The organism is Paraprevotella clara YIT 11840 (assembly GCF_000233955.1).
GTDB lineage: Bacteria > Bacteroidota > Bacteroidia > Bacteroidales > Bacteroidaceae > Paraprevotella > Paraprevotella clara.
The window spans coordinates 59,948-175,290 of the sequence record NZ_JH376599.1 but is presented as its reverse complement, the minus strand read 5'-3'; the positions used below and the strand labels follow the sequence as shown (position 1 = coordinate 175,290).

Annotated in this window: 79 protein-coding genes, 6 tRNA genes and 1 pseudogene (2 of these 86 running past the window's edge); 27 read left to right on the top strand and 59 right to left on the bottom strand. The window is 46.2% G+C overall.

The genetic code is table 11. The features are described 5' to 3' along the window. The 15 genes and pseudogenes from HMPREF9441_RS09220 to HMPREF9441_RS09155 all read right to left on the bottom strand — a co-directional run. On the bottom strand, positions 1–1,390 hold the 5' portion of the coding sequence (locus HMPREF9441_RS09220) for a glycoside hydrolase family 127 protein (RefSeq protein WP_009392486.1). The gene continues 971 nt to the left of window position 1, outside the view; 1,390 of the gene's 2,361 nt are visible here — the first part of the coding sequence; its start codon is at positions 1,388–1,390; its stop codon lies beyond the left edge, outside the window. Between the two features lie 90 nt (positions 1,391–1,480). Continuing rightward, complete coding sequence (locus HMPREF9441_RS09215; RefSeq protein ID WP_407946624.1) at positions 1,481–4,009, bottom strand: glycoside hydrolase family 2 protein; 2,529 nt, start codon at positions 4,007–4,009, stop codon at positions 1,481–1,483. Positions 4,010–4,305: 296 nt separating this feature from the next. Next, positions 4,306–6,729 (bottom strand): glycoside hydrolase family 95 protein, encoded by a 2,424-nt coding sequence (locus tag HMPREF9441_RS09210; protein WP_008620441.1) that lies wholly within the window; start codon positions 6,727–6,729, stop codon positions 4,306–4,308. Positions 6,730–6,850: 121 nt separating this feature from the next. Continuing rightward, the gene (locus HMPREF9441_RS09205) at positions 6,851–7,678 is read right to left on the bottom strand and encodes a CE1 family esterase (protein WP_253270813.1); all 828 of its coding nucleotides are present in this window, start codon (positions 7,676–7,678) and stop codon (positions 6,851–6,853) included. Positions 7,679–7,712: 34 nt separating this feature from the next. Further along, positions 7,713–8,555: pseudogene (locus tag HMPREF9441_RS09200) on the bottom strand (sialate O-acetylesterase); the annotation flags it as partial. A gap of 115 nt (positions 8,556–8,670) precedes the next feature. Next, positions 8,671–10,299 carry a glycoside hydrolase family 43 protein gene (locus tag HMPREF9441_RS09195; protein ID WP_008620426.1) on the bottom strand — a complete coding sequence of 543 codons (1,629 nt, stop codon included), beginning with the start codon at positions 10,297–10,299 and terminating at the stop codon, positions 8,671–8,673. A 36-nt stretch (positions 10,300–10,335) separates the two neighbouring features. Beyond that, on the bottom strand, positions 10,336–11,646 hold the full coding sequence (locus HMPREF9441_RS09190) for a glycoside hydrolase family 43 protein (protein WP_407946623.1): 1,311 nt from the start codon (positions 11,644–11,646) through the stop codon (positions 10,336–10,338). Positions 11,647–11,708: 62 nt separating this feature from the next. Beyond that, positions 11,709–13,079 (bottom strand): glycoside hydrolase family 43 protein, encoded by a 1,371-nt coding sequence (locus HMPREF9441_RS09185; RefSeq protein WP_008620422.1) that lies wholly within the window; start codon positions 13,077–13,079, stop codon positions 11,709–11,711. 15 nt (positions 13,080–13,094) lie between these two features. Next, positions 13,095–14,147, bottom strand: coding sequence for a glycoside hydrolase family 43 protein (locus HMPREF9441_RS09180; RefSeq protein ID WP_008620420.1), 1,053 nt, complete (start codon positions 14,145–14,147; stop codon positions 13,095–13,097). 104 nt (positions 14,148–14,251) lie between these two features. After that, a complete protein-coding gene (locus HMPREF9441_RS09175; RefSeq protein ID WP_008620418.1) occupies positions 14,252–15,418 on the bottom strand; it encodes an alpha/beta hydrolase-fold protein in 1,167 nt (388 codons plus the stop codon). A gap of 68 nt (positions 15,419–15,486) precedes the next feature. Further along, positions 15,487–18,432 (bottom strand): glycosyl hydrolase 115 family protein, encoded by a 2,946-nt coding sequence (locus HMPREF9441_RS09170; RefSeq protein WP_008620413.1) that lies wholly within the window; start codon positions 18,430–18,432, stop codon positions 15,487–15,489. Between the two features lie 202 nt (positions 18,433–18,634). After that, the gene (locus tag HMPREF9441_RS18625; RefSeq protein WP_008620412.1) at positions 18,635–18,796 is read right to left on the bottom strand and encodes a hypothetical protein; all 162 of its coding nucleotides are present in this window, start codon (positions 18,794–18,796) and stop codon (positions 18,635–18,637) included. A gap of 26 nt (positions 18,797–18,822) precedes the next feature. Continuing rightward, complete coding sequence (locus tag HMPREF9441_RS09165; protein ID WP_244949710.1) at positions 18,823–19,815, bottom strand: hypothetical protein; 993 nt, start codon at positions 19,813–19,815, stop codon at positions 18,823–18,825. Then, the gene (locus HMPREF9441_RS09160) at positions 19,808–20,947 is read right to left on the bottom strand and encodes a hypothetical protein (RefSeq protein ID WP_244949709.1); all 1,140 of its coding nucleotides are present in this window, start codon (positions 20,945–20,947) and stop codon (positions 19,808–19,810) included. The genes HMPREF9441_RS09165 and HMPREF9441_RS09160 overlap by 8 nt, the downstream gene beginning before the upstream one ends. Positions 20,948–21,108: 161 nt before the next feature. Next, positions 21,109–25,197 (bottom strand): hybrid sensor histidine kinase/response regulator transcription factor, encoded by a 4,089-nt coding sequence (locus HMPREF9441_RS09155; protein ID WP_008620397.1) that lies wholly within the window; start codon positions 25,195–25,197, stop codon positions 21,109–21,111. A gap of 885 nt (positions 25,198–26,082) precedes the next feature. Between HMPREF9441_RS09155 and HMPREF9441_RS09145 the strand changes: the two genes are divergently transcribed. Both HMPREF9441_RS09145 and HMPREF9441_RS09140 read left to right on the top strand, forming a co-directional pair. After that, the gene (locus tag HMPREF9441_RS09145) at positions 26,083–26,400 is read left to right on the top strand and encodes a type II toxin-antitoxin system RelE/ParE family toxin (protein ID WP_008620390.1); all 318 of its coding nucleotides are present in this window, start codon (positions 26,083–26,085) and stop codon (positions 26,398–26,400) included. A 5-nt stretch (positions 26,401–26,405) separates the two neighbouring features. Further along, complete coding sequence (locus tag HMPREF9441_RS09140; RefSeq protein ID WP_008620389.1) at positions 26,406–26,741, top strand: HigA family addiction module antitoxin; 336 nt, start codon at positions 26,406–26,408, stop codon at positions 26,739–26,741. 77 nt (positions 26,742–26,818) lie between these two features. On the opposite strand, the gene HMPREF9441_RS09135 is transcribed toward HMPREF9441_RS09140, so the two are convergent. The 18 genes from HMPREF9441_RS09135 to HMPREF9441_RS09050 all read right to left on the bottom strand — a co-directional run bounded on the left by HMPREF9441_RS09135 (position 26,819) and on the right by HMPREF9441_RS09050 (position 62,675). After that, entirely contained in the window at positions 26,819–28,777 is a 1,959-nt protein-coding gene (locus HMPREF9441_RS09135; RefSeq protein ID WP_008620387.1) for a NosD domain-containing protein, read from the bottom strand. A 113-nt stretch (positions 28,778–28,890) separates the two neighbouring features. After that, on the bottom strand, positions 28,891–32,529 hold the full coding sequence (locus HMPREF9441_RS09130) for a hypothetical protein (RefSeq protein WP_008620385.1): 3,639 nt from the start codon (positions 32,527–32,529) through the stop codon (positions 28,891–28,893). Positions 32,530–32,710: 181 nt separating this feature from the next. Beyond that, a complete protein-coding gene (locus HMPREF9441_RS09125; protein ID WP_008620384.1) occupies positions 32,711–34,402 on the bottom strand; it encodes a RagB/SusD family nutrient uptake outer membrane protein in 1,692 nt (563 codons plus the stop codon). 19 nt (positions 34,403–34,421) lie between these two features. Beyond that, positions 34,422–37,658 carry a SusC/RagA family TonB-linked outer membrane protein gene (locus tag HMPREF9441_RS09120; RefSeq protein ID WP_244949708.1) on the bottom strand — a complete coding sequence of 1,079 codons (3,237 nt, stop codon included), beginning with the start codon at positions 37,656–37,658 and terminating at the stop codon, positions 34,422–34,424. A 4-nt stretch (positions 37,659–37,662) separates the two neighbouring features. Beyond that, entirely contained in the window at positions 37,663–39,273 is a 1,611-nt protein-coding gene (locus tag HMPREF9441_RS09115) for a hypothetical protein (RefSeq protein ID WP_008620380.1), read from the bottom strand. A 37-nt stretch (positions 39,274–39,310) separates the two neighbouring features. Further along, a complete protein-coding gene (locus HMPREF9441_RS09110; protein ID WP_008620378.1) occupies positions 39,311–41,239 on the bottom strand; it encodes a fasciclin domain-containing protein in 1,929 nt (642 codons plus the stop codon). A gap of 5 nt (positions 41,240–41,244) precedes the next feature. Further along, positions 41,245–42,960 (bottom strand): RagB/SusD family nutrient uptake outer membrane protein, encoded by a 1,716-nt coding sequence (locus tag HMPREF9441_RS09105; protein ID WP_008620376.1) that lies wholly within the window; start codon positions 42,958–42,960, stop codon positions 41,245–41,247. A gap of 19 nt (positions 42,961–42,979) precedes the next feature. After that, positions 42,980–46,279, bottom strand: coding sequence for a SusC/RagA family TonB-linked outer membrane protein (locus tag HMPREF9441_RS09100; RefSeq protein WP_008620372.1), 3,300 nt, complete (start codon positions 46,277–46,279; stop codon positions 42,980–42,982). A gap of 29 nt (positions 46,280–46,308) precedes the next feature. After that, the gene (locus HMPREF9441_RS09095; protein WP_244949707.1) at positions 46,309–48,867 is read right to left on the bottom strand and encodes a fasciclin domain-containing protein; all 2,559 of its coding nucleotides are present in this window, start codon (positions 48,865–48,867) and stop codon (positions 46,309–46,311) included. Between the two features lie 247 nt (positions 48,868–49,114). Next, positions 49,115–51,169 carry an alpha-glucuronidase gene (locus HMPREF9441_RS09090; protein ID WP_244949706.1) on the bottom strand — a complete coding sequence of 685 codons (2,055 nt, stop codon included), beginning with the start codon at positions 51,167–51,169 and terminating at the stop codon, positions 49,115–49,117. Between the two features lie 13 nt (positions 51,170–51,182). Continuing rightward, on the bottom strand, positions 51,183–52,154 hold the full coding sequence (locus tag HMPREF9441_RS09085) for a glycoside hydrolase family 43 protein (protein ID WP_008620368.1): 972 nt from the start codon (positions 52,152–52,154) through the stop codon (positions 51,183–51,185). Positions 52,155–52,203: 49 nt separating this feature from the next. Then, entirely contained in the window at positions 52,204–53,334 is a 1,131-nt protein-coding gene (locus HMPREF9441_RS09080; protein WP_008620367.1) for an endo-1,4-beta-xylanase, read from the bottom strand. Between the two features lie 16 nt (positions 53,335–53,350). Next, positions 53,351–54,880, bottom strand: coding sequence for an MFS transporter (locus tag HMPREF9441_RS09075; RefSeq protein WP_008620366.1), 1,530 nt, complete (start codon positions 54,878–54,880; stop codon positions 53,351–53,353). A gap of 209 nt (positions 54,881–55,089) precedes the next feature. Beyond that, positions 55,090–56,433 carry a sensor histidine kinase gene (locus HMPREF9441_RS09070; RefSeq protein ID WP_008620365.1) on the bottom strand — a complete coding sequence of 448 codons (1,344 nt, stop codon included), beginning with the start codon at positions 56,431–56,433 and terminating at the stop codon, positions 55,090–55,092. An 18-nt stretch (positions 56,434–56,451) separates the two neighbouring features. Continuing rightward, positions 56,452–57,129, bottom strand: coding sequence for a response regulator transcription factor (locus HMPREF9441_RS09065; RefSeq protein WP_172634933.1), 678 nt, complete (start codon positions 57,127–57,129; stop codon positions 56,452–56,454). A 49-nt stretch (positions 57,130–57,178) separates the two neighbouring features. Beyond that, positions 57,179–60,304 (bottom strand): efflux RND transporter permease subunit, encoded by a 3,126-nt coding sequence (locus HMPREF9441_RS09060; RefSeq protein ID WP_008620362.1) that lies wholly within the window; start codon positions 60,302–60,304, stop codon positions 57,179–57,181. A 15-nt stretch (positions 60,305–60,319) separates the two neighbouring features. Continuing rightward, the gene (locus HMPREF9441_RS09055) at positions 60,320–61,408 is read right to left on the bottom strand and encodes an efflux RND transporter periplasmic adaptor subunit (RefSeq protein ID WP_008620360.1); all 1,089 of its coding nucleotides are present in this window, start codon (positions 61,406–61,408) and stop codon (positions 60,320–60,322) included. A 4-nt stretch (positions 61,409–61,412) separates the two neighbouring features. Further along, entirely contained in the window at positions 61,413–62,675 is a 1,263-nt protein-coding gene (locus HMPREF9441_RS09050) for a TolC family protein (RefSeq protein WP_008620358.1), read from the bottom strand. Positions 62,676–63,048: 373 nt separating this feature from the next. On the opposite strand from HMPREF9441_RS09050, the gene HMPREF9441_RS09045 reads away from it, so the two are divergent. Further along, positions 63,049–64,020: a FimB/Mfa2 family fimbrial subunit gene (locus tag HMPREF9441_RS09045; RefSeq protein ID WP_008620356.1), complete on the top strand. Its 972-nt coding sequence runs from the start codon at positions 63,049–63,051 to the stop codon at positions 64,018–64,020. Positions 64,021–64,334: 314 nt separating this feature from the next. Here the strand turns inward: HMPREF9441_RS09045 and HMPREF9441_RS09035 are convergent, their stop codons facing one another. Further along, positions 64,335–64,850 (bottom strand): hypothetical protein, encoded by a 516-nt coding sequence (locus HMPREF9441_RS09035; protein WP_008620353.1) that lies wholly within the window; start codon positions 64,848–64,850, stop codon positions 64,335–64,337. A gap of 183 nt (positions 64,851–65,033) precedes the next feature. Here HMPREF9441_RS09035 and HMPREF9441_RS09030 point away from each other — a divergent pair, with 183 nt between their 5' ends. Beyond that, on the top strand, positions 65,034–65,354 hold the full coding sequence (locus HMPREF9441_RS09030) for an HU family DNA-binding protein (protein ID WP_008620351.1): 321 nt from the start codon (positions 65,034–65,036) through the stop codon (positions 65,352–65,354). On the opposite strand, the gene HMPREF9441_RS09025 is transcribed toward HMPREF9441_RS09030, so the two are convergent. From HMPREF9441_RS09025 to HMPREF9441_RS09000, 6 genes are all read right to left on the bottom strand, one after another. Continuing rightward, positions 65,349–65,930 carry a hypothetical protein gene (locus HMPREF9441_RS09025; RefSeq protein WP_008620349.1) on the bottom strand — a complete coding sequence of 194 codons (582 nt, stop codon included), beginning with the start codon at positions 65,928–65,930 and terminating at the stop codon, positions 65,349–65,351. The two genes, HMPREF9441_RS09030 and HMPREF9441_RS09025, sit on opposite strands and share 6 nt — an antisense overlap. Then, on the bottom strand, positions 65,927–66,256 hold the full coding sequence (locus HMPREF9441_RS09020) for a hypothetical protein (protein ID WP_008620347.1): 330 nt from the start codon (positions 66,254–66,256) through the stop codon (positions 65,927–65,929). Before HMPREF9441_RS09020 ends, HMPREF9441_RS09025 begins: the two co-directional genes overlap by 4 nt. A gap of 118 nt (positions 66,257–66,374) precedes the next feature. Continuing rightward, positions 66,375–67,232 carry a DnaB-like helicase C-terminal domain-containing protein gene (locus HMPREF9441_RS09015; protein ID WP_008620345.1) on the bottom strand — a complete coding sequence of 286 codons (858 nt, stop codon included), beginning with the start codon at positions 67,230–67,232 and terminating at the stop codon, positions 66,375–66,377. A gap of 132 nt (positions 67,233–67,364) precedes the next feature. Further along, a complete protein-coding gene (locus HMPREF9441_RS09010) occupies positions 67,365–67,772 on the bottom strand; it encodes a pyrophosphohydrolase domain-containing protein (RefSeq protein ID WP_008620343.1) in 408 nt (135 codons plus the stop codon). A gap of 3 nt (positions 67,773–67,775) precedes the next feature. Further along, positions 67,776–69,047 (bottom strand): hypothetical protein, encoded by a 1,272-nt coding sequence (locus HMPREF9441_RS09005; RefSeq protein ID WP_008620341.1) that lies wholly within the window; start codon positions 69,045–69,047, stop codon positions 67,776–67,778. Positions 69,048–69,051: 4 nt separating this feature from the next. Continuing rightward, on the bottom strand, positions 69,052–69,681 hold the full coding sequence (locus tag HMPREF9441_RS09000) for a DUF1643 domain-containing protein (RefSeq protein ID WP_008620339.1): 630 nt from the start codon (positions 69,679–69,681) through the stop codon (positions 69,052–69,054). Between the two features lie 87 nt (positions 69,682–69,768). On the opposite strand from HMPREF9441_RS09000, the gene HMPREF9441_RS08995 reads away from it, so the two are divergent. Continuing rightward, a complete protein-coding gene (locus HMPREF9441_RS08995; protein WP_008620337.1) occupies positions 69,769–70,002 on the top strand; it encodes a helix-turn-helix transcriptional regulator in 234 nt (77 codons plus the stop codon). Between the two features lie 140 nt (positions 70,003–70,142). Here HMPREF9441_RS08995 and HMPREF9441_RS08990 read toward each other — a convergent pair whose 3' ends face one another. From HMPREF9441_RS08990 to recR, 11 genes are all read right to left on the bottom strand, one after another. Beyond that, positions 70,143–71,048 (bottom strand): helix-turn-helix transcriptional regulator, encoded by a 906-nt coding sequence (locus HMPREF9441_RS08990; RefSeq protein WP_008620335.1) that lies wholly within the window; start codon positions 71,046–71,048, stop codon positions 70,143–70,145. 14 nt (positions 71,049–71,062) lie between these two features. Next, on the bottom strand, positions 71,063–72,103 hold the full coding sequence (locus tag HMPREF9441_RS08985; RefSeq protein WP_008620333.1) for a hypothetical protein: 1,041 nt from the start codon (positions 72,101–72,103) through the stop codon (positions 71,063–71,065). Positions 72,104–72,120: 17 nt separating this feature from the next. Beyond that, positions 72,121–73,461, bottom strand: a complete 1,341-nt coding sequence (locus tag HMPREF9441_RS08980) for a tyrosine-type recombinase/integrase (RefSeq protein WP_008620331.1) — start codon at positions 73,459–73,461, stop codon at positions 72,121–72,123. A 203-nt stretch (positions 73,462–73,664) separates the two neighbouring features. Then, positions 73,665–74,720 carry a hypothetical protein gene (locus tag HMPREF9441_RS08975; protein WP_008620329.1) on the bottom strand — a complete coding sequence of 352 codons (1,056 nt, stop codon included), beginning with the start codon at positions 74,718–74,720 and terminating at the stop codon, positions 73,665–73,667. Between the two features lie 165 nt (positions 74,721–74,885). Then, entirely contained in the window at positions 74,886–75,734 is an 849-nt protein-coding gene (locus tag HMPREF9441_RS08970; protein WP_008620327.1) for a DUF6371 domain-containing protein, read from the bottom strand. A gap of 49 nt (positions 75,735–75,783) precedes the next feature. Next, the gene (locus HMPREF9441_RS08965) at positions 75,784–76,071 is read right to left on the bottom strand and encodes a helix-turn-helix domain-containing protein (protein ID WP_008620325.1); all 288 of its coding nucleotides are present in this window, start codon (positions 76,069–76,071) and stop codon (positions 75,784–75,786) included. Positions 76,072–76,852: 781 nt separating this feature from the next. Continuing rightward, positions 76,853–76,926, bottom strand: a tRNA-Asp gene (locus HMPREF9441_RS08960). Positions 76,927–77,064: 138 nt separating this feature from the next. Beyond that, positions 77,065–77,586 carry a GNAT family N-acetyltransferase gene (locus tag HMPREF9441_RS08955; protein WP_008620316.1) on the bottom strand — a complete coding sequence of 174 codons (522 nt, stop codon included), beginning with the start codon at positions 77,584–77,586 and terminating at the stop codon, positions 77,065–77,067. A 13-nt stretch (positions 77,587–77,599) separates the two neighbouring features. Next, on the bottom strand, positions 77,600–78,787 hold the full coding sequence (locus tag HMPREF9441_RS08950) for a glycosyltransferase family 2 protein (protein WP_008620313.1): 1,188 nt from the start codon (positions 78,785–78,787) through the stop codon (positions 77,600–77,602). After that, positions 78,784–79,260 carry a hypothetical protein gene (locus HMPREF9441_RS08945; protein WP_008620310.1) on the bottom strand — a complete coding sequence of 159 codons (477 nt, stop codon included), beginning with the start codon at positions 79,258–79,260 and terminating at the stop codon, positions 78,784–78,786. The genes HMPREF9441_RS08950 and HMPREF9441_RS08945 overlap by 4 nt, the downstream gene beginning before the upstream one ends. 12 nt (positions 79,261–79,272) lie before the next feature. Beyond that, positions 79,273–79,890 (bottom strand): recombination mediator RecR, encoded by a 618-nt coding sequence (gene recR, locus HMPREF9441_RS08940; protein ID WP_008620309.1) that lies wholly within the window; start codon positions 79,888–79,890, stop codon positions 79,273–79,275. A gap of 87 nt (positions 79,891–79,977) precedes the next feature. Between recR and yihA the strand changes: the two genes are divergently transcribed. Next, positions 79,978–80,574, top strand: a complete 597-nt coding sequence (yihA, locus tag HMPREF9441_RS08935) for a ribosome biogenesis GTP-binding protein YihA/YsxC (RefSeq protein WP_021979796.1) — start codon at positions 79,978–79,980, stop codon at positions 80,572–80,574. A 12-nt stretch (positions 80,575–80,586) separates the two neighbouring features. On the opposite strand, the gene HMPREF9441_RS08930 is transcribed toward yihA, so the two are convergent. After that, positions 80,587–81,750: a DUF3078 domain-containing protein gene (locus HMPREF9441_RS08930; protein WP_244949705.1), complete on the bottom strand. Its 1,164-nt coding sequence runs from the start codon at positions 81,748–81,750 to the stop codon at positions 80,587–80,589. A gap of 312 nt (positions 81,751–82,062) precedes the next feature. On the opposite strand from HMPREF9441_RS08930, the gene HMPREF9441_RS08925 reads away from it, so the two are divergent. The 9 genes from HMPREF9441_RS08925 (at position 82,063) to HMPREF9441_RS08880 (ending at position 97,422) form a co-directional block, all read left to right on the top strand. Further along, a complete protein-coding gene (locus tag HMPREF9441_RS08925) occupies positions 82,063–83,694 on the top strand; it encodes a CTP synthase (RefSeq protein WP_008620306.1) in 1,632 nt (543 codons plus the stop codon). 8 nt (positions 83,695–83,702) lie between these two features. Then, positions 83,703–85,592 (top strand): membrane protein insertase YidC, encoded by a 1,890-nt coding sequence (gene yidC, locus HMPREF9441_RS08920; RefSeq protein ID WP_008620305.1) that lies wholly within the window; start codon positions 83,703–83,705, stop codon positions 85,590–85,592. 75 nt (positions 85,593–85,667) lie between these two features. Further along, positions 85,668–87,872 (top strand): S9 family peptidase, encoded by a 2,205-nt coding sequence (locus tag HMPREF9441_RS08915; RefSeq protein WP_008620304.1) that lies wholly within the window; start codon positions 85,668–85,670, stop codon positions 87,870–87,872. Positions 87,873–87,889: 17 nt separating this feature from the next. Further along, positions 87,890–89,260, top strand: a complete 1,371-nt coding sequence (locus HMPREF9441_RS08910; RefSeq protein ID WP_008620301.1) for an MFS transporter — start codon at positions 87,890–87,892, stop codon at positions 89,258–89,260. Positions 89,261–89,761: 501 nt separating this feature from the next. Continuing rightward, positions 89,762–91,105 (top strand): hypothetical protein, encoded by a 1,344-nt coding sequence (locus HMPREF9441_RS08905; RefSeq protein WP_244949704.1) that lies wholly within the window; start codon positions 89,762–89,764, stop codon positions 91,103–91,105. A gap of 96 nt (positions 91,106–91,201) precedes the next feature. Beyond that, positions 91,202–93,229: a TonB-dependent receptor plug domain-containing protein gene (locus HMPREF9441_RS08900; RefSeq protein ID WP_008620296.1), complete on the top strand. Its 2,028-nt coding sequence runs from the start codon at positions 91,202–91,204 to the stop codon at positions 93,227–93,229. Between the two features lie 3 nt (positions 93,230–93,232). Then, complete coding sequence (locus HMPREF9441_RS08895) at positions 93,233–94,081, top strand: DUF4249 domain-containing protein (RefSeq protein WP_087943197.1); 849 nt, start codon at positions 93,233–93,235, stop codon at positions 94,079–94,081. A 125-nt stretch (positions 94,082–94,206) separates the two neighbouring features. Next, on the top strand, positions 94,207–95,805 hold the full coding sequence (locus HMPREF9441_RS08890; RefSeq protein WP_008620294.1) for a leucine-rich repeat domain-containing protein: 1,599 nt from the start codon (positions 94,207–94,209) through the stop codon (positions 95,803–95,805). A gap of 27 nt (positions 95,806–95,832) precedes the next feature. Then, positions 95,833–97,422 (top strand): O-antigen ligase family protein, encoded by a 1,590-nt coding sequence (locus HMPREF9441_RS08880; protein ID WP_336495117.1) that lies wholly within the window; start codon positions 95,833–95,835, stop codon positions 97,420–97,422. Positions 97,423–97,441: 19 nt separating this feature from the next. Here the strand turns inward: HMPREF9441_RS08880 and ybaK are convergent, their stop codons facing one another. The 3 genes from ybaK to HMPREF9441_RS08865 are packed head-to-tail and all read right to left on the bottom strand — an operon-like array spanning position 97,442 to position 101,478. Further along, entirely contained in the window at positions 97,442–97,930 is a 489-nt protein-coding gene (gene ybaK / locus HMPREF9441_RS08875; RefSeq protein WP_008620291.1) for a Cys-tRNA(Pro) deacylase, read from the bottom strand. Beyond that, positions 97,911–100,751, bottom strand: coding sequence for an excinuclease ABC subunit UvrA (gene uvrA, locus HMPREF9441_RS08870; RefSeq protein ID WP_244949712.1), 2,841 nt, complete (start codon positions 100,749–100,751; stop codon positions 97,911–97,913). Before uvrA ends, ybaK begins: the two co-directional genes overlap by 20 nt. Before the next feature lie 7 nt (positions 100,752–100,758). Then, positions 100,759–101,478, bottom strand: coding sequence for a T9SS C-terminal target domain-containing protein (locus tag HMPREF9441_RS08865; RefSeq protein WP_008620289.1), 720 nt, complete (start codon positions 101,476–101,478; stop codon positions 100,759–100,761). Between the two features lie 87 nt (positions 101,479–101,565). On the opposite strand from HMPREF9441_RS08865, the gene HMPREF9441_RS08860 reads away from it, so the two are divergent. Next, complete coding sequence (locus HMPREF9441_RS08860) at positions 101,566–103,317, top strand: LysM peptidoglycan-binding domain-containing protein (protein WP_008620287.1); 1,752 nt, start codon at positions 101,566–101,568, stop codon at positions 103,315–103,317. Next, positions 103,314–104,036, top strand: coding sequence for a porin family protein (locus HMPREF9441_RS08855; protein ID WP_008620285.1), 723 nt, complete (start codon positions 103,314–103,316; stop codon positions 104,034–104,036). Before HMPREF9441_RS08860 ends, HMPREF9441_RS08855 begins: the two co-directional genes overlap by 4 nt. A gap of 73 nt (positions 104,037–104,109) precedes the next feature. Here HMPREF9441_RS08855 and HMPREF9441_RS08850 read toward each other — a convergent pair whose 3' ends face one another. From HMPREF9441_RS08850 to HMPREF9441_RS08840, 3 genes are read right to left on the bottom strand one after another with little or no spacing between them, the layout of a single operon-like run. Next, the gene (locus HMPREF9441_RS08850) at positions 104,110–104,565 is read right to left on the bottom strand and encodes a DUF4293 domain-containing protein (protein WP_008620283.1); all 456 of its coding nucleotides are present in this window, start codon (positions 104,563–104,565) and stop codon (positions 104,110–104,112) included. Between the two features lie 34 nt (positions 104,566–104,599). Beyond that, entirely contained in the window at positions 104,600–104,935 is a 336-nt protein-coding gene (locus HMPREF9441_RS08845) for a DNA-directed RNA polymerase subunit omega (protein ID WP_008620281.1), read from the bottom strand. A gap of 34 nt (positions 104,936–104,969) precedes the next feature. After that, positions 104,970–105,803: an outer membrane protein assembly factor BamD gene (locus tag HMPREF9441_RS08840; protein ID WP_230315392.1), complete on the bottom strand. Its 834-nt coding sequence runs from the start codon at positions 105,801–105,803 to the stop codon at positions 104,970–104,972. A gap of 152 nt (positions 105,804–105,955) precedes the next feature. Here HMPREF9441_RS08840 and uvrB point away from each other — a divergent pair, with 152 nt between their 5' ends. Beyond that, positions 105,956–107,977: an excinuclease ABC subunit UvrB gene (gene uvrB / locus HMPREF9441_RS08835; protein WP_008620277.1), complete on the top strand. Its 2,022-nt coding sequence runs from the start codon at positions 105,956–105,958 to the stop codon at positions 107,975–107,977. 111 nt (positions 107,978–108,088) lie between these two features. Here uvrB and HMPREF9441_RS08830 read toward each other — a convergent pair whose 3' ends face one another. Continuing rightward, positions 108,089–108,826, bottom strand: a complete 738-nt coding sequence (locus tag HMPREF9441_RS08830) for a nucleoside-specific channel-forming Tsx family protein (RefSeq protein WP_008620275.1) — start codon at positions 108,824–108,826, stop codon at positions 108,089–108,091. A gap of 74 nt (positions 108,827–108,900) precedes the next feature. On the opposite strand from HMPREF9441_RS08830, the gene HMPREF9441_RS17800 reads away from it, so the two are divergent. The 9 genes from HMPREF9441_RS17800 to HMPREF9441_RS08790 all read left to right on the top strand — a co-directional run. Further along, a complete protein-coding gene (locus HMPREF9441_RS17800; protein WP_008620273.1) occupies positions 108,901–109,104 on the top strand; it encodes a hypothetical protein in 204 nt (67 codons plus the stop codon). Between the two features lie 21 nt (positions 109,105–109,125). Next, a tRNA-Val gene (locus HMPREF9441_RS08825) sits at positions 109,126–109,203 on the top strand. Positions 109,204–109,211: 8 nt separating this feature from the next. Further along, positions 109,212–109,288: transfer RNA gene (locus HMPREF9441_RS08820), tRNA-Arg, on the top strand. A gap of 5 nt (positions 109,289–109,293) precedes the next feature. Then, positions 109,294–109,376, top strand: a tRNA-Tyr gene (locus tag HMPREF9441_RS08815). A gap of 14 nt (positions 109,377–109,390) precedes the next feature. Then, positions 109,391–109,463, top strand: a tRNA-Gly gene (locus HMPREF9441_RS08810). A 6-nt stretch (positions 109,464–109,469) separates the two neighbouring features. Beyond that, positions 109,470–109,543 (top strand) — tRNA-Asp (locus HMPREF9441_RS08805). Between the two features lie 843 nt (positions 109,544–110,386). After that, positions 110,387–111,469 (top strand): efflux RND transporter periplasmic adaptor subunit, encoded by a 1,083-nt coding sequence (locus HMPREF9441_RS08800; protein WP_008620269.1) that lies wholly within the window; start codon positions 110,387–110,389, stop codon positions 111,467–111,469. Between the two features lie 16 nt (positions 111,470–111,485). After that, positions 111,486–114,527, top strand: a complete 3,042-nt coding sequence (locus HMPREF9441_RS08795) for an efflux RND transporter permease subunit (RefSeq protein ID WP_008620268.1) — start codon at positions 111,486–111,488, stop codon at positions 114,525–114,527. Beyond that, on the top strand, positions 114,517–115,343 hold the 5' portion of the coding sequence (locus HMPREF9441_RS08790) for a TolC family protein (RefSeq protein ID WP_008620266.1). It continues 514 nt past the right edge of the window; only the first 827 of its 1,341 coding nucleotides appear in the window; its start codon is at positions 114,517–114,519; the stop codon falls past the right edge of the window. The genes HMPREF9441_RS08795 and HMPREF9441_RS08790 overlap by 11 nt, the downstream gene beginning before the upstream one ends.

Below are 115,343 nucleotides of genomic sequence, written 5' to 3'. Positions count from 1 at the left end.
TCGCCTTACCGCACGACAGGTGAAGGGTGGTAGCCTCTTCATAAGGGAAACCCGTGAGTTGCTCCACGCGCACCTTCCCCCACTGCAACACCGAAGGAATAAACAGGTTGACATACAGTTCATCCTCGCTGTGGCCGTAAATCATCTCTCCGTATTTGGCATGGTTTTCCATTCCGGAGCCCACACAACACCAGAAACTCGTCTGCGGTTGGGAATATACCCGATAATGCCCCGAACGCATCGGCGTAAAATATACGAAACCTCCCTGCACCGGATCTATGGTAGACAAAATGTGATTGTACAACGCCCGTTCGTAATAGTCCATATAATGTACGTCCGCACTGGTCTGGTACAACATTTTGGTCAGCCGCAGCATATTATACGTATTACAGGTCTCAGGCCCCTGCTCGCTCGTCAGCATACTGGAGAAATCCTCCGAAGGATGGAAATGCTCACGCACACTGTTGCCGCCGATAGAGATGCTGCGCCGCTCCACCACCGTCTCCCAAAAGAAACGTGCCGCATCGTCCCAACCCTCATCGCCTTGCAAGTCCGCTATGCGCTTGTAACCGATGACTTTCGGGATTTGGGTATTGGCATGCTTGCCTGTCAGTCGGTCTTCATGTTCCAACAGCGGGTCGAGAATCTCACGGTGCGAGAAACGGCGAGCCAGTTGCAAATAGTTGTCCTTTCCCGTCAAGTCGGCCACATCGGCAAACACCTCGTTCAATCCCCCGTGTTCGCTGCGCAACATGTCCTGTATCTGTTCGTCGCTCAGGTCTTTCGTCAGATTCATCATCCAATCGGTCAACTTTACCAACATGTCACGCGCCTCCTTACTTCCCGCCAAAAGGTAAGCATCCCGCAAACCGGCATAAGTCTTATGGATATTGTACAACGGTACCCATCCTCCATTCAGTCCGAAAGAGGAAGCTTGGATGTCCCCTTTAGACACAGCTTCCCATATTTTACGTCCGTTCGGTGCGCCACACAAGTAACCGTCACCGGCAGCGTCTTGGGCACGTTTCAATTCGGACAACATGTAGTCCAACCTCTGTTTGATTTCTTCGTCTCCGGTGGCGGCATACATATAGGAAAGCGCCGAAACGTAATGTCCCCCGATATGACCGTCCAGACCCGTATTTTCCCAGTTGGTATAATTATCAGCTTTCGGTTCTAATCCTGCACCTTTCAAATAAGGCGCCAAAAGACGGTCGGGATCCAACCCGAGTAAATAACGGACGTCCAAATCCTCCGCATGTTTGAACGGACTTTGCGTCAATCTAACGTCGTTCAACGGGAAAGTCTCCACTTTCACCGGAATCCGGGCATTCGCCGAGACCCATACAAGCAACAGCGATGCCGAACATAATGATCTTAATACATTCATATATACTTCCTATTAATATTGGATTTTACAGCGTTAATTTATAAGAATATAGCTTTTCACGCACGAATATACGACTTTTTCGGAAATATTTCAAAAAGTCGGTAATATTCCTTGCACTTCCACTTCAGCTAAAGCCGGACATTTTCTTTGCGGACCGTCTGGAAAAGAAAAACGGATAAAACGAGCCTTCACCGGTCTTTTCCAAGCCGATTTCCACCAAGCATCTTCCCATTCCCCGACCGACGGCATGATTTCCCAATTCACTTGATCCGCCGACAACTCCACTTTGAACGTCCCGACATAATGCTCTGCAAAAAGGACGCTCACGCCATACAAATCCAACGTACGCTCTACGTCTAATGTCAAATAGGGAGCCGCATCGCTTTCTTTCGGTTTCCAATAAGTGGAATTATTTCCATCGGTAGCCCTACCCGGAGAATACCCTTCGGCCGAAGTACTGGCAAAAGTAGGACTATTCGGGCCGTAAGTCTGTAGTTCAGGCTTCACACGATGGGTAGCAAAGCGTACATACGGGCGCGAAAGAACCTGGACGGACTTGCCTTCTTCATACTCCGGCGCACCTGTAAATTCCAGTTGCACACGCCCGGATTCCAATCCGGACGAGGATGCCTCCACTACCGTATGTCCGGCATAATAGGCCCGCAAGGCCATGGCTGCCTTACCGTCTGCAATCCGTATGTCGCTATCGGCAGAAAAAGTGATGGAACGCCCCGTCGGGAACTCTCCCGGCCCCGAAAGCACGGAAAGTGTGACATCCGGACTATTACTTAACTCACGCCCGTCTCGGTCCAACACCGTAACCACTAATTGCACATCGTCCGTACCATCGGCCAAAATGTCTGTTGTTTTCGAAGCTTCCAGACGGAGACGCGCGGGTACTCCTTCTTGCGGCCACGCAGGAGGCACCTCATGTCCATATTCATTGCGATACCAATACCACGCACGCTTGGGAAGGCGAAAATAATCCACGATACCCATCCGCGCCATGTTTTCTCCGAAAAGACTACCATGGTCGAACCCGCACCAAATCGCCTGTCCGCTTCTCCATTCACGGCCTTTCCAACCTTCGTCCCGGCCCAAATCGCCCCAACCGGCCATATATTTGCCGGGCCGCCCGGCGGTCGTACTGCCGTACTCCGTCACCACGCTGGGAATGCCGGGCTGTTGGAAGTCTGCGATGTTCGCTCCATCACCATTATATCCGGCCACATCCCCAATCCCGTCTATACGGTCTTTTCCCAACGGCCGTTGGGCCCCTCCCACGGCGGCCTTGCGCGTAGGGTCAAGCCGATGAGCGGTATCTACCATCTTTTTCAAGAGCGACTTAACTCCCGGAATGGTCTTCCCGTCGGTAAAGAAAGGTTCGTTACACATGCTCCATACGAACACAGAAGGGTGATTGCGGTGAATGCGTATCATCTCTTCCAACTGCCTGAGCACATTCCGCTCAAATCCCTCGATGTCTTGTTCCTTCACGGGATAAGCACTGGCCGTCCAGCCGCCATCCACTTTCGGGCCGGCCGTACCCCAAAACGAGACTTCAGACCAAAAGAGCATGCCCTCACGGTCACAAGCGTCCGAAAAAGCCGGAGCATGGGGATAATGGCTACCGCGAATCATGTCAAAACCGACTTCCTTCATCATCCGTACGTCGCGGCGCATAGCTTCCTCAGTGACAGCGTCTCCCCATCCGGCATGATCCTGATGTACATTCGCACCCCGGAAAAAGAAATGCTTCCCGTTCAAAAAGAAACCTTTGTCGGCCGTCCACTCAAACCAACGGAAACCGAACGCCACTTCTTCACTATCCACCAATTTACGCCCTTTGTACAGGCTACACACCACCGAATACAGGTGAGGATGCGACGGATGCCACAAAGCCACGCCCTCTATTTCATCGGTCACTAAGTCGAACTGTACCGAACTTTGTGCTTCCACGCGCCGGACAGCTTTATGTTCGGTCACGATGCGCCGGTTCTCATCCAATACCTGTACTCTCAATTCGTATGCTCCTCCCTCGTCCGCCATATTTCGCACATCGGTCTGTACACGTACCGACGATGAACGTCCCTTATGCGCGGCCAAGGTAGGTGTCGTCACAAACGTGCCATACCAATCCATGTGCACGGAGGGCTTCTTCACCAAACGCACGTTGCGGTAGATGCCTCCACTGAACACATGTTCGCCGCCGCGCGGAGCCACGTCGCCCCGCCACAGATTGTTTACCCTTACGGCAATGTTGTTCTCTCCCTCTTTCACGTAGGGCGTGAGGCGTACGTTGAAACCGGTGTAGCCCCCTTCGTGCGTACCAGCCAAGTGACCATTCATATACACTTCCGCCACTTGGAACACGCCATCGAATTCCAAAAATATTTCCCGTTCCAAATCTTCCTTATCCAACACCACGGTCCTACGATACCAACCGTAACCGGTATAGAAATCTTTCCATAGGAAATAAGGTATGCTGAACGAATGAGGCAATCCGATATGCTCCCATGCCGAATCGTCATAATCAGTCCGTTCCGCCCCCGGATGGTCGCCCCGTTGGTATGTCCATTCACGGTTCAGATTCACCACCTCCCGGCCATCCGTATTCATGGCCTGCACTCCCCAAACGACCCCACAAAGCCAACACCACCCTATCCATATTGCTTTTTTCATCCTTACACTTTATTATATGAATATAAAAGTACATAAAGGTTTCGCCAGATAAAAAACAAAAGCCCTCATAACCAAACACTTGAAAAAGTGCGCCAAACTGCATTTTATTCTCCTGAGATTGATTTTCCATTCGGCTGAGAACGATTTTTCAATCTCAGGCGAATGAAAAATCAATTTCAGGACACTCATCCGGCACAGACAAACCTTTTACAAACAAACATCCATTCCATGCTTTACCCAGCACGGAATTTATAAGTTTTTCCGGGCCGGGTCTGCACATCATATTCATACACTTCGGGCACGGACACTTGCGGACGGTCTTTCAACTCGGAAGAGAACAAGGGTTCTTTGATGTCGGCCGGTGACAACATTTCATTAGGACATGCGCCTGATGCCTTCCGCAAACCCTTACCCTTCAAAGGCACATAGGAACGCAGGCGAAGCGTGCCGCCCACGGTGGAACGTACGGTAGCCTCAGACAGACGGCCATCTGTCCACTCCATATCCACTTCGTAACCTCCACGTGCCCGCAAACCTTTCACGCTGCCTTCTTTCCACACATCGGGCAAGGCCGGTAACAGATGCACCGCCCCGTCGTGGCTTTGCAACAGCATTTCGGCAATGCCGGCAGCCGCTCCGAAGTTTCCGTCGATTTGGAAAGGTGGATGGGCATCGAACATATTGGGATAGGTGCGCCCTTCGGGATATTCATTCGCTACGGCATCACTGGGCAGCAACTGAAGCATGTTGCTTATCAGACGATAGGCATGATTACCGTCCAACATGCGTGCCCAGAAGTTGATTTTCCAACCAATGCTCCACCCGGTAGCCTTGTCTCCACGCTGTTCCAATGTGGTACGGGCTGCCCGAAATAGTTCGGGGTACAAGAACGGAGAAACCTGATTACTGGGATAAAGGCCATAAAGATGGGAAATGTGGCGATGCTCGTCCTTCGGGTCGTCCACATCCTGAAGCCATTCCTGCAACTGGCCGTGCCGCCCGACTTGCATGGGGGGCAGCTTGTCGAGCATCTGCGCCAGAGAATCGCGGAAGGCGGCATCATCGCCCACAATCTCAGAAGCCAGCAAAGTGTTGCGTAGGGCATCGAACACGATTTGATTATCCATGGTGCAACCTGCCGTTACCGGACCGTGCTCGGGCGACACCGAAGGAGCCACCACCCACCACTTGTAGGAAGGATGTTCGACGAGGAAATCCAAAAAGAAACGAGCCGTACCCTTCAATACCGGATAATAGGTTTTCAGGAAATCTTTATCCGCAGTGAACAGGTAGTGTTGCCACAGATGCTGGGCCAACCATGCACCTCCGCTCGGCCACATACCAGCCGCCGCAAAATCCACCACGCCGCAGATACGCCAAAGGTCGGTGTTATGGTGAGCCACCCAGCCCCCGCAACCATACATTTCACGCGCCGTTTTCGCTCCTGTCACGGACAAGTCTTCCAACATGGAGAACAAAGGCTGGTGCATCTCACTCAAGTTAGCCACTTCGGCCAGCCAGTAGTTCATCTCGGTATTGATATTGATGGTATATTTGCTGTCCCAAGGGGCATTCGTACTGCGATTCCAGATGCCTTGCAGATTGGCAGGTTGTCCACCGGGCTGTGAAGAGGAAATCAACAAATAACGGCCATATTGGAACAAAAGGGTAGCCAACGACGGGTCGTTTCCTTGACTGAAGTCCCGGATACGCAACGTCGTCTCTTTCGACGAAGCTGCCGTCACACCCAAGTCCAACTGCACCCGCCCGAACAACTTCCGGTAATAAGCCACATGGTTTTCCAAAGCTTTCTTATAAGGTATCTGAACGGCACGCTGCAAACAACAGTCGGCACGGGCTGCCGCATCTCCGCTCACATCGTGATAGTTCACGTAATTCGTAGCAGCCGACAAGTAAAGCGTGGCTTCCGTGGCACCAGTCACCTTCAAATTTTTTCCCTCGGTGATCGTCTGGCCGTCGCTGACCACTTTCACACGGCACTCGGCACGCAAAGCAGCCTTTACGCCTTCTTGGTCTTTTCCCTCACAAGTGATGGTAAGCAGGTCTCCTTCGGCGCTGACCTCATGCTTTAAAGGAGCATCGTAGCTCACCGTGAAAGCCAAAGCTCCGGCTTTGTCGGCCTGTAGGCGCACCACAATCACGCTGTCCGTGAAAGAGGCAAACACCCTGCGGGTATAAGTCACTCCATCCACTTTGTAACGGGTGGTAGCCGTGGCATCCTCTATGTTCAAATCACGGTAAAATTCCGTAGCCTCCTCATGTCCCGGGAAATCCAAGAAAAGACTTCCCATCGTCAGATAACTCATACCGTCCTTGTGTGCCAAGAAATTGGCATCGACCAATTGTTGGGCTTCGCGTGTCTTTCCCTGAAATATCAGATTCCGCACCACCGGCAAGACGTACAGCGCGTTTGTGTTATTATTGTCGTAAGGGCCACCTGCCCAGAACGTCTCTTCGTTCAACTGCAATTCTTCGCGTCCCGTGCCGCCATACACCATAGCTCCCAATCTGGAATTACCCACGGGCAAAGCCTCCGTCCAATCCTTAGCAGGCTTGCTGTACCAGAGTTTCAGTTCTCCGGCCCATGCCACACTACTACATAAGAGGAGTAGCACCCCTAATAAATTCTTTTTCATCGTACTTGATTTTTCAATATTTCCTAACCTCTTGCAAAGATATATAAATAAGTGTTTTTAGCCCTAAAATACAGAAAAAATTCCCAACCCTTTTTATCTTCTAATGTTACCGTCGCGAGATTTACTTCTCCCCCAACGAATAACGCTTGCAGAAATTCCATATTTCCTCCGTCGTCATGACACTGGCCGGGTCGTTGGAATGCCAATGTCCTTTGCCCTCTATCGAAATGAGCACGACCTCCACACCGTCTTTTCCACCGGTATATCGGGTATAATCGGCCACAGAGTTCGGCTTATCGGAGGGATAAGGCTTAATGACCTCCGGAGTCATGTTACAGCCGTCAAAAGCCGCCCACTTTTTCACGTAATCCGGTATACTTCCGTATCCTCCGTCCGGATGATTGGCATCTCCATTATAATATACCACATTATCGGCTGTACCATGCGTATGGATGACGGGTACGGCACGTCCGCCGGAAGGATTACGGTAGTCTACGGGAATACCGCTCACCGGACCGAAGGCCGCAATCTTATCACTCATCCGTGCCATAGCATGATATGTCATCATACCACCCATGGAAAAGCCGGACAGGTACACCCGGTTACGGTCGATATGATAACGATTGTACATCGTGTCGATAATCGTCTCCAAGAACTTTATATCCGTATCGCCGGATATGTCCCAAGCCTTGTTGACTCCATTGGGATAGACCACCACGAACTTGGCCGTATCAGCCACGGCCTCCCAATTTGCCTGCCCTTTCTGATAGTTGGCATCCTGGTTCAGTCCGTGCAGTGAAATGACTAAAGGCGGATTGTAAGGCAGCCCTTCGGGAGCGTATGTAATCATGTTACGGGTCGTGTCGCCCACCTTGATGCTCTCTTGCGCGTTCGCCAGCTGTCCCCATGCCCAAGCACAGAGCAGGCAAGTTCCTAAAAGTTTGTTCATTTGCATATAGTTCCAATTTTTAACGGCTATTCTTCCCTAAAAGGAATAACATTTTCTCGGCATAACGCCGTCCCAACTCACGGTAGCCGGCCGCATCGAAATGCAACGAATCCGTAGCGCACGTACATCCGGCAGAGGATACCACATCCGCTGTCGGAATCACTTGCGGAAGCGTCCGGATGATATTATTCATCGAAGCGCACACACCGCCTTGGTCGGCATGCACTACTTCCCCCGCCAATAAAGGTACGTCCTTCGCCTTGAGTCCGAGGTCTTTCAACAGACTTTCATAGACCATCTTCACCTTCTCCGGCCATGCCTTATCGCCGGTATTGGATTCGCCCTGATGAACCAAGATGCCTTTTATCACGCCATCCTTTTGAGCCAACCGTGCTATTTCCACAAGGTGCTCATACGGATTATTGGCGTATGCCTTCAACGGCGCTTTCATCCAGTCCGGTGCACGATGAGCCACATAACCGGATATGCTGTCTTTCATAAACGTCTCGATATGGCAACCGCCAATGGCCACGTTGATGACTCCGACACGGACATTTTTCGGCAAAGTGGCCACCAATGTACGCCCGAAATAATCCACCGGAGTAAGTCCCGTATTGGCACGGCAAAGCGGCGGTACGGCCGTATACCAATGTCCCTTCTCGCGTTTCCGTCCGGCATCGTCCACCGCAGCCATCATGCGGAAACGTTCGTCCACTCCGTTCATATCCCGGATTTCGGCACGTGCATTCCCCTCCATGTTCGACTGTCCAAAACAGAGGAAGACATAAAAATCCGGATCGGGTTTTCCGCCATCCTTTTGCGCCCATCCTCCCACGGAAGCGCACATCATACAAATGCCCAATATTATCTTTTTCATCGTTCTGTTTCTTTTTCTGCCATGTTATTCTTCAATCTCACTAACTTTTTGCATAAATCGCTCCCGCTCGGCAGAGGCAAGCAAGCTTTCCTCTGCGCTCGCTTAATCGCGATTTTCACTTTTCGGCTTTTTCATACCGGAAATAGTCTACATCCACGTAACCTCCAGCCGACTTCGTAGCATAATTGAATATCCCGAACTTCGTACCCATAAAAAGCTTCCGGTAATCGAAAAGCATTCTGAAATCCGAACCGATCTTCGTCCAATCCTTGCCGTCCATGCTGTAATAAAACTCTGCTATATCCCGTTTCAAACGGAAATCCGCATCGACACGCAGATACACTTTCTTTGTACGGGGAAGCTTCACTCGGGCGCATTCTTTACGTTCTACCCCAGTGACTTTCTTCTCCTTATCCGTCAACGAAACGACTTCCTCACTCATCACCAAGAACAAATCTTTCCCTTCTTTCTCTACCGTAAGAATACCGGAGTGTCCGTTGAATGCAGCCAAACCGGCACGGTCGCCGTCCTTCATTCCACCGACCTCCAATGCAAGACTTCCACTACATTCCGGCCCTTCCATCCTTTGGGTAAGCGTATTACGGGCCTCATACAGATTAGACACGACCTTATTGGTTTTCAAACGTAGGAATCCTTTGTGTTCTTTCAGTGTCCAAGCCTCATCCACGGGGTTGTGGTTCCACTGCCACTCCATCTTCAGCTTATCCCCGTCGAACTCATCGCCTACGACCAAGGGGATGACCGGTCCTCCTTTCACTGGAACTTCCATCGTTTCGGGTACCCGCCCGTCTTCATCACCCAACATAGGCCAACCGTCTATCCAATGACAGGGAGACAATGTCAGCACACGTCCTACGCCGCCCCGGTCTTGGAAAATCACACCATACCAATTCCCCTTGGCATCGTCCACAATCGTTCCCTGTCCCACATAGGGGAAACCGGCAAAATTATCGCACAGAATGACCTTCTTTTCGTATGGTCCGGTAATCTTATCAGCCCGATAACATAATTGACGGCGTTTACCACCATTGGGCCAAGAAATCATCAGGAGATAATATTTCCCGTCATGTTTGATTACGCGGCTACCTTCCAGCAAACCTTTCTCTTCCTCATCGCGAACCTGCAAGGTCATATCCACCCCACCTTCTTTCACACCGGACAAGTCTGCTTCCAACTCCGTGAGCTGCCCAGTACCATAAAAAACATACACTCGTCCGTCATCGTCGAAAAACAATGAAGCATCATGGAAATGCTTCATGCGACTGTGCAAAGTCCACCCTTTAGCCGGGTCGTCCGTTGTATATACAAAGGAACGGTAAGGTACGTCATTGGGAGAAAACAAAGCATAAAATTTACCGTCATGGTAACGGATGGAAGTGGCCCACTGCCCACGTCCATACACTGTACCTTCCTCCATATCGTACTTCGGTGTTTCATGCAGTTCATCGAAAAGATAGCTTACCGTTTCCCAATTCACCAAATCTCTGGAACGCATCACCGGCGCACCAGGCATCAGGTGCATGGTCGTGCTCACCATATAAAAATAATCACCCACACGAATCACATCGGGGTCGGGCACATCAGCCCAGACCACCGGATTCTTAAACGTTACAGCCTGCACTTCGGCTTGGTTCCTTTCCAAAGACACCGCCTCGCTCCAAGCCGCAGCAGAAAATGCCAAGGCGCATGCCAACGGCCATCTCCATATTTTATTTTGTATCATCGTTCATCCTCCTATATATATTAAGGTATAAAACTATTATTTTGAAAACATCCAATAATCGAAGTACATCAACCTTCCGGGTTGGTTGCCTTTGCAAATGAAATACAAATCATGTACCCCGGTAATTCGCTCTATTTCGGAAGAAACCAATGCCCAACGGTTATCCCCTCCGGTCATAGGCACTTTCAACGTGGCCAACAACCGCCCTTCCCGACTGTCGGCACGCACTTCCATCGTCACACCGCCGTTGTGCGTCGTGCCCACACGGGCCGTGATATGGGAAGCACCCTCTTCGCGGAAATCCACGTCCCTCACCTTAATATAAGCCCCGTCCTTCATGGCATTGACAAACACACCGACTTCCTCGTTCTGGGATGCTTTCATCCATTCGGAAAAAGCGATGGTTTCCGCCTCCGTCTTGCGGAAAGGATTCAGCGTCTCCAAACCCTTCTCTATCCCGGCAGTCATTTTCAGCGGAACAATCGAACCGTCTTTATTGAATTCCGCCTGTTCCACACATACCGAACGGGTAAAACCTCCGCCACCGGGCAAAGCTCCGTTGTGATAGAACAGGTAAGTATTCCCTTTATAGTCCACCATGCCGGGATGGTTGGTAAAGCTCCGCCCCTCGGTAGGCATCAACACACCACCGTACTTCCACGGACCTGTCGGGCTTTTGCTCGTGGAATAACCGAGATGCTCCGATATGGGTCCTCCGGCCCACAGCAAATAATACAAGTCCTTGCGTTTGTAAAGCCATGGCCCTTCTTCATACAACGTAGGACGCTCGGCCACATTGCCCTCACGCTTGCCGAATGCCTCCTCGGTCATCGGGACACGGACGATATCACCACTGTAGGAAATCATGTCTTCATTCAGTTTCACATAATAACAGAACGGATTCCCCCAATACAGATAAGCCTGCCCGTCGTCGTCGATAAAGACCGTTGGGTCGATGTCTCCCCGTTTGCTCTGAGCCAACGGCTTGCCCAACGGATCGTGGAACGGACCATAAGGGCTGTCCGCCACGGCCACACCGATGGCACCGCCACCCGACTTCATCGTCACGGGAACGTAAGCGTAAAACTTTCCGTCACGTTCCACGCATTGCATTGCCCAGGCATCTCCTTTTGCCCATGAGAAAGTCTCATAGGACAACACAGCCCCATGGTCGGTCCAGTTCACCATGTCGGTCGTGGAATACAGTTTCCATTCGTTCATGACAAACCACGTTGACGCGTCTTCGTCGTGACTGGTGTACAAAAACAACTTGCCGTCGTATACCATCGGAGCCGGGTCGGCCGTGTACATGGTTTGCACAATGGGGTTCTGTGCCGCCAACACCATCGGCAACCCAACCAATCCCCCGATACAATGTCTTAACTTACCTATTTTCATATCTTTCTTTTTCATTTAAAACACCAATAATCAAAATTAAACAATTCATGGGGCTTTTTCCCTTTACACACGAAATACAAATCGTGTACTCCCGTTACGCTTTTCACATCCGTAGCAAATTCTCCCCAATTCTCCCATTCTCCGGTATAAGGAATGCGCAACGTACCTATCACTTCTCCATCGCGTCCGTCTATGCGTAATTCCATCTCACCACCGTGATAACGGCTTGAAGCGGCTGCCACAAACCTCTTTGGCCCGGTTTCACCGAAATCCACGTCGCGCACCTTGATGTAATCTCCGTCATGTATCCCGGTGATATATACCCCTCTCTTTGCCGAAACAGCAGAAGTCACCCCTTCCGACCACGCAATAGTCTCGGCTTCCGTACAGCGGTAGGGGCTCAATGTACCCACACCCTGCTTCACCCCCTCACGCGTCATGTACAATTCCGGAATCGTCCCGTCGGAACCGTAAACAAACTCTTCCACACACACCGAACGGCAATAGCTGTGCCCTCCGGGCAAAGCATCATTATGATAGAAAAAGTAAGAATGCCCCTTGAAATCCACGATGCCCGGATGGTTAGTGTTGCTTCCTTTCTCCGTCGGCATGACCACACCTTGTGCCGTCCATTTTCCTCCGGCAGACTTCGCCGTGGAATAATGGATGGATTCGGGAAATCCTGAAGCGTAAACCAAATAATAATGCCCCTGCCTCTTATAAATCCATGGTGCTTCCGTAAAGCCTCCTGAAAAAGACGAAGCGTCCTTCCGGTCGATGGCCTCGATTTCTCCATCCAACGACACCATGTCGTCTTTCAACTTGACTCGGTAACACACGCCATTTCCCCAATATAACCATGCTTGTCCATCCTTATCCACAAACACGGACGGGTCGAGGTCATCCCAACTGTGTTTGGCGTATGTCGTCATGTCGTTCGTCACCAACGCACGTCCCAAAGCATCTCTAAAAGGACCATAGGGAGTATCGCCAATGGCCACGCCAATGGACGAGCCGGGCTTGAACTTGTTCTGCGAAGAAATATACCAATAGAACTTGCCATTCCGCTCGATACACTGTGCCGCACTGGCATCTCCCGCCGACCAATCGAAAGCACTCGTACGGAGCACCGCACCGTGGTCGGTCCAGTTTACCATATCCGTAGTCGTGTACAAGCGATACTCCCGCATCAGGTAGGCATTCCGGGGAGCATCCTTTTCGTCACACCCCACATATAAATATAAGGTGTCCCGGTACACCATCGGTGCCGGGTCGGCCGTATAATGCGTCTGCACTATCGGATTTTGTGCAGACAAAGCCATAGAAAACCAACCCAAAGACAAGGCCAACAATTTTTTTCCAACTTCCATTTTCTTCATCATTTCATCGTATAAAGATTACTTTACCGCACCGTCGGCGTTTACTGCATACTTCTTTACCTCTTTCGGTTCCTCCGGATAAGGATTGACCATCAGAGATACTTCGTCAGCCGTTTTGGGAGGTTGCGTCACTCCGTCCTCCGTCTGTTCCACGTACGCCATGGAACCATCCGGCATATAGTAAAGATAGTCCACACAAACACTCCTGCGACCTGTGGCTCCGGCCTGATTGCCGATCACAAGCGAGGCATTATGGTAGAACAGATACCATTGCCCTTTAAACTCCACGATTCCGGGATGTATCGTGAAACTGTTCTCCGCCATTCCTGTCAAAGCACCACGGTAAGTCCATGTCCCGCCGATAGATTCCGCCGTGGCATAGTGCATCATCTCACGCCCCTTTCCCATCGAAGCATAAGTCAGATAATATAAATCTCCCCGCTTATGCAACCAAGGACCTTCCACGTAATGAGGCAAATCAAGCACCTGTATCTCCCCCTCCAGCTCCGTCATATTAGGTTTAAGTTTGACTAAAAAACACGTGCCGTTTCCCCAACTTAACCAAGGTGTTCCCTCATCATCAATGAAAACCGTAGGGTCAATGTCATTCCACCAACCTCTTTTCCCATTCGGTGTCATGGCATCCGTAATCAACGGCTTACCGATGGCATCCTTAAAAGGTCCGGTCGGAGTATCGCCCACTGCCACACCTATTGCCTTACCGGGATAAGGATCGCCGGCCTGTGCTGTGGTATAATAATAGAACTTACCGTCTTTCTCCACTACTTGCGAAGCCCAAGCCTCGCCCACGGCCCACGAGAAATCTGTAGGCTTCAACACTGTCCCATGGTCGGTCCACGTCTTCATGTCTTTCGTGGAATAGCACAACCATTCCGTGATATTGAACATTTCTCCATCACGCGCCTCGTCGTGTCCCACGTAAAGGTATAGGGTTCCGTCATGGATCAATGGAGCCGGATCGGCCGTAAACTTATCTGTAATGACAGGATTGCCTTTCATCTCAAAAGTTTTTGCAGATTGCCTTTGCCCGTAGCCCCAAAGCGAAAGCATTAGGGCTCCGCCTAAAATCAAACATCTCCTTGTATTCATCTCGTGATCTTCTTATTTTTTCATTCAACCTTCTATAACTTCTTCTATAAATTTCTTCCATCTCCTCACTGCTTGAACAACAAAGGGAGGAACTCATTCAGGCAACGTCTCCACGTCAGCCATTCATGATGTGTACCGGGAGAGGCATAATATACATGGTTTATACCGGCCTCTTTAAGTGATTGGCTCATACGATCGCACCCCATACCCTCTTCCGTACCTTGTCCCAAGAAAAGTGTATGCACCTGCTTATTGAACTTATCAGCATCAGAAAAAACTCCACCATACACATCTGTTATATTTTGTCCCGGTGCCATCAGGATAGCTCCGCTAAAAGCCCCGATATGTGCGAACTGATCCAAATGGGTCAACGTGATTTGGAAAGTCTGGTGCCCGCCCCACGAAAGTCCGGCCATCGCACGATGGTCACGGTCTGTTTTTACACGAAACGTCTTCTCCACAAACGGTATAATGTCTCTCAACAGGATATTACCAAAAGAAGCACCGAACTCATCACGTGTCTCTCCTTTTTTTGTCCCGTGAATGTATCCGCAATCACCGTAATCCATTACCACAATCATAGGTTTGCATTTCCCGCTTGCTATCTGCCCGTCCAGAATATTGGCCATGTGCCCTTGTTCGTGCCACCCGCGTTCATCTTCACCCATACCATGTTGTAAATAAAGTACCGGATATTTACTTTTCGGTGAAGTCTCATATTCCGCCGGGGTATAGACAAAACAACGACGCACTTGCCCTTCCACTTCGGAATAGTACTGGCACTCACGCACCTGCCCATGGGCAATAGATTTGTTAAAAGTATAATATGCCGCCTCTTCTGGGGATTCCGGAACCTCTATTCCACTGGCCATACGTCCGCACCCGTAAAAACAATCGGAAGCCGGATCGGTTACCTGTACCCCATCTACAATGAAAAAGTAATAGTGGAAACCCACCACCAACGGGTCGGTCGTTACCGTCCACATCCCGTTGTTGTCTTTCGTCATAGGGTATTTCTTTCCACAGATATCTGCTTTCACGTCATAAGCCTCAGGAGCATACAAACGAAAGAGTGCCCGTCGTTGCTCGTCCACTTTCGGATATTCTGCCATCGGCACATTATAAATAGAACTTATCGCGGTTTGCGACCACGAGTTTTGCGTCCCACAAACGGTAATGGTTCCCCAAACAAAGGCCCACACTATTCTCGAATTCCATTTTCCTCTTTTCATATCTCGTTCTTATTAGTTCATAACTTTTGATTTCCACATAACATATACGTTTCCCACCTTTTCAAACACTAATGTCTGACCGACGGTGCACCGAAATAACTCGGGTGTGTATTATCCGGGTTGAACACCAACTGTTCCAATACGATTTCCGGATCGACCATATATACCTTGAACGTATGTAATCCCGGCTTTTCCACCTCAAACTCCGCTGTGAGCCAACGCAAATTGTCGAAGATTTCATTGCGGCAGAAACCATCCCCATTGATCAGTTTCAATGTTTTATTACGCGGTGGAAGCGGTTTGAGTTTCGGGGATTTTTTCAAGTTCTTCGGGGTATATTCACTGAATGTGTCTACGAACCCCTGACGGGCATCCAACGTACGGACTATACCCCCATCCAAACCAAAAGCCAATCGCAGCCCCCGTTCGGGCATCACATCCTGCGTGGGAAGGACACCGAGACAAACGGTCTGTGTCCCCGTCTTCGGGAAATACACTTGATATTCCAGACACGGAGCGTCTTCGAAAGAAGTAGCCGACGGTGCCGTGACCGGAGACAATCCCATACATCCCTCTCCACGTCCTAAATCGGGCAGGAAAGTCCACTTTGCATATCGTCCGGGGTGGCAGGCATTGAACTGCCATGCGGGAACGGAAAACTCATTTCCACAAGCATTTCCGAACCAATGTCCTTCCACTGGAACAGGCAGGTCAGCTTTCACGACACGAAGCCTTATCGGCACACGTTCCCTTTCCCTACAAATATAAAGTATACCTTCCGTCTCTCCAGCCTTCAGTTTCGTCCAATCTATACCGACCCAAATACGGGATTCCGTCTCCACCTTCCCTTTTCGGAGACTCACGTCCATCCAAGGTTCGTCTGTCTTGACCTTAAAATCGAATGTCCCCGTTCCCCGATTGAAGATGTCGATGTAATACTTGCGATTCTCGAAATTATCAAAAACGGGGAGTTCCAATTCTCCTTCCGGCGATACCGTTTCGCAACCTTCCACAGCCACACCCATCGTAGGCTTTGACAAAGGCTCCACACGCACCACCTGCGGAACGGAATCTCTTTTAGGCATAGACCATTTGGTATATCCCAAATGAATGTCGCTCATCATCTTTTCCCACTTACCTCCGGCCAACACCTTATTATAATAGGCGGTCATAGCTGTATCAACCGTATACAATTCCTCTACTCGCCGCGCATAATCGTTCGCCGTCACGCGTCCCTGCCGTGCATAAAGCCAGTTTTTTGCTGCGGCCAAATAGATTTCTGCCACTCCGGCCGAAGCTTTGACCGGATAAAGCACCAACTGATAGTAAGCATCCTTATATGCTTGAGGCATGAGTTGTCCCACCGAGTCGGCTTCGTGGGCTAACGTACGCCACAAATCCGTCACACGGTCGGCCTCGCAATGGTTTACCACACTGAATATATTCGTAGACTGCACTTCAGGTTTCCGCCACAGATTATATTTGGAATAACGGGCCACCAACCCTGAAATTGCCTCCGCATGTGCTTCCCCGAAATTTTGCTGCGCCCACTGCCGCAGGTAATCATCTGTCTCATCGGCCTGTATCGCATCAGGATTCCAGGCATAACGCATAATAAAATCAATAGGCAATTCCTTGGGTTTCAGGTCTCCTACATTCACAACCCACAAGTCATCTATTCCCGATTGGTAAGCCAAATTGAACTGTTCGCGCAATTTGGGTATGGTCGTGGTATTAATCCACCGGTCATTCCATGGTCCACCATTCATGTCGATATGGTAATACATGCCCATACCTCCCTTGCGCCGCTGTTCCTGCCAAGGTCCTACCCTACGGATATATCCCCAGTTGTTATCACAGAAAAGCAGCATCACGTCATCAGGCACCTTGAAACCTTTGTCATAATACCGTTGCACCTCCGTAAACACAGCCCAAAGTTGCGGTATTTCGGCCGGGTCTTTTCCATGTACCCGTCCGAGTATTTCACGTTGTCCTTTAATGACATCCGACAATACAGCCATATTCTCCTCATCCGTGCCGCCTCCCATGGCTACATCTCCATCGCCACGCATCCCGATGGTCACGATACTCTCGTACTTACGACTTCGTTCCGCCCCTTCGACGAAGAAAGAATCTATACCCTCCTTATTCGTAGCATAATTCCAAGGACCGACCTCCTTCCGGCGTTTGGTATAATCTTTATGCGGACGCATCATCGGTTCATGATGCGAAGTACCCATCACGATACCCATATCGTCTGCCAACTGCCCGTTCGCCGGGTCGTCCTCATAAAACGAACTGGCCCACATGGCCGGCCACATATAGTTGGCTTTCAACCGGAGCAACAGTTCAAACACGTGCGCATAAAAACGGCTGTTGAACCCACCGAACTTTTTGGAAGCCCATCCCCCAAGGCTCGGCCATTCATCGTTCAAGAAAATACCACGATATTTCACTTTGGGAGAATCTTGCACATAACGTCCCGGTTTCACATACAATGCCGCATGCCGTTGCGCCGGTACGTCGGCAAAATAATGCCACGGCGACACACCGATTTTTTCCGACAGGTCGTATATGCCGAAAATAGTACCACGCTTGTCGCTCCCCGCTATCACGAGATTTCCGTCTACCGTCTGTATCAAATAACTTTCCCATTTTCCTTCAATGGCCGACACGTCAAGCTTCCCTTGCTTTACCCATTCATCGATTTGCCTATTCCTGCCTATCGTTCCGGCTACCACCACTCCCCGTTTCGAGGGTGAAGACATACTGACATCCGCCGCCGTACCGGTCACTCTTCCGATATCCGTACCCAAATTACGGGCTGCAAGCCGTACTCCTTTATAATCCGCTGTATCCACACAGATCGTAGCAACCCGGCCATCGGCCGAAAGACTGAAAGCCCCTACAGACGGCTTAAAAGAAATATAATCCACTTGCATAGCCCGTGCAAACATCATCCCCCCAATCAAGAAGAATGCACTGAAACACATTTTCACGATATTACTTTTCATAACCTAACCCTTTTGTTTCTTTGCAAAATTACGCTAAAAGCCCGTTTCTAAGTTCTTTGTATGTATCACACTTTTGCGATAAAGTAACAAAATCCTCTCATTTCTTCCATTTATGCAAAAAAATGCGCCGGGAATCACTTCCCAGCGCACTCCGCATTCTAAATCTAACTAACATTATATGAAAAGACTTATTCCTTCTTTTTCACCATATATCGTCCCAGATGCTCACATTGGCCTGAGAACCGTATTCGGTATCGCTTGGGCTTTCATTCACTCCGGGTAGCGAGTTCGACGCCATCATGACATGCCTGTCACCATCCAATCCCATGACCTCCACTGCGGGGGCTTGATATGTTTTTTTCATCTTGTTTTGTTTTTATGGGTTATTACTTATTTTACGATTACTTTCTTCACGCTTCCGTCCGACAGTCTCAGCAGGTTGACGCCCTTTATCGGAGTTCCCAACTTGCGGCCTTGCAGGTCGTAAACGGCTTCCACAGTGGCCGGCCCTTCGGCAGCGGCATCGTCCACACGGGTAGTGCCTGCGTTGTCGAAGCTGACAGACAGCGACTTGGCGTTCACAGCGGCAGCGGTAGGCAAGGCGAGGTAGGCCGTGAAGGGGGTTACCCTCTGCTTCCCGCCTTCGGCCACCTTGTAGAAAGCCGTCACGTCATCCTGCGTCTGGAGCACGTAGCTGCCCTCCGGGGCCGTGGTGCCAGCTTCGTACACACCGTTCAGGATGCCGTTCACCAACGATGCGGGGGTAGCTTCCACGGTCACGTCCTCTGCCTCAAACGTGCATTCGCCGTCACCGGCCAGCAATACGGGCTTGTTGGCGGCAACCGTTGCCGTTTCCTCGCCTTTCACTACGTTGTTTTCATCCACGCCCGTCAGGTTGTAAGCCTTGCAGCCATCGGGCACGGCCACTTCAAAAGGAGACACGAATGTGCCGAAGTTGGGGCCTACCGTTTTCTTCACACTGGCAGCCTCTACTGTAAAGCTGTATGGAGTACGGAAAGAGTATCCGCTTTCCAAAGCCAAGTTGGCACAGGCATAAGTGCCGTCTTCTCCCTTGACCAACACGTTCTTCTCGTTGGAGAGCTTGGAAGCATCGGACACGAGGAAGAGGCAGTTCGGGTTGGCGGCTTCCAAAGCAATAGGAGTGAAATTGTTCAATCCGGTAGCATCAACAATCGAAGCACCAGATGCCGACATCTCTTCCTTCATTCCTGTTGGCCACAAGCCAAATCCACCAATGGTATAATCAGCATTGCTCAAAGCCGTTATGTCCGAAATGGTAACATTGGTACCGGCATTAGCTTTCGCGCCCATCAAGTAAGCCTTCCCTGCACATTGAGCCTTGATGCCAGCGATGTCAATCACAGCGTAATCCTTCCCCTCCACAGAAATGCTTGGCAGACATAAACCAGAAACGCAAATTGGAACAGCCATCGCCCGGATAAACGCGGATTTCCTTATAACCGTCCAAATCGGCATAAAAGCCACAAGCCTGCACATTATTACAATTTCCATAAACCTCTGCTGTTTCTTTTCCCACATTCCATAATGGGGTAACAACACTTCCCGTTGCTGCGTCATAGAAAGGCACATCTTTCAGCACCACGTCATTTCCAGACACTGTCAACATACCTTTTTGCAGACAAATGCTACTGATGGTTACTTCCCCTTCTTTACTTTCGTCAAAGCCCAATTCAATGGCAGAGGCGTGGCAAAGCTCCTTGCGATATTTATCTTCGACTGTGGCACCTGCACGCGAATCCCACCAACCTTGAGACCAATCATTACTTCGGAAAGTTGTCGTAGTCCATAGGCCTGTGGTCGTTTCAATACATTCAACCTTAAAACTTGCAACATCCGATAAATCCACGTCATCCAAAAGCAATTTTATATTGGCTGCATCAGTTCCTCTCTTAGTTATCTTGCCTGTTTCCGCGTCTACTGTAAGGCCATTGGCAAAGTCTGCCAAATCCTGAGGGCGAATATACGCCTTGCCGTCCTCATCGAAGTCCAATGACAAAGGCGGCACCAAAGATACGGATTTGACAACCACGGAACCTGAATTACTATTGGTATTCAAACGAAATTCTTTCACTTGTGCCAACTTCTCTTTATCATATGCCGACAGGTCAACGACCAAACGTCCATCGGTTTCCCAAGCGGCCTTATAATTATAGCCAATTAAAGTTTCATTATTCTCCAATAACAAGTCCAGACGAAAACCGGGCTTACTATCATCTTCCGAATTGCCATCGGTCAAGTCTTCCGTTTCCAATACGACCAAGGCATAGCCAGAAAGGTCACCTGTCAAATCAGGAAACGAGATACGACCGTCATAGCTAAAAGTCCAAGTAAAAACATGTGTTTCCGAATCCCACTGGGCGTTTGCGCCGCTTGGTTCGACCAAACTCAAATCAGCGGTTTTCCTACTCGTAGCCCTTGCCGCGCTCCCCAGCCCTAAGACTACTAACATGAATAACAAAAATCTTCGTAACATTTCTCCATACTTTTTAGTTTCACAAAAAGAATTTACTGGAACAAAAATACGCAGGAATAAACCTTTTCTGTTTATTCCTGCGTAACGGATTTTTGCTATTTTGTAACAAATGTGCGAATATTACATTTCACATAGTTTTTTGTTACGTAAGAGACCATAGTTTATGGCAGTCCCTCAGTAACGTCCTCATCCTCTTCTCTTTCCGACTCTGTTTTTGTCTTGGCATTCTTACGGGCATATTCGGTAGGCGTCATGCCGAAGTATCCTTTAAAGCACGTAGAAAATGTAGATACAGACCTGAAGCCCGTAGCGATAGCCACATCGGTAATATCGAAATTCTTCCCGGCCAAAAGTTTAGCCGCCTGCGAAAGACGGATATTCCGTACGAAATCGCGTGGAGTCAATCCTGTGGCATCTTTCAGCCTGCGATGGAAATGAACCCGGCTGATACCTATTTTATCGGCAATGAACTCCACACTCAAATCCGGACTGGAAATATTCTCGTTAATCACCTTCATCACTCGTTCCATCATCTGGTCGTTCGGAGACACCAATTCTATTTTATCCATTTTCTCTTCCTGTAGGGCTACACCGTATTTGCCCTGTAATCTTCGTTTATTTTTCAATAAGTTCTCTGCGGTCTGCCGCAAAATATCGATATTAAAAGGCTTGGACATATAGGCATCAGCTCCTGTGGACAATCCTTCCAGACGGTCGGCATCTTCGCTTTTAGCCGTCAACAGAATCACAGGAATATGGTTCGTATTGAAACTCCCCTTGATTTTGCGGCAAAGCGTAATACCGTCCATGACCGGCATCATGACATCGCTCACGACCAAATCCACTTTCTCCACGTTCTGGATAAGGTAATCCCAAGCTTCCTGCCCGTTACTGCATTCACTGACATGATATTCCCCGGCAAACTCACCATGCAGATAACGCCGTATCGTTGTCTCGTCCTCCACGACCAATATACGTCCGTGCTTACTTCCTCCTTTCTTTTCTTCCGGCAATTCGGCTACCGTCTCTGCCACATGCTCCGCCTCCAAGGGCGCGGAATAAACAGCTTGGGGCATCTTGTCATCCGAAATATCCTCCAGCAGCTCCAACGCCTGAGGCATCTGCACAATGAAACGCGTACCCTGGCCTTCGGGATTGTTTTCCGCCCAAATACGCCCCTCATGCAGCTCTACCAACAATTTCGTCAGATTCAATCCGATACCGGTACCGACATAATCTCCGCCCCATTTGCCTGAATAGAAACGTTCAAACACCCGGCTCTTCTCCTGGTCGGGAATGCCCACACCACTGTCCGTCACCGAAAGCCTGAAATCCCGTTCACCGGGTATGTCACCGCTCACGTCTTTCAACTCGATGGTGACCACACCGCCGTCGGGAGTGAACTTAAACGCATTCGAAAGCAGGTTCATCACCACCTTGTCAAAGTTTTGCGGATCTACACAAACGTCCATTCGTTCCATATCATGTACAAAGGTGAACGTAATGCCGCGATTATGAGCCGTGGTTTCGAACAACTCATAGAGATTATTGACGAAACCTACCATCTCTACTTTATGATACTTCAATCGGAACTGTCCCTTTTCTATCTTACGCGCATCCATTAGTTGGTTGATCAACCGGAGAATACGCTGGGAATTCTGATATATGAGCGAATAACTGCGTTGATGCGTTTCGTCTTTGTCCGACTTCATCAACTTCATGAGCGGACTGAGAATAAGCGTCATCGGGGTACGTATTTCATGACTGATGTTCATAAAAAACTGAATACGCGCTTCATTCAGTTCTTCCACCTGACGATGCTTTTCAAGAATCCGTTTGGCCTTGAAATGTTCCTTGACTTGCAAAAGTACCACATAAAAGATAAAAAGAAGCAGCACGAAATAGACCATAACGGCCAGTGGGGACAAATACCATACGGGATGTACCATCACCGTCAGTTCCTTCACTTCGGACGACTCCCCGTATGCCTCGGCTTTCATACGTATGCGATAGGTTCCCGTTTCCATATTGATAAAGGATATACGGTTCTGCCCGTACTCCAACGCAATCCAATCGCCATTGTTGATACAGTAGTAATACGTCACACGCCGGTTGCTGAAACTCATCGTGGAAAGTTCTATGCTGAACGACTTGTCACGATGGGAAAGGTTCACCTCGTCCACCAGCGGAAGCCAACGGTCTATAATCGTGTAATGTCCCGAACGGTCACCTGCATGCACCGGCTTACCGTTGACATAAAAATCCACCATACGAAGTTCCACTTTCTCCATCCCCGCTTGCTTCCCCACATCCGACGGACGGAACAAAGTCAGTCCGTTGATACCACCGAAATACAGCATCCCGTCTTGAGAATAAGAAGCCTTTACGCTGAACTCATTTCCTTGCAGTCCGTCTTCGATGTGGTAATTGTCAAAGGTTCCTTTCTCCGAATTAAAACAGGTCAGGCCATCGTCCGTGCTCACCCATATTTTCCCGTCGGAAGCGATTTCTACGCTACATGTGGAATTAATAGGCAACCCGTCTTCCACGGTATAAGTCTTCACGCTTTCGTTCGCTATGTCGAAACGCACAAGTCCTAATGTCGTGGCAGCCCAAAGCACTCCGTCGGCATCCACTTTCATGTCGCGCACACTGCTTTTAAGCATAAACCGCCCCCGTAAACGGATGTCTCCTCCCTTAGACAAAGTGAACACCTCCAACCCGTCGGCCGTACCCACATAAAGGAAATCACCATGTACCAACAGCGTCCTCACATAAAGGTTTCTCAGAATCTGATAAGGGTAGACCACCGTATTATCGACCAACATCTTATATTGTGTCAACTCTCCCGTAAGCAGACTGTAGCGGAACAGCCCGCTACCCATCGTCCCTATCCATATATTCTTATAACCGTCTTCCACCATCGTGTAAGCATTCGGTATTTTATTTCCGTCCTTCACCCACGCGCCGAGGTTGACGCACTCTCCAGTATGTTTGTCCATCTTCGCCACACCCGACCACGAAGAACCCAGCCATAACGTCCCTTCCGAATCCTCCAACATGCTCATCACCGTGGAAGGCATCGTCTTCACCACACCCGGTTTGAAATGGACACTGCTGCTGCCATCATGAGCCAGATGATACACCCCGCAGTGGTCGGCCGCCAACCAAAGGTTTCCATGTCCGTCGCCGGTGATAGACGTCACACAATTCGTACCGATCGTGTTCTTCTGAACCGAGCGACGCCCCACGTATTCAAAACTGGTCGCCATGTCGGGCATCACCAATACGCCTTTCCAGTAGACTCCGACCCATGTATTGCCATCGCTGTCCACAATGGCATCCTTCACGTTAGACGTAGCCAGGTTATATTCATACGTACGGATATTGCTCTGCGTAATAAGTCCGGTGGCTTCATCATAGATTTTCAGCCCGTCACCGTCGGTAGATATCAATATCTGTCCTTCCAATCCGGGATTTATGGAAGCCATCACGTAACGGCGGCTTTCCGGAAAAACATCATAAAAACGATTTTCTGTTTCGGAATAACACAATAACCCGTCATGAGCCGTGGCCAGATAAAGATGTCCGGACGAACTCTGACAAAGTTCGATAGCCCCGGGATAGCTTGCCACCCGACGGAGTTTTCCACCCTTCGAACAATGTATCCCTCCGTCCGCATCTACAAACCAGACTCTCTTTTCACGGTCTTCAAATATTTGCAAAAGAGTGACCTTAGCCGGCGGAAAATCTCTCATTTCTTTCAGGAACTTCTTTCCATCCTCATCCTCACACAGGCGATAAAGTCCGTATCCGGCCGTACAGACATAAATAGAATCTCCGCTCAGTTTGGTCATCGAAATTACATGGGCATGGATGGTGTCGCCCCCGACTACGATAATAGGAACATCGGTAAACCGGTCCGTATCATAAGAGTACATCTGCACGCCGGACTCCATTCCGATAAGCACAGAACCGGGTTCTACTTCCAACGCACAACTTACCATGTCATGCCCCAAAGTCCCGGCTTCACCTTTTTTATGCCGATAAACGTTCATCTTCACACCGTCATAACGGTTTAAGCCGCTTTGCGTAGAAATCCACACATTTTTCCGGCTGTCTTCCATGATGGAACGGATACAGGTATTCGACAGTCCCTGATCTGAAGTAAAAGAGACTGGGGTTTGTGCTTTCATAAAGACTCCCAACAGTCCCAAAAGAAAGCTTAAGAGATTTTTTTTCCAGTTCATAGATTTAGATATAAGCTTTAATTAAACAGTATTCTTCATTTGTACTTTCTGCATTGTGTTCCGGCCTTGAAAACGCTCTGCCATCGGTTTATCTCTTAAGAAGAGAGCAACCCGATGATATATACAGTTGATAATAAGGTTTGAAGAAGCCCCAGACGAATTGTTATTTCATAACAAAAAATTCTTTTTTTCAAATGCTGCGAAAAAAAATCTTTTGGAATGGAGTTAAAATCAGTTTTTTTCCTATAACTTTGTGTAATGGTTGCTCTCTTCTTAAGAGATAAACTTCTATCTCCACTGACACTCAACGTCCAAACCTTTTTTCGCACCGTTCGTATCCCTTGCAAAACATCTCCTCCGACAACAACCGCATTTTACTCTGCGATACATGATTTTCCAAACGCATGAAGAGCCTTTCCGGAAACAGGAAATCTGTCTCCCTATACCTCCCCAGGATTTTTGCAAAAAGACCTTTCATCTTTCAGGTTACACCATAATCTCCTCATTACATTGGCATTATAAACTGAAAGATGCTTCAGGCATCCTTCAGCCACGCCTCATTTCGTTCGGCTAAGAATGAAAAATCGTTTGGCTGAAAACGAAAAATCATTCGGCTGAGATTGAAAAAACGTTTGGCTGAGAACTTCTCATCGTTTTCTGCCCTGAAAGAAAACTGAAAGATATCTGAAGCATCTTTCAGTCCGTAATACAGTATATTACAACCGGTTACCCCATAACCTGAAAGATGAAAGGTCTTTTTGCAAAACTCCTGGGGAGGTGTGGGAGATGACGGATTCCCGACAAGTACACAAATTATAAATTTGTTCGACAATTTGCGAATATCAAACAAAATAGGTATCTTTGCCCTCAAACAGGCCAGGCACTATGTTTATAGAATTCGATAAAGACTACCTGCGTGAATTGTTCGAGCAAGGACGCACAAGCGACAAAAAGCACCGCTATCAGCCCGAAGTTATAAAAGGATATCAAAAGGCGGTCGCGTCTCTTAAACGTGCCATCAATGTTGAAATGCTGTACCGCCTCAATTCGCTTAATTACGAAGTGTTGAAAGGAGACAAAAAAGGCATTTCATCGGTACGGATAAACCGACAATACCTACTTGAATTTACCGTTAGGGACGTAGTGAACGAACAAATAATAACCGTGTGCCGATTGTTGGATATTAGCAACCATTACAAGTAATCGATATGGAAACAGCAAAGAGAATCTATGCGCCGCACGAGTTGCAACCTTCCACGCCCATACATCCGGGCGAAATACTGAAAGACGAGTTAGAGGCACGGGGGCTTTCACAGCGGAAATTCGCCCAAACGATAGGCGTTTCATATTCCGTGTTTAACGAGGTTGTAAACGGCAAACGCCCCATAACCACCGAATATGCCTTGAAAATTGAGGCGGCAACGGGTATAAATGCCGAATTTTGGCGGGGGATGCAATCCGACTACGACATGCAGACAGCCCGGCACGATGGCAAGCTGTCCGCAATCTTGGAAAACATCCGCAAGGTTGCGGCGATGCTTTGACAAGCAAGCGAATAAAAGCCCGTCGGAAGGCCGTTTTCCGCTTGCGTGTCCCGTTTTTTTCTTATATCGAACTCACGTTACTTACAAACAGTCTTCGTTGACGTTCTTTTCCGGCTCTTTACATTCACGATGTAAAGTCCCCGGGGCATATGGTTCATATCCCAAACATAGCTCCCATCGGCCGGACCATCGCTATGAACCAAACGGCCATCATGACGGTAAATACCCACTGTAAACTTCTCGTCTGGCCATTCCACCTTCAGTTTTCCGCTTCCACGTTCGAAGAAAATCCGGCAAGCCTCATCATACTGTACATTTCCTTCTACGGATTCCGGTTCCGAATCCATGTTTTTCTTTATCCGTACCACCGTCAGACCGCCACACACACCCACTTCATCCGAATGGGGCACAAGGCGTAAAGCCAGCAACTCATCATACGGCGAGGAACCTACCCCCTCTACCGTAAAACTCTTTGCAGTCTCGCCGGGAAGAAAAACCATTTCGTCTGTCGAAAGGATGAAGTCTTCTCCGGCCCGCGCTTCTCCGGCCACAGGCTGCAAAGCCAAACGTAGTTCTTCCCGATAAGCATGTGAAAGCCGCACTGTGAAAGACATCTCTGCTCCCCTTTCGAGGCATGAAGCATACGCGTCAAAACCGGCTTGTACTGCGAAAGGGTCATCCATCTCTTCCGGCCCCGTCGGAACCGCCCCATACACCGGATATGCCCCCAAATCCACTCCGCCATAACCGTATCCTTTAGCCCGGCTACCCTCTCTCAGCGTGAAATCCTCCTGTCCGTAGGTCATCGAGACAAATCCGGGGGACGTTTCCAGATTGCCTTCTCCACCGAGACGTGTCTGGAACGCACGTAACGACATTTCCCCACCGCATAATTTCAACGATTTCGTCTTTCCTGGTGTATATACCAAATTGTCGAGAAACACATGAGGACCGGAATCGTATGCGGAATCGGAAAGCTCGACGTTATACCCCGAACAATCATACACGATGTTGTTGCGCAACCAGTCGCGCCGGGACTTATGAATGAAGAAACCCGTCTTGCAACGGAATGCCACATTATTCGTCCATTGTGCATCGGCCGTCCACCCCGTTTCGTAACGTGCGGTCTGATAAGCAATCCCTTCCAGATTGGCTCCTATATTTTCCGACACCATGTTTTCCGCACACCGCGACTCATTGAATATAAAATCCCGGCAGGCATGCGCCCTGTTCCGGAGCAAGATGTTGCGGCTTCCGTCGCGATCGAGCCAAATGCAGGTAGGCACCTCCGTAAAATAATTGAAGGCAACAGCATTGTTCCCGTCCGACATATCCTGCACGTCGATGCACCGTGTGAAAAGGCTCTCTCCGCCCCACGAGCGTTTCTTGCCACTGAAACGCGCAAAAGAGTTCCGAGCCACCAGATTGCCGTTACATTGCTGTCCGTTAATGGATACCCCGTCCCCGATGATGTCTTCAAACACATTGTCCACCACCGAATTTCCACGGGCGTTCCCCATCCAAATCACAGAATTGGCATTCCATGAGGCCACCTCCGGATGCCCCAACCGTTCAAATCGGCAACGGGACACTACACATCCCTCGCTCCCGTTCATCGATACGGCACACTTGGCATACTTGAAATCCCGGAACGTGAAGCCACCGAGCCAAACGTACTTCAATCCGGAAAGGTCGAACACCGCACTATAATCCCCTGGCAACACGTCGGGATGCCGCACTACCACCTCGCCCGTTCCCGGCAGAGGGCGAAATACGACAAAACGGCCTTCGCTACCGGAATGCCCGGGTTTCAGGCCTTCTACCACATACAAACCGCCGGTCACATACACGGTATCACCGGCCTCGGCGAGGGTAGCCGCCGCTTGTATGTCCTTAAACGGCCGGACGTGCGTCCCATCACCGCCATCCCCAGCAGCGGCAGAAACGTAATACCCTTTGCCCTGCCCCTCCAACGCATGCAGCATGAAGGCCGAGAAGCATAAAAGGACCGGTTTCATCAGATTCAAACTTTTCATAATTCCTGTCTTATCAATTATTCCCCAACCCAAAGAAAAAGGGAGGCTTCCTCATACCGGCCGCCTCCCTCTTGTCTGAGTGAAAATTAAATATAAAGCTTATCTAATACCTATCATTTCACGATCACTTTCTTCACGTCAGTCGTTCCGTCTGCACGGTGGATCTTCACTAAGTTCACACCCTTCATCGGACGTTCGAGCTTCATACCGTCTACGGTGTAATACTCGTAAGACACGGCCTCCGCCACTTTCACGTCGTCAATGTTATCTGCATACGCCTTGGCATAGTCATAGCCTTCCAACGGAGCCTTGAAGAAGAGACGTGCGTCATCTGCCATGGTCTGGGTTTGCCAATTACCTTGGTCGCCTGCTTCCGGACCGGCATCATACCATTGACCGCTCTCATCCTTGAGGCAGAAATTCTTTCCGGAAACATACTTCTCAGCAATACCGATGGTCAGCACTGTACCTTCCTTTACTGTAACATTAGGAATGAGTGTTGGAGCACCTCCCCAACCTGTTTCATACTTAATATCACAACCCTCAAATAACACACGGATTGTATCATTGGGCGCATCCGAAGTCACCGCCCAGATATACTTATCAGGAACACCAGTCTCATCATTCACGGCATCGAAATAACAAGCACTATTTTTGTACGTGCGAGTGTCGAACAACACATCATATATACCTACCGGCAAATCGGTCAGGGTCTGGCAAATCTTGTACTCCATTTGGTAACCATGCAAACGATTATCGGCTACAGCCTTGTTTTCATTAGCACCCCAAGACCCGTCCACGGTCACAATCGGCTTACCTTCTAAAACATTCCAACCTGGCGTGTTCTCACTATTCACACTGTCATTAGCTACACTAATGTAAGAATAGAAGTTCGGGTTCTTCACGAAACCTGTCAGGTCGACACCGGAAGCCAAAACCTTATAGCCCGTGGCCGTAGTCTCATCCGTTTCCGTCTCGCTGTACAGCGTATCCTTCATCTCGTCTGTAATCTTACCTGTTTCTCCCAATATCTTATAAAGGGTCTGCCTGCTATGGTAAGCCAAGCTGGCTGCCAAATCATCATCGTCGTCCAAAGCATTCTGCGCGTCCGTAATCAGGCTTGCCGGCTCGGCACCCAACTTTTCTGCCATAGTAGCAAACTTCGTAAGACGGTAGGTCAAGGCATCCACACAAGACTGGATGTTGCCCACCTTGGCAGCTATGTCTTCCAATTTCTCTATAGCCTCGGACAAAGCTTCATCTTCCAGATCCAAGGAAGACACGCCGTCATATTCTTTCAACAGGTTTTCACCCTCAATATATTCATCAGCCATCACATATTTGGAAGCCGGGTCTATCTTGGCCATGTTGTCGCGCAAAGTCTGCATGTCTACATCATACGAATCCACATTAGCTTGGCGTGCCAACATCTTACCACACAAGTCATACAACTTCGCATTTATTTCCTCTATGGCAGACGGGCTGTTGAACGTACCGTTCTTGGCGGCCTCCAAAGCCTCAGCCAAGGCGGCCTTGGTCGTACCATTATAGATTTCGTTCTCCACACCCGTAGCCACCACCGTCGCACTGTCTATGGCCGCAGCCAACTGAGCCTTATAATAGGCCGCATCGGAAGGTTTGGAAATCAATTCTACAGCACCCAAAAGGAATTCGTGGAAACCACCCTCACTCAGGCAAGAGAACTTCAACATGTAATAACCCTCCTCTGCCACCGTGAACTCCGTAGTGGAAAGGGCTGTCCCCGTCACTGGAACATTTTGAGCACCCTCCACGCTCGGCTTGGCTTCCACACCGTTGAACCGGGCTACCACCTCACCTTCTGCATCCGGATTGTTCAAATCAATCTTTTCGAGAGAGAAGTCATATTTCGGGAACGTACCATCGGCAAAACCTTTCCATGCCGCCATACGGAACGAGACCTGATATTTACGCGGCGTCAAATGGAGAGCCACACCCGGATCCATTTCCGGATCCAAAGTCCCGTCGGGCATCACATAGTCTTTCACTTGTTCGCCATAAGTAGCCGTACCTACCGTACCGCCAGTAGCACGCCAATAAAGTCCCATACCATTAAAATCACCGGTATAAGGACCCTGCAAACGGCATCCTCCACCACCGATGTTACCACCCCAGTTATAATTCCAGACCTCACCGGTTTCCGTCACACCATACTGGTGGATGGTTCCATTATCATTCGACAACCACCCTTTCGGGAAAGTACCGTTGGCATACGTGGCAAAGTCTTTCGCGGCAGAATAAATCACTTCACTCGTACCTGGGTTCAAATCCGGTCCTACGGAGAAATTTATGGTTTGTGACTGTAAAGCCTCAAAACCACTCACTGCATTAGTCACATTAGACACTACCAACTGGTATTCGCCATTCTCCAATGTCCCTACCGATACGACCAAAGTATTCGGGTCGTCCTCAGACACCACAGTGGAGCTATACAAATCAGCTACTTGCACACCATTCTGCATCAATAAAACGGATGCAATTTCCGTAGAAACGGCACGATCGTAGTTCACCTGCACCTCATTGAACGTGGCCGGATCCAACTCGAAGCTATGGTCTTCAGGTACGGAAGACAAGAAATTCGGACCATCCATCAAATAAGACATTTCTTCGATAGTCTCATCATAGTAAATGGCTTCACTCGTGAACGGGAGCACTTTCATCTCGCTCTCTACGTCCATGCTCGGACGTTGGTCGGTGGTGTAAATGAGCGGGCATTCCGCATCTGGCGTGAAGCTGACCTTCATATCGGCACTTTCATCCTCGTCTATTTCATTCGCCATGAAGATATACATGTAGCCGTCCTGCTTCAACTCAACGCTGGCCACTTCCATCTCCTGATCACCATTCATCACTTTCACATACGAATTGGGCAACAAGTGCACACCGATAGGGTCAGTGCTGGCGGAAGCCAACTGGGCAGCATTCGTGGGATAGCCGAAATCCACCCTGATAGCATCATAATTATACGTACAGCCTGCCATCGTGGCTTCTTCAATCTTAATATCATCCAGAAGATAACGACCAGGATTGTACATGTTGATGGTCAGGAAATACGTATTAGGGAATGACGTATCATCGCCCTTCCACCAAATCGTGTCGTTCTTCGACGGGTCATTCGGATCATTCACGATGATGTCTTTGATGTTATCGTCGAACTGGTCGAAGAACTTGTCCTGCACGGCCTTTCCGGAATTGTAAGCCACGAACGACAAACGGCGCCAATCTCCCGTCATGATACCGTCTTTCCAATCATAATAGTACTGCGTGCCACTCTGCGACATCAATGGTGCCTCAAGATTTTCACGTCCGATAGAAAGGCTGGATTTGATGGCCGTATTGATAGGATCGCCCCCGTCGGCCATCGTAAAGGTTTTGTTGGCCTTCACCCAAAACGACACACGATAGGATTTGCCCTCCTCAATGGGCAAATAGCGCAACTTCAAACCACGGAACCATTGCGACCCCTGTACCGTATTGGAATTGTTAGCCTCCAAGGCATACGTACCAGAATAAGCCTCTTCGCATTTCTCATTCCACACATCCCCCGGCTGGAGATTGATATGGTCACCGTAGAAGTCTGCAAATTGTGCAGAGTCTTTGTGATGGTAGAATTGGTCACCATCCTCAAAACCCAACGTTGCAATAACCTGAGCCTGGACTGTCAAGCCAAGTCCTGCAAGGCCGAGCAACATCAAAAAGTTTTTCTTCCTCATAAACTTCAATTTAAGATTAATACTAAAATTACTATATCTCTTTCTCTTCTATTCTTGTTGGATTTGAGATTCCGGCAGCTAAATTAGCCTTTGCCGGAATCTTTTCCAAAATATTTTGTATCATATACTTTCGTATTTGTAACATCTTTCAATCAGCATTGATTTACAACACATTATAGCATCACTCCAAAGGCAAATACCAATTACTCCGATCTGAAAGGCGACCATAAAGTTCTGTATTGAAACTATCTTTCCCAGCGCGTCCGGCTATCTTCCGTGCCAAAAAGTCCGTGTCATCACGCCGGAGTGCTATACGCTGCAAGTCACCAAACCGCTGCCCCAAAAAACTCTGCTCCAAAGCCATCTCATCGCAAATCTTATCCTCTACAAAGAGTATGGAGTCTTCATGAGTGGCCAATCCTTCAGGAATGACATAAAGCGTATCGGCATAAGATTCACCACAGCCATAAGAATGAATTCCCTCCGTATTTACTGTTGTCGTAGAAGTGGACGACATATCCTGTGTAATGAAATTGTAAGGACTCCACGTCAACAAATTACCTGCGCGCTTTTGTTCATCGGCACTGACATACTTGGACACAGTCCCGTCACTCAAGCCATACTTCAAAATAGCAAAAGCCGATTCGGGCAGCCCCGCACGGTTGTAAGCCTCGGCCATACGAAGATAGATGGACGAAAGCCGGTAAAGAGGGATTTCCGACAAGAAAGACGAGTTGGATGTCACAGGAAAACGGACTACCGTCTGAAAATCTTCCGAATAATCATCGCGACTTGCCGTGTACGTCATCCTGACATTTGAACACAAACGCAAATCCCCCCTTTCCCGACTGTCATTATAAATCGTGTTCTCTCCCGGAGATATCGTATCACGTAAATTTGTAGTCGGATCCGTATACACCATCACGTAACGCTGCGCCTGCGACAGTTCCAACAACGACTGTGAAGAAGTCATCTCAAAATAATAACGGTTGTCCTCCGTAGAATTAAGGACATCTCCCAATCGGCTTACCACTCCATCATATTCACTGGTTTCCATCCGTATCCCAGCCAAATCGGTAGTACTTGAATAACTCGACGAATGGCTCTTGAATTCGTAATTCCCCCAATAGGCTTCCATGTTTCCAGCCGGAGCCAAAGGTTTGTCGGGATGCGTCAGATAGTCATGATAGTATTGTGCAGCCTCTCGGTAACGCCCAGCCCATAGGCAAAGGTCGCCCAACAAGACACGCACGGGAATGAAATAGCGGTCGTTTCCGGCTAAGGGAAAATCAGTTTCCACGTAAGGTTCCAAATCCGGAATGAAGTATTCACAAACCTGCTTCACATCATAAAACGGATAACGTGAAGGATCCGCTTCCACTTCCGTCATCAACGGTTCCGTAAAGAAAGGTACCTTACCATAATAAATGGCCAACTGCAAATAAGTCCATGCACGGAAAGCTTTCACTGCAGCATACTCCCGAATAAACACTTTCTCCCCACGCAAAGAAAGCATCGTATCGGCATGGGCAATATAATAATTACAGTTCTGAATGATGGCATAATAATCTTCCGGCGCATTGTAGCGGTTGTCTGTAGTTGCCGTGAAGTCAGCCAGTTCTTTCAGGTCGGTCGTGGCTGCTTCAGTCGCGGATGAAAGTTCTCCTCTTATTTCACCGAGAATAATTGTGCGATCGGCTATCACCTGCATCTTGTTCATAATTCCCAAAAGAGAATATACCGTATCGTTGGGTGAATTCAGTTGGGGATTGAAGTCCACCAAACTTGAATCCGTATCCACACAGGAGGTAAAGGCTGCACCAGCCCCAAAAGCCAATACCAATGCCATAGAAAATATCTTGTTCTTTTTCATGATTCGTTTTAATTGAATGTTACAAGTTAATCTTTACGCCCAATGAGAAATTACGCCCTTGGGCCAACAAACCGCGATCGATACCTCTGGACAACACGCTGTTGTCTGCACTGAACTCCGGATCTGCTCCCAAATACTTCGTGAACGTAAGCAGATTATTGGCAGCTCCCCATATCGTAATACCCTGCAAATAAGTTGTATGGATGGGAAAGTAATAGCTCAACGTGACATTCTTCAGACGAAGGTAAGAACCATCCTCAATCCAACGGTCGGAGAAGCGGCTATTACCCGGTGCGTCTAAATAATAGATACGGGGAATGTCTGTTTCCTGACCTTCATGTGTCCAACGGGACAACATAGCGGTAGTCTGGTTGTGGAAACGTGATCCGCTCTCTAACAGACGGCGTTGATAATTATACACGTCGTTACCTAAAGAATAGTTAAAGACAACGTCTAATGAAAGGTTCTTCCAACGTACGTTAGTGAAAATATTACCATAAAGGTCGGGATTGGGATCACCGATAACCTGCATGTCTTTTTCATTAATTATATGGTTGCCATCCTCATCAACGAATCTCATGTCCCCTGCACGGAAATAAGTCTTTGCCCCTGTCTCATCTACCTGATATAAAGCTGCAGCATCGGCCTCTTCCGTTGTAGCAAATACCCCGTCTGTCTTGTAGCCATAAAACACTCCGGCAGCCGTACCTACTTGCGAAAGCACTTTACCCCCGTAAAGTTCCGTAATAAAAGAACCATTCGGCAGAGAAGTCAACTCGTTCTTATAATGTCCTGCACTAGCTCCCAAACTCCACTTCCAGTCTTTCAAATCAATAACTCTGGCAGACAGACTTACGTCAAAACCTTGGTTTTTCATCTCGCCACTGTTCTTCCAATTGGCCTTCAAGCCACTGATATAAGACAATGCACTCAAGCTGAGCAAATTGGAAGTTATCCCATGAAAATAATTGAAACTAACACCCAGGCGATTGTCCAAAGCAGACAAATCCAAACCGGCCGTCCAACGTGCCGTAGTCTCCCATTGTAATTGCGTATTACCAATGTTTGCCATAGACAACCCCGTCGATGTATTCCACATCTTCTGCCCCACAAAATACGTACGCGAAGCCTGGCTTTCTAGATCGTCGTTACCCACAAGATCGAACCCTACATTCAGCCGCAAATAATTCAGAGCACGAGTACGGGGCATCCACGACTCATTAGTCAGTACCCACGCTGCCTGTACCGAAGGAAAGAACCCCCAAGCGTAGTTGCCGATCTTCAGTCCGTCGGCAGCATCGACACCAAACTTGGAGCTACCAGCCATACTCAGTGCAGCGGAAACATAGTAACGTTCACGCCAATTGTAATCGGCCGAAAGATAGTAAGTCATGTCCACCACTTCTTCCTCCGTACCGTCCGTGGATTTGTAGAGTAAATTATTTGACATGTTAGGCGTCTTATCGTTTCCGCTATTGTAACCCACCTGAGAATTCAACTGGTAACTCGTACGCTGATAACGCAAACCTCCTCGCAAACCGAGCCAATGCGCCTTGAAACGGCGAGCATAATCGAAATAAGAGTCGCTCATGATAACCGTTTCGCGTGCTGCCAAAGCTGAAGCACGATTCTGCAAAGCTTCACCTACACCTTCTACATCAAAATCCGGAACACCGTTCATCGGTAAGTAGGCATTTTCATCCGTATTCACCAATTGGAATGCAAAATGCTCTGAAATGCTCCAATAACGGTTAATATTCCACTTCGGAGTCACAGCTAATGTAATGAGACGGTTACCGAAATAATTTTTATTGTCACCATCTCCGTTTTCCAAAATAAACAAAGGGTTGGCCAACGAATTCAAATAAGGCTTGGTCGTCAACACATCGGAAAGGTAATCATCAGCATCGGCCAAATAAGAAGAAATATTCCCGTTTGTGTCAAACGCATACGGGCTGAGAAAAGGAGACTTGATCAGGCTCAGGAATCCCGGTGAAGAAATTACACCATCATCCAATGTGGCCGGCGCCCCATCGTCACGCATATCGCGCGTCACATCGCTATAAGCTGCATCGAAACGCACCGTGAGGTTCTTTGCCAATACGATATCAGAATTCAAGCGCAGATTGAAACGCGAAAAAGAATTGTTCTTCAGCGTTGCATCAGATGCAGCATACCCCACGGATAGATTATAGTTGGCCACGTCATCTCCACCCTGCACGTTGATACTATAGTTTTGAGTGAAGGCTTCCTCATACACATGTTTCTGCCAATCCGTATTATTATGATACACATCATAGTAGTAATAATTCGGATTCGTCTGCAAAAACTTGAAACTGTTATTGGTAGTACCTGTCGTCCCTATCAGTTCGGAAGCATAGATGCGGTATTGTTCCCCGTCCATCATATCCATAGATTTTGGCAATAATTCAAAGCTTCCACCGATAGAAACATCTATTTTCGTAGCCATGCTCTTGTTACGTTTGGTTTCGATAAGAATCACCCCATTCGCTCCCTTCGCACCATAAATAGCTGTCCCGTTCTTCAAAACACTGATTTTCTCAATATCCTCCACCATAATATTCGCAAGGAGGTTGTTGAAAAAGCCGTCATGAACAGAAGGAGCCGAAAGCCTCATATCGGTAACGACTCCGTCAATAACAACCAGTGGCTGTGCGTTGGTATTGAGCGAGTTCAAGCCGTTCATGAACATGGCCACACCCATCCCCGGCACACCACTGCGCGTAACGGTATGTATATCAGCACCCAACTTGTTTTGAATCTGCCCGTCAATGCTAACTTCATTCGTATTATAATCCACAGCCACTGTTTTTTCACTCGTAGCAGACCCCGAAGCCGTATAGACCGGATTGAAAGTATCGCTGAAAATATAAGCATCCACCGAGTCTTCTCCCCTACCGACTGGAACTTGAAGGGCATTATAGCCATCACCCCGCATCCAAAGGGAAGTTACATATACCGGGACTTGGATCACGTAATCCCCTTTCTCGTCAGTCATAGCCGCATAGCGTGCGTCATTGAATGCCGAGACACTGATACCCGCAGTCGGTTGCTTAGTAGCATTATCATAGACACGTCCTTTAATTTCGCGCATCGGAACCTCCGACAACATGGACTTTACCATCTTTGCGGAATCCCGTACCGTAGCCTGGGCGGAATCCTGCTCCGCCTCTTGAGCCGCCACCGGAGCTGCCACAGCGGCCATCAGGCAAAATGTTGATAAAATATGTTTCATGGCACTATTTTTCTTCTCTATTGGGTTTGAAATATAAACAATCAAGATACATCTCGCGGTTATACCGCCCAGACTCCGAACGACTGATACTGCATTCCAGTGTCAAGTGGACTTTAGCATCAGGTTGGCCATAACTGCATACCGGAACAGTGAACGTACCAATTTTCACCGTGTCTACCCGATAAGGGTCGTTTTGCACCTCGTCTTCGAAATCATAGGTCTGTTCCACCCCGTCTTCCGTCTCGTAACTGATAGAAGCAGTGAACTTACATGGACGGAAATTACGGTCGCTGGCATTATACACCGTACGAGGCAACACTACCGCACAAACATCATACGTACCGGACAACACATTGGGAACTTGGAACTCCATAGTCCAATTGGATGAATTCGTACGAGGAGAAATCACCAAATAGCCATCGGAAATACTGTCGGCAACCGAGCTGCGTGATGCATAGGTACAATCTTCGTAATCTGTCATCATACTCTCATACTCAGCTTCGGTCTTCACAGGATAAAAATATATATCCTCGGGGTTGAACGGCCATTCGTACAAATTATAAATAGCTCCATTACTACAAGCCATCGTATCTCGCACGAAATCGGAAGAAAAAATTCCACCGGCAGCCAACGGTTTGTAATACACATGGCGTCGTTCCTCGTCATACTTGTTATAGGCAATAGAATACACAGAATCTGCCATGTGGGAACAACCTATATTCCGGTTGTACACCAAATCTCGAATAAGTGCCTGATGGGCATACAAACGCTGTAAAGAGTCTGCCTGATTTACGCTGCCGTAATTAAAATAGGACTGTGCCTCGTCATAAGCCTTATCCCACACCCGAGTTTCAGGAACCAACATGATAAAGCTACTGTCTTCCTCGTTTATGCGGTCAAACCTGCTAAACAATATGTTAGTAGTAACCATCACAGAATCGGAATAGACAATGTTTCCATCCACAATGCCGCTCTGAATACTGGAATTCTCATCCAATTCCAATTTTTCATACCTTTTGAAAAAAGAACCGATTCCGGAATACTCCGACAAAGTAGTCAAAGCCTCATACACATTATATAAATAAGGCAATTCACCAGAAAGCACATGCAAAATTCCGTTCTTTGCCGCTTCATTAGCCCGTCCAGACTCATACGTCACACCTTGGAAAAAACCGGGACTGGCATCAAGATACTTATTATTGAGCATAAGAACCGATTTCATATCCGTACTATTGGTGATGAAATGTGCAATGTGATTCTGCACAAAATGCTGTCCGCACATAGAGTCACCCGACACGGTCAGACATTCCTCCAACAAAGAATCCACATTGAATTGCCCATCTTTGGGAGCCCATACAGTAAAAGTCTGATCGCTAGCCAACAAATCAGCGTACGTCACGTTTGTCGGTTTATTATTGTTAAACACATGCGTGGCACGCAGTACCTTGAGGAAGTCGCCCAAATCCCTTTGCTCCTCCATCACCTGAAGAAGGGACTTGTCGGACACAGGGCGGCCTTCATTACCATAATGCTCGTCCCACGTATCGGTACAAGCCGCGGTTGCTAAGACTGTTGCAGCTACCGCAAACATCTTTATTTTATTATCTGTTTTCATATACCTATTTTTTATATTTACCCTATATCACCTCACATTAATGGGTGTCCTCGGCTTCCACCCCTGCATAGATGCTCTTCGGCACAATCTCGAAATAATTGATAGGTAACTCGGCCTGTGGGTTATCCACTACCAATTTGATTCGTACATAATAATCCTTTTCCGGACTCATATTCTCCGTAGTCAAAATCTTGCGCAATTTCATCGGTTGGTCTCTCAGGATATTTGTCCCGCCTTGCGCCCAAGAATCCATATCTTTCATATAGCCACGGTTGTGCATGGCTTTGTCGATGGCACGGTTTCCTTCCTCGTCCCCTGGAGTATCAGCAACCCAACCAATTAACGGATCGGTAGGCCAAAGCGTAAAGTCGATAGGCAGCCCCATGGGCAACAAACCATCCGGGTCCGTACCGAAATAAACCTGTACCTTTCCACGCATATCTCCCCAGCCATAGCCGAAACGCACCTCGTAAGTTCCTTCTTTAGGTACGGGAAGCAACTTGAATGTCACGTCAAATTGTCCCACCATGTCGATACAATCCGCATATGTTACCATCCATACATCACGCTTACGTAAAGTCATGGTCGGGGTCTTACCATGAAAGTCCCATCCTTCAACGACTTTAAATCCCGTGGCACGTTCTGTATTTCCGCGTGCCCCACAATTCATGAATTCCGGAGAAAGTGTAGCTGCCATGACACGAATACGGTCGTTGAAAACGACATCACGAGTCTCCTGGTTATAATCCAATATCTGGTCGATGTAATGGTAGATACCATTCAAGGCCTGCTGGTCCACGTCACCAATTTCTGACGGAGAAAGCACCTTCGTACCCCGAACCGTATAACGTACCCCCACTCCTTTACGGTTGATGAAAAGACCTTCGGACGGTGTACTCATCTTCATGATAGTACCCTGTAACATTGTGGTGTACCAATCTGTACAATCAATCAAATCCGTCTTGGCACATGTGTTTTTAATGTCCCCCGAAACAGTCCAATCATTATAAGCCCCGTAATATGGCAATAAATGATAAGAAATGAAGCGGTTTAAGGGGTTTTTACGATTGGTCCAATCGTCATCATACAATCCGGCATCCTTTGGATACATCTGGTCATACACTTGCTTGGCATGTGCTTTCAGTCCGTCCAAATCATAAATGCCATTGGCCGCATAGACTTCATCTGTCTCCACAAAAGCTGTGTAACGTTTCATCCGCGTACCCACATAGCGCATAGTGTATGATGACCCTCCCGTAGAAATGACCATATCCTGATTAACCGAATCTTCCCCACAAGAGTAAGTAGGATCGATATACTGTCTCAACGAATCGCATAACCCCGTCAACCTGAGTGCTTCATTGAAAATGGAAATAGTAGAATCTTCCGCTAATAAATCCGGCAACAGGAACGACTGAGGTACAATCACACGGTCAAGCGTGTGCACCACACCATTTTCCACAGAATCGTCCCGTACAATCAACCGCGCACTCTTATTGATGTAATAAATCACATTATTGTTGTTCAATGCATCAGAGTCACAAGAAAACGTCAAATAACGGTCATTCATGTTAGCCGTGGGTATATTCCCATCTATCAAGTCCGTAGTGAAATAGGCCTGATCAATAATATGGTTCCATGACAAAGTATCGCATTGTTCCTTTGTAAGCTGATCTACACTTTGAATCCCCAATTCATGAAGATATTGCTCCACAGCTTTATTATTAGGAGCCAAACAAGTATAGCTCCCGTACGCTGCCATCATACCATACATACCAGAACGCTGAAGAATGGTAATGAAGTCGCTGAACTCTCCAGAACGGTTCTGAAGGTAGTCGGTTACCATCTCTCCTGTAAACGTATAATAATTCTCTGCCAAAGGTTCGTCTGAACAAGACACTGTGAAAGCAGGTATGACCAAAAGTGCCAACACGAACCGCATCAATATTTTATCTATTCTTTTCATATCTCTTATTCAGTTGTGGTTATATTTTCATTCTCATAGGCCGGATTCTGTACCAGATAAGAATTGGCCTTCAACTCATCTTCATGATAGGGAAAATAAAGAGCATCGGGAGTCGAGAGACGGATACGGAGCGCAGCCGTGTTCTCACTGAACTTCTGCATTACCTTATCCAACATGCGGGTGTTGGAGCCCTCACGCCGGCAAAGACGTACCAGGTCAAACCAACGCTTACCTTCAAACATCAATTCGCGCTGACGTTCGTCCAACACAAGATTCTCCATGCTCAAGCGTGATGTGCCATAATCTTCAAAAACCAACGTATCAGTAGTTGCCACACGCTTATTATTGGCTCGTTTCCATACGGCTGACACACAGGAGAAAGCAGTCCGGTAACGAGCCTCCTGCTCCGATGTCAACGATGAACCATCTCCCACATTTCCGGCAAGTTGAACCTCCGCTTCAGCTTTCATCAACATCACATCCGTAAGCCTATATATAATCCAATTGCCCACATTGTTTGAACGAGTATATTCCGTTACCGTTGGAGCTGACCCCGTAGTCGTATTTGTCCTGAACTCAACACCTGCTGTGACATACTTGCGGATGCTCACAGTAGACTCCCCTGACATGTTTTCATATACCCGGCAATCTGTACGCTTGAAATAGGGGTTTGAGCCATCTGCCACTTGGGCATTCAGATACGGGCATGCAGCAAGTTGCCCCACATTCGTACTATTATATGCTCCATAAAATTCTTTCGTCAAAAGATTCTCGCGAGTTTCCGAATCCACAAAATTTAATTCAAAGATACTCTCAAAGGAATTTCCTTCCCCAAATATCTCCGTAAATGCCGTGCCTGCATAAGACGAGCCATAAGGAGCCTCCGAAATCAAAGGAAATTCACCGTAGAGTTCGACATTTTCAATAAAAGAAGAAGATTCCTGAAGCATATCATCATACTGCTCTTTCTTGTAATCAATAATCAAATCACAATAGTCTATGCAACGCTGGTAATCCCCCTGCCACAAATACATGTCTGCCAACATTGCATATATGGCATAACGAGTGATACGGTTCATGTTGTCATCACTATATTCACCATAAGTCCGTATCGCATCGTTCTTCACGGCCTCCAAGTCTGCAATGATATGAGCCAATACCTCATCGAAACCGGAAGCTGGAACCTGATAGTTCTGCGTATCGTCAATGGACGGTTCCGTCACGTAAGGAACGTTACGGAATGTGCGAATCAAATAGAAATAACATAAACTGCGTATAGCTGTAGCTTCTGCAATATTCGCTTTCAATTCAGCCTCCGTATAGTTAGGATCCTTTGCTTGCACCTGAGGCGCATAATGAATCACCGTATTACAGCGGTTGATACACTGGTAGAAGGATTCCCACTTCGCATAACCATTCGTTTCCAACAAATTTTCTTCCGCAATCCGGATAATGTCTTGTGGAGCACCTGCCCCAGTAGTCAAATTATCGGAGCGCATCTCACCCCATACCAGCATCCGCTTCAAACAATCGCCCGACTCCAACTGCGCATAACAAGAATTCACCACACTAGCCACATCGGCCTCTTCTGTCCAATAGTTCTCCAGCACCACGTCATTGAGTGGAATAATATTCAAAAAATCATCGCAGGCTGTCAGCGAAGAAGCGAATAAAGCTACAGAGAACAACCTTGTCACTTGTTTGTTTATATAGAATTTCATAACGTAAACATTTTAAATATTAGAAACCTATCTGCACACGTGCCGTAAACTGCCGCGAACGCGGAGTCTTGGCTCCATCTGTGGCCACATTCATCCCTCCATATGAGACCTCTGGATCTGCTCCAGAGTAATTTGTCAGACAAAATAGATTGCTGGCATTCAAATTGATGCTCAACGAGGTCACCCCAATCCGTCTCAACAGCTTGGGGTTGAGAGAATAGCCCAAAGAGAGATAATTCAGACGCATGAAGGAAGCATCCTCCACGAAACGATCGCTTCCCAAATAATTAAATCCCTTGTTATACAAGGCACGGGGTATCTCCGCAAGCTGCCCTTCCGTACGCCAACGCCAATTGACAGAAGCAGCCTGATTATTGTTATTATACATAGACTCCGCATTCATTCTGGCTTCGTTAATCACTTTGTTCCCCACGCGGAAGTTAAACTGTGCATTGAGCGACCAACGGCCATAAGAAAACTTCAGTCCCCATCCACCGGTAATCTTAGGCAAAGAGGAACCCAGATAAACTATATCCAACTCATTGATATTACCATCATGATTAATATCCTCGTAAATGGCATCTCCACCTTGGAATTCATACAGTTCTGTATTCGTCGTCTTGTCATAACCGAATACCATTGGAATGGTAAAACCGGCCTTATCACGAATCACATTACCATTCTCATCCCGAGCTACCGGAGCGTTCGGGCCACTCACACCTGGAACTTCCACATCCGAATAATCAGAATACTGATATACGCCCTTATAACGGAAACCGTATATAGCTCCAAATGGATTATTGAGCTGGATTCGGGTCAGATAAGAACCATTTTTATTATCGAAGTCTTTATTCAGGCTGGACAAAGCCGTAGGATCCATCTCCACGATTTCGTTTTTGTTATTGGCAAACGTCACGTTGAAACCTAATCTGAATTTACCGACCTTGACCACATCCGTCCCATTGACATTGAATTCCCAACCGTTATTACGCATTTTTCCTACATTAGTCCAAGAAAGCGATGAAAATCCGGATGATGACGGAAGCTTCACATCACGCATCAAAAGTTTAGATGTCATTTGGGTATAGATATTAAAATCTGCCGTAATCATATTATTGAACAACCCAAGATCAAAACCTACATTCCATGTTTCTTTCTCCTCCCACTGCAAATTGCTCAACCGGATATTGCTCGGATAAATGGAGTTGGCTCCATTATAGGAATCCGTGCCTGTATACTTCGAGAAAAAAAGATATTCATCCGTAGGCTGGCTGCCCACACGCCCCCATCCCGGACGAAGCGAGAGCATAGACAACCATTTTTGCGTACCTCTCATCCATGGTTCATCCACCACATTCCAACGGAAAGACAAAGCCGGGAAATTCCCCCAACGCTTATTATCGCCAAACTTGGTCGTACCATCCCGACGAATAGAGAAGTCTGCAATATAACGACTCTTAAATGCATAATGGGCTGAAAACGTCATGTAAACACTCCTCCATTGACCGGCAGACGTAGACATTTCTGATATCAAGCCGTCAGCCGTAGGAGACTGAATACTTCCCGTCGGAAGGTTATACACAGAATTTAACTGCTTCTTGGAGTCACCGTCCGTTAGTTGGAACTGTGCCATCGCCATGAAAGAATGGTCGGTATTCATGATGTGCGGAATAAATGTCAAGCGATGTGTCGTCGTGATAGCCCGCCCCTTATATGCTTCCGATGAAGCTTTGTTGTTATTCTTATCCGTCCACCCGGCTGTTACCAAACTGGAGGGATAGAACTTGTCCGTATACCTATTCTCAATATTGAACAGCACTTTGCCTTCATACTTCAATTGCGTCTTGGTCTCATCCAAGCCCAAGAGATTATAATGCAATTGAAACTCGGGCTGCATTTTATACAATGTCTCATCATTAGTGGCCTCGTATGCTAAAGCTACCGGATTCACCAAACTGTATTGGTCTTTATCCTGGCGGAATGTGGAAGATGCCGTTGGCAACATGTGATAGTAATTCGAAGTGTTATTACCATAAGCATCTTGCTCATAAATAGACATATTCGGCATTTTACGGTAAGCAATATTCAACAGGTCATCATAGTTCTTCTGATTATCTTGATACGTCATATTAAAGTTCGTTACAATCTTAATGCGGTCACTCACAAAATAATCCAAAGCCACACGCGTAGTGAAACGATCGAGTTCCTGAGCTATAACCGTACCCGTCTGGTGATCGTAACCGGCAGAGATACGAAATGCAGCTTTCTCACCACCTCCAGAGAGTGTCACATAATGCTTCTGCAACCAACCCACTTGGGTCACAGCATCCACCCAGTCCGTATTATTATTATAATTCTCATATTCCGCAAAAGACGGATCGTAATTGAATTCCGGTATGTTGGACGACGCATCACTTAATGCAGGATTATAATATGCTTCTTTCATCAACATAGTGTACTGGTCACCATTCAACATACGCATGCCTTTGGGTTGATAAGTCATCGTAGCCGCATAGGAATAAGTCACTCTCGTCTTCCCCCTTACCCCACGCTTTGTCTTAATTTCAATTACACCATTTGCTCCCTGCGAACCATAAATGGCTGTCCCCGCGGCATCTTTCAATACCGTAATACTGGCGATATCGTCCGGATTGACATTCAATAGCTCGGAATACTGTTCCTCTGTAGCCGAAGCAAAATCAAAACCAGACAAGTAATCGCTTTCAAACACATTACCGTCTACTACTACCAACGGTTGGGTATTACCGTTGATAGAACTGACCCCACGCAAACGCATGGTTGTACCGGCTCCTAAGTCACCGGAGTTAAACACGATATCCAAACCTGCCACACGACCTTGCAAAGCTTCATCGATGCTCGTCAGGCTCAATCCTTCAAACTCTTTAGCATCAATAGTTTGATGAGCCACCGAAACTTCACGTTCCGGTATGGCCAAGCCACTGGATTGCATTACGCGCTTCTGTTTCACGACCACCTCCTTTAATTGCAAGTTGCTCTTCAACTTTATATTATAACGTGTCCCTTTAATAGGGATAAGTTGTGTGGCATAACCTACGTACGAAATCTTCAGACGATGTTTTGGATCCACAATACGGAAAGAAAAGTTTCCATTGATGTCCGTTACACCGTGAGCCACGATACGATTAGCCTCGTCTACTTCGACAACATTCACCATCATCAACGGTTCAATATCGTCAGAGACAGTACCACTAATCATCGTCCCGGGTGCTTGCGCAAAACCCATCAAGGGCAAAGCGACAAACGCACCTAACATAATATGTCGATATAGGGTTTTCATTCATTTATAATATTACTTGGTTTGACATTTTATTCCATATTCTCTGCTTCGTCGTCTTTTTCCCACATTAATGGCCCATCAATTTGATGTACCACAGCGTAAGATGTCGTATAAATCTCCGAAGCTGAAGCCACATCTGCAGTATTGTATTGGTATTCACGTGCCATCAGGTTGTAAAGGCCACCATTTTTCAACACATTACGCTTGTTTCCTGCCGCATCCTTTACTGTCAGATGACTGTCATCACCCTCCACTGTCAAACGACAGTATGAGATAGTGTTATCAGTCCCATTGAGTTCATAAGCGGAAGTCTCATATTCAGCCTCGGCAATTTTCCCCTGCCCGATATATAACGAATTATCCTGAATGTGATATTTGAGAAATTTTTCAATCTGCTCTGTCTTCTTCTCTTTTTCATCCTCATCCTGTTCTGCTTCCACCTCATCCCAAGTCGGCAACTTACCTTCATCGTGTAAAGCTTGTATAGACTCGTTAGTCGGCACATACACCGTATAATGGAATGTATTAAATAATGTAATGCTCGGACTTGGACAAGCATAAGATGGTGCATCAGTACCGCTTCCTGTCGAAATAATATTTGACATGATAGAGGAGCCTTCCAACAATTCGTAAAATTTCGAAAACTCATCATGTTCTTTCAGTAAATCGGGAACAGATTTCTGGGCTGTCTGTATAAGCGATCCCTCCAATATATACGCCTTACCATTTTCTTCCTGATAGATTTGTGCAACAGGCAAGTTTTTACCATGTTCCAACTGCCATCCTCCGGCAATTGTCATATTAGACTGCCCGGCATTCTCGACAAGAATCGTACCTCCGTCTTTTGTCCTATAATACTTTTCCCCACTTTCCACATCACCGACCACAATATGTGTTTCCAAAATATCCGTCAAACGGTCACGTATCTGAGTCGTTGAAGCTTCACCTATCGAATCAAGCCTTGTCCCAGACTCCACATCATAGTTAAAAATAAAAGCCCGTACTTTCTCTGCTTCCGTCTGAGCCTTCTCGTCATAGTGGAACTCATAAATCTGAGTCTGATTCTTACCAAAAGAACATGGGTCAACATAAGTCAACAGTCCTTGATTCGTCGGAATGAAGAAGCTATAAGTAGAATTTTGCGAATTTAGATATACATCGTAATCATATTGTTCAATAGCCCAATTGATAATATTCATCGTTTCGTTAACCAAAGCCGGAAACGAAACGGATATATAGGCTACTGGACTAAATACCTTATTCGTCAAGTAAACAGCTCCGTTACAAGCGAAGAATACGCTATCCACATCTTCCTTTTTAATCTTCAGTTCGTCATTCGCATCATTCAATACTGTGCTGAATTTACTGGGAACAGAATTTGAAAAAGAATTAAGCATGTTTACGTTCAATAACTTCGAAAGCACTTTATCCGGAACATTCTCCCAAGCCCCATACCTATCTTTCAATACTTTTCCGGCACCATTCTCCCAATATTCTGTAAGTGCGGCATCAGTCGGCACAAGCATAACAGCCATATCTTGTTGCAAAAGTACATCCGTAGAGACACTGGCATTTAACTCTGAATAATATTCATTCCATCCCGGGTCGAATTTTAGCATCGCTTCTACCGGTTCTTCTTTCTGCGTGAGATTCAAAGGCTGTCCTTTTTGTGAACGTTCAGAAAAATAACGTTTCTGAAAAACGGAATCATAACTAGTACCATACAAACGATTATACTCTCGTGTCAACGATTCATCATAATAAGGTGCTGAAAAACGATCCAACATCTTTGAATACTGTTGTGCACGTGGCATTCCTGCAATGACATTAGCCAAATTAGGAAGCGGGGTCATCACATCCCCCATCTTATGTACAAAACCATTCGAACAACGAATGTTTTGTTCTACCATCATCACTCCATTAACATTGGCATCACCCGGCTTACGTTCCGTTGCATAATTAAATAGGAAATTACAATCATCATTGGATATACGACGGTTCTGCAAATAAGCCTCAATGAAATGAATCATAGGCGCTGTGGTCATATCTTCCAAACACGGGATAGCCTTACCTGAATTTTTGTAATATGTCCAATACTTTGTATCCGGCATATCTTCAGGTTTCAAAATAGGCACTGTATCGTATGCCGATGCTGAAGTCAAGCGGCGCATACAGTCACCTTCTGTCGGCCCGGTAGAACTTGACAAGTAAGCAACCTGGCAGGCGTTGTTGATCATCGAACCATAAAGCAACTGCTTCTTCTGTGCCACGGACAAGTCTTCATAACTTCCTACACCCCATTTCCTATTATTATAGAAACGCGCGTAAGCATCATCATCTGCTACAAATAAGGTCTTACTTCCCGTACGGGCAAGGACTTCGGTATACCCCAAGTCATCAATCATCCTCACCACATTGGTGTAATTCCCATTCGACTTCAAATAGTCGTAAATACTACTACCCAGCCACGCCGGATCTTCATCCATCAAATCGTAGCCATCATTACAGGAGTAGAAACAACCCAAGGCACAGCATGCCAAACCAGTCCAAAACGGAGCGAATCTTCTTCTGTTTTTCCTTGAACTCATATTAGATTATTTTATTAATGTTATTAGTTTCTATATAATAAATCGTCACTCTCATTATCGGGTGCTAAATTACGGGATAAAATGAAAAGTCATTTTCGCCCATGTATCATATTCCTTTTATTTTGTTTCATTCACACAAAAAAAGCGAAAAAGTCTCCTAAGAAAGTCTTTTCCGCTTCAATAACTAAAAGAAGTATTAATGCTCTCATGTTACATTTTCTATTTCCTTTGTAACATTCTTGGTATTTTACGGCAAATTATCCATATCAGCCACAGTATAATTGTCGATATGTAACTTGAACTTCATCAAATCCTCCAGCTTATGTACAGGAGGCAGACAATCGGCCGGAATCGAACGACGGGAATACCGTTGAAAATAAAGTAAACAGGCATCTCGCCACCATTCCGCATCCTTAGCCTGACGTTCAAAACGTTTCAACAGCCTCTCATAACGTTCCGAATCGATATAAGGCCGGGCTTTCTGCCAAAAATCCACAAACTCCCAAGCATCTTCGACTCCGCTGTTATAAATGTAACAGAGATTATCCCATAAAGTCAAACCGTTCCGCATCACATACTCCCAAGGCACATGATGAAACCATAAAAGATATTCTTCCGGACAAGTCTCCAAATTCCCGTAAAGTGTAGCTAACGGTTCATGATACTGCAGTACTGCTTTCGAACCCCGTACCGTACGGTCGAAACCAATCCCTATCGAATCGGCCCGATGGTAGTACTTCGGCAACCAATCCGGACGGGTATTCGGAGGAGCACACCATGGCTCAGGCCCGTAATGATGCCCGAAAGCAAAGATATGATGTAATCCCAACGGCATCATATAGCTGACTGCCGTATCCCATGAACGTAAAAGCAACTGGCGCACCGGTTCGACGAAATGTTCGTCAGTCGAGAATGTCTGCTTCAGAAACTCTTCGGCAATCTGTGCTACCGACAGATCGGTATTCCAACACAAACGACCGAAAGCATACCAATTAGCCTGTGCCATATCGCTTCCGGTCCAGTTGACCACATCCCCGATGTTGGCCACTCCTGCCATGGCCGACCGGGAATGAATACCGACCCGATGCTGTGTGACCTCTGCTACTGTTCCACCTCCATCCCGATAGGTTTCGGCATCTAAGCAAGCTTTCCACATCGTAGGTAAAAAGACCGTATGAATGGACTGCCCCAGATACTCCTGAGTTATCTGAAATTCCGGCATAACCTGCGTGTGTTGCATGGCACCGAACAAGGGACTGAAAGGTTCACGAGGTTGAAAGTCTATCGGACCATTTTTCACCTGTACAATCACGTTTTCATGGAATTGCCCATCGAAAGGCATAAACTCCTCGTATGCCTGACATGCCCGGTCGAGACTTGACGCCTGATAAACAAATGCCCGCCACATTACTACACCTCCGTGAGGAGCGAGTATGCCGGCCAACATATTGGCTCCATCAGCATGCGTCCGCCCGTAATCTTGCGGACCGGGCTCTCCTTCGCTGTTCGCCTTGACCAAAAAACCACCGAAATCGGGAATCAAACAGTAGATTTCCTTAGTCTTCTTTTTCCACCACCGCTGTACATCCGCGTCCAAAGGGTCAGCCGTAGGCAACTCTCCAAGGGCTTTCGGGGAAGCAAAGTTCACCGACAAATAAGTCCTTATGCCATATGGGCGCAGCACATCGGCAATAACCGCTACTTTACGAAGCATTCCAGTAGAAAGCATCTGCGGTTTAGCATTCACATTATTGAGCACTACGGCATTGATACCGACGGAAGCATTGGCACGCGCATATTCCTCGTACAATGGGGAAACCGTTTCGGGCAATTCGTCCCACCTCCATATCGAACGCCCGGCATAACCTCTCTCTACCGTCCCATCGGGATTGTCCCAATGGTTTAGGATACGAATGTCGTAAGAAGGCATTTCTGTCACAACCGCACCATCCGACAGTAAATCTCCGGTCTGCTGCCTGCGTAGCAAATCATAGGCTGCATAAAGCACGCCGCGGTCGGATGCCGAAGAAAGTTCCATGTCCTGTCCTTTCTTACGAATCGTAAAACCATCCCTCGTAGCCCCACCTTTAGATACACAAAGAAGCACACGTCCTTCCCCTTTCCAAAAGTCTTTCAATTCACGAGACGCAATATCCAAAATATCCGTCCGTCTCGTACCTTCCACCAGACGCACGTCAGCCGGTACCGCATTTCGCTCCATGCGGAGCCATAGCCGATGGCCATCCTCTGCATGGAGCGAAAGTACGAAAAACAAGCCTATAATCCACAACCAGTTTTTCATCCTATCATAACCGTTAATCATCCTTTCCTTCTATCGTCTCGATCTTTCCTTCTGCATCATAATGCAATTCACAGACTTTCAGGCTACGTAACCACGTACGTCCTCCCGACGGCACTGAATCGTGATGGAACAAATACCATTTTCCTTTGTACTCCACAATACAGTGATGGGTGGTCCATCCTACCACAGGAGTAAGAATTACTCCTTGGTAAACAAACGGGCCGTATGGGTTATCACCGATGGCATAACACAAAAAATGCGTATCTCCCGTGGAATAAGAGAAATAGTACTTTCCATTGTATTTATGCATCCATGAAGCTTCGAAAAAACGACGGTCATGGTCGCCTGCTGTCAGCGGTTTTCCGTTCTCGTCCAAAATTACCACGGGACGCGGCTCTTCGGCAAACTGTTTCATGTCTTCCGTCAAACGTGCCACGCGAGAAGGTATGGCCGGTTCATCGTCAGCAGGAAATCCCGCACATTCCAAGGCACTATTATCCTTATAACGCTGAAGCTGACCGCCCATCAGTCCCCCGAAATAGACATATACCTGGCCGTCATCGTCCTTAAATACAGCCGGGTCTATGGAATAACTTCCCCTAATAGGATCTGGTTCCGGCACAAACGGACCGTAAGGCGTGTCACTGACAGCCACACCCAGACGGAAGATGTCCGTATGGTCTTTGGCCGGAAAATAAAGATAATATTTCCCGTCCTTTTCACAACAGTCGCAATCCCACATCTGACGCTTTACCCAAGGCACATCTGTCTTGTCAAGAACCATACCATGGTCTGTCACATCTCCTTCCATCACATCTTCCAACGAGAAGACATGATAGTCACGCATATCAAAATGTGCTCCCCAATCATCTTCGGGAATGCCGCTCTCCCAATCGTGAGACGGATAAATATATACTTTACCTTCAAACACATGTACCGACGGGTCTGCCATATAATCTCCCGGAATCAAATATCTCTTCTTCATATTGTGAATAGTTTTTAGTTATATTATATATACACTCTCCTCTTTCAGACTATTTGTCATAACGTCCGGACTTCGCCATTTCTATGACGGTCTTCACAAACGGCTTAGGCTTCAAATCCCGGTCGAAAGCCAACGGATAGTCCGTACGCCCATGTATAGGAAAATTGTTTTTCCAAGAGTCACCGTCGGAGACTCCCCAAAATGTGACGCGGCCGATGTCCTTGCTGTGACGCAGATAAATATCGAATAACTTAATATAAAAATCATTTTGTTCCTTAGCCTTTTCTTCCGGAAGTCCGTCCTTATAGGGATCCATCTCATCCTTATAAGCAAAATTAGTCTCTATTGCGGCTCCGTAATTTCCTTTTGGCCAAGGCAATACGCTAAGTTCCATTTCCGTTACCAATACTTTTACCCCGGCACCGATAAAAGCTTCCATACTTTTTTCATATTCGCCAAGCGACGTATTAAGACCTAAATGTGATTGCATGCCTACCGCATCAATACGGCAACCATGAGCCTTCAAGTCTTTGACCAAACGCACCACAGCCTCACGTTTGCGAGGAGAGTCCATACCGTAATCGTTGTAATAAAGCTCCACATCAGGGTCTGCCTCATGGGCAAACTGAAAAGCCAAACGGATAAAGTCAGGTCCTATGATCTTATAAAAAGGAGATTTCCGGAATTCACCGTTTCCTTCGATTGCTTCGTTGACCACGTCCCAACCCTTGACACGGCCTTTGTAATGCCCCACGACCTTATATATATGGTCCTTCATACGTTGAATCAAAACATCCCGACTTACCGTCTTTCCTTCCTTGTCCTTGAAAAACCATTTAGGTGCCTGAGAATGCCATATCAGGCAATGCCCGGTAACGACTTGACCATTTTTCTCTGCCAAATCGCATAAACGGTCGCCATCTTCGAACTTAAAGACTCCTTCCTTAGGCTGCACCACTTCAGCCTTCATGCAATTCTCTGCCACCACGGCACTGAACTGGTCACGCACCAGTGCCTGCAAGGCTTTGTCTTTACTTTCTACTTGGCGGACATTAAGTGCGGTTCCTATCAGGAACTTATCGGCAAACGCTCCACGTAGAGTATTTTCTGCCTGTGCAAAACCTTCCAAAATGGCAATAGCAGCCATCCCTAAAAACATACTTCTTTTGAATAATCCCATCTTCTATCTTTTTATTTTAATTATTACCAAATTCATCTTCTCTTCTTCGGGCTAACTCCATCTGCATCTTTTCATTCAACGCTTTTGAAATAGGATAGAAGAAAAGAGCTACTACCCCAATACCGAAACATATACCGGGCACAATACTGGAGGCCATCCGGATACCAAACAAAGAAGCCGACGACTGAGCTATCGTCACGTCGTTGACGTAACCGAATACCGATAAGATGCCACCGGCTATCGCCCCGCCAATGCCTAAACCGGCTTTCAAAGCAAAGACCACTCCGGAAAAACACAACCCCGTGGCACGACGGTGGTTCACATATTCCATGTGATCGGCCACATCGGCTATCATAGCCCAAAGCAATGGTACCGTAGGCGCATACGCCAGACTCTTTAAGATACCCAAAGTAAAAATCAAACCCACATCATCCTTAGATGGAAGCATAAAAGCTGCCGTAAACAAAGCTGTGAGACCTAAACAAACCATAAACGTCGATTTCTTCCCATAACGATTCGCCAGAAATTCGGAAAGTGTAATCACTCCTATCAGTTGGACAAGCGCACCGGCCATATTGAACACGGAGAGGCCAATAGAATACGATTCGGCAGGGGAAATGACCCCGTCAGCTCCCCGGGTAGCCAACAAACTGAAAGAATCCAATATTTGCATTCCCGTCCCCAATGCGGCACCTTCTTCCTTCACCAATCCAAGCCGGTCGAGAAAAGCCCCCAACGCCTGCGGGTCTACATAATGTTGGAAATAATAACACATGGCAGACCCCCACATGGCCAAAGTGATGAACACAAACAACGTCAGAATAAACATGGAACGCCATGACACATCGGCAAACAACCCCTTAATGTCATTCTTGACATCCATTTTCTGAGAAACTGGAGGTGCAATACGCTCTTTAGCCGAAAAACCGGCCACAACCAAAAATACAAATCCCACTACCGCAAAAATCGTAATGGTAGAAAGCCATCCCTGCGCATCGTCTGCCCCCGAACCACGCCCGAATTTATGAACCAAAGGAAGCGTAAGCCCTTGTACCACGAACTGAGCCACGGTAGCAGCTACAAAACGAATAGAAGTAATGCTCGTACGCTCCTTCATATCTCCCGTCATCACACCACCCAACGAACTGTAAGGCGTATTATTAAAAGAATAAAGAGACATAAGCAACACGTATGAAATACCGGCATACACTGCGACCAACGCCTTGTTTTCAATCCCCGGATTGTAGAAAGCCAACACATAAAAGACCATGAACGGGAGAGCTGTCCAAATGACCCAAGGCCGGAACTTCCCCCACTTCGTTTGTGTCTTGTCCGACAAGATGCCGGCAGCCGGGTCGACAAAAGCATCCACTATCCGCGCAATCAGAAGTACGGTACCCGCTATCGCCCCTTCAAGTCCGAACACGTCGGTGTAGAATTTCAACTGATAAATCATCATCATCTGAAAAACGAGATTGGCTGCGGCATCTCCCAACGAATAACCAATCTTCTCGCCCATCGGCACTTTCCCTAAAATCTTATCCATAATGTTTCTTTATTATATTGCAAATAGTTTTTCATTATATCACCACGCTGCAAAGTAACAGATTTTACCCGAGATTCATTTTAGGTTATGTAATCTATACTTTTTAAAATGAAACATTATCGAAAAAAAACAGCAAAAAACAGTCTCTTTTTGCGTTTTTGAAAGAAACATTCAAGAAAATAGTGGAGGAAATCCCCCAGATACAAGTTCTACTTCGTTTTTGTCGAAGCCTTAAAAACTACCGTCACTTTCGTATACTGTCCTTGGCACGAATCGATGGAAATCCGGCCACCGCACACCTTCAGAATCCGCATCGACAAGCTCAGTCCGATGCCCTGTCCATGGTATTCACGAACATTACCGGCACGATAAAACGAATTAAAAATATATCTGATGTCGTCTTCCGGAATACCTACACCATGGTCCAGAACTTCCACCTTCACCCCGTCCTCCATACGTACCATCCGGACCTCCACATCCTCCTGGGAATACTTGCAGGCATTATCTATAATGTTCCGGAAAGCCACTCGAAGGAGATGAGAATCGGCCCGCAGTTCGCTCCCGGCTCCAATTCCCGTAACATCAAACCGCACCCGTTCATACTGCCGACACAAATCCTGCAACAAAACGGCCAGTTCAACCGTCTCTGCCCCCCGGCACAGAATATCCTCGTCATGCCGCGAAAGAAACAGCAAATGTTTTATCAGCATACTGATACGTCGGCTCTCATCTGCGATGCGCCGCAACGCCTCTTCGTATTCCTCTGCCGGACGTCGTTTCAGCAAACAGATTTCACACTCCCCCTGAATTGCGGTCAACGGATTGTTCAATTCATGCGAAGCGTTGCTGATAAAAGCCTTCTCGGCCTGAAAAGCCGTGTCCAAGTGGTCCAACATCTCGTTCAACGCACGAATGAGCTCATCCCATTCATCTTTATTCCCGAAGGTCTCTAACCGGACATTCAGATTGTTGACACGTATGCGCTTCAAATCTTTCAGTAAATGTTGCAAAGGAAGGAGAATCCGGTTGGCATACACCTTTCCGATGAGGAAGACCAAGCCGCAACTCACCGCCAACAGGAGAAACGCCAACATCAATATATGTTTCTGTATGTCCTGCCCATAATGGTTGGAAGCCATCACCAGAACGACAAAGTTTCCTTCATTGTCCGGATAATAAAGAGCCGCGCCCCGCAAACGCCCATAAACGAACGTGACCGGTTCATTTTTGAAAAGCCGAGCCTGCTGATGGCGGTCGAGGTACTTCGCTAAGGTGTCTGCCACGGCCGTCACACTGTCGGCATTCAGCAAGATTTCATAAGCCTGGGGCAGGAGTTCGTCATACTTCTGCTGTATTTCCCGGTAACGAGATTCGTCCACCTCATCCTTTTCCCAATACTTTTGAGCCGTCAGATAAGCCTTTTCCGAAAGATACGAATCATACACCTTATTTATATATCTCAATGTAAAGAGATAGAACACCAATACAATCAGCGCGATGGCACCGACGGTTATCACGGTATAAAACAAAGCTATCTTCGACCCGATCTTCATCCGTCCTCCTTCCCGACTTTACTGTACCCCCATGATATACCCCATCCCGACAATCGTGCGGATAAGCTTGACCTCAAAATCACGGTCTATCTTATTCCGGAGATAGTTCACATACACGTCCACCACATTGGTATTCGTATCGAAATTCTTGTCCCACACGTCTTTCAAGAGTACCAGACGGGAAAGCGCCACCCCTTGATGGGTCATGAAGTATTCCAACAGGCGATATTCCTTGACGGTGAGTTCTATCACCGTATCCCCGCGCCGTGCACGGCGGGTGTCGCAATCCAACACGAGGTCGTGGCACCAAAGTTGCCTGTCCGGACGCTCTCTTCCCCGCCTCAACAAAGCCTTGATACGTGCTTCCAGTTCTTGGAAACTGAACGGTTTCACCAGATAGTCGTCTGCCCCGGCATCCAACCCCTTTACAATATCCTCGGTCGTACCCAACGCCGTCAGCATGATGGCCGGCGTATGGTACCCCTCCTTCAAACGGAACTGCCGACAAACCTCAAGCCCGTCCATCTTCGGCATAATGACATCCAACACAAGCAAATCGAACACTCCTTTCTGCAACATAGCCCATGCTGTGCCTCCATCGTGTGCCACTTGTACTTCATGCCCGAACTCCTGCAAGCCCCGCCTGATGAACGAAGCGATGTTCTGTTCGTCTTCCGCCAATAGTATTTTTGCCATAATCTTCGCATCCATGGGATTTCATCTGCAAATATACGGATTTTGCATGTCACAAACTCCTTTGCTTCAGATTTCCGTTCTTATCATACAACATTTTACCATAGACAAACTCTACAATCAAAGGAAATACGAACAAGGCAAAGAAAGTAGCTCCCACCAGACCGCCGATGATGACTATGGCCAACGGGCGTTGCGACTCCGAACCGATGCCATGGCTTACGGCTGCCGGCATCAGTCCGATGGCGGCCATCGCAGCCGTCATGACCACCGGACGGACACGGGAACGCACACTTTCTTTCACGGCACACGACAACGCCAACCGTTCTTTCAGGTTATGCTTGATATCCGAAATCATAATCACACCGTTCTGGATACAGATACCGAACAAGGCGATGAAACCGATACCGGCCGAAATCGAAAAGTTAAACCCAGTAGCCCACAATGCCACAATTCCTCCCGCAGCCGCAAAAGGTACATTCAACAGTACCAGACCGGCATCCCGAGCATTGGAGAACAAAATGAACAAGATGACGAAAATGATGGCGATACTTACCGGGACCACTTGCGACAAACGTTTCGTGGCCCGCTGTTGGTTCTCGAAATCCCCGGTCCATTTCAAACTGTACCCTTCGGGCAAACGGACGGAGGCATTCACTTTCTCCTGCGCTTCGGCCACGGCCGTTCCCATATCCCGGCCACGCACCGAGAACTTCACGGCACAAAAGCGTGCATGATTGTCGCGGAAAATCAACAACGGGCCGGTTATGGTCCTTATTTCCGCCAATTCCTTGATGGGTATCATCGTCCCATCCATTGTCGGCACGAGTATTTTCCCGATTTCTTCCTCGTCCTGCCTGAACTCCGGTTTATAACGTACCATGATGTTGAACTTGCGTTCATCTTCGTACAACAACGAAGCCGACTTTCCACCGATGGCCATTTCGATAATGGCCTGCACATCTTCTTTGGACACCCCGTAACGTGCCAGACGTCCCTCGTCCAATTCTATACGCAACTCCGGTTGCCCGATGTTCCGAATCACTCCCAAGTCCTCAATTCCTTCGACCGTACCGAGAATCTTGTCGATTTCCATGGCAATCTTTTCCGAACGGTACAAATCCTTCCCGAATACCTTCACGGCAATGGAACCTTTCACCCCCGAAGCCGCCTCTTCCACATTATCCGTAATGGGTTGGGAGAAATTGAAGTCTATGCCCGGATACATCGAAAGATCTTCCTGCATCTTCTCGATCAGTTGCATCTTGTCCAATCCGCTCTCCCACTCTTTTTCGGGATAAATGTCCACGTGGAATTCGATATTATAGAATCCCGTCGCATCCGTACCGTCGTTCGGCCGCCCGGTTTGGGAAAGCACCTGTTTCACTTCGGGATAAGCGGCCAGTCTGGCCCGCATCTTGTTGGCTAGTTGTACCGACTCGTTCAGCGAAATGCTCTGTGGCAGAGTGGCACGGATATAAATGGATCCTTCATTCAACTGGGGCAGGAATTCCGTCCCCAACAAAGTAAACATCCACAGACCGCCCACGGCCACGATACCGGCAATGCCGACGGATATTTTCCGATGGGCATGGCATTTGTCGAAAAAGGCCACGGATTTCCCGTTGATGAAACGCACAAAGAAGTTGTTCTTCTCGCGTACGTTCCGTTTCAGCAACATGGACGACATGACCGGAACCAAGGTCAACGTGAACAACAAAGCTCCCAACAAAGCGAATCCCAAAGTGTATGCCAACGGGGAGAACATCTTCCCTTCCACTTTCTGGAAGGAGAAGATAGGTATCAGCGCAGTGATAATAATGAGTTTGGAGAAAAACACGGCACGGGCTTTCTCTTTGGCCGTCTGCCGGATAAGCCCCATTTTCGACATCAGGTTGAAAGTAGGCATCCCCACTTCTTTGGCTTTCCGGTCGAGTGCCACGAATATCCCTTCCACCATGACGACCGCCCCGTCGATAATAATACCAAAGTCTATGGCTCCCATGGAGAGCAGGTTGGCCGACATGCCCATGACCCGCAAACAAATAAAAGCAAACAGTAGGGCCAAAGGTATCACCACAGCCACTACCACCGTCGTACGCCAATCGGCCATGAATATCAACACGATGAATGTCACCAACAAGATGCCTTCGACCAGATTGCGCGACACGGTATGGACGGCCAGATTCACCAGGTTTTCCCGGTCGTAGAACGTCACGATCTGCACGTCTTCCGGCAAGACCTCCTTATTAATATACTCTATCTTGGCTTTCAGCGCATCGATGACTTCGGCCGGATTCTCGCCTTTCCTCATGATAACGATACCCTGCACGACATCGTCTTCGGCCATACGCCCCACTTGTCCCAAACGGGGCAGGCATGCCTCATGCACCTCGGCCAGATGCTTGACCAACACGGGGGTGCCGTGGATATTTTTCACCACGATGTTACGCAGTTCCTCCATGTCGTTAATCAACCCGATACCCCGCACGACATACGCTTGCGAACTTTTCGTAATGACATCGCCGCCCACATTGATATTGCTATTGGCTATCGCCTGATACAGCTCCAAAGACGTAATCCCATAGTTTTTCAGTTGATGGGGATTGACGCTTACTTCGAATGTTTTCACCTCGCCACCGAAGCTCACGATGTCTGCCACACCGGAGACGGCCCGCAAGTTACGCTCTATCACCCAATCCTGCAAAGTCTTCAATTCACGTACGCCCCGCTTCTCGCTGCGCAACGTATAACGGAATATCTCCCCCGTCGGACCGTAAAGCGGTTGTACTTCCGGTGTCACACCGTCCGGCAAGTCTGCATCATTCAGCAGGTTGTACACTTGTTGGCGTGCCACGAAATCGTCCACGTCATCTTCAAACATCACGTGGAGGACCGAAAGCCCGAAAAGCGTGGTGGAACGTATATCCGTTTTGTTTTGTACCGAATTCATGGCGATTTCAATAGGAATCGTGATGAATTTCTCCACCTCCTCTGCACTCCGCCCCGGCCATTGGGTAATCACCGTCACCTTGGTATTGGTCACGTCCGGGAACGCATCGATGGGCGTATGCTTGAATGACACAATCCCCGCTATCACGGCCACGGTAGTACAGAAAAATATGAAGAACTTGTTCTTCAGCGAAAAAGCCACGATGTTATCTATGAACTTGTGCATACTCCTTCCTCCCGACTAACCTGCATTCAATGCATTATAAACCAACAACACGTTACGGTTCAGGACGCGCTCGCCCGCCGTCAACCCGGAGGATAGGTAGCAGACCTCATCCGAGTGCAGGTACACCTCCACTTCTTTCACCGCCAAACGGTCGTCCGATGCCACCGTAACCACATAATAGCGGCCGTTCTCGAAGACCAAGGCATGCGAAGGAACACACAGCCGTTCCTTGTCCGTCCCCCGTCCGCAGACTCGGACCTGGGTAAACATGCCCGGCTTCAGCTTATAATCGCGATTGTCCAACTTCACCCTCACGCTCATGGTCTTGCTCTCCTCGTCCAACATATTATATACCTTGTCTATCTTCCCGGCAATGACATCCTCCGGATAGGCCAATGTGGTGATACGCACCGAATCGCCTTCGCCTACCTTACTGATGTCGCTTTCATACACGTCTGCCATCACCCATACGTTTTCCAATCCGGAAATCGTGAACATTTCTTCACCGTCGTCCGAGCGTAACTGTTCTTCGGGATTGACATGTTTCTCCACCACGAACCCGGAAAGCGGAGCCTTGACCTGATAATTGGCCCCGCCCGACACATGGTAAATCGAAAAGACTTCAGCCAGTCTCTCCGCCTCGGCCTCAGCCTCGCCCACTTCCTTGCGGGCCTGCATGACATCCTTTTCAGAAGCCATTCCGGATGCTGCCATATCCTGCACGGAATGCAGGTTGCGGTGGGCAAGAGCCAACCGGTGTTGCGCTTCTTTGCGTTGTTTCTCATACTCGGCCACTTCGCCGCTACGGATGACGGCCAACACGTCTCCCCGGCGCACGTAATCCCCGATTTCGGCCCGTACTTCCACGACCGTCCCTCCGAATATAGGATAAACCTGCGCCACCTTTTCCGGATTGAAAGCCACCCGGCCGGTCAACGTCAATTCATCCGCCACCGGCCGGTAACGGACCGTATCGACAGACACCACACGTTTCAAACTGTCCGTAAGAAACATTCCCGGCTCTTCCGTACCGGTCACCTGTGCAGAACGGGAACAAGCCCCTGCCAACACTCCTAAACTTATAAGAAAAAATATACGGTTCATGCTTTCAAAATTTAAATATCGTACGTCCTACAACCGTGTTCAAGTTCTCCATTGCCCCGAACACATCCCGCCGCAACGCATAGCATTGCAGGCAAGCTTCTTTATAACTCTGATAATAATCGATAAATTCCAACATATTGATGTTGCGCTCGTAAAAGTTTTCGTTGATGCCCTCCATGAGTTGCTCGAAATCCTGTTCCACCCGGCCGTCGAATGCCCGGTAAAGCTCTACGGCCTTCTGTAATTGATGGCAGGCCGAATAAAGTTCCATTTCCGCCTTATCCACGGCATACTCCTCCTCCTTGCCTTGTTGCAGCAATTCCAGCTTGGCCGATTTGATTTCTCCTTGGTTACGGTTGAAAATCGGCACAGAGCATGTGACACCAATGGCAAAATAGTCGTTGATGAAATTTCCGGCACGGTCGTACATCCCTCTCACCGAAAACTCGGGAGCCGCCATCGCCCGTTGCAGTTTCACATTCGCTTCTGCCGCACGCACTCCGGCACGGGCTGCACGCACGTCCGGACGCGAATCCAACATCGTGCCCAAATCAGCAAACGAAACAGCGGACAGGTCTACCTTTTCCAATATGCTCTCGTCCAATACCAGTTCCCGGTCTTGTCCGGCCGGAGCACCCAGCAACAAATTCAACCGCCCCCTCATCTCCACCAATTGCTGTTCCGCGTCCTGCCGTTCTTTCCGCAAAGACAAAAGAAACAGTTCCAGGCGCGACACTTCCATCTGGGACTTGTTGCCTTTTTCCTCCTGCTCCCTTACCGCTTGCAAGAGCTTGCCTACCGAGGTTATTTCACGATCGTACACCCTGATGGAACGTGACTGGTAATACGTATCCACAAAACTCCGGTACAATTCGCTCCGCAAGGTGCGCAACACTTCTTCAAAACGGTATCCGGCCGCTTCACGGTTGATTTCCTCCAACTTGATACGTTTGTTACGTTGCCTCGCTATCGGAATCTCCTGTTCTATCTCTATCGCAGCTTCTCCCTCCTTGCCCACATCAAAATATTTCCCGTTCAAGCGGTTATATACATTCTGCTCCAACGAAATGACCGGATTGTCGAACAAACGGGCTTGCACCACCTGTGCCTGTGCTCGGTCTACATTATATCTCTGAGCCGTCAACTGCACATTATGTTCCAGAAAGCACTTTTCCGCTTCCCGCAACGAAAGCCCCGGCATGTCTTCCTCGGCATACAAAGCATCACAGACAGTAAAAGCCAGGCCGATAATCAGTAATCTCTTCATGCTTCTTTTCAATTTTTGTGCAAAAATAGAGCCTTCCAACCGGAATAACAGGTGAAAGGCATTATAAAGGACTTAGACGAAATTAGAATATAATTAGAATGCAAGTTTTTCTGTTTGCTCAAGGTATAAAATAGCTTCATTACGTTTTAGAAATATAGATTGGCTGTTTTTAACTTGGATTATACCACTTAAATACCTATCTTTACAAAGTAAGATTAAAGAAATAAGTTTTTTACAACCGATTATTTTTCCATAAGGCCATAATTCGCTTTACCGCTCTATTATTGGTATACTCCTCTTTTATGAAGCGTATTTAAATCTAATCCCCAAATTTCCTCTGTTTCCAATCTTTATTTATTCACTCTAAAAAAACATGGTTATGAAAAATTATGTTATGATGGGAGCATTAAGCCTCCTTGTTCTGGCTGCATCATGTTCATCCGATGACCACAACAAAATTCTCAATGAAACCAGGATGATAACCCCAAGAATCAGTGCCACGGTCGCTGATGAATCCCTTAATCAAAGCCCGCTGACTGGCATCATCGAAATTTATCCCTGTATTTCAGGAACTTCTACCTATTTCGGAAACTATGTCAATGGCAATCTTACACCATTCTATGGCTACTACCATATCATAGACGGGCATATCCTTGAAGGTGAACATAATCGGGAACTCCACTTGCCTATGAATACATACAATATGGTATACTGGGGTACGCCTAAATATGAAGAACCTATTTATGACACTCCGGCTATCCGTACACCAGGATTCAGTATTGGCGTAGACTTATCCTCTCTTTACTTCAGTTTATGGAGCAACAATGACGGGACTTACCGCCCTGTATATGACCTCGTATATGCTGTGAAAGAAGCTAAAGTAGGAGAAGAAGACTTAAAAGCATCGCTTAAACGTGTCATCGCTGGTATGAAAGTCATTGTCAAGAAGAAAAACAATGGTATCTTCAGTTCGAACATTACTAACATGCAGGTGCGTATCGGAAATATCGCAAACCAAATCAACTTCTATACAGCAGAAGCATCCGACATGACAAAGACGATTAAATTTGACCTGAAACGCTCGGAAGACGGAACGGAAATGAGTAATGCCACTGTAATGGTATTCCCATCTTCAGAAACTCCTCCGCTGGAATTACTCATCACGTTGAAAGATGGCAGCGTACACAAGCTGTCACGTAACCTGAATTCAACTTTATCAGCAAACACACGTCTGACCCTTAACATCGTGATAGGAGATATTTTATCTGGGGGTAGTACCGGGGACTTCACAATCGAAAACTGGAACGAAGTTAGTGAAACCATTGAATTTCCAATGGTGGATTGAGGAGTCCCTGACTTCATTCAATGTTCCTGAATGATGCTGGAGAAAGAGACCGGCTCAAAATATACTTTTGAGTCCGGTCTCTTTTATTTTAAGACGGGCTTCCCTATATTATTTCTTCTCTTTCGCGTATTCCTTCCCCAGAGTTTTTCAAAAAATAGCATTCATCCTTCAAAACCCACATTAACAAACTATTATATAGCACTTTACAGGATGAAGGATGTTTCAGGCATCTTTCAGTATTCTGTCATTCGGGAAAGCGGTGAAAAGTTCTCAGCCGAATGATTTTTCGTTCTCAGCCGAACGATTTTCATATCTCAGGCGAATGAAATGAGACTTGGCTGAAATATCCCTGAAACATCCTTCAGTTCATAACGAACAGGTAATGAAACACTTGCCATGCAACCTGAAGGATGAATACCCTTTTTGCAAACTTCCTGGGGAGGAGAGCGCACTTCATGCTTGACTCTGCCCCATTCCCCATAGATAATTTTATCCACGGGCCACACCAATAAGTCCTCTTGCTGCAGGGCAAACGGGTTTAAAGCGTTCGGATTGTAATAATCCACCACCTGCCTTGCAGTAAGTTCCGGATGTTCTTGGATTAATTTCCAATAGATGTCCTTGAACCCGTTCAGGATTTTGTTATTAGATTGGTCTCCCGATTGAGACCCCAAGAAAAAAGCCCTTGAAAGTGATTGACTTTCAAGGGCTTCGGGATGTTGTCGCGGTGCGTACGGGGCAGTAACATATCTACTTACTGACACATAGTGATGCATACAGGTACATTGATTGTCTTGTGATGCAAGAATGTTTGTTGCCTGTTGTTTCATTGGGTATCACAATATGCCACAGAATTGAGACCCAGATTGAGACCCGTGTTTTCAATATGACTACTCGTCATATCAAAGCAGACCCCACGTCATATTCTATCAAATCACTATATGACGGCTCGTCATATTTTTATGCAGAGGAACGATTCTTGAAAAAATCTTGTCGAACAATAGAATTAGAATATGAACAAGAAAGAATTGTGCAATGCTCTTGCAGAGAAAACAGGGCTGACTAAAACAGAAGCTCAAAAAGCCTTTAATGCTGTTATTGAAATCGTAGCCAATGAAATGAAAAAGAATGGCAGAATCACCCTTATCGGTTTCGGTTCGTTCTCCGTCAAACAGAAAGCTGCGAGGAAAGGGATGAATCCGACTTCTTTCGCCCCGATTGATATTCCTGCTAAAAAGGTTGTAAACTTTAAGCCCAGTATCTATCTGAATCACCTCTTAAACGTTAAGAAAAGAGGGAGAAAAAGGAAAGATGAAAATAATATCAGCTTATAACATACTTGCAATTATGCCGTTGAGCATATCTTCGGCTCTCTGGTCATAATCCCGATTAGACAAATGGCTTTCAAGTTCATCAAAGCCGTTTGTCTTTTCGATTATAGACAGCAATGTCCTTAAATCATAAAAATCGGTCTTCTTGCGCTGAATGTTAGCGGTATTAATGTATCTGTCAAACTTAGAGGAAAACAGGTATATAGGAGACATTACACAAATTCCGTTTATAAAAGATGCAAACTTTGTATTGGCGCAATCATAATCTATCAGTATATCAGTCTCAATCTTGACTTTCTCCAGTTCTAAGGAAACCATATATTCGGAACTGTCCTCTACGCCAATCCCGAATTTGCTACCTACTTGTTTGACGAACCTGTCCCTTTCCTTATTGGCAAACGAAGTCCAAAAATCAAGGTCATTATCAGATCTGTTTCTCCAAAACGGAATGGAGTAATACCTACACAGCAAGTCTATTGCCGTTCCACCGATAAGGTATAAACCGCATCGGGTGGCGGTCTTTACAATCTCCGTATCGTATGGAGTGTATTGTTGGAATAGTGGTAGTGTATTGCTCATTGATTGATAAGGTCAGGGTTAATAAGCAGGTAACCGTCCAAGTCTTGGCTCTCGCCCGTATATAGGTAGTCTCCTATAATATCCCATACCAAACCCGAACCTACAACCGATTGGAACAGGCTCGACAAATTATAGACATCTTCCAATGTAAGCCTGCAATCTTCTTTCCCTACAAACAGCAATTTGCATTTCTCGTTAGGTTCTATCTTGATTAGATTTTTCGTGATTGAACGGATAATCTCGTTAGTCAGATTAGTATAATCAAGCGACAGGATACAATTACCCTCCTTGCTTATTATCTTGAATTTGAATATTTTCCTTTGCATGGGATTTTTTGCAACAAAGGTAGGTCAGTGCTTACGACAGAATTAGACGTAGGTACAGAAAAAAGAGCCACTGCTCCGTAATTGGAATAATGGCTCTATGGATATGAGTTACTATGGCTTATTCATCTAAATTATCAAAACTTGAATATCCTCCATTAAATTTTAAAAGTACATCTCCTCTATTTCCATTACGATTTTTAGCAACAATTATTTCTGCCTTACCATGTAAATCATTGCCATTTATATCATTATAAATTCTATAATATTCTGGACGATGGATAAAACAAATCATGTCTGCATCCTGCTCAATGGCATCACAACGTAAATCTCTTAATTGAGGACGTATACCATCTATTTCCTCCCGACTTTCTCTACGATATACTGGACTGAATACTATAATCGGGATATTCAAGTCTTTAGCCAATGCTTTTAATCTACGTATAATATAAGCCATTTCCTCATTTCTATCTGAGAATAGAAGTCCTGAGTTCATTAATTGTAGATAATCAACAATAATCAGTTTTATTTGAAAATCACTAACCAATCGGATTGCTTGTTGGGATAATTCGTGTATGGACAAAGAGGGAGAGTCATCAAGGTAAATAGGAGCAATATCCATTTGCTTTCCAGCATCTTCAAGTCTGCGTTTTTCTTCTTCGTTTAAAGTATCCGTATAACCATTGTCGTAAACCTTTATTTTCGCTCCATCCACTTTGCTTAATACCATACGTAATCTGTTTATAGCTTGATTACTTGACATTTCAAGAGAAAAGAAAGCCGTAGGTATTCTATTCTTTACTGCTATTTCTTTTAATAAAGACATTCCAAAGGCTGACTTTCCCATTGCAGGACGAGCAGCAATAACAATCAAGTCGCCATTGTTCCACCCATTTGTTATTTTATCCAATTCAGGAAATCCCGATTTTATATTCGGTTTTTTAGTTCCCTCTAATCCATTTCTTCCAAAGCATTTCATATTTTCTAATTTTTATGATTAATACATTGCAAAGTTATTACTTGACCTGCGACATTTTTTGACGTAGGTTTTGTTTATTTACAAAAACAACCGCTACAATTTTTCATAATCATAGCGGTTGGTATAGAGAAATTATTTCTTATTTTTCAAGAAACTCAAATCGGGTTCATGGTAACGGCTTGATTTTAGTATCTTACCGTCTTCACGATAAATCGGTTTTCCATTTTCGTCCAATTTGCTCATATTGCTTTCATGCACCGCATCGAAGATACGCTCAAACTCGTCCTGCAATCCGTGAGAGACAACTGTTCCCAACAAGGTGTAAGCTATATCGGCTAATTCTTTGGCTACCGCTTGCAGCCGTTCATCCTCTGTATCTCCTGTGATTGCGTATTCTTCTGCATATTCATCAACTTCTTCTTTCATCACACGCATACGAAGTTCATGCAAATCTTGGGGGATGCGCAAAGTTGGCTGTTCGTTTATATACAAGCCAAAAGCCCGATGAAATTCTTCTAATTGTTTGAGCTGCTTTTTCATACCCTAATTTATTTGTATTATGTTAGTGATAGGATTAGGTGTTGATTCCGTAATTTCCACATTACCGTCTATATCAATCGTTCCGATAACAGATTGGCTTGTGCTATATTGAAAACCTGCAAAATACAATAAATCAGAACCGCCCATTGTGTAAATGGAACGAAAATCAATGCCTTTGCTTGACAAGTCCAATTCCTTGATACTGTAGTCCTCTAATGCTATAATATCCAATTTATCCACAGATTTCCGCGCATATAAAGCATTTGTTGTGACATAAGTGGAACGATCGGTGGCAAAAAATCCATTCAAATTAGCTGAAACTTCTGTCAATGCCTTTGTAGCAAACTGATATTCGTATGTGCGTCCATAAACATTTATCAACATTGTAGCCCTGCGTTCATTCCATTTCACTTGTATATCGTTGGGCTGTGATATTCCCCAGTAATCAAGAAACTCCGTTTCTGCCATAATTTGACTTTGGAGTTCTTTATTCTCATTTAGCTTGCTAACTACAAGTTTGTAAGATTCATGTTCTCCACTAACAGCAGTGAGATATAAATCTTCGTTGTCGTGAGATACAAAAGCATTTCCATACTCTGTTTGGGGGATAAAATTAGAAATGATAAACTGCTGCATACCATATGACGGACGGATGTATCTATAATCGTAGAAGCACATTCCTTTATTATTCACAACAAATTGAGCTTGGGGTACTGAAGCCTGTGCATACATTTCCAATCTCAAATTTGTAACATCTTGTGTATGGATTTTATACAAGGCAAGACCAGAATATTGCGTTGCATAGATATTTTCTTGTTTATCTGTTATAGCGTTCTCTCCATTTAGTCCTATACCTAAATCATATATCGCTTCTGTCTCTTTATTAATGAGGTAAGAGTGTCCTCCACCTATTATTGGATCAAGAAGTATATTCCCATTCTCATCAAATGAGGGTTTATAATTTATAGGTCTTTCTGTGTTTATCATCAGATACGTTTCATTAATATCCCATATTTTAGACAAATCATTTATTCTAACCGTATCACCCTTATCGTCAATCCATGATAATTCCATGTCTCTACCGTCTTTCTTAATCTGTCGATATTGGGCAGCAGAAGAACGGGTGTTAGTTCCACTTGTATAGATATACTTTGCATCTTTGATATTCAACCCTACAATATCACCATGTTGGGGCAGTTGGGGCAGTTCATCATCATTGCTGCAAGATACAAGAAAAAAGGCTGTACAAGCAGCCAATAAATACTTCAATTTCATAATGCTATTTCTTAATGTTATTAATAATTCTATCCGATAATTCTTTCAATCCGATTTCATCCAAACTGCTCAATTCAGCTTTTTCCCCTATCAAAATAGGGTGTTTAGGATTCCCTTTCGTAGTAGCTTCGTATGCCTTGAAGTGATAGTTTGCATTGAACAGGCTGATAATACCGTCAATATCTTTTTCTTTATTTCCAAACAACAAGTCATACAGGTATTTCCTCTTTCCGATAAGATTACCCCAAGCACACCATACATCTGCTTCTTTGATTTCGGATAACAAGTTCTTTATAGCAATCAGATTGTTACGGTGTATTTCCATATTGGGGTCTATATCCATATCATCGGGATTGGTTGCACGTTGCGGATATACATTCAGCATATACCATGCTCCATATTCACCGCTTCTTTTGGCATATTTCTGTACCCTTTTTAGTGTTGGGTCAAGCTGTTCAGGTATTGCCGTACTTGGATTTATACCGATACAGATTAACGCTTTATTACAAGAAGTGTCAAATAGCTCTCCCAACACATATCTTACCCCTGTAACTTCATAGCCGTTTATTATTTGGCTTTCTGCTGTTTCCTCATACTCGTACAGCCATCCTTTTTCAATAATTTTCTTACCCATAACCTTTTGTCTTTTGTGTATGCTTATTATTACTAAGCACAAAGATAAATCTTTTTTTCAACTTTACAGTTTCGAAAACAGGGTTTTATGAAGTCAAAGGTCGATTTATTCGTCATTAATAAGGTTCGGGAGAAACGAAAGGAACTTGGCATATCGCAGCGTGGACTGGCTGCGATATTGGAATGTTCACCCAGTTTCATAGGACAGGTGGAGAGCGATAAATTTGACATAAAGTACAGCGTACACCAAGTTTTCCTTATCGCACAATTTTTCGATTGTTCCCCTGCCGATTTCTTTCCTCCTATCAATTTTGACATATAAGCCTGTTTTTTCCGCAAAGATAAGATTAGGGGTACGTCAGTTTAAGTCGGTGGTCTAATATCTTTCATCACTGACGAGAAAATGGCAAAAAAATACCGTTACATTGCTGCAACGGCTCATGCAAATAATCTGGCAATAATTCATTTATAATTGGATAACATCTTTTGTATTCTGTTCTTTATGCTTTCCCTCAATGACAACGGAGACAACACCTCTATATGTTCTCCATAGCCCATTATCCTGTTCTCCAATTCGGGATTGATTATCAGATGCAGGGTGATAACATCACCCTCTATTACCTGTGAGGAATGGATTGGCAACGAATGGAGATAGGGCAACATGGAAGGAGAGACCTTCAACCTGACTTCTTCTATCGGGGCAGTCGGATTGTTGTCGGGTTCATAGACAAGCCCATACACATCATCAAAGCGTTTGGCAGTTTCTTCCAATGCAGGTTCTCGTTGGAACACATCGTCTGTTGTTATAAGATTGTGTATTCTGTCCAATCCGAATGTACGGAACGATTTCAACTTATCCACAAAGGCAAACAAATACCACATGCCCTCAAACTCTTTCAGCAAGTAGGGACAGACGGTATAGTCTTTGGTTTCTCCCGACTGGTAATTATAATGGGAAAAGCGGACAACCGTCTGATTTTGGATAGCCCTCAACAGCCACCCGATATGTTCCACTCCTTTTGCACGGGGATCGGGGCTGACAGCAAGATATTGCAGCAGCCTGTTTTTATCCCTCATGGTAGAGAGGACAATATCCGAGCTTTCCGCCAATCCTATAAAATACAGTAACTTGTCTAATTCCAATGTACTGTCAGTCTGTGCAAAGTAGCCGTTCTTCTTTTCATCATATATGATTTCAATGTCGAAGTTGCTGCGTATCTCTGCCAAGTCTCTTTGGAAAGTCCTTTCTCCAACTTCCACGTCATATTGCTTCATGTATTCAAGCAGGATATGTTTGCTTGGATAATCATTCCGCAATATTCTGCGGATTATCAGATAATGTCTGCGTATGGTGTTCTTTGTAGGCATACTATTTCTTTTTATTACTTTTGAGCATCCTTTATTTTTTTAATAGCATCTATGAGTTGTATTACGTATCTTTTATTTTCGGATTCTGTTGAGAGCAGATTACACATATTAAGTGCATTTTCCATTTCCTTTTGGAAAGCCTCCTTTTTTTTCATGCCATGATTGTCCTTACTGAAATCTATAAAATATCCTTTAACTGTTCCTTCGCTTGTGCCAATTATGTTTGCAATAAACCGTATAATATTGGCTTGGGAATTTCCAATATCAAGAGTGGTTAAAAGGGATTTCAAGACAAACGCTCTTGTTTTAAGATTGTATTCTGATACTTTTTCGACAGGCATTGCTTTTAATACCTTAAGAGAGCATTCCATTACACGTGTTCTCCAGTCCCTAATAGCCAGTTCGATTAGTGTAGCTTTAGAGATAATCATTTCAGAATATTCCTTGAGCTTCTCAATCAGGCGTGTCAATCGGATTGCATATTCTTCTTCATATTTTTTGCTGTCTTTTATGGCTTTTTCCGCTTCCTCACATAAGGAATCCAAAAAGGATTTTGTTTGTAACAAGGTAAAAAAAGTCCCATTGTCTTTTACACTCAGATAATTGATTTCTGCCAAATCGCTAGTATTAAACTCTTGTTCAAGATACTTATCATACGCCTTAGTTCTTTCAAAACTTTCTGCAATTTTTGGTGGATGTTTTTTGTAGTATTTTTCCGTCTTTCCTTTTTTTAGTTTATAGGTGTTTTCTGTATAAACCTTTATTTCATTGCCGTCTTCATCCAGAATTTTATTATCGAATATTTTGGAAACAGTCTTTGTATCTATATTAATGTAGCCATTGAACATGGAATCGTTTTCGTAATATAATTCCTTTCGATATGTCTCATAGAATTTTTCTATATTCCACTTTATCTTGTCATTAAAGAGAGCAAACACTGATTCGCTGTTTTCTCCCAATTCCACATATTTGCAGATACATTCAGAGGAAAGTTCTGCAATGAATATAAATTCTGCAATGGTTTTTCTGTTCGGTTCAATCTTATTTTCTGTCATAATACATTGATTTCAATTTATAAATGATTAAAGAACGTATGCCTGCTTAACGCAATCGCATTCTCTTCCTTGGATATTCTGATATACTTCATAAAACTGGTTTCCGTGCTGTGTCCCGTTATCTGCATGATAGACAAGCTCGGTATTCCTGCCCTGTAAGCATTGGTAGCGAAACTTCTTCGGGCTGTATGGCTGGTTACCATGTCGCACTTCTCATGGGTAATCTCATGCTTAATTCCACCCGATGTCTCGACCACGGAGACAAAGTTAGTGATTCCTGCCTTACGGCACAATTTTTTTAATATTCTGTTTGTGCTTTGGTTGGACTGCACGGCAGGCGGTTGGTTTCCATACTTGCGGAAAATGGCTTCCACTTTGGGATGCATGGGGATTACCACAAGCGTATTGGTCTTTTGGGTTACAATCGTTAGCAGTTTGTTGTCAAAGTCCAAGTGTTTCTGCTGTAAGCGTGCTATATCGGAATAGCGCAACCCTGTATAACTTGATACAATGAAGCTGTCCCTTACACAAGATTCACCCTCGTTGAGTTCAAGATTGTAGAGGTTATCCAATTCTTTCTCCGTCAGATAGACCGTTTCCACATTTTCCTTATACACTTTGAACTCCTTGCGCTTAAAGTCGTCATTGGCGGTATAGTTGTTCTCGTAGGCATACCGCAACATAGCCTTTATGCTCTTGACGAATTTTCCAATCGCATTCGGCTTGTATTTTCCACGGGAATGGCTGGCTTCATTCATAAATTTCACAAAGTCATTGTAGAAGTTCACGGTTACACCGTCCAATCTCAACTTTATCCGTCTGTTGGCGCAATACTGCTTTACGATTTTCAGAGTTGAAGCATAGCTCTGTATTGTACCTGCTGCCAGTCTTCCCCCTTTGCTGTTCAGTATAGTTCCGTCCTTACAGAGGGAAATGTAATATTCCATGAAACTGATGAAGTCTGCAAACATCCGTTTTTCCTTTGTAGCTTGGTTCAATTCTTCACGCAACTTTGTACGCACGGCATCCACGGTAGGATAGATTTCGTGTAATTTCATTTCCTCCAACACCTTGATTAGGGCATTGGTGGTTTTCTCAATCTCTTTGTTGATATTGCGTAATATCAGTTGCAGCCGTATATTCCCTTTCAAGTCGGGATTCCGTTTGCTGTCCTCTATGGCACACCCCATTTCCTTGTCCCAATGTTTGGGCTGTATCTTGTACTCGACAGGCAGATAGAATGTCAGTCTTTCACCATGCAGATTTACCCGAAGCCTGATTGTGGAAATCGGCTTCGTGGCATTCTTCAAGGAGAATCTGATTACATCTTTACAATAGAAAAAATCTTTCTTACACATATCAATACTTTTTTATTCTATCATTTTTTCTTTCAAGAATCGTTCCTCTCAATATCATGTACATTTACTGTTTTCAAGTGATTTGGTACTGATTGGAATCGCATAATATGACGGCTTGTCATATTTCGTAACAAGGCTTTCATATACATTGTGTTCAATTATTTGGTTAATTACCACACACTCCCAATACCATATCTTTAGCCTTACAAGTTCATACTTTTGCTTTCCAGTTTTTCCCTGATTTCTTCGATAATGCTATTGGCATTCGTGGGCTGTTTATTCCAAGCATGAGCCATTGATTTTACTTTGTTCATTGCCCGTCCCAACGCACATCGTGAATTTGGTCCATACAGTCTCCTGTCTTTTATATCCTGCTCTATTGTCTTTAAGTTGAATTTATGAAAACAGAGTGTACAGAACAAGGTATAGTCGGTAAAACCATTAATAAGTGATGTATCAGCAGCCTTGCTATTGGCAGAGGGAGTGAATATGCAATCAAACTGTTCCAACAGGATATTCGGATTGCCACGCATGACATTGTAGTATGATGTATCGGATATTTTCAGCTTTTTCATAATCATCCTTTTCGTTCCCATTTTCAGTTCAAACCTTGTCTTCTTTTCATAATGCGCCATAATTTCTGTCGGGTTGCTCACCATTTTTAGAAATGGTTTGTTCTTGCCTGTGAGGATTTCCACTTCTTTGTTGTAGATGTTCAGTTCCTCTTGACAATCTTTTGTCTTTACATCTTTCTTGAAACAGATACTTTCTCCCATATAACGCTTCCAGTTATATCTGCGATAGTCGCCTGTGCATAGATTCAGTGTATTCAGTATGGATTCTGTGAGTTCCATATCCACATCTTTTGTAGCATGGAGTTTATTGAAAGAGCAATCCTCAATAATGGCTTCCACATTAAGTTTGCAGATACCCAACCTCTCTATATTCCGTAATGCTTGCGGAAAGGTGTCCTCTGATATAAGTAGGGGATAATCTTCCAACAGCAATTTAGAGGAGAACTCTATGGTCATTCTCTTGGACTGTCTGTTGGCATGGATATAGAGGGAGAAGGGCACAAGGGCACGATTGTTTTGATTGGCTTGTGAGTTAAACTCTATAATTGACAATTCTCCCGTCTCCATATCAAGTGTATGCTTGAAAAGATGCTCTTTACCCTCAATCAATGAAATGTTATCACTACTTGTACAGAATCTTACTGTATCAAACTGCAGTTTATTGCTATTAATTGTTTTTCTCATTTTTTGTTCTGTTTTTAGATTGCAGATAATCAGAACATCATTTGCAATCGGGTTAATATTTTATTGTGCTAATCACGTTATCAAGGTGGATACAAAGAACCGACTTGGTAGGTTTCATAGACACGGGGCAACCACCTTGATATTAATTGCCCCGTGCTCCTGTGCTTAATACGGTAGTATATTCTGTTCGTCAACCAACCGTAGAGCGAGCATTATATCGCTGTAAGAGAACTGCATGTCAATCATTTTTAAGGCAATGGTGGCAATACTCTTACGATGTCCCACAAACTCACAATTCTTAAGATAATCAAGATGTGGATAAACATCGGCTAGTACCCTGTTTTGCAACAAATGGAACTTTATTTGTTCGGCTTCTGCCTCTCCGTCAAATTCAGGATAAAGCGTAACCCGTACACCCGTTTCACGCAAATCCTGTATCACGTTAGGATGATATAATGCAATACCAAACTTACCCTCATGCCCAGTAGCCAGCCACGTACGATGTGGATCTATGATTGACATAACCAACGCATCAACAGGGGATGTTACCACGCCAATATGTTTTGCCCCATTGATTCTCTGCATACCAAAGAGAGTGGGTAGAATTGTTAGGGCGTACCCCTCGCTTAATTCTTTTGCGAGAGAATAATACTTGTCACCATACGGAACAGATTCGTATTCCACATGGGAGTTCTGTTTTTTGGTATGTTGGATAAGTGCATCCCCGTCTCCGTCACGAACAATCATTCCTATGTCGGGGTTAAAAAGTGCCATCCTAACATCACGAATTTTTTCGTTTTTGCTTTTGAATGCCAAGATTGCTGCATAATCACCTTTATAGCAACACCTCGTATCAATTCTGACTTCAAATGAAGCCAAAAGAGAATCAACCACCTTTTCAGGAAAATAAGAATGCAGGAATTTTGCCAACGTACTTTTACCGCACTCGTCTGGAAAGCGACGCATTCGATCTTTGGTTATAAAGTTCATAACCTGTTTTTTGGTTTTTGACATGTGTTTTATTGTTTTTAAATTATAAATTAAAGAGTTTAGTGGTCGGCAATTACCGACCACTATTAATAGGAATCAGAGCATTGTTTATGCTCACTTCAGAGACCAAAACCCTGCGGTATGCTTTATGCGCTTTCAAGTTTCCATTACGGATCATTCTATAAACCGTGCTTCTTGATACATGCAAAATTTCGCATACTTGAGGAATTGTGTAGAACTTAGCTGAAGTCTTTTTGCTAATTTCTGTTTTCAGATTTACAATGTCTGACTTCAACTCATACAATGGTTCAAGCTGTCTTTGCAGCTCCGAACCGTTAATTAGCTTTATTTCCTCTTTCATATCTGAATAGGATTGGGTTGTACAATATTTCAAAGAACTCAATCGCTGACCGAATCATCGCATACATTTTTGCATCGTGAACCAGCTTGGATTGCGGATGCAAAGGTATTTTTTATTTTTGAAATATAAAAATAAGTAGCTGATACACAGGTAATTACGACTATTAAATAATAAGAAAATTACTACCCAAACAGATATAAGTTACTACCAGATTTGATAAACGCAACAGAAAAATCTCTCACGAAATCAGACCTTTTGAAGAAAATGCACTACCAATGAAAAAAAGAGAAAAACACGTGATATTTCCCCGAATAGTTGGTAGCCAAAACAGACCTCAACCGTCTGCCGACTTTTGATGAAAGAAAGAAAAAGTAACAGGCAGAACGTTTCGGGAGACCAATGGGGAGACCAACTTTACTTGCGTGAATGAATAATGGGGTAATAAGAGTTGGTATTCTGCCGACATATTATAATAAGGTATAGAACAAAAACGGTGTAGCCCACAGTATGCGTATTGTATGTGGGCTACACCGTTGGTCTCCCTATCGGTATCAATCAGGGGACTATGAAAAAGTTATTGGGATATTTCGTCAAATCATGAACACAGTGATTTGTGGGAAAAGGCTATTTGCAGACAGGAATATAATAAAAGGGTGGTTTACAGCAAACTGCAATGTATCAGAATGCATCACGGTGTATTATCGGATTGGTCTCTCGATTGAGACCCCAAGAAAAAAGCCCTTGAAAGTGATTGACTTTCAAGGGCTTCGGGATGTTGTTGCGGTGCGTACGGGACTCGAACCCGTGACCCCATGCGTGACAGGCATGTATTCTAACCAACTGAACTAACGCACCTTTAAAAGAGGAATCAGGCGATTTCCTGATTGCGAATGCAAAGGTAAAGACTTTATCTTAAATAGCCAAATTACTTCCGTACTTTTTTCAAAAACCAAACCTGTTTTTTTTGAAACTAAAACTTCTTCCGATACAAAACTACAGTCGGAAACTATAGATATAGGCTGATACGTAATCTTCTTCTTTGTCCCTTAACCAATCCGCCAACAGGGATACACGTTTGAAACCGAACCTCTCAAACAAATGTTGTGCCTTCATATTCTTTTGGGAAACTATAGCATAAAGCTGGTGCATATACAAATGTTCGCGAGCATAAGAAACAAGCATCCCCAATACCTTGGTTGCAACTCCCCGCCCCCTATACTCCGGAAATAACAAGATTCCTATCTCCGCACGTAAATGCCGAGGAGAAAAATCCATCAAATCCACACAGCCTAAAACCAAATGCTCATCCTCCGTCTCTATAACCAAACGCAACTGTCCATCGGCATAAATGTCGTGGCGTGACTCTGCTATATATGTTTTTAAGGAATAACGGGAATAAGGAACATTCGAACTTCCCCATTGCCACAACTCTTCATCATTTTCAACACTATATAACCACTCCAAATCTTCCGGTTCAAGTGCACGCAACCGTATATTATCTGCCGCAAACATCATCGTATTTCGTTTTTCAATATACGTTATTCATCGTTATCAACTTAGATGTCTCCATAGAGTAAGTCGCTATCCGTACCCGGGTATGTTCTGCCCCGAGAGACAACAGGTACAGCATTTTCTCATAACTATATGCCCCGGTATCATATATGACATAATCATAGGCCTTCACCGAAAGAGACGGATCAAGATGGCCGTCCGGCTTATTCGACTCATCCGCTACCACAAAATCTATCTTCAAGTTATTTTCAAGCCCCAATCTGCATAGCGACTCTACAGCTTCCGGACGTCCCAAAAACAAATATGATTTGTCAGCCTCGCGGTCTCGTCCTCTTCCTATCCATCCGAACAAACGCTCTTTCTGGTGCATACACAAATCCAAGACTCCCCGGACAATAACAGCCATTTGGATAAAAGGTGCCAACCAACGATTCGAACGACGGTAATGTTTGTCAAAAAAGATAAGCATGGCCTTATAAAAAACATGCACGTAACGGAAAGAGCTTTTATGCGTACTTTCTCCCTTATAGTGCAGAATCCTTAACGGCTGATAATAATTCTTATAGCCACATTGTAATAAACGATAAGAGAGGTCGATATCTTCTCCATACATGAAAAAATCCTCATCCAAAAGTCCGGTTTTATCAAGTGCAGAGCGGCGCACCATACAAAAAGCCCCCGATATGACATCGATCTGATTGGTCTTGTTCTTATCCAAATATCTCATGTAATAACGTCCCAAACGCCGCGAATGAGGAAACAATGCACACAAACCGGTCATTTTGCAAAAAGACGTAAAAGGAGTAGGCAACCCCCGACGAGATTCCCAAGCAAAACCACCGTCGTCCTTCAACATAGCAACCCCCGTAGCACCGGCCTCCGGATGAGTATCCATAAAATGCAAACATCCGGACAATGTATTTTCTCCCACCACCGTATCCGGATTAAGTAGCAAAATATATTCACCTGTCGCTTGCCTTATCGCCATGTTGTTCGCACGGGAAAAACCTACATTTTCCTGATTTTCTATAAAATGGACATCTGGAAAACGAGAGCGTATATATTCCACCGATCCGTCGGAAGAAGCATTATCCACCACCCAGATTTCAGCATCCAGTCCATAGCACGCCCGTATCACAGAGCACAAGCACTGCTCCAAGTAATACTTCACATTGTAGCTGACGATTACGATTGAAAGTTTCATGCCTTTCTCTGGTTTTCTGTCTTTACACCGTCATGATTCAATTCCAGCCCCGTTTCATTCTCAAACTTTTCACGGGAAGGCCAGCAAAAACATAAAGCCAAAGCTGTAATAAGCGCACAAATAGAACCGGTTGAGTCCAATGTCAGATAATAAAATACGATATTCGTCCACCCCGTAACAGCCAACATCGCCATACGTACCTCACTCCATCTTTTATATTTCAAACCGGACCGTTGCGGAAAGTCTACGGAATAAGAAGATTTCACCACTCTAAACGACATCATTTTCAGAGCCATAGGTACCAATACGATAACCATGATGATTCCCGTCAGATTGATATAGTAATCTGCCAGTTCATTCCCTACAGCCCATCCGGCAGTCCAAACGTCCCACTCAAACAGCCCTATAAGTACGGCCGCCCATATAAAAATAAGACAAAACTCCAACCGGAGTTTCTTTATAACATTCTCCATCTCTCTGTTCTCCTACATTTGTCCCGTAAAGACTACACGGTTCACAATAGAACGTCCCAACGTTACTTCATCCGTATATTGCAGTTCATCATTTTGCGCAACCCCACGTGCAATCACGCTGATACGTGCGGCTGCATTTTCCAACTTTCTGTAAATATAAAAATTGGTCGTATCTCCCTCCATTGTCGGACTAAGAGCCAATATCACCTCTCTCACGCCTCCGTCTTCCACGCGCTCTACAAGAGTTTGTATCTGAAGGTCGGAAGGTCCCACCCCGTCCATCGGAGATATCACTCCACCAAGTACATGATAAACACCCTTGTACTGATGTGTATTCTCTATAGCCATCACATCCTGAATATTTTCCACCACACATATCGTGGAATGGTCGCGTTGCATATCCGAACAGATTTCACAAACGTCCGTATCCGAGATATTATGACATACAGAACAATATTTCACATCATGCTTCAACGTAATCAACGACTGGCCGAAACTCTCAACCGCCTGTACATCCTGCCTCAACAGGTGTAGAACTAACCGCATGGCGGTCTTCGAACCTATCCCCGGCAACTTCGCAAATTCATTTACGGCCTTTTCTAATAATACTGAAGGATATTGTTGATTCATCTACAATCAAAATACATAAATTTGTGCAAAGATAACCAAAAGCCAAATAAAAAGCGTATATTTGCCAACAAAAAAATACAAACTGACATGGAAATCAAATCAGCAGAATTCGTCATCAGCAACTCTTCGGTCGGGAAATGTCCTTCTACCCATGCTCCCGAATATGCTTTTATAGGCCGTTCCAATGTAGGCAAATCCAGTTTGATTAACATGCTGACCAATAATAAAAAATTGGCAAAGACCTCCGCCACACCGGGGAAGACATTGCTTATTAATCATTTTTTAATCAACAATGAGTGGTATCTGGTAGACCTTCCGGGATACGGTTACGCCAAAATAAGCAAAAAAGAACAAGAAAAGTTGCAGCAAATCATCTCTTCTTATATACTGTGCAGGGAACAGATGACCAACTTGTTCGTACTCGTCGATTCGCGACACGAGCCTCAAAAAATAGACATGGAATTCATCGAATGGCTCGGAGAAAACGGAATCCCGTTCAGTATTGTTTTTACGAAAGCCGACAAATCCAAGCCGACTAAGCTCAAGGCTAATATTGACGCTTATCTTAAAGCCCTAAAAGAACAATGGGAAGAACTGCCTCCTTACTTCATAACCTCATCCGAAAACAAAACGGGACGTACGGAACTCTTGAACTATATTGAAAGCATTAATAAGTCGTTATAAGCAAAGCCTCTATTAAAACGAGTAATTGATACCCAAACTGAACCATTCTTTGAACATGAGATAAGAAAACTTTTTATCCTCATTCCGATAATTCTCCGAACTGTCATCTATACGAGGATAGAGAAACAGTTTGGAATTCAAGAACCTGTTTATCGTGAAAGTAAATGTGTTTTCCCATTCGATATCGGTCGTTTCCAAATTGCTGAACCAATATATACGGGCATCCCACTTGATGTTTTTCCATATCTCCCAACTATAATTCACAGTAATATTCGGACCGAAATTATTGTACATACTTCGTCCGGACTCCAATCCAAAATTACCGAATAACGACCTGCGCTCTACCGAACGAAAGTTATAGGCTACGGGAGACAAGTTGGCAGAACCTTTAAAACGTTTCAATTCCAATTTATAATCCATACCTAAAGAAACAACCAAATTGAACGGAGAAAGGAAATCGGAAGAAACCTCGTCGCTATTTGCCTTGAAACTCGGATAAAACTGAGTATATGCCTGAACCTGCAAAGTATAAAACCAATGTTTGGTAGCCTTGTAACCTATTTTAGTGGTCAAACGCAACAAGTCGTCATTAGTCTTGAGTTTATGCTTCTCATCCGTTTTCGAAGTCTGAAATCCCAAACGCATTTCAAGCTTATTGTCCCATTGTATTTTCTGTTTGTTATTGAAGTTCGCCTCCATGGTTGCCAAAGCCAACATCGTATAATTGTTATCACCGCCCTGATACCAATTCTCGGAATAATAATTTTGGGTAAACTGAAACGAATAATCTCCTTTGAATTTCCAAAAATTAGGACGCCGTACCTTTAAACGTATGGTATCTACATCCTGTGTTAAATCAACATTGATCTCATTTTCCACCAAATGGGTCACAGCAGGCAATTCCGGTAAGACTTCTTTCTGCAACCCACCGGCTTTTTCCAAGTCGTCTTCCGTAGTCTGAATCAACCATGGAGTACGGACATAAGCCTGCATCAGCATCCTATTCTCCTCTTCCAACACCAATCGGTCTTTATCTCTATAATCCAACAAAGAAGGGACATTCTTTTCACGTCCCGGAAGTGTGAAATTCCACTTTACACCAAACTCCTGCTTCATGGGGGCATCATAAAGCGTCCCCGGAGCAAACAACCGGAAATAATACGGAGTGAATCTCACGGTTGAATCCGTCTGTAAATTGCTTGTTTCCCAGACAAGTGCATTCAACAGAACTGTATATCTTTGCACTACAGCGTTCATCGACAATGTATCCACGATACACGTACGCCTGTTTCGAGCCCCGATATCAGTACTGAACAAGTATGACAATATAATGATAAAAAAGAACCTTATTCGCATCCACGTTTTCTTTTGTCGACACAAAGATATATCTTTTTTAAAGGAAAAGTCCCACGGAACTCAAAGTTTTTTGTAATTTTGCAACTTAATAGTTGTATTATAATTGAATTCTAATCCAAAAATTATAACATTGTGGGAGAAACAAAGTATATCTTCGTTACTGGCGGAGTAGCCTCATCATTAGGCAAAGGCATTATATCCTCATCTGTGGGTAAATTGTTGCAAGCTCGTGGATACAACATTACCATTCAAAAATTCGACCCCTATATCAACATCGACCCGGGTACGCTCAATCCGTACGAACACGGTGAATGCTATGTTACCGTAGACGGTCAGGAAACGGATTTGGATTTAGGACATTACGAACGTTTCACCGGAATCCAGACTACCCGTGCCAATAATATAACTACCGGCCGGATATACCAAAGCGTTATCGAAAAAGAACGCAGAGGGGACTATTTGGGTAAAACCATTCAGGTCGTACCTCATATCACGGACGAAATCAAACGGAACATCAAATTGATGGGTAAAAAATACAAGTTTGATTTCGTAATTACCGAAATCGGGGGAACGGTAGGTGACATCGAATCCCTGCCCTTCCTGGAGGCCATCCGCCAATTACGTTGGGAATTGGGCAAGGATGCCATCAACCTGCATCTGACCTACGTTCCTTATCTGGCGGCTGCAAAAGAGTTGAAGACCAAGCCGACCCAAACATCGGTCAAGCAATTGCAGAGTTTGGGTATACAACCGGATATTTTGGTACTTCGTACGGAACATGAACTGAATGCGGACATCCGGAAGAAAGTGGCTCATTTCTGTAATGTGGACGAAGAAGCCGTCATTCAAAGCCTGGACATGCCGTCCATCTACGAAGTACCTCTGAGCATGCAAGCCCAGAAGCTCGATGCCATTATTTTACGCAAGATGAATATGCCGGTGGGTGAAACGCCCCAACTCGGTCCATGGCGCTCCTTCCTCGACCGTCGCAACAAAGCTACGGAAATCGTCCACATCGCCCTGGTTGGCAAATATGATTTGCAAGACGCATATAAGAGTATTTTAGAGTCACTCGCACATGCCGGAACCTACAATGACTATAAAGTCAAGACACATTTCGTCAATAGCGAAAAACTGACCCGTGAAAATGTGGAAGAGCAACTGAAAGGTATGGCGGGAGTGGTTATCTGTCCGGGGTTCGGACAACGGGGCACCGAAGGTAAAATCATTGCAGCCGAATACACCCGCACCCACGACATTCCGACGTTCGGTATTTGTCTCGGTATGCAAATGATGGTTATTGAATTTGCACGTAACGTATTAGGATACGTAGATGCCAACAGCCGCGAAATGGATGAAAAGACTCCGCACAATGTCATCGACATCATGGAAGAACAGAAAAATATCACCCAAATGGGAGGTACAATGCGTCTGGGAGCCTACGAATGCGACGTACGCGAAGGCAGCAAGACTTTCGAGGCATACGGGCAAAAGCAGATTTCCGAACGCCACCGTCACCGTTACGAGTTCAACAACCAATATATTAAGGAGTATGAAAAGGCCGGCATGCAATGCGTCGGCATCAACCCCGACAGCAACTTGGTGGAGATCGTGGAAATCCCGACATTGAAATGGTACATCGGTACACAATTCCATCCGGAATACAGCAGTACGGTACTCAAACCGCATCCATTGTTCCTTTCATTCGTAAAGGCAGCCATTGAGAATTCATTGAGCACCAAAAAGCAATCTAAAGACAAATAAATAAGAATATGGACAAAAACACGCTTACAGGATTTATCCTCATTGCGGCAGTACTTATCGGATTCAGTTATTTCAGTCGCCCGAGCGAAGCGGAAATGGAAGCCCAACGCCGACAGGACTCTATCGCTACCGTGGCTCAACAAAAGGCACAGATGGCACAAGAAGCCAAGGAAGAGGCTGAAATAGCGCATCAGGCACAAGTAGCTTTAGACACGACGTCATTGTTTTACGCCCACAGGAGAGGAGAAGCACAAAACGTCGTATTGGAAAACGAGCTGATTAAATTAACGTTCAACACACGTGGGGGAACCGTCCAAAAGGTTGAACTCAAAGAATATAAGAACCAACAGGGCGGCCCGGTGACGCTGTTCGACGAAAAAGACGCACGCATGCAATTCATGTTGGGCGGGAAAACGGAGAACATCAACTCCGGTGACTTTTTCTTCACCCCAATCAACGTCAGCGACACGACCCTCACCATGCGTCTCCAGGCTTCCACAGGAGGCACACTGGATTTCGATTACAAGTTGTTGCCCCATTCCTACATGATCGACTTTACCATCCAAGCCAACGGTTTGGGCAATATCTTCGCTCCGTCTATGAAAACTCTGGACATAGCATGGAATGAAATGGCACGCCAACAAGAAAAAGGCTTCGATTTCGAAAGCCGTTATTCTTCCCTGACGTATAAAATAAAGAATGAGGGAACGGATTATCTGAGCGAAACCAGTGCCGAATCCGAAAAGATCGCAGAACCCTTAGATTGGGTCGCTTTCAAGAACCAGTTTTTCAGTTGTGTATTGATAGCACATCAGGATTTCACAGAAGCCCACCTCAGCAGCACGCCGCAGCAAAAAGCCAGCGGTTACCTGAAAGATTACGAGGCCGACATGAAAACGTTCTTCGATCCCAGCGGAAAGACCCCTACTCAAATGCAGATGCTGTTCGCTCCGAACAATTACCATCTATTGCAACACACGAACAAACTCAGTGCCAGTGACAAAGACTTGGAATTGGAAGACCTTGTTTATCTGGGCTGGCCGCTCTTCAAGTGGATCAACCGTTTCTTCATCATCTACATTTTCGATTGGTTGAGCAGTCTGGGACTGTCAATGGGTATTGTCCTGTTGTTGCTCACGATATTGGTGAAAGTACTGGTCTACCCCACCACACGCAAGTCTTACTTGTCTTCTGCCAAGATGCGTGTGCTGAAACCGAAGATTGACGAGCTTAACGCCAAATATCCGAAACCGGAAGACGCCATGAAGAAGCAGCAGGAAACCATGCAGCTTTACAGCCAGTACGGGGTCAGCCCGATGGGCGGATGCTTGCCGATGCTGTTGCAGATGCCTATCTGGATCGCTTTGTTCAACTTCGTTCCGAACGCCATCGAATTGCGCGGAGAAAGTTTCCTTTGGGCTTCCGACCTTTCGGCATACGATGACGTGATACGATGGGACAAGTCCATCTGGCTCATCGGAGACCATCTCAGCATTTTCTGCTTGTTGTTCTGTCTGACCAATATCGTCAACACTTGGATCAGCATGCGCCAGCAGCAGAATAGCATGACCGGCGAACAAGCACAACAAATGAAGTTCATGCAGTATATGATGTATATCATGCCTGTAGCCTTCTTCTTCATGTTCAACAACTACTCGTCCGGATTGAACTATTACTATTTCCTTTCCGGTCTGACCAGCATCCTTATCATGTGGTTCCTACGCAAGACCACCGATGACAAGAAGCTTTTGGCTAAGCTCGAAGCCAACTACCAAGCCAATAAAGCCAACCCTAACAAAAAGATGTCGGGAATGGCCGCACGGTTGGAAGCACTGCAAAAACAGCAGCAAGCCATCTTGGAAGAACAGAAAAAGAAACAAGCTCAAAACAAAAAATAACAATACATCCAAAAGAATCATTCCGGGCTATCCGCAACCGTCCGGAATGATTCATTTTTTTAGCTCACATCTATTATGAATCTCATTCATGTTATGACCGCAGCCCTTACCTTGGCTTCCGCCAGTCCGGTATCCGGAGCCAACGACGGACAAATCATCGGAAAAAACCAGATTACACTTACCGGAGACCGCCTCACTCCCGAGGCATTATGGGCCATGGGACGGATCGGGACTTTCGCCGTCTCTCCGGACGCCCAAAAGATTGTGTACACCGTCAGCTATTACAGCGTACAGCAGAACAAGAGCCATACCGTCCTTTACCTGATGGATGCCGACGGCGCGAACCCTACCCTGCTTACCACCACGGCCGACAACGAAAGCGAACCGGCTTTCACTCCGGACGGACAAAAAATCACCTTCCTGAGCGGCAAAAGCGGAAGCAGCCAGATATGGGAAATGGCCTTGGACGGCACGTCACGCCGTCAAGTCAGTTTCTGCCATAAGGACGTGGAAGGCTACAAGTTTTCCCCCGACGGGAAAAAAGTCATCATCGTCCATTCCGTAGACACTTATACTTCTATCGAGAAAAAATACGATGACCTGCCATTATCCAGCGGTATGGTCATCACCGACCTCAACTACAAACATTGGGACCATTACGTGACCACTATCCCCCACATCTTCGTGGCGGATGTCCAAGACGGACGGACGGGTGACGGCATCGACCTCCTGAACGGCGAACCGTTTGAATGCCCGATGTTGCCGTTCGGAGGCAGCGAACAATTCAACTGGAGTCCCGACAGCCGTTATATCGTGTACACCAGTCGCAAAAAGACAGGCCGGGACTACGCTATCAGTACGGACAGCGACATCTACCGCTACGATACGGCGACCGGACAAACCGAGAACCTATGCAAACCGTCCGACTACAAAGAGCCTGAAATCGACCCGTCGCGTTCCATGGAGCACCAAGCCATAAACCATCTGGACCGGGATTGTAACGTGGGCTACGACACGAACCCGGCTTATTCTCCCGACGGGAAATATGTGGCGTGGCTCAGCATGGCGCGCAACGGTTACGAAAGCGACCGTACCCGACTATGCGTCCTGGACCTGAAGACGGGTGCAAAAACTTACGTTACGGAAGCTTTCCAGTCCGGAGTAGACGGATTCTGTTGGGCCGCCGACAGCCGCTCGTTCTATTTCACAGGCGTATGGCAGGCACGTAGCATGATACACTCCACCAACCTCAAAGGCGAAGTGAGACCGCTGACCACGGGGGATTTCGACTATGGTGCCGGACTGGCCTTATGCGGTAAAAACCTCATCGTCACCCGCCACAGCATCAGTGCGCCGGATGACATCTACAGCCTTTCCTTTAAAAAGAAGAAAAATGCGGAAGTCAGGCAGCTCACCCGGGAAAACCAATATTTTCAGGAACGCCTGAAGATGGGTGAAGTCAAAGAACGTTGGGTCGCTACCACGGACGGCAAGAAGGAACTCTGTTGGGTGGTTTACCCGCCTCATTTCGACCCGTCCAAAAAATATCCGGTACTCCTGTTCTGCGAAGGAGGCCCGCAAAGCCCCGTCAGTCAGTTCTGGAGCTACCGTTGGAACCTGCAAATCATGGCTGCCAACGACTATATCGTCATCGCTCCCAACCGCCGCGGCCTGCCGGGCTTCGGCATGGAGTGGCTGGAAGAAATCAGCGGCGACTACAGCGGCCAGTGCATGCAAGACTACCTGAGTGCCATCGACGACATTTGCAAAGAACCGTATGCGGACAAAGACCGCTTGGGATGCGTGGGGGCCAGCTTCGGAGGCTACAGCGTGTACTATCTGGCCGGACACCACGACAAACGCTTCAAATGCTTCATCTCGCACGACGGAATCTTCAACACACAACAGCAATATTACGAAACGGAAGAAATGTGGTTTCCCAACTGGGACCTCGGCGCAGGTCCGTGGCGTAAGGGCATCAGTGCCGACCCGGACAACGCGGAAAAGGTGGACGACCAGCAAAAGGTGAATCCCTTCACCACCAGCCCCCACCTCTACGTAGACCGTTGGGACACGCCCATCCTTTGCATCCACGGCGAGAAAGATTACCGCATCCTCAGCTCACAAGGGCAGTCGGCTTTCAGTGCCGCCGTCATGCGCGGTATCCCCGCCGAACTCCTGTTGTATCCCGACGAGAACCACTGGGTATTGAAACCCCAAAACGGCATATTGTGGCAGCGCACTTTCTTCCGCTGGCTAGACCGTTGGTTGAAAAAATAAATTAAACGATAAACGTCATGAACCAAACTTCGAATCAAAAATTAAATGACAAGACGTGGGCACGTTGGTCTGCCCTCTTCGTTGTGGCTTTCACCATGATGGCCGCTTACTACGTAAACGACATCATGGCTCCGCTCAAAAGCATGCTCGAAGGCGAACTGCACTGGACAAGCGGTGAGTTCGGCTTCTTCACGGGAGCCTACAGTTTCCTGAATGTCTTCCTGCTCATGCTCATCTGGGGCGGACTGATTTTGGATAAATTCGGCATCCGCTTCACCGGCATGCTGTCCGCCATCCTGATGGTAGGCGGCACGATATGCGAATACGCTGCCATCACACGTTTCGGCGGAACCGAAGAGATGCTGTTCGGTTACAAACTGGATGTCTTCATGGCCTCGGCCGGATATTCCGTATTCGGTGTCGGCGCCGAAGTGGCCGGCATAACGGTGACAAAAATCATCGCCAAATGGTTTCACGGCAAGGAAATGGCTTTGGCCATGGGCGTACAGGTCGCCTTGGCCCGCGTCGGCTCGCAAGTGGCATATGCAGTAGCCATCCCCGTAGCCAAGAACTGGCATCTCGACACTCCGTTGCTCATCGGTGCCATCCTGCTCGTCGGCGGACTGGTTTCTTTCCTGTGCTTCACTTTCATGGACCGCAAGCTCGACCGCCAGGTCACGATCGACACCTCCTGCGGCGATGATGAAAAATTCTCCTTCAAGGATGTGGTGGCCGTAGTCAGCAATCCGGGATTCTGGCTCATTGCTCTCCTGTGTGTCCTGTTCTATTCTTGTGTATTCCCCTTCCAGAAATTCGCTACCGAATTGATGGTGACGAAATACAACGTATCCGAAGATATCGCCGGTACCTTTGCGGGTCTTCCTGCTTTGGGCGCGCTGTTCCTGACTCCTGTGTTCGGCGGAATGATAGACCGGAGAGGAAAGGCTGCTTCCATTATGATGTTGGGAGCTTTCATGCTCATCTGCGTGCATGCCATCTATGCCATTCCTTTCATCCACGCCTCTTGGGTAGCCATCATCCTGATGATTATTCTGGGCATCGCCTTCTCTCTCGTCCCGTCCGCCATGTGGCCTTCCGTGGCCAAAATATTCCCGGTCAAACAACTGGGTACGGCATACGCCCTGATATTTTTCATCCAGAACATCGGATTATGGGGTATCCCGGCTCTTATCGGCAGCGTACTCGAAAACTATTGCATCACGGGTCAGGAAGTGGTAAACGGTAAAACAACCAATCTTTACGACTATACCCTCCCCATGTGCATTTTCACCGGTATAGCCATTCTCTCCCTGTTGGTGGCCTTCCTGCTCAAGTCCGCCGATAAGCAATACGGTTACGGATTGGAAAAAGCCAACCTCAAGAAATAAATCTTCCCACAGCGGGAAAAGCCGGTATTTGGAGGTACGCCGAAAAATACCGGCTTTTGTTTTTCCTTTTTCTGTCTGTCCGGTTTTATTCCTCTTGGGAATACAACGTAAAGGTCTTAGCCGTCCCACAAAATCAGCATTATAAAAAGCTGTATTTCAAATACTAACAAAACGCAAATTAATCTCCGCAGAACGAAAAAAAGATTGGCTGTGATTGAAAAATCAATCGGCTGAGACTAAAAAATCGTTTGGCGCAGAACCGTGTACCGATGTCCTTACCCCTCTACCGTGTTGCAAAAGAAAAGAAATCCAAATACTGAAATTCAGAGTAACACCCATATATTAATATAATATAAAATAGAGTGAATATATTTCTTCTTATATTAAAATTACTATATTTGCAGACGAAATAGTACATTCATGCTCAAGGAAATGAAGGGAAGCATTCCCGTATGCATGCAAGAAAAATACCGTTAACTTCCCACTTAAACCAACTAAGCAATGAGAAAAAGACTATTCTATTCTTTATTTTTAGGTGCGGCATTGTGTATGACAACGGCGTGCAGCGACGATGACAACAACGGAAATGAAGGTCCGGGCGGTGGAAATGGAAACGGTAACGTCCCCGTCACGACCGTAGAGCAGGCACAAGAGGAGATAGACCGTGTGGGCAAGGCATTGGCCGCAAAGATAGATGTGGAACGCCTCAAACCAACCATCTCGCTGTTGGAATATTGCGAAAACACGTTCTTCAACGAGGATGACGAAGTCATGCTCCCCGACAACCCGAACCGTCCGGATTACGGTTGGAGAAGCCTCATGCGCACCATGCGCCTTAGCGCACAAGGAGACATTGCCGCACTGGCCTCCAAGCGAGCTATCGGCGATGTGTACGAAATCAGCCAGCTCCACGGAGAATGGAAATGGAACGAAACTACGGAAGAGTGGGATCAAATTGCCGATGCATCGATGAGGAATTCCGCCATCTATACGTTCAGATACGAAGGAAAAAACTGCGTAGCCGAAATGAAAGGCAGCGGCCAAGAGTTTGAATTCGTCCGTAAAGATGCAACCGGGAATGCCTATTCCGAAACCATCAAGATTCCGGCCACCCTTACAGGCACCGTAAAACTCGACGGCAAACTCATGGCCCAGCTTACCGTCAACACGGAAGCCTGCGACTATGTCGGCAAGCAATATTCCGCAAATGCAACGTTCGAGGCTGCCGATGCCGGTTATAAAGTCACCCATTCTTTGTTTGACAATAACAGCGATGCTGCCGTAAAATCGGAACTTTACAGCGGAAACGAACGACTGATTACCATGTCATGCAGCGTGAACGGGCATAATTTGGCTGACATAGATTTGATCGAATCCGGATATTTCGACGGAAACGCCAACTTGAAAAACGGAATCCTGGGTTGCAACATCATGGACGACATAAGCCTGAACATCACTGCCGACAACAACAACGGGCTGGTAGATGCCTTCGATTATGACGGGTACTATTATTACTACCAAGGAAATGCGGAAGGTTCTTTGGAAAGCGTAAAAGAGGCTGCCCGATTGGAAACACAAAGGGCTGTCGATGCCGCCAACCAATACGTACAGGCTGCGATGTTCTTCAAGAACAGCACCTATTCCGTACCTCTGACATGGCAAGCCGTCCATTACGATTATTCATATCCCGGAAGCTATTATTATTCCGGTGAATGGTCGGCCGAACCGGTATTGAACTTCGAAAATGGTACGACCTACACGTTCGGAGAGTATTTCACGGTTGCACGTTTCCAATCCTTGATTGCTGCGTATGAAGAATTGTTCGGGCGCTTCGAGAATTTATAACATACTTTTTTAATTTAACCATGGCAGGCTGACTCGCGTTTCCACTTCGTCGGAATCCGTTGTCGGCCTGCTTTCACGTGTGTCCGGCATACTCGCATGTACAAAACCATTAGCACTTTGTTCCTGCTCGTTGGGTTCCACCAAAATCTACGTGCCTCGCTCGCAGACAGCCTGCAAAGCGAACGAATGGAAGAAGTGGAAGTGAAGGCTTATAGTCCACGCACTTTATCGGACGACCGGAACGGACGTTTGTACTGGAACATGGAGTCGCTGGCAGACATGCCTCATGTATTGGGCAGTGCAGACCCCTTACGCAGCCTGCAACTTCTTCCGGGAGTAGCCACCAACAACGACTATACCTCCGGCATCCACATACAGGGATGTGCGGCTTCCCAAAGCGTATTAAACATGGACGGGGCACCGATATTCAACGCCTCCCACCTGTTAGGCCTGTTTTCCGTATTCAACGCCTCTCACTTCCGCGGCATGGCATTGGTCAAGAACCGTCACGATGCCGCTTTCTCCAACCGTTTGGGCGGAGAAATTTCTTTCTACCCTACCGATTCCATAGCCCGTAAAGTCCATCTTGATGCCACTGTCAGTTTTATGGAAAGCGAAGGTACGTTGACGCTCCCGACCGGCGAGCATTCCACGCTCTACTTATCCGGACGGGGAAGCTATTTGAACCTGCTCTACGGCAACCTGTTGGAAATAGACGAGATGCAACTCCGCTATGGCCTGCAAGACTATAACCTGACTTTTGTGCAACAAGCCGGAGCGCACGACAAAATCCGCCTTAGCCTGTATCACGGACAAGACCGTATGAATCTGTTGCAGGAAGACTTTGCAGACGAAAACAAGCTGAATTGGCAAAACACGGCTGCCGCATTGCACTGGCAACACCATTCCTCCCGGTTTATCCTCCAACAAAACGCCACTTTCAGCCGCTACCGTAACACATTGGACATGGGTATCAGTTCCGTATCCCTCAACTTGTCTTCCGGAATCACGCAAGCCGGTTACGCCGCCCGTTTGGAATGGACACGGGGCAATCTGCAATGGAACGGCGGTGTGGAATACAACTATTACCATTTCCGTCCCATGCAGTTCGAGGTCTCCGGTTCGTTCATCGAAAACGAAACACCCAAATTCCGTGAAGATGCCCACGAAGCCAATGCCTACCTTCAGGCCGACATTTCCATCCGCCCCTCTTGGTCGGTACTCGGAGGATTGAGATTGTCATCCTACCACAGCCATGGCCGCAGTTTTTTTTCGCCAGACCCACGCATCACCCTGAACTACCATCCCTCGTCCTCCCATACTTTGTCTGTACATTACGGCCTGTACCACCAATACCTTCATCAAATGTCCGTCTCCAACGGTGGGTTGCCCGTAGACTATTGGACCTCTTCGTCTCCTTCCGTACGCCCCCAACAAGCTCATTCCATTGCCTTGGGTTATTATTTCCGGTCACAAAAAGGAATGATGGAAATCAGTGCGGAAGTTTACTATAAGAAGCTGAGCCATCAGCACGAATATTCAGGTTCCATATTGGATTTCTTCACGCAGGTCTACCACATAGAAAACAATATGATACATGGGAAAGGCTATAACTACGGTCTGAATCTCATGCTGAAAAAGAACAGAGGCAAACTCTCCGGTTGGGTCAGTTATGCCATAGGAAGCAGCCGACGCCGTTTCCCCGAACTTAGTCCGACAGAATGGTTCAATTCGACTTTCGACCGACGCCACGACTTGTCCGTAGTAGCCAACTACCGGTTCAACCGGCATTGGAGTTTGGGAGGAGATTTCGTATACGCCAGTGGCACGCCCTACACCAAAGCCAAAAGCGTGTACGTCATCAATAACAATTTGGTGAGCGAATACGGAAAATACAACGGCTCCAACCTTCCTGCCACCCACCGCATGGACATCGCCCTGACCTACCGTTTCACTCCCCGTGGGTACAGGGAGCAAAGCCTGAACCTCTCCATTTATAATTTATATGCCCGGCGTAATGTCCTTTTCAGTTATTTGGGCTTTCAGGAAGAGAACTTCGGCTACAAACATGTGTATTCCCTTTGCCGCATGCTGCCTTCCATCGGTTATACTTTAAAATTCTGAGCCATGAAATCATATTGCATATACACACTCGGACTGATACTTCTGGCATGTGCCACATTTACGGCCTGCATGGAGGAAGAAGACGCAGAACTCCAAACGCAATTAGTCGTAGAGGGATGGATTGAGGACGGTGGCTACCCCGTAGTCTTATTGGGCGAAACCCATGCCATAGACGCCGGTATGCAGAATATCGAAAACTATATCGTACGTTGGGGGAAAGTAACCATCTCTGACGGGACCGATAGTGTGATTCTGACCGGAGGATATGACAATGACTTCTTTCCGCCCTATAAATACACGACATTCAAAATGACCGGACAGGCCGGAAAAACTTACACGCTGACTGCCGAGTATCGGGGGAAAAAAGCTACAGCCGTCACGACCATCCCCCAGCCCGTCGAACTGGACTCCCTACATGTCGTCCGCAGCGAAAGCGACACCTTATTCTATATAAAAGCTTTTTTTGAAGACAATCCCGACGAAAGGAACTACTATGGACTGTTCAGCAAAAGACACGGAAAAGACAAAGCTTTTCTCTTATCTTTCATGGGGGTATTCTCGAATGAAGTCATCCCCACGCACGTGGCGGCCGACGTGTACTGCGGGACCTCCGTCTATACGGAAGCCGACAGGAACGCATCCGCCTATTTCAAAAAAGGCGACTTGGTACAAGTAAAACTCTGCCGTATGGACCAGGCCGCTTACGAATTCTGGAAAAGTTACTCCAACCTGAACAACCTGTCTTCCAATATGTTCTTCCCCTACACTAACGACTTGGAATCCAATGTCCAAGGTGGAAAAGGCTATTGGTGCGGATACGGAGCCAGCACCCTATCTGTGCGCATCCGCTAAATCGCAGCCTCCCCATATATCCATAATCAATAAAAATATCCTATAACTCCTTGCCCCTCTAAAAAGAAAGACCTATCTTCGTGATAAATATTCCTTTTAAAAAACCTAAAAAACATTGGAGAAACATGGCACGCTTCAAAGTATACTTCTGTCATTGGGTTGCCATAACTTTGTGGGCAGCCTCAGCCAAAGCCCAACAGTGTTTCACTGACGGTGTTTTCCAGTATACCGTAAGTAGTAAGGCTGTAATAATTGCCAATAGAGACAGTATCGTAAGCATTACCAGTATAGACAGGAGTACAAGAACCCATCCTTTACTGTCTAATGACACACTCGTCATTCCTAACACAGTAATACACAACGGATACGAATATCAAGTAGAAGGAATCGAAGATAACGCATTCATTGGTTGCAAGGACATAAAACACTTGATTATCAGCGAAGGTATAGATTATATCGGAAGAAACGCGTTTTCGTATTGCACCGAACTCCAATCCATCCATATACCCAGTACTATAGATTATATAGAAAATGCGGCTTTCCACTCATGTCCGAACTTACAAACCATCGAAGTGCATAAAAAGAACGAAAGGTATGATTCACGGAATCAATGTAATGCTATCATTGAACATAAAACAGACCTCATTTTAGGATGCCATACCACCCAAATTCCACAAGGGGTGACACGTATTTGCGCGGAAGCCTTTAAAGGATGCCTGAAACTGGACAGTATCACGATTCCAGAAGGAGTTGTAGAAATGGAATCCGGAATATTCAGAAACTGCCCACGTTTAAAATACATAAAATTGCCACAGACTTTGGAAACGCTTAGCGGTGGAGGCACTTTTGCCGACTGTATCAGCCTACGTGGCATCCATATCCCCCAAAATGTCTCTTTCATCGAAGAAGGCAACCAGTTCCATGGATGTCTCTCGCTTGACAGTATAACTGTGGACAACCGGAACAAAACGTATGATTCCCGTGACGGATGCAACGCTATTGTGGAAACCGCAACCGACAAGATTATTTCCGGATGTGGAAAATCCCGCATTGTAGGAAGCATTAAAGAAATCGGCCCTTCAGCATTCGGCAATAGCATGATTAAAAGTATCACCATCCCGGCTAACATTACCAAAATCCATAATGGAGCATTTTGGGGATGTAGGTTTTGCACTTCCATCTCCGTAAATCCAAAGAATCCTGTGTATGACTCGCGAAACGATTGTAATGCCATCATAGAAACAGCAACCCATAAGATTATAACCGGCTGTATAACAACCAATATTCCCCAAGATGTTGTCGAAATCGGAGAAAGAGCTTTCAGCCGGATGCCTTTACCTACATTCGTAGCGATTCCTGATAATATACAAAAAATCGGGGAAAGTGCTTTTGCTGGTTGCGAAAGAATATACCAAGTATTTATCCCCAGTTCCGTAAAAGAAATCGGATCATCCGCTTTCAGCCTATGTAATTCCTTAAATGGGGTCTTTATGGAAAAAGGCATAAAGAAAATATCTTCCGGAACATTCAGCCAATGCAAAAACCTGAACCTCATAGAAATTCCTGAAGGAGTCAAAGAGATTGACCGTTCTGCATTTTGGGATTGTTCCAACTTGCAATATGTATCTTTGCCATCCAGTCTGGAACATATAGCTCCATCGGCTTTTAACGGATGCCCGTGCGACAGTCTCGTAAAGCAAAATATGCACGCCATCATCTACTAATCAGGCATACAAACCAGACAAGAATCTATGAATGTGCCCAAATGGCTTATCAAGACCCTACACATCCCTACATTCATCCTATGGAGCGGCAGTGTGTTCATCTCATCCACTTCGCATCCAGAAATGGCTGAATTATGGTGTCGGATATGGACGTATCTTAGTTTATTCACACTATGCGTTTATTTCTGTAACAGTATCTTTAAGGAACGGAATTGGAGTACAGAAAGAGCACGTATATTCAAATCATTTTTTTGTATCGGTATATTGGAAATGGCATACACCTTATTACAATTTTTAGGTGTATTTCCTTCTGCCAACCGCCATTTCCTCCTTACAGGAACATTCGACAACCCTGCTGTCTTCGCCATGCTCATCTCTCTATGCTTCCCCATTGGGTGCCATTTCACCGTGAACTCCACGGCACGGCACAAACGTATATGGAAAGGACTGACAGTAAGCATGGGCGTATGCCTAATCCTAACGGGTTCACGGACAGGAATATTGTCAGGCATCTGTTCTTTTGCCCTTATCTGTCGGCCTGCAATCAAGCAACATTTACAGAAACTATCAAGAACCAATATCGTCATCCTTTTATTTACAACCATACTACTACTCACAGGATTATATTTCCATAAACAAGACTCTGCCAACGGACGCATACTGATATGGCGAATTGCCATGGAAATGATTGCCGACCGGCCGATGTGGGGATGGGGACGGGAAGGATTCGATGCATTCTACATGCCATACCAAGCAGATTATTTCTTACACCATCCTGCCTCCCAACATATACTGTTGGCAGACAACTTAACCAATCCTTTTAATGAATTCTTATTGTTTGCTATCCGGTACGGACTAATAGGATTGGCCGCTTTACTCTTATCCTTAGTATTTTTGCTCCGAAGCATTCTCAAACAAAAATCTGATTTCCGAGGTATGCTAATTAGTACTTTTACCACACTTTTCTTATGGAGTATGTTCTCATACCCATTCCGAATACCTTTCGTATGGCTCACAACAGCTTCTTTCATCTCCATTATTTTATTTCCGAATTTGTCCAGTCACAAATATGCCAAACCGCTGAGTACTTTTATTTTATTATGCTGTTTTCCTCCGATTATCCACATGCTACACTTCCACTATAATAAAATAGAATGGATAAAAGTACAAAAACGCTCATCGGATATAGAAACAACAGATTTGTTTACCCAATATGCACTGTTATATGAAAAACAGAAAGAAGACGGAGACTTCCTGTATAATTACGGTGCGGAACTACATTATGCCGGGCAATACAAAAAAAGTCTGGATATTCTGAAAGAATGTACCACCTTGTACAATGACTATAACGTACAAATGCTAATAGCAGATAATTACCAACAATTAGGTTTTACAGACAAAGCCATCTTACGATACAAATACGCAAACCTTATGGTTCCTAACAGGTTCTTGCCATTATATTATGAAATGCAGGTTCACATAAAAGAAAGAGACAGTATCCAAGCCTGCAAAGTAGCCCGAACCATCATCAACAAACCCGTCAAAAACCAAAAGTCACGTAGCGTAAAAAAGATAATAAGTGAGGCAAAAAAATACCTTCACGACCACACCTTTTAAACTCCATGCAATCAAAAAATCACAACGCAATCAAATCGGCATATTCCGCCCTTGCCTCATCCAACAAATTCCGGGGCGACAACTTGACCTGCAAACCGCGCTGCCCCGCACTGACATAAACATAATCGTACTGTGCCGCCGTCTCGTGCACGTAAGTGGGAAAATGTTTCTTCATCCCTATCGGGGAACATCCGCCACGGATATAACCGGTCGTAGGCAAAAGTTCCTTCATCGGCAGCAATTCGCATTTCTTATTGCCGCTCACACGAGCCGCTTTCTTCAGGTCTATCTCATGTTCTCCGGGTACTACGCAAACAAAATAACCGGTCTTGTCACCATGCAGCACGATAGTCTTGAACACCCGTTCCACATCTTCGCCCAACTGGGCGGCCACGTGCACGGCACTCAAATCCGATTCGTCCACTTCGTATGGAATCAATTCGTATGCGACCTTAGCCCTGTCCAACAAGCGTGCCACATTGGTCTTATTAATCTTTTGCTTTGCCATAAAGCACCTCCTTTAAATATGCGGCTGTATAACCTTTCCCATAACGCACCAGTTCCTCGGGCGTACCCTCGAACAAAAGCTCGCCGCCGCCACGTCCGCCGTCCGGTCCCATATCGATGAGGAAGTCTGCCGACTTGATGACATCCAGGTTATGTTCGATAACCATCACGGTGTTGCCTTTGTCCACCAAACGGTTCAGTACGCCGAGCAACACGCGTATGTCTTCAAAATGCAATCCGGTGGTCGGCTCGTCCAATATATATATGGTTTGCCCCGTGTCTCGCTTGGACAGTTCCGTGGCCAACTTGATGCGTTGGCTTTCGCCACCCGATAACGTGGTAGAGGGCTGCCCCAGTTTGATGTATCCTAAGCCCACATCCTGCAAAACTTTGATTTTATTCAGAATCACCGGCTGATTCTCGAAGAACTCCACTGCACGGTTAATCGTCATATCCAAAACATCGGCTATGGATTTGCCTTTAAAACGAACTTCCAGCGTCTCACGGTTGTAACGCTTTCCGTGGCATACCTCGCACGGGACATACACATCCGGAAGGAAATTCATCTCGATGGTCTTATATCCGTTTCCACCGCATGCCTCGCAACGTCCGCCCTTCACGTTAAAAGAGAAACGTCCCGGCTTATAACCTCGTATCTTCGCTTCGGGAAGACTGACGAAAAGCGCACGGATATCATTGAACACACCGGTATAGGTAGCCGGATTGGAACGCGGCAAACGACCGATGGGCGACTGGTCCACACTGACCACCTTGTCTACAAATTCCAAACCTTCAACCTTGTCGTAAGGCAAAGGATCGCGCAAGGAACGGTAGAAATGTTGCGAAAGTATGGGCTGCAAAGTATCGTTAATCAACGTGGACTTCCCGCTTCCGGACACCCCCGTAACGCAAATCAACTGCCCCAAAGGGAATTCTACATCCACACCCTTCAGATTGTTTCCCCGTGCGCCCCTCAACCACAAAGAGTGTCCGTTGCCCTTCCTGCGCTGCCCGGGGATTTGAATGGAACAAGTACGGTTCAGATAACGTGAAGTCAACGTATCTTGCTTCAACATCTCTTCCGGCGTGCCCTGGAAGACCACCTCGCCGCCCAGCCTGCCGGCTTTCGGCCCCATATCAATGATATAGTCGGCACTCTCCATCATTTCTTCGTCATGTTCCACCACAACCACTGTGTTTCCCGTGTCACGCAAAGCCTTCAGGGAGCTTATCAACCGACGGTTGTCCCGTTGGTGCAGACCGATACTGGGTTCGTCCAAAATATACAAGACATTGACCAGTTGAGAACCAATCTGCGTGGCCAAACGGATACGCTGGCTCTCGCCGCCCGATAATGACACCGACGAACGGTTCAAGGACAGATAATCCAAGCCCACATCCATAAGGAACTTCAGGCGCGAACGGATTTCTTTCAAGATTTCCGGGGCTATCTTTCTCTGCCGGTCGGTCAGCCTTTCCTCCACGTGCAACATCCAATCATACAATTCACCGATATCCATCGCAGACAACTCCGCAATGTTCTTGTCTGCCATACGGAAATGCAAAGCTTCCTTATTCAAACGGCGTCCTCCACATTCCGGACAAGTCACCGTCTTGGAGAACTGTTCCGCCCATTTCTGTGCCGAAGCCGAAGTTTCGTTCTCCTGCATCATCTGGATGTATTTCACCAATCCCTCGTAGGTCACATAATAATCCGATGAGGTGTGCACCAACTGAGACTTGATGCGTACGCGGTCCATGCTGCCGTTCAATATTTCGTTCAACGCTTCCTCCGGCAAATCCTTGACCGGTGTCTTCACATCAGCGTCGTATTTTTCCAACAAAGCATCTATCTGCCAGAATATCATGCTGTTTTTATACTTCCCCAAAGGTAGGATAGCCCCCTCGTACACCGAAAGGTTACGGTCCGGAATCACTTTATCCATGTCTATCAGGCTGACATATCCCAATCCTTTGCACCGCGGACAAGCCCCCTGCGGAGAGTTGAAAGAAAAGTTATGAGGAGCCGGGTCACGGTAGGACAAACCGGTTTCGGGGCACATCAAACGTTTACTGTAATGACGTACGGTCTCCGTTTCGGCATCGTAAACCATAAGTTGCCCTTCCCCCTGTTGCATGGCCGTGGCCACACTGGCGTGCAACCGTTTGTCATCCTTCTGCTGTACGCAAAGCTTATCCACAACGATTTCTATGCTGTGGTTCTTATAACGATCGAGTTTCATCCCATGGGCTATCTCGCGAATCTCGCCGTCCACGCACACATATAAATAGCCCTTGCGGCGTATCGTCTCGAACAGTTCTTTGTAATGTCCTTTACGGTTACGCACCACGGGAGCCAACAGATAGATGCGCCTCCCCTCGTAATCCCTGATAATCAAATCTATCACCTGCTCTTCGGTGTAACGCACCATCTTCTTGCCCGACAAATAGGAATAAGCCTCTCCGGCACGGGCATACAGCAAACGCAGGAAATCATAGATTTCGGTAGTGGTCCCTACTGTAGAACGGGGATTTTTATTGGTCGTCTTCTGTTCGATGGAAATCACAGGACTTAACCCTGTAATCTTGTCTACATCCGGACGCTCCAAGTTACCCAAAAAGTTACGCGCGTATGCCGAAAATGTTTCTATGTAGCGACGCTGACCTTCGGCGAATATCGTATCGAAAGCCAATGAAGACTTCCCACTCCCGCTCAACCCAGTAATCACCGTCAGACTGTTGCGCGGCAGTTCCACATCCACATTCTTCAGATTGTGCACCCGCGCGCCAAACACTTCTATTTTTTCTGTTTCGTTATCCATCATTCTATTAATCATTTCCATTGGTGCCCGTCCCCGAATAACCGGTCAGCACATTCACATCTTTTCTTATCTTATATTCCTTGCCGTCGGCTCCGCGTGCATTGACCACCACGAAATACACCCCGTCTTTGACGGTCTTGCCATGAAACTTCCCATCCCATCCGCCGTCCAAAGTATCCCAAGCGTACAATTTCTGTCCCCATCGGTTGAAAATGACAGCTTTGAAGCTGACGATGGACTGATAGCCTTCCTTTACCTTATATATATCATTGTAACCGTCTCCGTTGGGAGAAAAAGCATTCGGCATTTCCAGAACAGACTCGCTGATGGAGACTACAAACGGCTCTGCCGTCCCCTCTTCGGGAAACACGATAGTATCGTTGCCATGCACGAAAGTGGCATAAAATTGCACGTAAAACGTACCGCTTTCGGTGAAAGTGTACTCCAGATTCTCATCGAAACGGTCTATAATCGGAGTATTCTCTTGTCCTTCGCGATACACACGCCACTCATACCGTACCGTATAATCCCCTAAATCTTCCACATTGGAAGTAAAATGCCCCGCCAACGGAGCCGACTGGGGTTCGGACGCATCTTCCAACTCTTCGCCCGTGACCGTCGTATAACGCGCAGCCGGATTAGCCGTAGGATAAGCCGTTTGTGCCGAAAGCGAAAAAGAAACAGCACAGAATAAACCTAAAAACAAATACTTCAAAATAGTTTTCATGCCTGAATATTTGTGCAAAAATAATGTTTCCCGTTGACATAACCACTTTTTTTATGTAATTTTGTCCGCAATATCAGAAAAAAAGAAATGGCACACTGGAAAAGATTTATATATGTCGTAATCGCCCTGTTTTCCTTACAACTGACGGCTCGTGCGCAGGAGACGGAAACTTTCGTACATACCATTAAACAAGGAGAAACGGTATATTCCATAGCCCGCACCTATCAAGTGTCTCCCGAATCTATCCTCAAGCTGAACCCGACGGCCTCTACAGGTATCAAGGCCGGAGAAACACTGACGATTCCGCAACAGCAAAACGGTACGCAAGAAAAACGTTTCCATACGATTCAAGCCGGAGAAACACTTTACAAACTGACTAAAACTTACCAAGTAAGTGCCGACGATATTTGCAAAGCCAATCCGGGACTTACGGCCGAAAACTTCAAAGCGGGAATGGTTATCCGTATCCCGGCTTCCACCACACCCGTGAACACGACCCCGGTGAAGGAGACCGCCCAACCGCAAGGGGTAGCACAATCCGGATGCCGGGAAATGCACAAGGTAAAACGCAAGGAAACTTTATACAGCATCGCCCGGGATTTCAATCTGACAGAAGCCGAACTGAAAGCGGCAAATCCGGAAATGAATGAGCCTGGTTATAAACTCCGCAAAGGAGACTTCGTCTGTATCCCTTTCCCTAAACCGGAAAAGCCGAAAGAAATCATTCCTACCAATGAAGAACTGATGGGGAAGAAAGCCGTATCAGCCCCTCAGAAACTGATACGTATGGGAGTCATCCTGCCTTTTAAGGGAGGTTCGGCGGACAACGATAAAATGATAGAATTCTACAGGGGAGTGCTGATGGCTGTAGAAGAGATAAAGAAATCCGGTACGTCGGTGGATGTTTTCGCCTATGATTCCGGCAAAAGCGCAGGTGACATCAAGGCCGTCGTAAACAGCCACCCCATTACAAACCTTGATTTCATCATCGGCCCGTTGTATCCGGAACAGATAGCCCCACTTAGCAAATTCTGTCAACAGCATCATATCAAACTGGTAGTCCCATTTTCGTCTCTCGGTGATAACGTATATGAAAACCCATATTATTACGCCATCAACCCTCCCAAATCATACCAGTTTGCAGAAGCATCCCGGCTGACCACGGAACTCTTCGGAAAAGACAACGTCATTTTCTTGGAAGGCACTGAAAACGACAAAGATGCGGCTGCATTCATCGATGCCACCCGAAAACGGTTACAACAAAACGGCAGTAAAGCAAACCGCTTGAAACTCAACGATGACGAAATAAAGTGGATGGAAGCGATGACCCAATACAAAGACAACGTCATCATTCCCAACTCATCCGGTATCAAACTGTTGAACCAATTGTTTCCCAAGTTGAAAGAGTTCACTAAAAAGAATCCCGAATACAGAATCAAACTGGTGGGCTATCCGGAATGGCAGACATACGCCAGCAATCATCTGGAGAACTTCTACCAATTCAACACATACGCCTATTCTTCCTTTTTCAGGAATCCGCTGAACGGTAACGCCGACGAATTTGAGAATGCCTACCAAAAGGCCTTTCACACACCGACCCTCGTGTCGTGGCCACGTTTCGGTATGCTGGGTTTCGACACGGCTATTTATTTCCTGAAAGGCATATCTACGTATGGAGAAGCTTTCGACCAGCATCTTTCGCAAATCATCACGACTTCTTATCAACACCGCTTCGACTTTCAACGCATCAGTAATTGGAGCGGCTTTATCAACCGTGAAGTCGAATTCATCCACTATAGTCCATCCCACAGCATTGAACTAATCCGACTGAAAAAATGAGAAAAGCATTCCTCATCGCGATAGCGGCCTGCTGCATCGGGACCTCTAAAGTGTACGGGCAAATCGGTGAACCGCGTAACGACCTGGCCATAGGTTTCAATGCGGGATACACGCTGAACCAAGTCATGTTCAACCCTACCATCCAACAAAAATTCAAAGGGGCGCCGACTTTCGGTTTTACGGCCAGATATACCTGCGAGAAGTATTTCAAAAGCTTGTGCTCTATCCAACTGGAAGTCAATTATACCAATTTGGGATGGGAGGAATTGATAGAAACGTCCGACGACACCTACAAACGGGATATCAACTATATACAAATCCCGTTGTTAGCCCGCATGGGTTGGGGCTACGAACAAAAGGGGGCTTTGTTTTACGTCGTGGCCGGTCCGCAAGTCGGCTTTTATTTAGGCGACAAGGGGCACAAAGGTGGGCTTTTCAACGACTCGACCCTGAACCTCCGTCCGGGACAAGTAAACCAACAATACGACATGCCGGTAAAGAACAAATTTGAATATGGCATCACAGCCGGTGCAGGTCTTGAGGTCAATACCAAAATCGGACATTTCCTTTTGGAAGGCCGTTACTACTACGGTTTGAGCGATATATTCGGCAACGGCAAGAAAGACGTGTTCGGCCGGTCGGCCAATGGCACCATCGTGGTAAAAGCCAGCTACCTGTTCGATATTGTACGTACACGACGGACTTCGAACAAAAAATAAAAAAGGACGAAAAAAGTGCGTTAAAATTAATCCATTCCAACGCACTTTCTTTTTATTCTATCCCTCTTTTCCCCTATCTCAAACGGTCAAGCGAACGGACGATCAATTCGTCCTTCATGATGTTCCGGAAAGCCAGATAGTCTAATATCAATCCTACCGCCGGAAAGGCCGCTGTCCAGGAAAGGGTGAAATCAGCATCATAACGGGATTTAAACACGTAAACGAAAACCCCGAACACGATATAGTAGCCCACCAGGATAAGGCAGCTGAACACAGACAAGCGCACCTGAAACATACGGCGCTTAAACAAAAATATGGCTGCAAACGAAGTGAACGCTGCCAAAACCAACAGTACAAACATGGCCCACGGAGCAAAGACTCGCGCCCCGTCGGCCATCGTAAGCCATAAATTATAGAAATCTGCTACCCCGATACCGTCTTGGTGAAAATGTCCTACGGGCATGCACAAGCATACCACCGCACATACTGCGACCAAGAAAAGATAGACAGACTGGATTCTTTGGATCATACAGTTCTACAATATTATAAAAATAAGTATCGGCTTATTCTATCGTATCTTTCTCCTTCAACGGATTACGGAAATATATTTTCCCTTCTACAAATTCTTGCGTGGCAATCAACGATGGCTTCGGCAGTTTCTCATAAAAACGAGAGATTTCAATCTGTTCGCGGTTCTCGAATACTTCATCCAAATTGTCACTTACAGAGGCGAACTCCTGCAATTTTTTGGACAACTCATTCTTGATGTCCAAAGAAATCTGATTCGCACGCTTGCCAATGATAGCTACGCTCTCATAGATATTACCGGTTTCGTCACACAGATCCATAATGTCACGGGTCACTGTGTTTGTAGGCGCATTTGTTTTTTTATAATCCATAATTATATAATTGATTTACTTGTTTCTTTTACCCTTAAGACTTCTTATTCACATATTTCTCCGACTGCGCAAAAATCCGCTGCGCGTCTTTTAAATATTTAGATTCAGGATATTCATTCATGAAGCCGTAATATTCGTCTATGGTATCACGATAACGCTCCAACCGTTTCTCTTCCACACTTTGCTGAGCCAGTTGATATTTGGCACGCAATATCATAATGGAAAACTCCTCACGACGTTCCGGGCTGGCGTATGGATAATCCAACAAAGCATTGCGAGCCGTCACGATACAAGCCTCATAATTGCTTCCCCCATACGAGCAATTGCCCATATACGAACCTAAATCGTAATACAGCTTTGCGGCCTCGAACTCTTTTTCCACCATCTTGTCCTGTAAGGCAAAAATCATCTCCTGTGTACGGTCTTTCAGATGCGTATAGGGATAATAATCCAGAAAATCCTGAAATTCTTTCACCGCAGCCATCGTGCTACTCTGATCCAAACGCGTGTCCGGCACGCTTTCATAAAGGGAACGCCCCGCATAAAAACGGGCATACTCTACATAAACGCCTTTAGGATAAGACTGATAGTATTTCTTAAAATAGGAATGCGCCACATCGAAATTACCGTCGCAGAACTCCGACATCGCCAACATATAAAGACATTCCTCTCCTCGCGAAGTCCCTTTCATCAAAGTGACAAGCTCTCCCAACAATACGGACGAACGGGAATATTGCCCCTTGACAAAGTATTCCTTTGCAGCCTCGTACTTATAATCGTAATCTGCGGTCTTCATCACGTTGTTATACTGATTACACGAAGCCAGCAACAACATTGCCCCCGACAGCCATAAAAAAATCCGTTTCATATTGTACAATTGAACTGCAAAATTATGGAAAAGCATCGAATTTTGCAAAGAAAGGAAGTTTTTAAATGCAAAAAAAGCACATGAAACGGCTTTTTAGGGATAAAATACCTATTTTTGTAGCTTGAAGAAACTTAAAATAACCAAGCCATAATATGCCTAAATTCGAGTTGACCGCCGATTACTCTCCTACCGGAGACCAGCCGGAAGCCATTGCCCAACTCACAGAAGGAGTCTTGCAGGGCGTACCGGCCCAAACGCTGTTGGGCGTGACCGGGTCGGGTAAAACTTTCACGATAGCCAACGTGATTCAGAACATCAACAAGCCTACGCTGATTCTCAGCCACAATAAAACACTTGCCGCACAATTATATGGTGAGTTCAAAAGTTTTTTCCCGCATAATGCCGTGGAGTATTATGTGTCGTATTATGACTATTACCAACCGGAAGCTTACATCCCGTCCACCGACACCTATATAGAAAAGGATTTGGCCATCAACGACGAGATAGACAAGTTACGGCTGGCGGCCACTTCTGCCCTCTTGTCCGGACGGAAAGACGTAGTGGTCGTTTCGTCCGTCAGTTGTATTTACGGCATGGGGAATCCGGCGGCTTTTTATGATAATGTCATAGAACTGAAACGAGGCAAATTGCTGGACCGTAACGTATTCCTCCGCCGCTTGGTCGACAGCCTGTACACTCGGAACGACTTGAATCTGGAACGCGGGTGCTTCCGGGTCAAAGGCGATACGGTAGACATTTACTTGGCCTATTCGGACAATCTCCTGCGCGTGACATTCTGGGATGATGAGATCGATGCCATAGAAGAGGTAGACCCCGTAAGCTGCCTCCGTTTGGGGAGTTTCGACGAATACCGCATCTATCCGGCCAACTTGTTCATGACCACAAAAGAAAGTACGGCGAAAGCCATACACCAGATAGAAGACGACTTGCACAAACAAGTAAGTTACTTCGAAGAGATAGGAAAGCCGTATGAAGCCAAACGATTATACGAACGAGTCACGTATGATATGGAAATGATACGCGAATTGGGGCATTGCAGCGGTATCGAGAACTATTCGCGTTATTTCGACGGGCGCGAGGCCGGTACACGCCCCTATTGCCTGCTGGACTTCTTCCCCGAGGATTTCCTGATCGTTATCGACGAGAGCCACGTGTCCGTACCGCAAATCAATGCCATGTACGGCGGTGACCGCGCCCGCAAAAAGAATTTGGTGGAATACGGTTTTCGACTACCGGCCGCCATGGACAACCGCCCTTTGAAATTCGAGGAGTTCCAACAACTGGCCAAGCAGGTCATTTATGTATCCGCCACTCCCGCCGACTATGAACTGCAACAGAGCGAAGGCATCGTGGTGGAACAGGTTATCCGCCCTACCGGTCTGCTCGACCCCATCATCGAAGTGCGCCCAAGCCTGAACCAAGTGGACGATCTGATGGAAGAAATACAGCAACGCATCGAGAAAGACGAGAGAATCCTGGTCACCACACTGACCAAACGAATGGCGGAGGAACTCACCGATTACTTCATGAAACACGACATCCGCACAAATTATATCCATAGCGACGTAGACACGCTTGAACGCGTGCAAATTATGGACGATTTACGTGCCGGACGCTTCGATGTGCTGGTCGGTGTGAACTTACTCCGCGAGGGACTGGACCTTCCGGAAGTTTCCTTAGTAGCTATCCTGGATGCAGACAAAGAGGGCTTCTTGCGTTCGCACCGCTCACTCACACAAACCGTAGGCCGGGCGGCCCGCAACGTGCATGGAAAGGCTATCATGTATGCCGACCGCATCACGGACAGTATGCAAAAAACCATCGACGAAACCAACCGCCGGCGCGAAAAGCAACTTAAATACAACGAAGAACATGGCATCACTCCGCAACAAATCAAGAAAGGCCGGAAAATGACTGACCTTATCAGTGCCAATGCGGAAGCTCATGCGGAAACCCGTGCTTACATCGAACCGGAAGAAAGAATGGCTGTGGCCGACCCTATCATGGAATATATGACGCGCGACCAATTGGAAAAGAGCATAGAACGCAGCCGAAAACTGATGCAGGAAGCGGCGAAGAAATTAGACTTCATCGAAGCCGCCCAATACCGAGACGAAATGCTGCGCATGGAAGAGATGCTGAAAGGAAAATAAAGCATCCGGAAAAAAGGAAAGGAGGAAGGACTTCTGGGTTGTGTCTTCCTCCTTTTCCTATTTTATATAAACTTCCTCAACATACGGAAGCTTCTGTTCAGCCTCGAAAGTCTAAAACTCCCACTTGCATGCAATCGTAGGTATGGCATAAAAACGGTTGTTCTGTCCGGTTTCCGTATACACGAAATTATTACTGATTTCAACCTCCGTACCAATACTCAGCTTGAAATCATCACTGACCCTTCTCAACGCAGCCAGATTAAACCAAAATTGCGGTTCCGACATCAGGATGAGATTCCCGTTCACGGTATTATTGTACCACAAATCGACAAAACCGCTGAACGTACACAAGCCTCCGGCAAAACGGTTTCGCCAAACGCTTGTCAACTGCCAGCTATGACAATAAGGGCCATTCTTGGCTAAGTATTTGTACATAGCCTGTACGGAAAATCCCTTGGCAAAGTCTTTGCTATTCCAGTTGTAAGCCACGCCTGTCAGATAGGCATCCCCGAAAGCATAACCATCTCCCTTTCCGGTTCCATAACTCAAACCACCGTTGTACTCCACATGGAATGCCACCGGCATTTTCTTCGTTTGGATTTCCCGGGAAAACTCGCCATAGGCTCCACGCAAAACATTGTCACCGAAATCGGCATCCATAAAAAAATAGGTACTCCCCCACTTGTCGGCAGAGAAATTCTCAACGGTTGCTGTCAGATGCTGGCGCGAAGAAATCTCGTTGCCATACATCCCATGACCCAGGTCGTAATGTAACTGGACGTTGAGTTGGGCGAGGCTTTTTGTGGCCCACAGGCACAATACCCCGACGTAAATAAACTTTTTTTTCATTACTTTTGATTTTTAAAAAACGCCGGCAAAGTTATATAAAATACTCCAAAAACGAATGTCCCCCCTAAAAGAAAGTGGAAGACCATCCATTCTACATTTCTGTATATAAAAAAGACAAGCCTCATAACCCTATAAGAATTAGATTCTTAAAAAATATCACAGCATACATGCCCAAAAAACATCGAAAAAAAATTCCTCAAATGTTTGCCGAATTAAAAAAAGTGCGTACCTTTGCAACCGCAAACGAGAAACAACACAGGCAAAACTTAAAAGTCTGAACGTTTTTCAATGCGAAAAGAGGGCGTTTAGCTCAGCTGGTTCAGAGCATCTGCCTTACAAGCAGAGGGTCGGCGGTTCGAATCCGTCAACGCCCACCACCTCTTACGGCTCCGTAGCTCAACTGAATAGAGCATCTGACTACGGATCAGAAGGTTACAGGTTTGAATCCTGTCGGAGTCACCAAGAGCGGGTGGATACCAGAGTGGCCAAATGGGGCAGACTGTAAATCTGCTGGCTTACGCCTTCGGTGGTTCGAATCCATCTCCACCCACAACCATAAACCTTGCGGAAATAGCTCAGTTGGTAGAGCACGACCTTGCCAAGGTCGGGGTCGCGAGTTCGAGTCTCGTTTTCCGCTCTTAAAGGTGCGTTAGTTCAGTTGGTTAGAATACATGCCTGTCACGCATGGGGTCACGGGTTCGAGTCCCGTACGCACCGCTTTTTTATGAAGCAAAATAAAGAAAAGTCCTGAAGTACAATACTTTAGGACTTTTCTTTGTCTAACACCACACCCAAAAGCAGTGGAATAATGGGTCAACATAAAAACCTGAGGGACTCCTTGATTAAGCATAAATTTTTATTAGTCTGAAGAGAAAGAAAGCTCTGGCCTTCACTCCTCTGAACTGCGTCCCCCCAGGAATTTCTCAAAAAGATGTTTCATCTTTCAGGTTATATGATAAAAGACTATCATATAGCATGTTACGTGATGAAAGATAAAAAGTGTATATTTCAGCTTTCTTTCATTGCGGAAAGCGATAAAAAGTTCTCAGCCAAACGATTTTTCAATCTCAGCCAAACGATTTTCCGTTCTCCTTAGAACGAAATGAAGCGTGACTGAAGGATACCTGAAACATCCTTCAGCTTGTAACATTAATATTACGGGTAACTTATCGTGAAATCTGAAAGATGAAACATCTTTTTGCAAACTTCCTGTATAGAGGGGTACCTACGGCATACAAGGAAATCCACTCTGCCCGTCAATGATCTACTGTTCCGTTTTTTCTGAAACTGTTTGTTTTATCATTAAAAAATGTATAAATAAGAATCTCCTACCAAATTTATTTGTACTTTTACTCCCATAATACTAAAGAAACAAAATACGACATGAAACATACTTATTTAGATTATTTGCTTCCAAGAAAGATTAATATTGCGGTTTTAGGTATAAGTTATATATGAAAAAGCCTAATACACTGTCATTTGGTTTATTCATAAAACAACGTTTTTCCGTCAGCAGAGAATTTAAAATTAACAAACAGCATATATAAAAAAGGGAGATTAATGAACAAGAAAGTGAAATGGGGGCTCATTGCCTTTATCGCATGTGGTTTAGTGGTATGGGGAGTTTATTCCCAATTACCCAAATTAAATTCCGAATTGGCTCAAGCCGACAAAGTAGAAAGCGGAGATAAAGCAAAAAAGAATATTTTGAATGTGAACGCACTAAAAGTCCGTACGGGTGTCCTTACTGACGAATTCACAGTAAGCGGCAATCTATTACCAGACGAAGAAGTAGACCTTTCCTTCGAGACATCCGGACAAGTCGTAGAGATTGGGTTCAAAGAAGGAAGCCACGTCACCAAAGGGCAATTACTTGCCAAGGTAAACGACAGGCAATTACAGGCCGAATTGAAACGCTTGCAAGCCCAACTCAAACTGGCCAATGACAGGGTGTACCGTCAACGCACCCTATTGCAGCACGATGCGGTAAGCCAGGAGGCATACGAACAAGTACGTACGGAACTCGAAACCTTAAAAGCAGAAATCGACATCGTAAAAGCTCAAATAGAGTTAACGGAATTACGGGCGCCTTTCGACGGAGTGATCGGCTTGCGCCAAATCAGCGTGGGAGCATACGCATCTCCTACCACCATCGTGAGCAAACTCACCCGTATCATCCCGCTGAAAGTGGAGTTTTCCGTCCCGGAACGTTATGTGAATGAAGTCAATCCGGGTACGGCTCTGACATTCACCATAGACGGTTCTTTACAAAACTTCCCGGCAAAAGTATATGCCAAAGAGTCTGCCATTGACGAAAACACGCACACGCTGAAAGTCCGTGCCTTATATGAGAATCCCAACGGACGCCTTACGCCGGGACGTTATGCCAGCATCAACCTCAAGAAGCAGGAAATTCAAGATGCCATTGCTATTCCGGCCGAAGCCATCGTACCGGAAATGGGTAAAGATAAAGTATTCTTATATAAATCCGGCAAAGCCCAACCGGTTGAAGTGACCGTAGGTCTGCGCACAGAAGAACGCGTGCAAGTATTAAAAGGATTGCAGGTGGGAGACACGCTAATCACATCCGGAACGTTGCAGTTGCGCACCGACTTACCCGTTGTACTCGACCGCGTAGATTAAGAGAAGGAGGACGTATATGAATATATCAGAGTTAAGTATCCGCCGCCCCGTATTGGCTACCGTGATGACCGTAATCATCCTATTGTTCGGAATGATTGGTTATTTTTATATCGGTGTACGTGAATATCCATCGGTGGACAACCCGATTATATCGGTTTCTTGTTCGTATGCAGGAGCGAATGCCGATGTCATTGAGAACCAGATTACAGAACCGTTGGAACAGAACATCAACGGTATTCCGGGTATCCGCTCTCTGACGAGTGTCAGCCAGCAAGGCCAAAGCCGCATCACGGTTGAGTTCGAACTTTCGGTCGACCTGGAAACTGCGGCCAACGATGTCCGCGACAAAGTGTCCCGCGCCCAACGCTACTTGCCACGTGACTGCGACCCTCCTACCGTATCCAAGGCCGATGCCGATGCCTCTCCTATTCTTATGGTCGCCCTGCAAAGTGAAAAGCGTTCTTTGCTCGAATTGAGCGAAATTGCCGACCTGACCGTCAAGGAGCAGTTACAAACGATTTCCGACGTAAGTAGTGTTTCCATTTGGGGAGAGAAAAAATATTCCATGCGTTTGTGGCTCGACCCCATCAAAATGGCCGGCTACGGTATCACGCCTATGGACGTCAAAAATGCAGTGGACAATGAAAATGTCGAATTGCCGTCGGGCAGCATAGAAGGAAATACCATAGAACTGAACATCCGTACCATGGGATTGATGAACACGGCCAAGATGTTCGACGATTTGATTGTGAAACACGAAGGGAACCAAATTATCCGTTTCAGCGACATCGGTCGGGCCGAACTTGGAGCAGCCGACATCAAAAGTTACATGAAGATGAACGGTGTGCCGATGGTCGGCGTAGTCGTCGTGCCTCAACCGGGTGCCAATCATATCAATATCGCCGATGCCGTATATGAACGCATGGAGCAAATGAAAAAGGACCTGCCGGACGATGTACATTACAGCTACGGATTCGACAATACCAAATTCATCCGCGCCTCCATCAACGAAGTGAAACAAACGGTGTACGAGGCTTTCGTTCTAGTAATTATCATCATCTTCCTGTTTTTGCGTGACTGGCGCGTCACATTGGTACCTTGTATTGTGATTCCGGTCTCTCTGGTCGGTTCGTTTTTCATCATGTATTTGTTTGGCTTCTCCATCAACGTACTGACCATGTTGGCCGTCGTACTGGCCGTCGGACTTGTGGTGGACGATGCCATTGTGATGACAGAGAACATCTATATCCGTATAGAGCAGGGCATGAATCCGAAGAAGGCCGGAATAGAAGGTGCCAAGGAAATCTTTTTTGCAGTCATTTCCACGACGGTCACCCTGGTAGCCGTGTTCTTCCCTATCGTATTTATGGAGGGGACGACCGGACGGCTTTTCCGGGAGTTCAGTATGGTCATTTCAGGAGCGGTAGTCATATCATCGTTCGCGGCACTGACATTCACCCCCATGTTGGCTACCAAGCTCCTTAAACAACAGAAAAAGAAAAACGCCTTTTACCGTATTACGGAACCATTCTTCATCGGAATGAATAATATGTACAGCCGTTCCTTGCAAGTTGTCTTGCGCCACCGTATATGGACACTCCCTGTCATTGTCCTCATGCTGGGAGCTATCGTATATCTGTGGGGAGCCATACCTTCGGAAATGGCTCCATTGGAAGACCGCTCCATGATTACCATCAACACACGTGGAGCAGAAGGCGTGACGTATGAATACATCCGAGATTATACGGAAGATATAAACAGCATCGTAGACTCCGTGATTCCCGACGCAGACGCTGTGACTGCCCGTGTATCCAGCGGAAGCGGAAATATCCAAATCCGCCTGAAAGACATGGGAGATCGGGATTACACCCAGATGGAAGCTGCCGAAAAATTGTCGCAAGCCGTCAAAAAGAAGACCAAAGCACGTGCATTCGTACAGCAACAATCCTCATTTGGCGGGCGTCGCTCGAGCATGCCTATACAATATGTTTTGCAAGCGACTAACATCGAGAAGTTGGAAAAAGTCCTGCCGGTGTTTATGGAAAAAGTCTACGAGAACCCTGTATTCCAAATGGCAGATGTCGACCTGAAATTCAGCAAGCCGGAAATTCGAATCCACATCAACCGCGACAAAGCCAACATCATGGGAGTCAACACCCGTGATTTGTCTGAAACCCTGCAATACGGACTGAGTGGACAGCGTATGGGATATTTTTATATGAATGGAAAACAATACGAAATTCTGGGCGAAATAAACCGGCAGCAACGTAACAAACCAGCCGATTTACGAGCCATTTATCTGAGAAGCAGCGACGGTAAGATGATTCAAATGGATAATCTCATCGAATTGGAAAGCAGCATCGCCCCTCCGAAACTTTACCGTTACAACCGCTTTGTCTCTGCCACGATTTCCGCAGGTTTGGCCGAGGGAAAGACCATAGGGCAAGGATTGGACGAAATGGACAAGATTGCCAAAGAGGTATTGGACGATACGTTCCGCACCTCGTTGTCCGGTGACTCAAAAGAATTCCGCGAAAGTTCCTCCAGCCTGATGTTCGCCTTTATTTTGGCGTTAGTACTCATTTATTTGATTTTGGCCGCCCAGTTTGAAAGCTTCAAAGACCCCTTCATCATCATGCTTACCGTACCGCTTGCGATTGCCGGTGCATTGATATTCATGTACTTCAACGACATCACCATGAATGTGTTCAGCCAAATCGGTATCATCATGTTAATCGGGTTGGTAGCTAAAAACGGTATCCTTATCGTAGAATTTGCGAATTTGAAACAAGAAAACGGAGAAGACAAGGTAACGGCTGTACACGATGCCGCCCTGCAACGCTTGCGGCCGATTTTAATGACCAGTGCTTCTACCGTTTTAGGATTGATACCCTTGGCCTTTGCCACAGGAGAAGGCTGTAACCAGCGTATTGCCATGGGTATTGCCGTAGTAGGCGGTATGGTGGTATCCACTTTCCTTACCATGTATATAGTTCCGGCTGTGTATAGTTACATTTCAACCAATCGAATCAATAAAAAGGAGAAAAATGAAAAATAAGATACTGTGGCCTGTTTTATTTTTGTGCACATTGCCTGTACAGGCCCAACAAGACATGACGGAGGCGGAAGGTTCCGTCACTTTGCAGGAATGTTTATCACGCGGACTGGAGAGCAATTTCTCCATCCGAATGGTAAAAAACCAACAAGAGACGGCTGCAAACAATGCCACCCGGGCCAATGCGGGAATGTTGCCCACCGTGGACCTCAGTGCTTCCTACAGCGGCGATCTAGGTTCGACCCGTACTACCCCCCGCTCCACTGGAGTCACCACTACCGAACGTGGAGCGTATGACGGGACTGTAGATGCCGGCATCGACCTGAACTGGACTATTTTCGACGGCTTCAGCGTGTGGACCAACTACAAGCAACTGCAACTCCTGAAAGAACAGGGAGAACTGCAAACCCGCATTACGATAGAAGACTATGTGGCATCGCTCACAGCCGAATATTACAATTACATACAGGAAAAAATCCGTTTAAAAAACTTCCGCTACGCCATGTCCCTATCTCGGGAACGCATGCGTATCGTGGAAGTCAGATACCACATCGGTAATTTCTCACGTCTGGATTACTTGCAGGCCAAGGTCGATTTCAACGCAGATAGTGCCCAATACATGAAGCAACGGGAAGTACTGAACTCATCCCGAATAAAATTGAACGAACTGATGGCCAATCACGACGTAACGGCACTCATCGGTATACGAGATACGGCGATAGATGTCAATCCGGATCTGCAATACGATGAATTATGGCAAGCCACATTGGCCACCAACGCCTCCTTGTTGATGGCAGACAAAAATACTGAGGTCGTACG

Excerpts from the sequence above, each read along its gene's own strand:
- HMPREF9441_RS09140 (WP_008620389.1), top strand. The coding sequence starts at position 26,406 with ATGGAAACAGCAAAGAGAATCTATGCGCCGCACGAGTTGCAACCTTCC.
- HMPREF9441_RS09135 (WP_008620387.1), bottom strand. The coding sequence starts at position 28,777 with ATGAAAAGTTTGAATCTGATGAAACCGGTCCTTTTATGCTTCTCGGCC.
- HMPREF9441_RS08970 (WP_008620327.1), bottom strand. The coding sequence starts at position 75,734 with ATGTCAAAAACCAAAAAACAGGTTATGAACTTTATAACCAAAGATCGA.
- HMPREF9441_RS09210 (WP_008620441.1), bottom strand. The coding sequence starts at position 6,729 with ATGAAAAAGAATTTATTAGGGGTGCTACTCCTCTTATGTAGTAGTGTG.
- HMPREF9441_RS09045 (WP_008620356.1), top strand. The coding sequence starts at position 63,049 with ATGGTTATGAAAAATTATGTTATGATGGGAGCATTAAGCCTCCTTGTT.
- HMPREF9441_RS09170 (WP_008620413.1), bottom strand. The coding sequence starts at position 18,432 with ATGAAAAGTAATATCGTGAAAATGTGTTTCAGTGCATTCTTCTTGATT.
- HMPREF9441_RS08830 (WP_008620275.1), bottom strand. The coding sequence starts at position 108,826 with ATGAAAAAAAAGTTTATTTACGTCGGGGTATTGTGCCTGTGGGCCACA.
- HMPREF9441_RS08975 (WP_008620329.1), bottom strand. The coding sequence starts at position 74,720 with ATGAGAAAAACAATTAATAGCAATAAACTGCAGTTTGATACAGTAAGA.
- HMPREF9441_RS09025 (WP_008620349.1), bottom strand. The coding sequence starts at position 65,930 with ATGAGCAATACACTACCACTATTCCAACAATACACTCCATACGATACG.
- HMPREF9441_RS09080 (WP_008620367.1), bottom strand. The coding sequence starts at position 53,334 with ATGGGATTATTCAAAAGAAGTATGTTTTTAGGGATGGCTGCTATTGCC.
- HMPREF9441_RS09130 (WP_008620385.1), bottom strand. The coding sequence starts at position 32,529 with ATGAGGAAGAAAAACTTTTTGATGTTGCTCGGCCTTGCAGGACTTGGC.
- HMPREF9441_RS09115 (WP_008620380.1), bottom strand. The coding sequence starts at position 39,273 with ATGAAAACAGATAATAAAATAAAGATGTTTGCGGTAGCTGCAACAGTC.
- HMPREF9441_RS08990 (WP_008620335.1), bottom strand. The coding sequence starts at position 71,048 with ATGCCTACAAAGAACACCATACGCAGACATTATCTGATAATCCGCAGA.
- uvrB (WP_008620277.1), top strand. The coding sequence starts at position 105,956 with ATGCCTAAATTCGAGTTGACCGCCGATTACTCTCCTACCGGAGACCAG.
- HMPREF9441_RS09195 (WP_008620426.1), bottom strand. The coding sequence starts at position 10,299 with ATGATACAAAATAAAATATGGAGATGGCCGTTGGCATGCGCCTTGGCA.
- HMPREF9441_RS09005 (WP_008620341.1), bottom strand. The coding sequence starts at position 69,047 with ATGAAATTGAAGTATTTATTGGCTGCTTGTACAGCCTTTTTTCTTGTA.
- HMPREF9441_RS18625 (WP_008620412.1), bottom strand. The coding sequence starts at position 18,796 with ATGAAAAAAACATATCAAGCCCCCGCAGTGGAGGTCATGGGATTGGAT.
- HMPREF9441_RS08855 (WP_008620285.1), top strand. The coding sequence starts at position 103,314 with ATGAGAAAAGCATTCCTCATCGCGATAGCGGCCTGCTGCATCGGGACC.
- HMPREF9441_RS08840 (WP_230315392.1), bottom strand. The coding sequence starts at position 105,803 with ATGAAACGGATTTTTTTATGGCTGTCGGGGGCAATGTTGTTGCTGGCT.
- HMPREF9441_RS08850 (WP_008620283.1), bottom strand. The coding sequence starts at position 104,565 with ATGATCCAAAGAATCCAGTCTGTCTATCTTTTCTTGGTCGCAGTATGT.
- HMPREF9441_RS08950 (WP_008620313.1), bottom strand. The coding sequence starts at position 78,787 with ATGAAACTTTCAATCGTAATCGTCAGCTACAATGTGAAGTATTACTTG.
- ybaK (WP_008620291.1), bottom strand. The coding sequence starts at position 97,930 with ATGGCAAAGCAAAAGATTAATAAGACCAATGTGGCACGCTTGTTGGAC.
- HMPREF9441_RS09055 (WP_008620360.1), bottom strand. The coding sequence starts at position 61,408 with ATGAACCGTATATTTTTTCTTATAAGTTTAGGAGTGTTGGCAGGGGCT.
- HMPREF9441_RS09010 (WP_008620343.1), bottom strand. The coding sequence starts at position 67,772 with ATGAAAAAGCAGCTCAAACAATTAGAAGAATTTCATCGGGCTTTTGGC.
- HMPREF9441_RS08795 (WP_008620268.1), top strand. The coding sequence starts at position 111,486 with ATGAATATATCAGAGTTAAGTATCCGCCGCCCCGTATTGGCTACCGTG.
- HMPREF9441_RS08965 (WP_008620325.1), bottom strand. The coding sequence starts at position 76,071 with ATGAAAGAGGAAATAAAGCTAATTAACGGTTCGGAGCTGCAAAGACAG.
- HMPREF9441_RS09145 (WP_008620390.1), top strand. The coding sequence starts at position 26,083 with ATGTTTATAGAATTCGATAAAGACTACCTGCGTGAATTGTTCGAGCAA.
- HMPREF9441_RS09090 (WP_244949706.1), bottom strand. The coding sequence starts at position 51,169 with ATGAAAAACTGGTTGTGGATTATAGGCTTGTTTTTCGTACTTTCGCTC.
- HMPREF9441_RS09105 (WP_008620376.1), bottom strand. The coding sequence starts at position 42,960 with ATGAAATTCTATATAAACAAACAAGTGACAAGGTTGTTCTCTGTAGCT.
- HMPREF9441_RS08955 (WP_008620316.1), bottom strand. The coding sequence starts at position 77,586 with ATGATGTTTGCGGCAGATAATATACGGTTGCGTGCACTTGAACCGGAA.
- HMPREF9441_RS09110 (WP_008620378.1), bottom strand. The coding sequence starts at position 41,239 with ATGAAAAGAATAGATAAAATATTGATGCGGTTCGTGTTGGCACTTTTG.
- HMPREF9441_RS08905 (WP_244949704.1), top strand. The coding sequence starts at position 89,762 with ATGAGAAAAAGACTATTCTATTCTTTATTTTTAGGTGCGGCATTGTGT.
- HMPREF9441_RS09160 (WP_244949709.1), bottom strand. The coding sequence starts at position 20,947 with ATGTTACGAAGATTTTTGTTATTCATGTTAGTAGTCTTAGGGCTGGGG.
- HMPREF9441_RS08945 (WP_008620310.1), bottom strand. The coding sequence starts at position 79,260 with ATGGAGAATGTTATAAAGAAACTCCGGTTGGAGTTTTGTCTTATTTTT.
- HMPREF9441_RS09155 (WP_008620397.1), bottom strand. The coding sequence starts at position 25,197 with ATGAACTGGAAAAAAAATCTCTTAAGCTTTCTTTTGGGACTGTTGGGA.
- HMPREF9441_RS09205 (WP_253270813.1), bottom strand. The coding sequence starts at position 7,678 with ATGAACAAACTTTTAGGAACTTGCCTGCTCTGTGCTTGGGCATGGGGA.
- HMPREF9441_RS09190 (WP_407946623.1), bottom strand. The coding sequence starts at position 11,646 with ATGGTGTTGGCGGCACAGAACCCCATTGTGCAAACCATGTACACGGCC.
- HMPREF9441_RS08880 (WP_336495117.1), top strand. The coding sequence starts at position 95,833 with ATGAATGTGCCCAAATGGCTTATCAAGACCCTACACATCCCTACATTC.
- HMPREF9441_RS09215 (WP_407946624.1), bottom strand. The coding sequence starts at position 4,009 with ATGAATACGGATGGCCGGGAGGTGGTGAATCTGAACCGTGAATGGACA.
- HMPREF9441_RS08915 (WP_008620304.1), top strand. The coding sequence starts at position 85,668 with ATGAATCTCATTCATGTTATGACCGCAGCCCTTACCTTGGCTTCCGCC.
- HMPREF9441_RS09050 (WP_008620358.1), bottom strand. The coding sequence starts at position 62,675 with ATGAAGAGATTACTGATTATCGGCCTGGCTTTTACTGTCTGTGATGCT.
- HMPREF9441_RS09175 (WP_008620418.1), bottom strand. The coding sequence starts at position 15,418 with ATGAAAAGAGGAAAATGGAATTCGAGAATAGTGTGGGCCTTTGTTTGG.
- yidC (WP_008620305.1), top strand. The coding sequence starts at position 83,703 with ATGGACAAAAACACGCTTACAGGATTTATCCTCATTGCGGCAGTACTT.
- HMPREF9441_RS08845 (WP_008620281.1), bottom strand. The coding sequence starts at position 104,935 with ATGGATTATAAAAAAACAAATGCGCCTACAAACACAGTGACCCGTGAC.
- HMPREF9441_RS09125 (WP_008620384.1), bottom strand. The coding sequence starts at position 34,402 with ATGAAAAAGAACAAGATATTTTCTATGGCATTGGTATTGGCTTTTGGG.
- HMPREF9441_RS08985 (WP_008620333.1), bottom strand. The coding sequence starts at position 72,103 with ATGACAGAAAATAAGATTGAACCGAACAGAAAAACCATTGCAGAATTT.
- HMPREF9441_RS09120 (WP_244949708.1), bottom strand. The coding sequence starts at position 37,658 with ATGAAACATATTTTATCAACATTTTGCCTGATGGCCGCTGTGGCAGCT.
- recR (WP_008620309.1), bottom strand. The coding sequence starts at position 79,890 with ATGAATCAACAATATCCTTCAGTATTATTAGAAAAGGCCGTAAATGAA.
- HMPREF9441_RS09020 (WP_008620347.1), bottom strand. The coding sequence starts at position 66,256 with ATGCAAAGGAAAATATTCAAATTCAAGATAATAAGCAAGGAGGGTAAT.
- HMPREF9441_RS09185 (WP_008620422.1), bottom strand. The coding sequence starts at position 13,079 with ATGATGAAGAAAATGGAAGTTGGAAAAAAATTGTTGGCCTTGTCTTTG.
- HMPREF9441_RS09060 (WP_008620362.1), bottom strand. The coding sequence starts at position 60,304 with ATGCACAAGTTCATAGATAACATCGTGGCTTTTTCGCTGAAGAACAAG.
- HMPREF9441_RS08800 (WP_008620269.1), top strand. The coding sequence starts at position 110,387 with ATGAACAAGAAAGTGAAATGGGGGCTCATTGCCTTTATCGCATGTGGT.
- HMPREF9441_RS09085 (WP_008620368.1), bottom strand. The coding sequence starts at position 52,154 with ATGAAGAAGAGATATTTGATTCCGGGAGATTATATGGCAGACCCGTCG.
- uvrA (WP_244949712.1), bottom strand. The coding sequence starts at position 100,751 with ATGGATAACGAAACAGAAAAAATAGAAGTGTTTGGCGCGCGGGTGCAC.
- HMPREF9441_RS09015 (WP_008620345.1), bottom strand. The coding sequence starts at position 67,232 with ATGAAATGCTTTGGAAGAAATGGATTAGAGGGAACTAAAAAACCGAAT.
- HMPREF9441_RS08865 (WP_008620289.1), bottom strand. The coding sequence starts at position 101,478 with ATGAAAACTATTTTGAAGTATTTGTTTTTAGGTTTATTCTGTGCTGTT.
- HMPREF9441_RS09075 (WP_008620366.1), bottom strand. The coding sequence starts at position 54,880 with ATGGATAAGATTTTAGGGAAAGTGCCGATGGGCGAGAAGATTGGTTAT.
- HMPREF9441_RS09100 (WP_008620372.1), bottom strand. The coding sequence starts at position 46,279 with ATGAAAACCCTATATCGACATATTATGTTAGGTGCGTTTGTCGCTTTG.
- HMPREF9441_RS09035 (WP_008620353.1), bottom strand. The coding sequence starts at position 64,850 with ATGAAACAACAGGCAACAAACATTCTTGCATCACAAGACAATCAATGT.
- HMPREF9441_RS08895 (WP_087943197.1), top strand. The coding sequence starts at position 93,233 with ATGAAATCATATTGCATATACACACTCGGACTGATACTTCTGGCATGT.
- HMPREF9441_RS09030 (WP_008620351.1), top strand. The coding sequence starts at position 65,034 with ATGAACAAGAAAGAATTGTGCAATGCTCTTGCAGAGAAAACAGGGCTG.
- HMPREF9441_RS09065 (WP_172634933.1), bottom strand. The coding sequence starts at position 57,129 with ATGGCAAAAATACTATTGGCGGAAGACGAACAGAACATCGCTTCGTTC.
- HMPREF9441_RS08995 (WP_008620337.1), top strand. The coding sequence starts at position 69,769 with ATGAAGTCAAAGGTCGATTTATTCGTCATTAATAAGGTTCGGGAGAAA.
- HMPREF9441_RS08890 (WP_008620294.1), top strand. The coding sequence starts at position 94,207 with ATGGCACGCTTCAAAGTATACTTCTGTCATTGGGTTGCCATAACTTTG.
- HMPREF9441_RS08910 (WP_008620301.1), top strand. The coding sequence starts at position 87,890 with ATGAACCAAACTTCGAATCAAAAATTAAATGACAAGACGTGGGCACGT.
- HMPREF9441_RS08980 (WP_008620331.1), bottom strand. The coding sequence starts at position 73,461 with ATGTGTAAGAAAGATTTTTTCTATTGTAAAGATGTAATCAGATTCTCC.
- HMPREF9441_RS08900 (WP_008620296.1), top strand. The coding sequence starts at position 91,202 with ATGTACAAAACCATTAGCACTTTGTTCCTGCTCGTTGGGTTCCACCAA.
- HMPREF9441_RS09070 (WP_008620365.1), bottom strand. The coding sequence starts at position 56,433 with ATGAAGATCGGGTCGAAGATAGCTTTGTTTTATACCGTGATAACCGTC.
- HMPREF9441_RS09000 (WP_008620339.1), bottom strand. The coding sequence starts at position 69,681 with ATGGGTAAGAAAATTATTGAAAAAGGATGGCTGTACGAGTATGAGGAA.
- HMPREF9441_RS09180 (WP_008620420.1), bottom strand. The coding sequence starts at position 14,147 with ATGCTTTCGCTTTGGGGCTACGGGCAAAGGCAATCTGCAAAAACTTTT.
- HMPREF9441_RS09095 (WP_244949707.1), bottom strand. The coding sequence starts at position 48,867 with ATGAGTTCAAGGAAAAACAGAAGAAGATTCGCTCCGTTTTGGACTGGT.
- yihA (WP_021979796.1), top strand. The coding sequence starts at position 79,978 with ATGGAAATCAAATCAGCAGAATTCGTCATCAGCAACTCTTCGGTCGGG.
- HMPREF9441_RS08860 (WP_008620287.1), top strand. The coding sequence starts at position 101,566 with ATGGCACACTGGAAAAGATTTATATATGTCGTAATCGCCCTGTTTTCC.